At 68.8% G+C, this 112,804-nt stretch carries 102 protein-coding genes and 3 pseudogenes (1 of these 105 cut by a window edge); 37 read left to right on the top strand and 68 right to left on the bottom strand.

What is annotated here, in order from left to right; translation table 11 throughout:
- From DBV35_RS13215 to DBV35_RS13180, 8 genes are all read right to left on the bottom strand, one after another.
- On the bottom strand, positions 1 to 546 hold the beginning of the coding sequence (locus tag DBV35_RS13215) for a cisplatin damage response ATP-dependent DNA ligase (protein WP_108660801.1). 1,116 nt of this gene lie to the left of the window's left edge; the window shows 546 of its 1,662 coding nt (coding positions 1-546); its start codon is at positions 544 to 546; the stop codon falls past the left edge of the window.
- Positions 547 to 646: 100 nt separating this feature from the next.
- Complete coding sequence (locus DBV35_RS13210) at positions 647 to 1,003, bottom strand: hypothetical protein (RefSeq protein ID WP_108660800.1); 357 nt, start codon at positions 1,001 to 1,003, stop codon at positions 647 to 649.
- A gap of 322 nt (positions 1,004 to 1,325) precedes the next feature.
- Positions 1,326 to 1,685, bottom strand: coding sequence for a hypothetical protein (locus DBV35_RS13205; protein WP_108660799.1), 360 nt, complete (start codon positions 1,683 to 1,685; stop codon positions 1,326 to 1,328).
- Between the two features lie 91 nt (positions 1,686 to 1,776).
- A complete protein-coding gene (locus DBV35_RS13200; protein WP_108660798.1) occupies positions 1,777 to 1,989 on the bottom strand; it encodes a hypothetical protein in 213 nt (70 codons plus the stop codon).
- A 15-nt stretch (positions 1,990 to 2,004) separates the two neighbouring features.
- Positions 2,005 to 2,361 (bottom strand): hypothetical protein, encoded by a 357-nt coding sequence (locus DBV35_RS13195; RefSeq protein WP_108660797.1) that lies wholly within the window; start codon positions 2,359 to 2,361, stop codon positions 2,005 to 2,007.
- Positions 2,362 to 2,597: 236 nt separating this feature from the next.
- Positions 2,598 to 2,987, bottom strand: coding sequence for a hypothetical protein (locus DBV35_RS13190; RefSeq protein ID WP_108660796.1), 390 nt, complete (start codon positions 2,985 to 2,987; stop codon positions 2,598 to 2,600).
- A gap of 163 nt (positions 2,988 to 3,150) precedes the next feature.
- Positions 3,151 to 3,471, bottom strand: a complete 321-nt coding sequence (locus DBV35_RS13185; protein WP_108660795.1) for a hypothetical protein — start codon at positions 3,469 to 3,471, stop codon at positions 3,151 to 3,153.
- Positions 3,472 to 3,682: 211 nt separating this feature from the next.
- Positions 3,683 to 5,404, bottom strand: coding sequence for a hypothetical protein (locus DBV35_RS13180; protein ID WP_157961721.1), 1,722 nt, complete (start codon positions 5,402 to 5,404; stop codon positions 3,683 to 3,685).
- 315 nt (positions 5,405 to 5,719) lie between these two features.
- Here DBV35_RS13180 and DBV35_RS13175 point away from each other — a divergent pair, with 315 nt between their 5' ends.
- Positions 5,720 to 7,738: a bifunctional metallophosphatase/5'-nucleotidase gene (locus DBV35_RS13175; RefSeq protein ID WP_205648668.1), complete on the top strand. Its 2,019-nt coding sequence runs from the start codon at positions 5,720 to 5,722 to the stop codon at positions 7,736 to 7,738.
- Positions 7,739 to 7,759: 21 nt separating this feature from the next.
- Here the strand turns inward: DBV35_RS13175 and ppk2 are convergent, their stop codons facing one another.
- On the bottom strand, positions 7,760 to 8,641 hold the full coding sequence (ppk2, locus tag DBV35_RS13170; protein ID WP_108660792.1) for a polyphosphate kinase 2: 882 nt from the start codon (positions 8,639 to 8,641) through the stop codon (positions 7,760 to 7,762).
- A 133-nt stretch (positions 8,642 to 8,774) separates the two neighbouring features.
- On the opposite strand from ppk2, the gene DBV35_RS13165 reads away from it, so the two are divergent.
- The 3 genes from DBV35_RS13165 to pyrB all read left to right on the top strand — a co-directional run bounded on the left by DBV35_RS13165 (position 8,775) and on the right by pyrB (position 13,184).
- On the top strand, positions 8,775 to 11,288 hold the full coding sequence (locus DBV35_RS13165; RefSeq protein ID WP_425428468.1) for a ligase-associated DNA damage response DEXH box helicase: 2,514 nt from the start codon (positions 8,775 to 8,777) through the stop codon (positions 11,286 to 11,288).
- Positions 11,285 to 12,058, top strand: a complete 774-nt coding sequence (gene pdeM / locus DBV35_RS13160) for a ligase-associated DNA damage response endonuclease PdeM (RefSeq protein ID WP_205648667.1) — start codon at positions 11,285 to 11,287, stop codon at positions 12,056 to 12,058. The genes DBV35_RS13165 and pdeM overlap by 4 nt, the downstream gene beginning before the upstream one ends.
- Positions 12,059 to 12,209: 151 nt before the next feature.
- Positions 12,210 to 13,184 (top strand): aspartate carbamoyltransferase, encoded by a 975-nt coding sequence (gene pyrB / locus DBV35_RS13155; protein WP_205648666.1) that lies wholly within the window; start codon positions 12,210 to 12,212, stop codon positions 13,182 to 13,184.
- Here pyrB and DBV35_RS13150 read toward each other — a convergent pair.
- The 11 genes from DBV35_RS13150 to fsa form a co-directional block, all read right to left on the bottom strand.
- Positions 13,135 to 14,625, bottom strand: coding sequence for a phospholipase D-like domain-containing protein (locus tag DBV35_RS13150; RefSeq protein WP_108660790.1), 1,491 nt, complete (start codon positions 14,623 to 14,625; stop codon positions 13,135 to 13,137). The genes pyrB and DBV35_RS13150 overlap by 50 nt on opposite strands.
- A gap of 89 nt (positions 14,626 to 14,714) precedes the next feature.
- Positions 14,715 to 16,109: an alpha,alpha-trehalose-phosphate synthase (UDP-forming) gene (locus DBV35_RS13145; RefSeq protein WP_108660789.1), complete on the bottom strand. Its 1,395-nt coding sequence runs from the start codon at positions 16,107 to 16,109 to the stop codon at positions 14,715 to 14,717.
- Positions 16,110 to 16,148: 39 nt separating this feature from the next.
- Positions 16,149 to 17,924 carry a glycoside hydrolase family 15 protein gene (locus DBV35_RS13140; protein WP_108660788.1) on the bottom strand — a complete coding sequence of 592 codons (1,776 nt, stop codon included), beginning with the start codon at positions 17,922 to 17,924 and terminating at the stop codon, positions 16,149 to 16,151.
- Positions 17,921 to 18,646, bottom strand: a complete 726-nt coding sequence (gene otsB / locus DBV35_RS13135) for a trehalose-phosphatase (protein ID WP_205648665.1) — start codon at positions 18,644 to 18,646, stop codon at positions 17,921 to 17,923. The genes DBV35_RS13140 and otsB overlap by 4 nt, the downstream gene beginning before the upstream one ends.
- A gap of 74 nt (positions 18,647 to 18,720) precedes the next feature.
- Complete coding sequence (gene nth / locus DBV35_RS13130; protein ID WP_108661928.1) at positions 18,721 to 19,548, bottom strand: endonuclease III; 828 nt, start codon at positions 19,546 to 19,548, stop codon at positions 18,721 to 18,723.
- Positions 19,524 to 20,720 (bottom strand): ABC transporter substrate-binding protein, encoded by a 1,197-nt coding sequence (locus tag DBV35_RS13125; protein WP_245943952.1) that lies wholly within the window; start codon positions 20,718 to 20,720, stop codon positions 19,524 to 19,526. The genes nth and DBV35_RS13125 overlap by 25 nt, the downstream gene beginning before the upstream one ends.
- Positions 20,721 to 20,722: 2 nt before the next feature.
- The gene (locus DBV35_RS13120) at positions 20,723 to 22,858 is read right to left on the bottom strand and encodes a protein-disulfide reductase DsbD family protein (RefSeq protein WP_108660786.1); all 2,136 of its coding nucleotides are present in this window, start codon (positions 22,856 to 22,858) and stop codon (positions 20,723 to 20,725) included.
- 182 nt (positions 22,859 to 23,040) lie between these two features.
- Positions 23,041 to 23,820 (bottom strand): succinate dehydrogenase iron-sulfur subunit, encoded by a 780-nt coding sequence (locus DBV35_RS13115; RefSeq protein WP_108660785.1) that lies wholly within the window; start codon positions 23,818 to 23,820, stop codon positions 23,041 to 23,043.
- A 16-nt stretch (positions 23,821 to 23,836) separates the two neighbouring features.
- Positions 23,837 to 24,586 carry an FkbM family methyltransferase gene (locus tag DBV35_RS13110; protein WP_108660784.1) on the bottom strand — a complete coding sequence of 250 codons (750 nt, stop codon included), beginning with the start codon at positions 24,584 to 24,586 and terminating at the stop codon, positions 23,837 to 23,839.
- A 5-nt stretch (positions 24,587 to 24,591) separates the two neighbouring features.
- Positions 24,592 to 25,542 (bottom strand): tyrosine recombinase XerC, encoded by a 951-nt coding sequence (locus DBV35_RS13105; RefSeq protein ID WP_108660783.1) that lies wholly within the window; start codon positions 25,540 to 25,542, stop codon positions 24,592 to 24,594.
- A 125-nt stretch (positions 25,543 to 25,667) separates the two neighbouring features.
- Entirely contained in the window at positions 25,668 to 26,324 is a 657-nt protein-coding gene (gene fsa / locus DBV35_RS13100; RefSeq protein ID WP_108660782.1) for a fructose-6-phosphate aldolase, read from the bottom strand.
- 54 nt (positions 26,325 to 26,378) lie between these two features.
- Here fsa and DBV35_RS13095 point away from each other — a divergent pair, with 54 nt between their 5' ends.
- A complete protein-coding gene (locus DBV35_RS13095; RefSeq protein ID WP_108660781.1) occupies positions 26,379 to 28,535 on the top strand; it encodes a primosomal protein N' in 2,157 nt (718 codons plus the stop codon).
- A gap of 18 nt (positions 28,536 to 28,553) precedes the next feature.
- Here DBV35_RS13095 and DBV35_RS13090 read toward each other — a convergent pair whose 3' ends face one another.
- Entirely contained in the window at positions 28,554 to 29,525 is a 972-nt protein-coding gene (locus DBV35_RS13090; RefSeq protein ID WP_108660780.1) for an MBL fold metallo-hydrolase, read from the bottom strand.
- Positions 29,526 to 29,668: 143 nt separating this feature from the next.
- On the opposite strand from DBV35_RS13090, the gene DBV35_RS13085 reads away from it, so the two are divergent.
- Positions 29,669 to 29,866, top strand: coding sequence for a DUF1674 domain-containing protein (locus DBV35_RS13085; protein WP_108660779.1), 198 nt, complete (start codon positions 29,669 to 29,671; stop codon positions 29,864 to 29,866).
- 73 nt (positions 29,867 to 29,939) lie between these two features.
- Here DBV35_RS13085 and DBV35_RS13080 read toward each other — a convergent pair whose 3' ends face one another.
- The 5 genes from DBV35_RS13080 to DBV35_RS13060 all read right to left on the bottom strand — a co-directional run bounded on the left by DBV35_RS13080 (position 29,940) and on the right by DBV35_RS13060 (position 32,889).
- Positions 29,940 to 30,380 carry a VOC family protein gene (locus DBV35_RS13080; protein ID WP_108660778.1) on the bottom strand — a complete coding sequence of 147 codons (441 nt, stop codon included), beginning with the start codon at positions 30,378 to 30,380 and terminating at the stop codon, positions 29,940 to 29,942.
- 92 nt (positions 30,381 to 30,472) lie between these two features.
- The gene (locus DBV35_RS13075) at positions 30,473 to 30,748 is read right to left on the bottom strand and encodes a hypothetical protein (RefSeq protein WP_108660777.1); all 276 of its coding nucleotides are present in this window, start codon (positions 30,746 to 30,748) and stop codon (positions 30,473 to 30,475) included.
- Between the two features lie 169 nt (positions 30,749 to 30,917).
- On the bottom strand, positions 30,918 to 31,475 hold the full coding sequence (locus DBV35_RS13070; RefSeq protein WP_108660776.1) for an HNH endonuclease: 558 nt from the start codon (positions 31,473 to 31,475) through the stop codon (positions 30,918 to 30,920).
- A 101-nt stretch (positions 31,476 to 31,576) separates the two neighbouring features.
- Complete coding sequence (locus DBV35_RS13065; RefSeq protein WP_205648744.1) at positions 31,577 to 32,209, bottom strand: alpha/beta fold hydrolase; 633 nt, start codon at positions 32,207 to 32,209, stop codon at positions 31,577 to 31,579.
- Between the two features lie 2 nt (positions 32,210 to 32,211).
- A complete protein-coding gene (locus DBV35_RS13060; RefSeq protein WP_108660774.1) occupies positions 32,212 to 32,889 on the bottom strand; it encodes a DNA-3-methyladenine glycosylase family protein in 678 nt (225 codons plus the stop codon).
- An 82-nt stretch (positions 32,890 to 32,971) separates the two neighbouring features.
- Here DBV35_RS13060 and gluQRS point away from each other — a divergent pair, with 82 nt between their 5' ends.
- Positions 32,972 to 33,838, top strand: a complete 867-nt coding sequence (gene gluQRS, locus DBV35_RS13055) for a tRNA glutamyl-Q(34) synthetase GluQRS (protein ID WP_108660773.1) — start codon at positions 32,972 to 32,974, stop codon at positions 33,836 to 33,838.
- Positions 33,839 to 33,847: 9 nt separating this feature from the next.
- On the opposite strand, the gene DBV35_RS13050 is transcribed toward gluQRS, so the two are convergent.
- From DBV35_RS13050 to DBV35_RS30880, 10 genes are all read right to left on the bottom strand, one after another.
- A complete protein-coding gene (locus DBV35_RS13050) occupies positions 33,848 to 34,807 on the bottom strand; it encodes an AEC family transporter (protein WP_108660772.1) in 960 nt (319 codons plus the stop codon).
- A complete protein-coding gene (locus DBV35_RS13045) occupies positions 34,798 to 35,598 on the bottom strand; it encodes a M48 family metallopeptidase (protein ID WP_108660771.1) in 801 nt (266 codons plus the stop codon). The genes DBV35_RS13050 and DBV35_RS13045 overlap by 10 nt, the downstream gene beginning before the upstream one ends.
- Positions 35,599 to 35,801: 203 nt before the next feature.
- Positions 35,802 to 37,433, bottom strand: coding sequence for an ABC transporter ATP-binding protein (locus DBV35_RS13040; RefSeq protein ID WP_205648743.1), 1,632 nt, complete (start codon positions 37,431 to 37,433; stop codon positions 35,802 to 35,804).
- Positions 37,426 to 37,980 carry a type II toxin-antitoxin system VapC family toxin gene (locus DBV35_RS13035; protein ID WP_281262232.1) on the bottom strand — a complete coding sequence of 185 codons (555 nt, stop codon included), beginning with the start codon at positions 37,978 to 37,980 and terminating at the stop codon, positions 37,426 to 37,428. Before DBV35_RS13035 ends, DBV35_RS13040 begins: the two co-directional genes overlap by 8 nt.
- Positions 37,964 to 38,200, bottom strand: a complete 237-nt coding sequence (locus DBV35_RS13030; protein ID WP_108660768.1) for a hypothetical protein — start codon at positions 38,198 to 38,200, stop codon at positions 37,964 to 37,966. The genes DBV35_RS13035 and DBV35_RS13030 overlap by 17 nt, the downstream gene beginning before the upstream one ends.
- A gap of 10 nt (positions 38,201 to 38,210) precedes the next feature.
- Entirely contained in the window at positions 38,211 to 39,440 is a 1,230-nt protein-coding gene (locus tag DBV35_RS13025) for an ABC transporter permease (RefSeq protein ID WP_108660767.1), read from the bottom strand.
- A 2-nt stretch (positions 39,441 to 39,442) separates the two neighbouring features.
- A complete protein-coding gene (locus DBV35_RS13020; RefSeq protein ID WP_108660766.1) occupies positions 39,443 to 40,552 on the bottom strand; it encodes a microcin C ABC transporter permease YejB in 1,110 nt (369 codons plus the stop codon).
- A 4-nt stretch (positions 40,553 to 40,556) separates the two neighbouring features.
- Positions 40,557 to 42,431, bottom strand: a complete 1,875-nt coding sequence (locus DBV35_RS13015; protein WP_108660765.1) for an extracellular solute-binding protein — start codon at positions 42,429 to 42,431, stop codon at positions 40,557 to 40,559.
- A complete protein-coding gene (locus DBV35_RS13010; RefSeq protein ID WP_108660764.1) occupies positions 42,428 to 44,320 on the bottom strand; it encodes an extracellular solute-binding protein in 1,893 nt (630 codons plus the stop codon). Before DBV35_RS13010 ends, DBV35_RS13015 begins: the two co-directional genes overlap by 4 nt.
- A gap of 255 nt (positions 44,321 to 44,575) precedes the next feature.
- A complete protein-coding gene (locus tag DBV35_RS30880; protein ID WP_170134929.1) occupies positions 44,576 to 45,718 on the bottom strand; it encodes a c-type cytochrome in 1,143 nt (380 codons plus the stop codon).
- A gap of 254 nt (positions 45,719 to 45,972) precedes the next feature.
- On the opposite strand from DBV35_RS30880, the gene DBV35_RS13000 reads away from it, so the two are divergent.
- Both DBV35_RS13000 and DBV35_RS12995 read left to right on the top strand, forming a co-directional pair.
- The gene (locus DBV35_RS13000) at positions 45,973 to 46,713 is read left to right on the top strand and encodes a 3-deoxy-manno-octulosonate cytidylyltransferase (protein WP_205648664.1); all 741 of its coding nucleotides are present in this window, start codon (positions 45,973 to 45,975) and stop codon (positions 46,711 to 46,713) included.
- Positions 46,710 to 47,594: a prephenate dehydratase gene (locus tag DBV35_RS12995; RefSeq protein WP_108660762.1), complete on the top strand. Its 885-nt coding sequence runs from the start codon at positions 46,710 to 46,712 to the stop codon at positions 47,592 to 47,594. The genes DBV35_RS13000 and DBV35_RS12995 overlap by 4 nt, the downstream gene beginning before the upstream one ends.
- Here the strand turns inward: DBV35_RS12995 and nudC are convergent.
- Complete coding sequence (gene nudC / locus DBV35_RS12990; protein WP_170134928.1) at positions 47,575 to 48,549, bottom strand: NAD(+) diphosphatase; 975 nt, start codon at positions 48,547 to 48,549, stop codon at positions 47,575 to 47,577. The genes DBV35_RS12995 and nudC overlap by 20 nt on opposite strands.
- 219 nt (positions 48,550 to 48,768) lie before the next feature.
- Here nudC and DBV35_RS12985 point away from each other — a divergent pair, with 219 nt between their 5' ends.
- The 4 genes from DBV35_RS12985 (at position 48,769) to DBV35_RS12970 (ending at position 52,304) form a co-directional block, all read left to right on the top strand.
- Positions 48,769 to 49,206, top strand: a complete 438-nt coding sequence (locus DBV35_RS12985; protein WP_108660761.1) for an RbsD/FucU family protein — start codon at positions 48,769 to 48,771, stop codon at positions 49,204 to 49,206.
- Positions 49,207 to 49,233: 27 nt separating this feature from the next.
- On the top strand, positions 49,234 to 50,169 hold the full coding sequence (rbsK, locus tag DBV35_RS12980) for a ribokinase (protein ID WP_108660760.1): 936 nt from the start codon (positions 49,234 to 49,236) through the stop codon (positions 50,167 to 50,169).
- Between the two features lie 62 nt (positions 50,170 to 50,231).
- Positions 50,232 to 51,269: an aldo/keto reductase gene (locus tag DBV35_RS12975; RefSeq protein WP_108660759.1), complete on the top strand. Its 1,038-nt coding sequence runs from the start codon at positions 50,232 to 50,234 to the stop codon at positions 51,267 to 51,269.
- A 246-nt stretch (positions 51,270 to 51,515) separates the two neighbouring features.
- A complete protein-coding gene (locus DBV35_RS12970; RefSeq protein WP_157961718.1) occupies positions 51,516 to 52,304 on the top strand; it encodes a hypothetical protein in 789 nt (262 codons plus the stop codon).
- Between the two features lie 48 nt (positions 52,305 to 52,352).
- Here the strand turns inward: DBV35_RS12970 and hutG are convergent, their stop codons facing one another.
- Together hutG and hutI are read right to left on the bottom strand one after the other, a co-directional pair.
- Entirely contained in the window at positions 52,353 to 53,144 is a 792-nt protein-coding gene (gene hutG, locus DBV35_RS12965; protein WP_108660757.1) for an N-formylglutamate deformylase, read from the bottom strand.
- Positions 53,145 to 53,201: 57 nt separating this feature from the next.
- Positions 53,202 to 54,407, bottom strand: coding sequence for an imidazolonepropionase (gene hutI / locus DBV35_RS12960; protein WP_205648663.1), 1,206 nt, complete (start codon positions 54,405 to 54,407; stop codon positions 53,202 to 53,204).
- Positions 54,408 to 54,874: 467 nt separating this feature from the next.
- Here hutI and DBV35_RS12955 point away from each other — a divergent pair, with 467 nt between their 5' ends.
- A complete protein-coding gene (locus DBV35_RS12955) occupies positions 54,875 to 55,804 on the top strand; it encodes a 2-hydroxyacid dehydrogenase (RefSeq protein WP_108660756.1) in 930 nt (309 codons plus the stop codon).
- A 21-nt stretch (positions 55,805 to 55,825) separates the two neighbouring features.
- Here DBV35_RS12955 and DBV35_RS12950 read toward each other — a convergent pair whose 3' ends face one another.
- Positions 55,826 to 57,427 carry a gamma-glutamyltransferase gene (locus tag DBV35_RS12950; protein WP_108660755.1) on the bottom strand — a complete coding sequence of 534 codons (1,602 nt, stop codon included), beginning with the start codon at positions 57,425 to 57,427 and terminating at the stop codon, positions 55,826 to 55,828.
- 63 nt (positions 57,428 to 57,490) lie between these two features.
- Here DBV35_RS12950 and DBV35_RS12945 point away from each other — a divergent pair, with 63 nt between their 5' ends.
- The gene (locus DBV35_RS12945) at positions 57,491 to 58,150 is read left to right on the top strand and encodes an RraA family protein (RefSeq protein WP_108660754.1); all 660 of its coding nucleotides are present in this window, start codon (positions 57,491 to 57,493) and stop codon (positions 58,148 to 58,150) included.
- Positions 58,151 to 58,172: 22 nt separating this feature from the next.
- Here the strand turns inward: DBV35_RS12945 and DBV35_RS12940 are convergent, their stop codons facing one another.
- The 7 genes from DBV35_RS12940 to DBV35_RS12910 all read right to left on the bottom strand — a co-directional run bounded on the left by DBV35_RS12940 (position 58,173) and on the right by DBV35_RS12910 (position 67,002).
- On the bottom strand, positions 58,173 to 59,966 hold the full coding sequence (locus tag DBV35_RS12940) for an ABC transporter ATP-binding protein (protein WP_108660753.1): 1,794 nt from the start codon (positions 59,964 to 59,966) through the stop codon (positions 58,173 to 58,175).
- The gene (locus DBV35_RS12935) at positions 59,963 to 60,856 is read right to left on the bottom strand and encodes an ABC transporter permease (protein ID WP_108660752.1); all 894 of its coding nucleotides are present in this window, start codon (positions 60,854 to 60,856) and stop codon (positions 59,963 to 59,965) included. The genes DBV35_RS12940 and DBV35_RS12935 overlap by 4 nt, the downstream gene beginning before the upstream one ends.
- Positions 60,853 to 61,794: an ABC transporter permease gene (locus tag DBV35_RS12930; protein ID WP_108660751.1), complete on the bottom strand. Its 942-nt coding sequence runs from the start codon at positions 61,792 to 61,794 to the stop codon at positions 60,853 to 60,855. The genes DBV35_RS12935 and DBV35_RS12930 overlap by 4 nt, the downstream gene beginning before the upstream one ends.
- A 46-nt stretch (positions 61,795 to 61,840) precedes the next feature.
- Entirely contained in the window at positions 61,841 to 63,397 is a 1,557-nt protein-coding gene (locus tag DBV35_RS12925) for an ABC transporter substrate-binding protein (protein WP_245943951.1), read from the bottom strand.
- Positions 63,398 to 63,494: 97 nt separating this feature from the next.
- The gene (locus tag DBV35_RS12920) at positions 63,495 to 64,208 is read right to left on the bottom strand and encodes an SDR family NAD(P)-dependent oxidoreductase (RefSeq protein ID WP_108660750.1); all 714 of its coding nucleotides are present in this window, start codon (positions 64,206 to 64,208) and stop codon (positions 63,495 to 63,497) included.
- A gap of 341 nt (positions 64,209 to 64,549) precedes the next feature.
- Positions 64,550 to 65,713 (bottom strand): NAD(P)/FAD-dependent oxidoreductase, encoded by a 1,164-nt coding sequence (locus DBV35_RS12915; RefSeq protein ID WP_108660749.1) that lies wholly within the window; start codon positions 65,711 to 65,713, stop codon positions 64,550 to 64,552.
- Positions 65,710 to 67,002 (bottom strand): NAD(P)/FAD-dependent oxidoreductase, encoded by a 1,293-nt coding sequence (locus DBV35_RS12910; RefSeq protein WP_108660748.1) that lies wholly within the window; start codon positions 67,000 to 67,002, stop codon positions 65,710 to 65,712. The genes DBV35_RS12915 and DBV35_RS12910 overlap by 4 nt, the downstream gene beginning before the upstream one ends.
- Positions 67,003 to 67,212: 210 nt before the next feature.
- Here DBV35_RS12910 and chrA point away from each other — a divergent pair, with 210 nt between their 5' ends.
- Both chrA and DBV35_RS12900 read left to right on the top strand, forming a co-directional pair.
- Positions 67,213 to 68,391 (top strand): chromate efflux transporter, encoded by a 1,179-nt coding sequence (chrA, locus tag DBV35_RS12905; RefSeq protein WP_245943950.1) that lies wholly within the window; start codon positions 67,213 to 67,215, stop codon positions 68,389 to 68,391.
- A 126-nt stretch (positions 68,392 to 68,517) separates the two neighbouring features.
- On the top strand, positions 68,518 to 69,003 hold the full coding sequence (locus DBV35_RS12900; RefSeq protein WP_108660746.1) for an MmcB family DNA repair protein: 486 nt from the start codon (positions 68,518 to 68,520) through the stop codon (positions 69,001 to 69,003).
- Between the two features lie 10 nt (positions 69,004 to 69,013).
- On the opposite strand, the gene hemF is transcribed toward DBV35_RS12900, so the two are convergent.
- Both hemF and DBV35_RS12890 read right to left on the bottom strand, forming a co-directional pair.
- Positions 69,014 to 69,928: an oxygen-dependent coproporphyrinogen oxidase gene (hemF, locus tag DBV35_RS12895; protein WP_108660745.1), complete on the bottom strand. Its 915-nt coding sequence runs from the start codon at positions 69,926 to 69,928 to the stop codon at positions 69,014 to 69,016.
- Positions 69,925 to 70,389 (bottom strand): tRNA (cytidine(34)-2'-O)-methyltransferase, encoded by a 465-nt coding sequence (locus DBV35_RS12890; RefSeq protein ID WP_108660744.1) that lies wholly within the window; start codon positions 70,387 to 70,389, stop codon positions 69,925 to 69,927. The genes hemF and DBV35_RS12890 overlap by 4 nt, the downstream gene beginning before the upstream one ends.
- 212 nt (positions 70,390 to 70,601) lie before the next feature.
- Here DBV35_RS12890 and petA point away from each other — a divergent pair, with 212 nt between their 5' ends.
- The 4 genes from petA (at position 70,602) to phnN (ending at position 75,734) form a co-directional block, all read left to right on the top strand.
- A complete protein-coding gene (petA, locus tag DBV35_RS12885) occupies positions 70,602 to 71,174 on the top strand; it encodes a ubiquinol-cytochrome c reductase iron-sulfur subunit (protein WP_108660743.1) in 573 nt (190 codons plus the stop codon).
- 14 nt (positions 71,175 to 71,188) lie between these two features.
- A complete protein-coding gene (locus tag DBV35_RS12880; protein ID WP_108660742.1) occupies positions 71,189 to 72,505 on the top strand; it encodes a cytochrome b in 1,317 nt (438 codons plus the stop codon).
- 3 nt (positions 72,506 to 72,508) lie between these two features.
- The gene (locus DBV35_RS12875; protein WP_108660741.1) at positions 72,509 to 73,381 is read left to right on the top strand and encodes a cytochrome c1; all 873 of its coding nucleotides are present in this window, start codon (positions 72,509 to 72,511) and stop codon (positions 73,379 to 73,381) included.
- Between the two features lie 244 nt (positions 73,382 to 73,625).
- Entirely contained in the window at positions 73,626 to 75,734 is a 2,109-nt protein-coding gene (gene phnN / locus DBV35_RS12870; RefSeq protein WP_211099980.1) for a phosphonate metabolism protein/1,5-bisphosphokinase (PRPP-forming) PhnN, read from the top strand.
- Positions 75,735 to 75,756: 22 nt separating this feature from the next.
- Here the strand turns inward: phnN and DBV35_RS12865 are convergent, their stop codons facing one another.
- The 9 genes from DBV35_RS12865 to DBV35_RS12825 all read right to left on the bottom strand — a co-directional run bounded on the left by DBV35_RS12865 (position 75,757) and on the right by DBV35_RS12825 (position 82,813).
- Positions 75,757 to 76,314 carry a hypothetical protein gene (locus DBV35_RS12865; RefSeq protein ID WP_108660740.1) on the bottom strand — a complete coding sequence of 186 codons (558 nt, stop codon included), beginning with the start codon at positions 76,312 to 76,314 and terminating at the stop codon, positions 75,757 to 75,759.
- 19 nt (positions 76,315 to 76,333) lie between these two features.
- On the bottom strand, positions 76,334 to 77,479 hold the full coding sequence (dapE, locus tag DBV35_RS12860) for a succinyl-diaminopimelate desuccinylase (protein ID WP_425428489.1): 1,146 nt from the start codon (positions 77,477 to 77,479) through the stop codon (positions 76,334 to 76,336).
- A 1-nt stretch (position 77,480) separates the two neighbouring features.
- The gene (locus DBV35_RS12855; protein ID WP_157961717.1) at positions 77,481 to 77,858 is read right to left on the bottom strand and encodes a DUF805 domain-containing protein; all 378 of its coding nucleotides are present in this window, start codon (positions 77,856 to 77,858) and stop codon (positions 77,481 to 77,483) included.
- Positions 77,859 to 77,862: 4 nt separating this feature from the next.
- Positions 77,863 to 78,714 (bottom strand): 2,3,4,5-tetrahydropyridine-2,6-dicarboxylate N-succinyltransferase, encoded by an 852-nt coding sequence (dapD, locus tag DBV35_RS12850; RefSeq protein ID WP_108660737.1) that lies wholly within the window; start codon positions 78,712 to 78,714, stop codon positions 77,863 to 77,865.
- 111 nt (positions 78,715 to 78,825) lie between these two features.
- Positions 78,826 to 79,599, bottom strand: a complete 774-nt coding sequence (locus tag DBV35_RS12845; protein WP_108660736.1) for a pyrimidine 5'-nucleotidase — start codon at positions 79,597 to 79,599, stop codon at positions 78,826 to 78,828.
- Positions 79,600 to 79,809: 210 nt separating this feature from the next.
- On the bottom strand, positions 79,810 to 80,724 hold the full coding sequence (gene argB / locus DBV35_RS12840) for an acetylglutamate kinase (protein ID WP_245943949.1): 915 nt from the start codon (positions 80,722 to 80,724) through the stop codon (positions 79,810 to 79,812).
- Between the two features lie 79 nt (positions 80,725 to 80,803).
- Complete coding sequence (locus tag DBV35_RS12835; RefSeq protein ID WP_108660735.1) at positions 80,804 to 81,202, bottom strand: hypothetical protein; 399 nt, start codon at positions 81,200 to 81,202, stop codon at positions 80,804 to 80,806.
- A gap of 101 nt (positions 81,203 to 81,303) precedes the next feature.
- Positions 81,304 to 82,329: a dienelactone hydrolase family protein gene (locus DBV35_RS12830; protein WP_108660734.1), complete on the bottom strand. Its 1,026-nt coding sequence runs from the start codon at positions 82,327 to 82,329 to the stop codon at positions 81,304 to 81,306.
- 97 nt (positions 82,330 to 82,426) lie between these two features.
- Positions 82,427 to 82,813 carry a hypothetical protein gene (locus tag DBV35_RS12825; protein ID WP_157961716.1) on the bottom strand — a complete coding sequence of 129 codons (387 nt, stop codon included), beginning with the start codon at positions 82,811 to 82,813 and terminating at the stop codon, positions 82,427 to 82,429.
- 79 nt (positions 82,814 to 82,892) lie between these two features.
- Here DBV35_RS12825 and DBV35_RS12820 point away from each other — a divergent pair, with 79 nt between their 5' ends.
- Positions 82,893 to 84,206, top strand: coding sequence for a hypothetical protein (locus DBV35_RS12820; protein WP_108660732.1), 1,314 nt, complete (start codon positions 82,893 to 82,895; stop codon positions 84,204 to 84,206).
- Positions 84,207 to 84,323: 117 nt separating this feature from the next.
- On the opposite strand, the gene yihA is transcribed toward DBV35_RS12820, so the two are convergent.
- Genes yihA through rpmH form a run of 4 tightly spaced genes read right to left on the bottom strand, consistent with a single transcriptional unit; the run spans position 84,324 to position 87,415 of the window.
- Positions 84,324 to 85,025, bottom strand: a complete 702-nt coding sequence (gene yihA, locus DBV35_RS12815) for a ribosome biogenesis GTP-binding protein YihA/YsxC (RefSeq protein WP_108660731.1) — start codon at positions 85,023 to 85,025, stop codon at positions 84,324 to 84,326.
- 14 nt (positions 85,026 to 85,039) lie between these two features.
- Entirely contained in the window at positions 85,040 to 86,899 is a 1,860-nt protein-coding gene (yidC, locus tag DBV35_RS12810; RefSeq protein WP_108660730.1) for a membrane protein insertase YidC, read from the bottom strand.
- Positions 86,899 to 87,267 carry a ribonuclease P protein component gene (rnpA, locus tag DBV35_RS12805; protein WP_108660729.1) on the bottom strand — a complete coding sequence of 123 codons (369 nt, stop codon included), beginning with the start codon at positions 87,265 to 87,267 and terminating at the stop codon, positions 86,899 to 86,901. The genes yidC and rnpA overlap by 1 nt, the downstream gene beginning before the upstream one ends.
- A gap of 10 nt (positions 87,268 to 87,277) precedes the next feature.
- On the bottom strand, positions 87,278 to 87,415 hold the full coding sequence (rpmH, locus tag DBV35_RS12800; RefSeq protein WP_108660728.1) for a 50S ribosomal protein L34: 138 nt from the start codon (positions 87,413 to 87,415) through the stop codon (positions 87,278 to 87,280).
- A gap of 313 nt (positions 87,416 to 87,728) precedes the next feature.
- Between rpmH and DBV35_RS12795 the strand changes: the two genes are divergently transcribed.
- From DBV35_RS12795 to ychF, 6 genes are all read left to right on the top strand, one after another.
- Positions 87,729 to 88,493 (top strand): TVP38/TMEM64 family protein, encoded by a 765-nt coding sequence (locus DBV35_RS12795; RefSeq protein WP_245943948.1) that lies wholly within the window; start codon positions 87,729 to 87,731, stop codon positions 88,491 to 88,493.
- A complete protein-coding gene (locus DBV35_RS12790) occupies positions 88,490 to 89,896 on the top strand; it encodes a dihydrolipoyl dehydrogenase family protein (protein WP_108660727.1) in 1,407 nt (468 codons plus the stop codon). The genes DBV35_RS12795 and DBV35_RS12790 overlap by 4 nt, the downstream gene beginning before the upstream one ends.
- Before the next feature lie 144 nt (positions 89,897 to 90,040).
- Positions 90,041 to 91,450, top strand: a complete 1,410-nt coding sequence (locus DBV35_RS12785) for a sensor histidine kinase (protein WP_205648660.1) — start codon at positions 90,041 to 90,043, stop codon at positions 91,448 to 91,450.
- Positions 91,451 to 91,696: 246 nt separating this feature from the next.
- Entirely contained in the window at positions 91,697 to 92,353 is a 657-nt protein-coding gene (locus DBV35_RS12780; protein ID WP_108661920.1) for a 50S ribosomal protein L25/general stress protein Ctc, read from the top strand.
- A 24-nt stretch (positions 92,354 to 92,377) separates the two neighbouring features.
- Positions 92,378 to 93,091, top strand: coding sequence for an aminoacyl-tRNA hydrolase (gene pth / locus DBV35_RS12775; protein WP_342752363.1), 714 nt, complete (start codon positions 92,378 to 92,380; stop codon positions 93,089 to 93,091).
- 2 nt (positions 93,092 to 93,093) lie between these two features.
- Entirely contained in the window at positions 93,094 to 94,191 is a 1,098-nt protein-coding gene (ychF, locus tag DBV35_RS12770) for a redox-regulated ATPase YchF (RefSeq protein WP_108660725.1), read from the top strand.
- 431 nt (positions 94,192 to 94,622) lie between these two features.
- On the opposite strand, the gene DBV35_RS12765 is transcribed toward ychF, so the two are convergent.
- The gene (locus DBV35_RS12765; protein WP_205648659.1) at positions 94,623 to 94,916 is read right to left on the bottom strand and encodes a transposase; all 294 of its coding nucleotides are present in this window, start codon (positions 94,914 to 94,916) and stop codon (positions 94,623 to 94,625) included.
- A gap of 146 nt (positions 94,917 to 95,062) precedes the next feature.
- Positions 95,063 to 95,295 (bottom strand): annotated as a pseudogene (locus DBV35_RS30210) (transposase); the annotation flags it as partial.
- Positions 95,296 to 95,795: 500 nt separating this feature from the next.
- On the opposite strand from DBV35_RS30210, the gene DBV35_RS12750 reads away from it, so the two are divergent.
- Positions 95,796 to 96,215: an IS110 family transposase gene (locus DBV35_RS12750; protein WP_157961714.1), complete on the top strand. Its 420-nt coding sequence runs from the start codon at positions 95,796 to 95,798 to the stop codon at positions 96,213 to 96,215.
- A gap of 391 nt (positions 96,216 to 96,606) precedes the next feature.
- Here DBV35_RS12750 and DBV35_RS12745 read toward each other — a convergent pair.
- From DBV35_RS12745 to DBV35_RS31075, 3 genes and pseudogenes are all read right to left on the bottom strand, one after another.
- A pseudogene (locus DBV35_RS12745) lies at positions 96,607 to 97,289 on the bottom strand (IS5 family transposase); the annotation flags it as partial.
- A gap of 66 nt (positions 97,290 to 97,355) precedes the next feature.
- Complete coding sequence (locus tag DBV35_RS12740; protein ID WP_108660721.1) at positions 97,356 to 98,069, bottom strand: ribonuclease T2 family protein; 714 nt, start codon at positions 98,067 to 98,069, stop codon at positions 97,356 to 97,358.
- A gap of 59 nt (positions 98,070 to 98,128) precedes the next feature.
- Positions 98,129 to 98,632, bottom strand: a complete 504-nt coding sequence (locus DBV35_RS31075; protein ID WP_245943947.1) for a hypothetical protein — start codon at positions 98,630 to 98,632, stop codon at positions 98,129 to 98,131.
- A gap of 598 nt (positions 98,633 to 99,230) precedes the next feature.
- On the opposite strand from DBV35_RS31075, the gene DBV35_RS12730 reads away from it, so the two are divergent.
- The 5 genes from DBV35_RS12730 to DBV35_RS31070 all read left to right on the top strand — a co-directional run bounded on the left by DBV35_RS12730 (position 99,231) and on the right by DBV35_RS31070 (position 109,006).
- Positions 99,231 to 99,929 carry an ABC transporter ATP-binding protein gene (locus DBV35_RS12730; RefSeq protein ID WP_108660720.1) on the top strand — a complete coding sequence of 233 codons (699 nt, stop codon included), beginning with the start codon at positions 99,231 to 99,233 and terminating at the stop codon, positions 99,927 to 99,929.
- The gene (locus DBV35_RS12725; protein ID WP_108660719.1) at positions 99,926 to 102,514 is read left to right on the top strand and encodes an ABC transporter permease; all 2,589 of its coding nucleotides are present in this window, start codon (positions 99,926 to 99,928) and stop codon (positions 102,512 to 102,514) included. The genes DBV35_RS12730 and DBV35_RS12725 overlap by 4 nt, the downstream gene beginning before the upstream one ends.
- Before the next feature lie 173 nt (positions 102,515 to 102,687).
- Positions 102,688 to 103,503: a hypothetical protein gene (locus DBV35_RS12720; protein WP_108660718.1), complete on the top strand. Its 816-nt coding sequence runs from the start codon at positions 102,688 to 102,690 to the stop codon at positions 103,501 to 103,503.
- Positions 103,500 to 105,122, top strand: a complete 1,623-nt coding sequence (locus DBV35_RS12715; protein ID WP_157961713.1) for a Y-family DNA polymerase — start codon at positions 103,500 to 103,502, stop codon at positions 105,120 to 105,122. Before DBV35_RS12720 ends, DBV35_RS12715 begins: the two co-directional genes overlap by 4 nt.
- The gene (locus tag DBV35_RS31070) at positions 105,119 to 109,006 is read left to right on the top strand and encodes a helix-hairpin-helix domain-containing protein (protein WP_245943946.1); all 3,888 of its coding nucleotides are present in this window, start codon (positions 105,119 to 105,121) and stop codon (positions 109,004 to 109,006) included. The genes DBV35_RS12715 and DBV35_RS31070 overlap by 4 nt, the downstream gene beginning before the upstream one ends.
- 5 nt (positions 109,007 to 109,011) lie before the next feature.
- Here DBV35_RS31070 and DBV35_RS12705 read toward each other — a convergent pair whose 3' ends face one another.
- Entirely contained in the window at positions 109,012 to 109,773 is a 762-nt protein-coding gene (locus DBV35_RS12705; protein WP_108660716.1) for an alpha/beta hydrolase, read from the bottom strand.
- An 85-nt stretch (positions 109,774 to 109,858) separates the two neighbouring features.
- Between DBV35_RS12705 and DBV35_RS12700 the strand changes: the two genes are divergently transcribed.
- The 3 genes and pseudogenes from DBV35_RS12700 to DBV35_RS31065 form a co-directional block, all read left to right on the top strand.
- A complete protein-coding gene (locus DBV35_RS12700; protein ID WP_245943945.1) occupies positions 109,859 to 111,040 on the top strand; it encodes a glycosyltransferase family 4 protein in 1,182 nt (393 codons plus the stop codon).
- Positions 111,041 to 111,130: 90 nt separating this feature from the next.
- Entirely contained in the window at positions 111,131 to 111,679 is a 549-nt protein-coding gene (gene infC / locus DBV35_RS12695; protein WP_108660714.1) for a translation initiation factor IF-3, read from the top strand.
- A 972-nt stretch (positions 111,680 to 112,651) separates the two neighbouring features.
- Positions 112,652 to 112,804: pseudogene (locus DBV35_RS31065) on the top strand (leucine zipper domain-containing protein); the annotation flags it as partial.

Here is a 112,804-nt window from a genome sequence, read left to right as displayed (position 1 = left end):
GTGCCAGACCTCCTCCACCGCGTTCGGCTCGGCACCGCCGAGGCGGGCGACGGCCGTCTTGGCGAGGCGCGCGCTGACGCCGACCCGCAGCGACCCGGTGATGAGCTTCAGGAGCGCCCAGCGCCCGATCTCGTCGAGATGGTCGAGCCACTCGGCGAGCTGGGCGGGGAGGGCGGCCTTGCCCATCGTCTGCAGCGTCTCGATCACCTCCGAAAGGCGCGGGCTCATCGGCGGATCGTTGTGGCCGATGAGGGAAGGGTGCTCCGGCCGCGGGCGGCGCGGCCACATCAGCGCGACCGTCTCCGAAAGGTCGCCCACATAGTCGCGCGACCAGGCGAAGAGGATCGGGTCGGTCCGTTCCGCGATGAGGGCGCGGATGATGCCGGGCTTGGCGTTCTGGAAGGACAGCGAGTCGGTGAGGGCGGCGAGCGCGTAGCCGCGCTCGGGGTCGGGCGCGGCGCGGAAATAGGCCTCCATCAGCGCGAGCTTCCCGTTGCGGCGCGGCTCGTAGCTCAAGCGGTCGAGGAGGAGGGCGAAGGCCTGCATCGGGAAAGAATTAGGCAGCGCTCTCGGGAAATGACAGGTGCGGCAACGAAGAAAGCCGCCCGGTCGGGGCGGCTCGCTTTCTCATCGGTGAGGGGCCCGCTCAGTAGCAGACCTTCTCCTTGTGCATCACGTAGTGACCGCGGCGCGGGTTCCAGACGCGAACCTTCTCGATGTAGCAGTCGCGCTGGTAGACGCGGCGGTGGCCGTGGCCGCCGTAATAGCCGCGGTTGTTGTTGCCGGAGGCGACCGCTGCGCCCAGCGCGAAGGCGCCGAGGCCGATGATGGCGGCGCCCGCTGCGTTGCGGCCGCGGTTGCCGACGGTCTCGATGCCGGCGGCGTCGGTCTGGATCTCGGCCTTCGCGAAGCCGTTGAAGGGGGCCGCGGAGGCGGCGTTCGGGACGAGGGCGGCCATCGCGATCGTGAGCGCGGTGGTGGCGGCGATGATCTGGTTCTTCATGGTCGTCTCTCCTGCTCTCTGATGTTTGCTTCGGCTCTCCCGCCGACACACCGAAGATGGCGACGCCCTCAGAACCCGCACGTGACCCCGATCACAACGCGCGCGTTTGGAAATTCGTCTGCTTAAACAGACGCTTGGTGTGCGCTGCATCACATTTCTCGGCCACGACCACGGCCACGCCCGCTCCCCGGACCGAACCCGATGCCTCGATCCACTCGCCGAGATCGCTGCACCGCGTGAAGGCCTCGACGCCGCAGCCGGCGGCCTGAAACGAAGAAAGCCGCCCGGTTGGGCGGCTCGCTTTCTCCTCGGTGCGGTCGGCTCAGTAGCAGACCTTCTCCTTGTGCATCACGTAGTGACCGCGGCGCGGGTTCCAGACGCGAACCTTCTCGATGTAGCAGTCGCGCTGGTAGACGCGGCGGTGACCGTGATCTTGGCCGCGATAGCCGCGGTTGTTGCCGGAGGCGACCGCTGCGCCCAGCGCGAAGGCGCCGAGGCCGATAATGGCCGCGCCGGCGGCGGCGTTGCGGCCGCGGTTGCCGACGGTCTCGATGCCGGTCGCGTCGGTCTGGATCTCGGCCTTGGCGAGGCCGTTGAAGGGAGCCGCGGAGGCGGCGTTCGGGACGAGGGCGGCCATCGCGATCGTGAGCGCGGTGGTGGCGGCGATGATCTGGTTCTTCATGGTCGTCTCTCCTGCTCTCTGATGTTTGCTTCGGCTCTCCCGCCGACACACCGAAGATGGCGACGCCCTCAGAACCCGCACGTGACCCCCGTCACAGCGAACGCGTTCTGAAATTCTCCTTGTGAAACAGCTTCTTGATGTGTTCCGCATCGCATTTCCCGGACGTGGCGACACAAGCTTGCCGGACCGAACCCGACACCTCGATCTGCTCGTCGAGATCGCTGCACCGCGTGAAGGCCTCGACGCCGCAGCCGGCGACCTGAAACGAAGAAAGCCGCCCGTTGGGGGCGGCTCGCTTTCTCATCGGTGCGGGGTCGGCTCAGTAGCAGACCTTCTCCTTGCGCATCACGTAGTGACCGCGGCGCGGGTTCCAGACACGAACCTTCTCGATGTAGCAGTCGCGCTGGTAGACGCGGCGGTGGCCGTGGCCGCCGTAGTAGCCGCGGTTGTTGTTGCCGGAGGCGACCGCTGCGCCCAGCGCGAAGGCGCCGAGGCCGATGATGGCGGCGCCCGCCGCGTTGCGGCCGCGATTGCCGACGGTCTCGATGCCGGTGGCGTCGGTCTGGATCTCGGCCTTGGCAAAGCCGTTGAAGGGGGCCGCGGAGGCGGCGTTCGGGACGAGGGCGGCCATCGCGATCGTGAGCGCGGTGGTGGCGGCGATGATCTGGTTCTTCATGGTCGTCTCTCCTGCTCTGATGCTTGCTTCGGCTCTCCCGCCGACACGATGGAGATGGCGACGCCTTCGAAAACCTCACGTGATGCTCGTCACGACACGCTTGTTCGAGGTTTTATTTCGCGATGACTGCATGTGCGACGGAAATAGTGTGACCGATGTCACGTGCCGCCACGCAAAAAGCCGCCCGGACGTGGGTCCGGGCGGAGGTGGAGGGTGGAGGAAGCAGGGAGGCGGGGTCAGTAGCAGACCTTCTCCTCGCGGATGATCATGGCCTGGTGGCGGTGGCTCCATTCGCGGGTGCGCTCGATCACGCATTCGGACCGGCGGGAGGAGGCGATCGCGGCGCCGAGCGCGAAGGCGCCGAGGCCGATGAACGGCGCCGCCTGGTTCCAGCCATTGCCGTGGCCGTGGCCGTGACCGTGGGGGCCGGGGCCGGGACCCTTCGGCGGGGTCGCGAAGCCGCCGGGGCCGCCGGGGCCGCCGATCTTGACGATGCCGCTCTCGATGGCGAACGGGGCCTTGCCGGCGCTGGCGATCGGGGAGGCGGCCTGCGCGCCGGGGGCGAGGGCGAGAGCGCCCATCATCATGGCGGTGCCGAGAGCGATGGACTTCGAAATCTTGGTCATCTTCGTCTCCGTTGGATCTGTACTGGTCGGTGTTTCCCGACGACATCCAGACAACGGAGGGGGCGCAGGCTTATTCCGACGGCCCGCGATTTTTTCTTGGCGCGGGCACAAAAAAAGGCGCCGCCCCTGAGGGCGGCGCCTCAACCATGATGCATCTCCCCGTCTACCAGCGGCAGATGCGCTGTTTTTCGAAGACGTAGCCGCCATAGTAGTGCGACCAGACCTTCACCCGCTGCACGAAGCAGCGCTTGCCGTAGAAGTCGGTCGCGTAGAAGCCGTGACCGTAGTGGCGGCGGTGGCCGTGGTGGCGATGCCCGCCGTGGCCGTGATGGCGTCCGCCGACCTTCTCGATGCCGTTGGCGCCGGTGTCCGCCTGAAGCGCCGTGGCGGCGTTGAGCGGGGCCGCCTGGGCGCCGCCGAGAGGAGCGAGCGCCCCGAGGCCGATCGTGAGCGCGGTTCCGAAAGCGATAAGCGTCTTGTTCATGTCAGTCTCTCCGTTCCTGTTTGAGGTCTCCGGGTCATTCCGGCGACAGGATGGAGATGGCGGCGTCCGCCGGGCTCGCACGTGACGTGAGTCACGGCGGCGCCGTTCCCGCTTTTTGCCCTTGTGGGCGGGGTGGAAGCGCAGCGGGCAACAAAAAAGGCGCGGCCGGAGCCGCGCCTTTGGCCGGGGCCGCCTTGTGGGGCGGCGGATCTTATTGCGCGGTCGCGGGGGCGGCCGGCGTGGTCTCGGCCGGCGCGGTGGGGGCCGCCGGCGTCTCGGTCGCGGCCGGAGCGGCCGGAGCCGGAGCCGCCGTCGCCTCGGCGCGGGAGCGCTGGAGGGCGTCGATCTCGCTGATGAGGTCGTCGCGCTGGCGGCGCCACAAATCGGCGTCGCGGCGCAGCGCCTCGACCTCGTTCTCGAGCGTCGCCTTGCGGCCGCCGAACTCGCCTTCCATGCTGGTGAGGCGGCGCTGGAGGTCGGTCAGCTCCGAATTGCTGCGGGCGATCCGCTGCTGGACGTCGAACTGCTCGCTCTTCTTGGCCTCGACATCGTCGGCCAGCGTGTCGCGCTGGCTGGTCAGATCGTCTATCGTCGCCTCGGCCGCTTCCTGCTGGGAGGCGAGCGCCTTGGTGGCGTCCTCGAGGCTCGTGCGCGCGCTCTCGAGCTCCTTGAGGGCGGCGGCGAGGCTGTCCTGCTGGCCGGAGAGGGTGGCGATTTCGGCGCTCGCCTTCTCCTTGTCGCCCTCCAGCGAAGTCACCTCGTCCTCGAGGGCGGCGACGGTCTTCGTCAGCTCGTCCTGCGCGGCGGTGTGCTCGTCGAGCTCGGCCTTCGCCGCTTCGATCGCGGCCTTGGCCTCTTCGAGCGCGCCCTCGGCGGCTTCGTTCTCGCTGGTGAGGCCGGCCACCGCGTCCGTCAGATTCTCCTGCTGGGAGGTGAGGGCGGCGAGGTCGTCTTCCAGCGAAGCCTTCTGGGCGGTGAGCGCCTCGGTGTCGGAGGTGAGCGTGGTCTTCTCGGCTGCGAGCGCCTCGGTCTCTTCTGTGAGCGAGGCCTTCTCGGCGGCGAGCGCCTTGGTCTCTTCGGTGAGCGAATCCTTCTCGGAGGAAAGGCTCCCGGTCTCGTCCGTCAGCGACGCCTTCTCGGCCGTCAGCGCCTCGACCTCGCCCTTCAGCGTCTCGATCTCGGCGGCGAGGGCGTCCCGCTCGCTGGTCGAGTCGGAGATCGTGGCGGTGAGCGCTTCGTTGTCGCTCGTGACCTTGGCGAGCGCGTCCTTCGCGGCGCCGAGCTCGTCCTGCGTCTTGGCGAGGGCGTCGGTGACGGAGGCGGCGCTGGCTTCGAGCTCGGAGAGCGCCTCGCGGGCCTTCGTCTCGGCGGCGTTGGCCTCGTCGGCGGAGCCGCGGGCGGCTTCGGCGGCGGAGGTCGCCTCGTCGCGCGTGGCGGTCGCCTGCTTGGCGCCGGTCTCGGCCTCGGCGAGGGCGGCCTTCGCGGCCTCGACCTTGCTCGTCAGGTCGGCCAGCTCGTCCTGCGCGGTGGTGGCGGAGGCGCGGGCCGATTCCATGTCGCTCGTGAGGCTCGCGATCGAGCTTTCAAGCTCGGTCCGCTGCGCGTCGCGGCTGCGCAGAGTGTCTTCGGCGGTGGAAATGCGGCCCGACAGCGATTCTTCCTGGCCCGTCAGCTCGGTCACGGAGGTCTCGAGCGTCGTCTGCTCTTCCGTGGCGCTCGCGACGGCGGCACGCAGCTCGTCGAGCGACCCGGCGGTGTCCGTCAATGTTTTGAGCTCGCCTTCGAGGCGGGTCTTTTCCGTCTCCGCGGCCGTGGTGGCGGCGGCGAGACGTTCCGTGAGATCCTGACTTTCGCGGTAGAAATAGACTGCTGCGCCGAGTGCGGCGAGTGCGACGACGACCAGAACCACGACCGAGGGGCTACGAGCGTACATATCGCTGCAAGTCTCCTTTTAAGCGATTGACGTCCGCCTCTATGAAGCCCCATGGCGCCGTTGTCGACCGACCTGTGGCAGAGCCCCTGAATTTAATCGAAGTGTTACCCTTTTTGCCCGCTCTCCCGCATTGCGGGCGCCGTTTCCGCGTGTCCGCACCGCGAATCGCGTGTTTGCGGCGCGGCAAATCCATCCCCTCGGTTTGTTGACACCACCCGGCCGGGGCCGTTCTGTGAAGGCCACGGGTCGCGATCCCCGCGAAGGAGGCCATTCATGAGTTTTCGGGCTTTGGTCCGGCCGGCGCTGGTGCCGGCCTTGCTGTTGACGACTGCGCTCGCCACGCCGGCTCTGGCGCAGGATTCCACCCCTGCGGTGACGCTACAGCTCCTCCATGCATCCGACCTCGAAGGCAACGCCGGGGCGGTGAAGAACGCGCCGAATTTCGCCACCGTCGTCGAGGCGCTCGCCGACGATTACGACACGACGCTGATCATCTCGTCCGGCGACAATTTCATCCCGAGCCCGTTCTCCCTCGCCGCGGCCGCCGCCGACCCCGACGTGCAGGCGCGCCTGTCCGAGGCGCTCTCGAAGGCGATGAGCGTCGCGACCGGATCCGAGCAGACGGGCCTCGTGAGCTCGCCCGGCCGGTTCGACATCGCGATCATGAACCTCATCGGGTTCGACGCGACGACGCTCGGCAACCACGAATTCGACTTCGGTCAGGCGCAGCTCGGCAAGGCGATCGGCGTCTCCGAGGGGGACGACGCCTGGGTCGGCGCACTCTTCCCGTACCTTTCGGCGAATCTCACGGTCGGGCCGCAGAGCCCGCTCGCCCCGCTGATGCTCACCGCGGCCACCGACGGCGAGGGTGACGGCAAGATCGCCCCCTACGCGATCCTCGAGAAGAACGGCGAGCGGTTCGGCGTCATCGGCATCACGACGCCGCTCGTCGCGACGATCTCCTCAACGCGCGGCGACGCCAACAACCCCGACGACGACGCCAACGCCGAGCCGCGCGTCAACAACATGGACGCGCTCGCCGACATCATCCAGCAGGTGATCGACCGCCTGGAAGGGGAGGGGATCGACAAGATCATCATCACCTCGCACCTCCAGCAGATCGACCTCGAGGCCGAGCTCGCCGGGCTCCTCGACGGGGTGGACATCATCATCGCGGGCGGCTCGGACACGCGCCTCGCCGACGCGACCGACCGGCTGCGCGACCGCGACGAGGCGCAGGGCCCATACCCGATGTTCCGCGAGGACGCGGGCGGCAACCCCGTCGCGATCGTCTCGACCGACGGGCAGTACACCTATGTCGGCCGCCTCGTCATCGGCTTCGACGAGGACGGGGTGATCATCCCCTCCTCGATCGACCCGGCCGTCTCCGGCGCCTATGCGACCGACGATGCGGGCGTCGTCGAGGTGAGCGGCGCGCCGGACGCCACGGCCGCGATCATCGCCTCGCCGAAGGGCGGCGCGGTGCGCGACCTCGTGAAGGTCTTGAACGACACGACGCTCGACGTGTCGGGCCGCAACTATTTCGCGGACCTCACCGTGGACCTCAACGGCGACCGCGAGCCGGGCGTGCGCACCGAGGAGACCAATCTCGGCAACCTCACCGCCGACGCCAACCTCGCCTATGCGAACGAGTTGTCGGACAGCCCGGTGCTCGTCTCGCTGAAGAATGGCGGCGGCATCCGCGCCCCGATCCCGCTCGACGACGGCAAGATCTCTGAGCTCGAGATCCAGCAGGCGCTCGCCTTCAACAACGGGCTGACGCTCATCACCCTGTCGCCGGCGCAGCTCCTCGAGGTGCTGAATTACGGCGTCGCGGCGAGCAACTACGACCCGGAAGGCAAGCCGCTCGGTGCCGAGGGGCGCTTCCCGCAGGTGGCGGGCGTGCGCTTCTCGTTCGATCCGATCCTGGAGGCCGGCGAACGCGTGCAGGACGTGACGCTCCTCAACACCGGGCCGGAAGGCGTCGACGTGAAGATCGTCGAGAATGGCGAGCTGACCCCGGCGGCCGACCAGTTCACCGTCGGCATCCGCGTCGTCTCGCTGAACTTCCTCGTCGATGGCGGTGACGGCTATCCCTATCCGGCCTTCGTCGCGGCCGATCCAGCCTTCGCGAAGGTCGTCCAGCTCCTGAAGCCGGACGTCATCGTGGATGGCACGGCGACCTTCACCAATGTCGGCACCGAGCAGGACGCGCTCGCCGAATATCTCGCCGCCTACGGCAAGCCGGTGGATCTTGCCGACACGCCGCCGACGGAGGACCAGCGCATCCTGAACCTCGCGGTGCCGGGCGTCACGGACACCGACGATCTCTGAGGCGCGCGGACCGGCGGCGGCTCAGCCGTCGCCGGTCGGCACGATCTCGGGGCCGCCGGTGATCTGCGGATCGGGCGGTCCCGCGACACGCTCGTCGCGGCTGTCATACTCGACGGCGCTGAGGATGATCTGCTGCGTCGTGATGCGGGCGCGACGCTTGTCGTCGGCGCGCACGACGCGCCACGGCGCCTCGGCCGAATGGGTGCGGGCGAACATCTCGCTGATCGCCAGCGAGTAGCTGTCCCACTTCTTGAGGCCCTCGACGTCGATCTCCGACAGCTTCCACTGCTTCAGCGGATCGCGCTCGCGCGCCAGCATCCGCCGCATCTGCTCGGCGCGGCTGACGGTGAGCCAGATCTTGAAGAGATGGATGCCGTCCGCGATGAGCATCCGCTCGAACTCGGGTGCCTGGCGGAAGAAGAGCGCCCGATCCTCCGGCCCGGAGAAGCCGAAGACCCGCTCGACGACGGCCCGGTTGTACCAGGAGCGGTCGAAGAAGGCGATTTCACCCGCGCTCGGCAGATGCTGGATGTAGCGCTGGAAGTACCACTGGCTCTTCTCCGACTCGGTCGGCTTGCCGAGGGCGACGACGCGGGCGCCGCGCGGATTGAGGTTCTCGGTGAGCCGCTTGATCGCGCCACCCTTGCCGGCCGCGTCCCGCCCCTCGAACACGACCGCGATGCGCGCGCCGGTGTTCTTCACCCAGGACTGGAGCTTCACGAGCTCGATCTGGAGCGCCTTGTAGAGCGTCTCGTACTCGTCCTTGTCCATCTCCTCGTCGTACGGATATTTGTTGGAGAGGATCTGGTCCTTGTCGGCCGTCTCCACCTCCTTGCGGAGCGGCTTCGGCAGCTCGTCTTCCAGATAGCGGGTGATTCTGCCGTCGAACGGTAGGTCTTTCATCGTTTTGGGTCGCCTTCCGGTCCTTGCGCCGATCCGCAGCATCGTTCCGATCGGACCTCACTTCAATTGGCGCGCGATGCGGCGGCGTCGATCCCCCTGTCCCTCGGCCGCAAGACGCATTACGTTCCGCTTCGTGCAGAACGTTCTTGATCCGTCCCGCGCCACGCGCACCCTGCCAGAGCCCTTCGCCGGTTGGTTTGCGCGGCGCGGGTGGACGCCGCGCGCCCACCAGCTCGACCTCGTCGAGAGGGCGGAGGCGCGTCGCTCGTCGCTCCTCATCGCGCCGACGGGGGCGGGCAAGACGCTCGCCGGCTTCCTGCCGAGCCTCATCGAGATCGAGCAGGAGGCGCGCGGCCGCAACACCGAAGGGCGGGACGGCCCGCACACCCTCTACATCTCGCCGCTGAAGGCCCTCGCGGTCGACATCGCGCGCAATCTGAAGGCTCCGATCGACGAGATGGACCTCCCCGTCTCAATCGAGACGCGGACGGGCGACACGCCGCAGAGCCGGCGGCGGCGGCAGAAGGAGAATCCGCCCGACATCCTCCTCACCACCGCCGAGCAGGTGGCGCTCCTCATCAGCCAGGTCGACGCGCCCCGCTATTTCTCCGAGCTGAAGGTGGTGATCGTCGACGAGCTGCACTCGCTCGTGACCTCCAAGCGCGGCGACCTGCTGGCGCTCGGCCTCGCCCGGCTGCGCAAGCACGCGCCGGGGCTGCGCGTCGTCGGCCTCTCCGCGACCGTCGCCGACCCGGACGCGCTGCGCGCCTGGCTGATGCCGCAGGGGGGCGGCGCGCCGGTCCTCTCCGATCTCATCGTGGTGGAGGGCGGGGCGAAGCCGGACCTCTCGATCCTCTCCACCGACGAGCGCGTCCCCTGGTCCGGCCACATGACGCGCTGGGCGGTCGGCGACATCTACGAGCTGATCAAGGCGCACAAGACGACCCTCGTCTTCGTCAACACGCGCAGCCAGGCGGAGCTTCTGTTCCACGAATTGTGGCGCATCAACGAGGACACGCTGCCGATCGCCCTCCATCACGGCTCGCTCCAGGTGGAGCAGAGGCGCAAGGTGGAGGCGGCGATGGGGCGGAACGCGCTGCGCGCCGTCGTCTGCACCTCGACCCTCGATCTCGGCATCGACTGGGGCGACGTCGACCTCGTCATCCATGTCGGCGCGCCGAAGGGGGCCTCGCGTCTCGCCCAGCGCATCGGGCGGGCGAACCACCGGATGGACGAGCCGTCGAAGGCGATCCTCGTCCCCTCGAACCGGTTCGAGGTGATGGAGTGCCAGGCCGCGCTCGATGCGAACTATCTCGGCCACCAGGACACGCCGCCGATCCAGGACGGCGCGCTCGACGTCCTCGCCCAGCACGTGCTCGGAACCGCCGTCGCCGAGGCGTTCGACGCGGTGGAGCTTTATGACGAGATCGTCGCCGCCTATCCCTATCGCGCCCTCGACTGGGAGACGTTCGAGCGCGTCGTCGACTTCGTGGCGACCGGCGGCTACGCGCTGCGCGCCTATGAGCGATATGCCAAGATCCGCCGCCGCAAGGACGGTCGCTGGCGCATCTCGCACCCGACCCTTGCCGCGCAATATCGGCTGAATATCGGCACCATCGTCGAGCTGGCCTCGCTGCCGGTGCGCCTCGTCGGGCGGCGCAATGGGGTCCTGACCGGGCGCGGTCCCGTGCTCGGCCAGCTGGAGGAGTATTTCCTCAACTCCCTCGCGCCGGGGGACACGTTCCTCTTCGCCGGGCAGGTGCTGCGCCTCGAAGCGGTGCGCGAGAATGAGGTGCTCGTCACCCGCACGCAGCAGACCGAGCCGAAGATCCCGTACTATGGCGGCTCGAAATTCCCGCTGACGACCTATCTCGCCGCCGGCGTCCGGGCGATGCTCGCGGACCCCGAGAAGCGGCGGGACCTTCCGGCGCAGGTGCGCGACTGGCTCTCCCTCCAGGCCGACCGCTCGCGCCTGCCGGCGATGGACGAACTCCTGGTCGAGACCTTTCCGCGTGCCAACCGCCACTATCTCGTCGCCTACCCGTTCGAGGGACGCCTCGCCCACCAGACGCTCGGAATGCTCCTGACGCGCCGCCTCGAACGGCTCGGCCTCCATCCGATGGGCTTCGTCGCCTCCGACTATGCGATCGCGGTGTGGGCGGTCGGCGACATGTCGGCCTTCTTCGACGGCAAGCGCAACACCATGGCCTCGCTCTTCTCGGAGGATATGCTGGGCGACGATCTCGACGAATGGCTCGCCGATTCCATGCTTCTGAAGCGCACCTTCCGCGCCTGCGCGCAGATCGCCCAGCTCATCGAGCGGCGCCATCCCGGCAAGGAGAAGACCGGGCGGCAGATCACCGTGTCGACCGATCTCGTCTATGACGTCCTGCGCAGCCATGAGCCGGACCACATCCTGCTCCGCGCAACCTGGGCGGATGCGGCGACCGGCCTCCTCGACATCCGCCGCCTCGGCCAGATGCTGGCGCGCGTGAAGGGCGACATCGTGCACGAGCGGCTGGAGAAGATATCCCCACTCGCGGTGCCGATCATGCTCGAAATCGGCCGCGAGGTCGTCCAAGGTGATGGTTCCGAGACCCTTCTCGCCGAAGCGGCGGATGCGTTGGTTCAGGAGGCGATGGCGTGAGTATTGGCGACCGGCCGACCCCTTATGGCATGCGCGCGATGGCGGCCTTCTCGCTGCCGGGGCCGCGCCATCCCCGGCATGGCGCCCCGCGCCGCCGGGCCGCGCCGACGCCCGCGCCCGCCTTCCTCGCCGGGATCGACGCCGTGCTCGACCCGACCGGCGCGCTCTATTGGGCGGCCGAAGGGACGCTCGTCGTGTCCGACCTTCACCTCGAGACCGGGTCGGCGTTCGCGCGGTCCGGCCAGATGGTGCCGCCCTACGACACCGGCCTGACGCTCGCGCGTCTCGCCGAGGCGATGGGGCGCTACCGGCCGATGCGGGTCATCTCGCTGGGCGACAGCTTCCACGACCGGCGCGGGGCGGAACGGCTCGCGGGGGCGGATCTCAAGACCCTTCTCGCGCTGACGGATAGGGCCGAGTTCGTCTGGGTGACGGGCAACCACGAAGGCGACAGCGTGCGGGCGCTTCCGGGCTCCGTGCATGATGTCTACCGGCTCGGCGGCGTCACCTTCCGCCACATCCCGGCCGAGGGGCTGACGGGCGAGCCGGAGGTCGCCGGCCATCTCCACCCGGCCGCCTGGGTGACGGTTCGCGGGCGTCGTCTGCGCCGGCGCTGCTTCCTCGGCTGCGCGGAGCGGCTCGTCATGCCGGCCTTCGGCTGCCTCACCGGCGGGCTCAGCGTCGCCGATGCCGCCTTCGCCGCGCTGTGGCCCGAGCCGCCGGGGCCGCGCCCGCACGTCCTCGGTCAGGAGCGCGTCTACGCGCTCTGACGTCCGCTCGGTCGGTCTGGCGCGATCCAGAAACTTGCGAAGAATTTGTTCCGGGCCGTTCCCTCCGCTCGCAAGAGGCTCTAGAAGCGCGACGACACGAGAGGCCGCCACGATGGACGTGACTCCACGAGCAGAGGCGCCAGACGCGCCGTTGCGCCACGTTTTGAGCTCCAGCCAGTTTGACCGGCAATTCCTCGACTATCTCTATCAGCTGACGACGACGATCCGCCGGTTCGACAAGTCGCGCGAAGGGATCGTCTATCTGCGGAGCCTCCTGCCCCACAAGCGGGCGATGCTCTACTTCACGCAGCCCTCGACGCGCACCTTCCTCTCCTTCCAGAGCGCCTGCCATATCCTCGGCATCACCGCCTCGGAGATCCGCGACGCGGCGACCTCCTCGGAGCGGAAGGGCGAGAGCGTCGAGGATTCGCTGCGCACCTTCTCGAGCTATGTCGACCTCATCATTATGCGCTCGCCCATCGCGGGGCTGTGCGACCGGGTCGCGACGCTGCTCGACGCGACGCCGCGGCCGGTGCCGATCGTCAATGCCGGGTCGGGCCCCGACGAGCATCCGACCCAGGCCCTCCTCGACATCTACACCCTCACGCGCAGCCTGCGCCTGAGGGGCGGCATCGACGGCAAGACGATCTGCATGGTCGGCGACCTGAAGCGCGGCCGCACGGTCCGCTCCCTGTCGCGCCTCCTCACCAACTATGAGGACGTGAAGATCATCTTCGCCTCGCCCGAGAATTTCCGGATCGAGGACGATCTGCGCCGCGCGCTCACCCGCGCCGGCACCCGCTTCGAGGAGACGGACGAGTTCCTCCCCGCCATCGCCTCGGCCGACGCGATCTACATGACGCGCATCCAGGACGAGTATGATGTCGGCGGCGAGAGCGCGACCGACTATACCCGCTTCCACCTCAAGGCTTCGCACCTCACCTCGCTGAAGGAGGATTGCGTGATCATGCATCCCCTCCCGCGCCGCGACGAGCTCGACCCCGAGATCGACAAGGACCCGCGCGCCAAATATTGGCGTCAGGAGCGCAACGGCATGTGGGTGCGCGTCGCCGTCCTCACGATGCTCTTCGACGTCGATAGCCGCGTCCAACTCCCAGACCTTTGAAGGTCGGCACGCGGTTCACGATCGTGTGGATCAGCCGCTTCACCGTCGTCGGCCGGATCGGGTCGGCGACGTCGGATTCGGCGAACGCCTCCTCGAGATCGGAGAGGGTCCGCGGCGGCATCGGCGCGAGGTGATTGCGCGCGGTGTCGTTCAGCGCCTCGATCGTCGCGATCAGCGAGCCGTCATTCGCCTCCAGCGCCGCCACGACCGCCTCCACGCTGGTGCCGAGATGCTCGGCGAGGAGGTCGTTGCGGATCGCGACGATCGTCTCCCGGTCCTGCGGCCGTGAGCGCGCGTCGATGCTGAGATCGCACTCGCTGTCATAGCCCATCGAGCGGTTGTTGAGGTTCGCCGAGCCGACCTTCAGCACCGCATCGTCGGCGATCATCACCTTGGCGTGGACGTAGATCGGCGTCCCGGCCGCGTTCACCGGGTGGAGAATGCGGAAGCGGCGGTGGACGTCCGCCTTCTCGACGAGCGCGATCATGCGCGCCCGCGCCGTGTCCATCGCCTCGGCCTCGAGCCACCCGTCCGCCGAGATCGGGTTGATCAGCACGATCTCCGGCCCGTCCGCCTCGCGCAGCCGCGCCGCGATCGCCTCGGCGATGGGGCGGGAGGCGAAATACTGGCTCTCGATATAGAGCGTGCGCTTCGCCGCGCCGATGATCGTCAGCTTCGCCGCCTCGATCTCGGTGATCTGCGGCCGCTCGTCATATTCGGGGATGGTGCGCGAGATCGCGACGTGGATGTCGTTGAATTGCGGCTCCAGATCGTCCGGCCACGGGTCGGTTGCGACGTCGATCTCCTCGAGCCGCTCCTTTGTCGCCCAGTACCAGCGGTCGCGCGCGAGCTGGCCGAGCGCCTTCGCGGCCGGGCCCGAGACGCAGCTCGTCACGTCGTGCCAGGGCATCAGCGGCTTGCCGCCGGGGGAGACGCGGCCGGGCTGCGCCTCGGCGTGGGAGCGCGTGTCCCAGCGCTGGACCGTCATGTCGATGCCGCCGCAGAAGGCCACGCGATCGTCGATCACGAGGATCTTCATGTGCTGGGCCGAGAGGGGCGGGTGCGCGCTGTCGAGGCGGAAGTCGATCTCGCTGCCGAAGAACCAGCGCAGCAGGAAATGCGGGGTCTCGCCGCGGAAGATCGAGTGGATGAGGCCGATGTCCCATTTGAGGATCTTCACGTCGACCGCGGGGCGCGTCTTCGACAACCAGTCGAGGAAGCGGCCGGCCGAGTTCGGGCCGGGCAACCGTTTTTCCTCGGGCTCCAGCGGGATGCGCGCGTCGAAATCCCAGCCGATCAGCAGGACCGAGCGTTCGGCCTTCATCATGGCCTGCTTGGCGAGGCGGAAGAAATCCTCCGCGTCGATGATCAGGGAGAATCGGGCCGCGTGTTCGACGCGCCAGCACGTCGCGTCAGGGACGAAATAGCTTGTGTCAGTCATCTTGCGCCGAGTTTCGGAGACCGGTGGCCGGTGCGCCGAAGCGGCGCGCCACCGGGGAAACTGGGCCGCAAATTCGAGCGGACCAGCCCCTAGCCTTCAGCCGGCACGGATTCGTGAAGCGAGACGAGCCGGTCGAGGAAGCGGCGGGACCAGGCGGACGCGGTGTTGGTCATCACCTTGGTGTTGAGCGCGCTCCAGCGCGCCTTGCGCTCGTCGAGCGGCATCTGGATCGCGAGACGCAGGCCTTCGGCAAGCTCGTCGATCGAGTAGGGGTTCACGATCACCGCCTCGGTCATCTCCTCCGCCGCGCCGGCGAAGCGGGAGAGCACGAGGACGCCCGGATCCTCCGGATCCTGCGCGGCGACATATTCTTTCGCGACGAGGTTCATCCCGTCCCGCAGCGGGGTCACGAGGCCGACCGATGAGGCGCGGTAGATGCCGGCGAGCGAGCGGCGCGGGAAGGAGCGGGTGATGAAGTGGATCGGCGTCCAGTCGAGGTCGGAGAAGCGGCCGTTGATCCGGCCCGAGAGCCCTTCGAGGAGGCGCTGGATCTGGAGATAGGCCCGCACTTCCGAGCGCGAGGGCGGCGCGATTTGCAGAAGAGTCACCTCGCCTTTCATCTCCGGATGTAGCTCAAGGAGACGCTCGAAGGCGGTGAAGCGCTCGGGAAGGCCCTTCGAATAGTCGATCCGGTCGACGCCGACGATCTGCTTCTGGTCGCCGAGCTCGTTCTTCATCAGCGCGAAATTCTCGTGCCCTTCCGCCGTCTCGTGGAAGGTGGAGAAGGCGCTGGCGTCGATGCCGATGGGGAAGGCGTCGGCCACCACGGTGCGGCCCATGGCGCTGATCGACCCGTCCGCCTCGCGCGTGCCGCCGACCTCCTCGAAGATGTAGCGCTCGAAGGCCGAGAGGTGCTGGCTCGTCTGGAAGCCGACGAGATCGTAGGCGAGCAGCGCGTGGATCATCTCCTTGTGGTTCGGCAGCGCGGTCAGCACCTCCGGAACCGGGAAGGGGATGTGGAGGAAGAAGCCGATCGGGTTCTTCACCCCCGCTGCACGCAGCACGTCGCCCATGAAGAAGAAGTGGTAATCGTGCACCCAGACGATATCGTCCGGCCGCAGCAGCGGGACGAGCCGCTCGGCGAACCGCTCGTTGACGCGGCGATAGCCCTGTTCGAGCCGCCGGTCGAAATCCGTCAGGTCGAGCCGGTAGTGGAGCGTCGGCCACAGCGCGCGGTTCGCGAACCCGGCATAGGATTCGTCATAGTCGGCCTGGGCGACGTCGATCGTCGCGGTCGACACATTGCCGGATTCGTTGAACTGGAGCGGGCTGTAGGTGCCCTCTTCCGAAACGTCGCCCGACCAGCCGAACCAGAGCCCCCCGCGTTCGCGCAGGACGTCAACGAGCGCGACGGCGAGTCCGCCGGCTCTCCCCGTATCGGACAACGGGCCGACGCGGTTCGAGACGACTACGATGCGGGGCATGGCTTGAGCCTCTTCGGGTCATTGTGCCGGGGACCTGCACTAAACCACTTTATCCCAGCGCCTGGAAAGGCGTACGGCCCCATTGATGATGCCGACCATCGAATAAGTTTGTGGGAAGTTGCCCCAAAGCTCGTCCGTCTGCGGGTCAGTGTCCTCCGACAACAACCCCAGATGATTGCGGCATGAGAGCATCGTCTCGTAGATTTCTCGCGCTTCCTCACGCCGATCCATTCGGCCGAGGGCATCGATAAACCAGAATGTGCAGACGTTGAACGCTGTCTCGGGCCGACCAAAATCATCGGCGGCATGATAGCGATACAAATGATTGCCGCGGCGCAACTTTTCGCCGATCCGATCGACCGTCGACACGAAGCGCGGGTCGAGCGGGTCGATGAATCCGACTTCGGCCATGAGGAGGAGGGAGGCGTCGAGATCCGCGCCGCCAAAAGACTCAACGAACGCGCCGACGTCTTCGTTCCATGCCTCGGCACAAATTTTTGCGTGGACCTCGTTCGCGCGCGAGCGCCAGTGCTTCGGGTTGACCCCGAGCTGGTTCGCGATCTTCGCGAGGCGGTCGAGCGCGGCCCAGCACATCAGCGACGACGAGGTGTGGACGCGCGAGCGGGTGCGCAGCTCCCAGATGCCCGCGTCGGGCGAGTTGTGGAGCATGTAGGCCCGGTCGCCGATCACCTCGAGGTGGCGGAAATCCTCCATCGTGCCCTGGCGCAGGAGACGCTTGTCGAAGAAGGCCTGCGCGGCGGCGAGCACGATGTTGCCGTAGACGTCGTGCTGGTGATGCTCGTGCGCCTGGTTGCCGACGCGCACGGGGCCCATGCCGCGGAAGCCGGGTAGCGCCTCGGTCCGCTCGGTGAGCGCCGCCTCGAGCCCGATGCCGAAAACCGGCTGGATGTGGTCACCCTTGGTGAGCGCGATCACGTCGCGGATATAGGCGAGATAATTCTCCAGCGTCTCGAGGTCGGAGAGCGCGTTCAGCGCGCGCACCACGAAGAAGGCGTCGCGGAGCCAGCAGAAGCGATAGTCCCAGTTGCGCTCGGAGAAGGGAGCTTCCGGGATCGAGGTGGTGACGGCGGCGACGATCGCGCCCGTCTCCTCGAAGGTGCACAGCTTCAGCGTGATCGCCGCGCGGATCACCGCCTCCTGCCATTCCAGCGGCAGGCCGAGGCGGAGCGACCAGCGCTTCCAATAATATTCGGTCTCTTCCTGGAATTCGCGGCCGATGGTGGCCGGGCGGGAGGTGAGCGACTCGTCCGGGCCGAGGAAGAGGTTCAGCTCGCGTTCGACGACGAAGAAGGTCTCGTCGCGGATGTAGGTGATCGGCGCGTCGGTGGTGAGGCGCAGCGTCGTGCCGTCGGAGACGAAGCGGACATGGTTGGAGCCGGAGGTGATCTCCGGCCGCGCGCTGCCCCAGTGGAAGCGCGGGCGCAGCACGATGCGGATGCGCGGACGGCCCGTGACCGGCCGGATGCGCCGCACGATCTGGGCCGGGCGGAAGACGCGGCCGCGCGACAGGAATCGCGGGCAGAAATCGTCGATCTCGACCGTCGACCCGTCGGACGCGATGAGGCGCGTGCGCAGGATCGCGGTGTTCTCGATATAGTGCTGTTCGGAGTGGGAATAGTCCTCCACCTCGATCGCGAAGGCGCCGTCCTCTGGCGCGCCGTTCGAGCCGAGGAGGGCGTGGAAGACGGGATCGCCATCCGGCCGCGGCAGGCACCACCACAGGATCCGCGCCTTGTCGTCGACGAGGGCGGACACCGAGCAGTTGCCGATGATGCCGAGGGCGAGTGTGCTCATGAAGCATGCTCCGCGAGTGTGCTGAGCCAGTCGTGGACGGCTGAGACGCTGGGAAGGTGGTAGCGGGCGGAGGTCGGGCCTTCGCCGACCTTGACGCCGAACCCGCCGGCGGCATCGGCGGCGCGCATCCCATCCTCGTCGGTGGTGTCGTCGCCGATGAAGATCGGGGTGCGTCCCTTGAACGGGGCCCGCGCCATGAAGAAGTCGACCGCCGCGCCTTTGTCGAAGCCCTTGCCCTTCGCCTCGACGACCATCTTGCCGTCGATGAGGTGGAGGGTCGGAAGGTCGGCGATGGCGTCTTCCATCGCGTCGAGCACCTCCTGGCGGCGGTCCGGCGCGGCGCGATAGTGGACAGCGAGGCCGGCGCCCTTGTCCTCCAGCCGCACGCCGCCGCCGATGAGGGGGGAGGCCGTCAGCCGCGTGCGCAGCGTGTCGATCTCGGGGGGCGGCGTGGCGGTCTCGATCGGCTCGCCGGGGCGGAGGCGCCGCTCGAGCCCGTGCATTCCGGCCATCGGGATCGCGACGCGCAGATAGTGGTCGATCTGCTCGACCTGCCGGCCGCTGATGACCGCGACCGCCCCGCCCGTCGTGCGCACGAGCCGCTCCACGATACCCGGCAGCGCCGCGGCGACGGTGATCCCGTCCGGCCGGTCGGCGATCTCGACGAGCGTCCCGTCGAAGTCCAGGAACAGCGCCGGATGGTCCGGCACGGGTGGCATCATGACGTCGATCCGGGGCTGCTGTCGGTTACGGACGGTGCGCGGCCGTCATGGCCGCATGGAGTGAGAATGCCCCCTCACCCGTGATGGGGCAACACGCGCCTGTCCGGGGCCTTGCACAAATCATAGACGACACATGCCTCGCAAAGCGGGCGGCGTGCCTTGCACACGTGCCGGCCGTGCAGGATGAGCCAGTGGTGGGCGCCGTGGAGGAAGCGCGGCGGGACGATCTTCTCGAGCGCGCGCTCCACCTCGTCCGGCGTCTTGCCGGGGGCGAGGCCGAGCCGGTTGCCGATGCGGAAGATGTGCGTGTCGACGGCGATGGTCGGCTCGCCGAACGCGACATTGAGGACGACATTCGCCGTCTTGCGCCCGACACCGGGGAGCGCCTGGAGCGCCTCGCGATCGCGCGGGACGTCGCCCCCATAGGTGTCGACGAGGGTGCGCGAGAGGGCGATGACGTTCTTCGCCTTCGTGTTGAAGAGGCCGATCGTCTTGATGTAGTCGCGCACCTTCCCTTCGCCGAGATCGGCCATCTTCTGCGGCGTGTCGGCCACCTCGAAGAGGGCGCGGGTCGCGCGGTTGACGCCGACGTCCGTCGCCTGCGCCGAGAGGACGACGGCGACGAGAAGGGTGAACGGGTTCTTGTATTCGAGCTCGGTCTTCGGCTCGGGCAGGGCGTCGGCGAGGCGCTGGAAGAAGGCGTCCGCCTCGGCCTTGGTGTAGCGCGAGCGCGGGCCGCTCTTGGCCGCACGCGCCGCCTTCGGCTTCGCCGCGCCGGCTTTCGCGGGCGCCGACGCCTTCGCGGGCGCTGCTTTCGCGGCGCGGGCGGGTTTCGCGGGCGTCGCGGCGGGGGCCTCGGGCGCCCCGTCCTCGCGCGCTATTTCAGGAACTCGTCGGCCCATACTCGTTCGATGATCTCGGTCCAGCTCGCGTGCGGTTCGGAGAGGGTCGGCGCGTCGACCGCGACCTCTGCCGCGAAGAGAGCACGGCTTTCGGGCGAAAGTCTATCGACGGCGAGCACGGTGGGGTCGCCCCAGACGGCGGGATCGGCCTTTCGCGCCTGCGCCTCGGGCGACAGGAGGAAGTTCGCGACGACGAGCGCGCCGGCCTTGGCGTTCGCGTTCACGGGGATCGCGACGAAGTGGACGTTGCCGATCGAGCCGTCGGCGAAGGTGGTCACCCGCGTCGTCGGCGGCAGGAGGCCGGCATTGATCGCGGCCTGCGCGTCGGACGGGTTGAAGGTGAGGGCGAGCGCGATCTCGCCGTCGGCATAGAGGCGGCGCAGCTCCGCAACGCCCTGCGGGAACACCGTGCCCGAGCGCCACAGATTGGGGTGTAGGCGCTTCAGCACCGGGAGGAGGGCCTCCCGCACGATCGCCTCCCCGTCCTCGCCCGCCGGCTCCTGCAGGCGCGAGGGGTCCGGGGCGGTCGCGACGAGGATCTGCTTCAGGAACGCGGTGCCGAGGAAGTTGGGAGGCTGCGGATAGGTGAAGCGGCCGGGATGGGTCTCGGCGAAGAGGATCAGGGCTTCGAGCGAGCGTGGTGGCTCGGGGGTCCTCTCTACGTCATAGAGGAAGACGAGCTGCGCGCGGCCCCAGGGCGATTGCTGCCCGTCCACCGGAACCGCGAAATCGGTGAGGATCGCCGCGCCATAGGCGTCGAGGTCGACGAGGGAGCGGTTCGGCAGCGCCTCCGCCCACGGTGCGGCGAGGAGGAGGCCCGCCTCCTTCATCGCGACGAAATTCTCGCCATTGATCCAGACGAGATCGACCGCGCCGCCGTCGGTCTTGCCCGCGACGGTCTCGGCGAGGACGCGGGCGACGGCTTCGGCCGTGTCGGTGACCTTCACCTGCTTCAGGTGGACGCCGTAGCGCTCGGCGACCTCGTGGCCGACCCAGCCGATATAGTCGTTGATGTGGGTCTCGCCGCCCCAGGCGTACCAGTGGACGTCCTGCCCGGCGGCGGCGGCCTCGACGCGCGCCCAGTCGTCAAGCGGGGGGAGCGGTTCGGCGTGGGCGGCGGTCGCGGCAAGGAGCGCGCCCGCGACCGCGAAGCGCGCCGCGGCGAGGGGCATTCTCATGAGCCGAGCGCGGCTTCGAGCTTGGAGAGCGTCAGGAGCTGGGGCAGCACCTCAGGCTCGGCGTCGGGCGCGAAGTGGACGTAGAGCGGCACGCCGGCGCGGCCGAAGCTCTCGATGAAGCGCGTGATGTCGGGATCGCGCCGCGTCCAGTCGGCGACGAGGTAGGTGACGTTCTTGTCCGCAAGGAGCTTGGCGAAATCGGGGTCGTCGAACACGACGCGCTCGTTCACCTTGCAGGTGATGCACCAGGCCGCGGTCACGTTGACGAGGACGGACCGTTTCTCGTCGCGCAGCGCGGCGAGCCGGTCGGGCGAGAACGCCTCGCCGAGCGGGGTCGCCGACACGCGCATCACGCTCTGCGTGGGCGTTGCCATCGTCGCCGGCCACAGCGCGGCGAGCGCGCCCGCGATCACGACGATCGCGCTCGCGAACGCCACGCGGTGGGAGCGGCCTTCCCCGCGCTGGGCGAGGCCGAGGAGCCAGGCCGCGAGCGCGATGAGGACGAGCGCGGCGAAGACCGGCAGCAGCGCGTCGATCCCGATGAGCTGGGCGAGCACCCAGACGAGCCATGCCGCCGTCGCGTAGAGCGGGAAGGCGAGGACCTGCTTCAGCCGCACCATCCAGATGCCGGGCTTCGGCATGATGCGCGCGAGGCCGGGCATCAGCGAGATCGCGACGAAGGGCGTCGCGAGGCCGAGCCCGAGCGCGCCGAACACGGCGAAGGCGAAGAGCGGCGAGGCGGCGATGGCGACCCCGATCGCGACCGCCATGAAGGGCGCGGTGCAGGGGGTGGCGACGATCGTCGCGAGCGCGCCGGTCGCGAACGAGCCCGCGATCCCGTTGCGCGGCGCGCGGCCGCCGATCCGGGTGAGGCTCGCCCCGATCTCGAACACGCCGGAAAGGCTGAGGCCGACGGCGAAGACGATGACCGCCATGATAGCAACGAAGGTCGGGCTCTGGAGCTGGAAGCCCCAGCCGACCGCGACCCCGCCCGCCTTCAGCGCGAGGAGAAGGCCGGCGAGAACCGCGAAGCTGACGAGGATGCCCGCCGTGTAGGCCGCGCCGATCGAGGCGCGGCGGGAGAAGGGCGCGTCCGCGTGGGCGATCAGCCCGAGCGCCTTCAGCGCCAGCACGGGGAAGACGCACGGCATCAGGTTGAGGATGAGGCCGCCGAGGAACGCAAAGAGCAGCGCGCGCGGCAGGTCGATCCCGGCGCGGCCGATCGGGGCGGCGCTCGCCGCCTCGGGCGCGGCCGCCGCGAGCGGGGCGAGCGCGCCCACCGCCTCGCCGGCCGCCGGGGCGGGCGAGGGGGCGGCGGGGGCCGGGTCGGGATCGCCGGTCGCGGTGATCCACCAGCTCCCGTCCTTGGTCTTGAGGACGCCGCGCAGCGTGCCGTCGAGCCGGCCGTTGCCGGAGGAGAGCTTCAGAACCATGCCCTCGCCGTCGGCGGCCTCGACGGCGGTCTGCTCGGCGACGTGCTCGATCGCGTCCCACGCGACGGGGAAGAACTCGGCCCCCTCCGGCGATCCGAACGGGACGGACAGGAAAATCGTGCTGTCGGCGCGCGAGTAGGTGGCGTCGGCATCGCTCTCCACGGGGAGCGCCCACTCGGCCTGCATGAAGGTGAAGGCGACGCTGGAATCGACCTCCGTCTGCGGCCCGGTCGCGATGTCGAAGCTGACGGAGCCGCCCTCGGGGATGCAGATCTCGCTGCACACGAGCCAGTCCATCTGGAGCGTGACCGGGTAGGGCGTGCCGGCGGGCCAGCTTTCCGGCACCGTCACCGCGGCGAGGAGCGTGAACGGGCTGCCGTAGCCGAAATTCATGAGCGGCGGGTAGGGCAGGCGCTCCGGCGTCGGGAAGCGCAGCGCCTCGGCGGTGCCGCCTTCGGGCAGGCGCCAGTCCGCGATCGGCGGCTCGCCGGAATCGCCGGGGTTCAGCCAGTAGGTGTGCCAACCCTCGGCGACCTTGTGGCGGATCGCGATGCCGGTCGCGTCGCCAGGTCGCGTCACCGCGTTCTGGACGAGGATCTTGGCCGAGATGTGCTCGGCCGTGATCTTCCCCGCGGACGAGGCATATGCGGTCGTGCTCGCCACGAGGGCGAGCAGGACAAGGGCGAGCCGACGCAACATGAAGCGATGAATTCCTGACTGACCTCGCACCGGTTTAGTGGCGAGGCCGCGCCAAGGCAAAGCCGCGACGCTCACGATCGCGCGACGAGGGCGCGAGGGGAAAGGCCGGCGTCAGCCTGCCGGCGGTCGCGACGGGCGCGGCCGGGCCGCGGGCGCGACCCGAAACGCCGCGGCGGGGCGCCTCAGAGGCGGCGTTCCACCATGAGCGCCTTGATCTCGGCGATCGCCTTCGCGGGGTTGAGACCCTTCGGGCAGGCGTTGGCGCAGTTCATGATCGTGTGGCAGCGATAGAGGCGGAAGGGGTCTTCCAGCGCGTCGAGACGCTCGCCGGTGCGTTCGTCGCGGCTGTCGACGATCCAGCGGTGCGCCTGGAGGAGCGCGGCGGGGCCGAGATAGCGATCGCCGTTCCACCAGTAGCTCGGGCACGAGGTCGAGCAGCAGGCGCACAGGATGCACTCGTAGAGGCCGTTCAGCTTCTCGCGGTCGTCATGGCTCTGCCGCCATTCCTTCTGCGGCTGCGGCGTGTCGGTCTTCAGCCAGGGTTCGATCTCGCGCAGCTGCGCGTAGAACTTGGTGAGATCGGGGACGAGGTCGCGCACCACTTCCATGTGCGGGAGCGGATAGAGCGTCACCGGACCCTCGACCTCGTCCATGCCCGTGGTGCAGGCGAGACCGTTGAGGCCGTTGATGTTCATCGAGCACGATCCGCAGATGCCTTCGCGGCAGGATCGGCGGAAGGTCAGCGTCGGGTCGATCTTGTTCTTGATGTAGAGGAGACCGTCCAGAATCATCGGGCCGCAATCGTCGGTGTCGACGAAGTAAGTATCGACCCGCGGATTTTCGTCGCCCTCTTCCTGCCAGCGATAGACGCGAAACTCGCGCATGTTGGCGGAGTCAGCCGTTTTCGGCCAGGTCTTGCCCTCTTGCACGACTGAATTCTTCGGAAGCGTCAGCTGGACCATGGTTCACTCTGTCTCGTCATTTCGCGCGGCGGGCGAGCAGCGCGTTCTCGTCCGTCTGTTCCATAAGCTCATAGCCTCTCTGGAACAGTTCTTGAAGACAGTCGCGTGTCCAAAGTGTGCGGTGCAACGTTTCGATCACGATTGCACGCGGCCACATCTCCTCGCCCGTCTCGTCGAAATAGGGCAGGAGGGCGCTGTCTTCGAAGCCTTCGACGTCGATCTTGATCGCCGCCGGCGCCCGGTCGAGGAGCCGCGCGAGCGGCCGCACCGCAACGCTCGGCCCAGCCTGGCCGCCCTCGAAGGGCAGGAGCGAGGAGCGCCCGGCATTGCGGCTCTCATAGAGCGTCAGCGTGCCTTCCGGCCCGATCGCCTCCTCGCGCAGCGTCACGCGCCGCTCGAGCACGTTCATCGCGAGATTGTCCCGCTGGCGGCGGCGCAGGCGCCGGAGCGGCTCGAAGGTGATGGCGGTGAGGCCGGGGATCGCGGCGAGCAGCGTCACCGGATAGAGGCCGATATTCGCGCCGATATCGACGAAGAGGTCGCCGGGGCCGAGATGGCGGGCGAGGAAGTCGCGCTCCTCCTTCTCCTCCAGCCGCTCCTTGTACCAGATGTCGAAATCGACCTTGTTGTCGGCCGGGGCGAGAAGCCAGGCGAGCCCCTCCACCGTCGCGGGGATCGGCCCCTCGGGGGCGTGTGCCTTGGCAAAACGTCGCAGCGGCTCTTTCACGAGCGGCGCGCGGCGCAGCCAGCGCGGGGGGCGGGGCATCGCGATCAATTGCGGACCGCGCGCGGATGGGCCTCGCGCCAGGCCTCCAGCAGGCGGCGCTCGTCGACGGCGGTGTAGAGCTGGGTCGTCGACAGGCGCGCGTGGCCGAGAAGCTCCTGGATCGCGCGCAGATCCCCGCCATGGGCGAGGATGTGGGAGGCGAAGGCGTGGCGCAGCGCGTGCGGCGTCGCCGTGTCCGGCAGGCCGAGCGCGGCGCGCCAGCGCTCGACGACGCGCTGGACGATGCGCGCGGAGAGGCGGCCGCCCTTCTCGCCTCGGAAGAAGGGGCCGTCGAGGAGGGTGTAGGCCGCGGTGGCGCGGTAGGCCTCGCACGCCTCGGCGACGGCGGGCAGGATTGGCACGACCCGCTCGCGTCCGCCCTTTCCCTTGATGCGCAGGATCTCGATCGGCGGCGCCATGTCGGCGCAGTCGAGCCCGACCGCTTCGCCGACGCGCAGCCCCGCCCCGTAGAGGAGGGAGAGGACGGCGGTGTCGCGCAACTCGGTCCAGGTGGTGCCGGGGGCGAGCATCGTCTGCGCCGCGTCCATCGGCACCGGGCGCGGCAGCCCGCGCGGCTTCGCCGGGGCGTTCACCACGCGCACGGCGGCGGCGTTGATGCCGTGCCGGCGCTCGAAATGGTTCAGCATCGCGCGCACGCCCGCGAGCGCCCGCGCGAGCGAGCGCGGCCCCGCCCCGTCGCGCTTGCGCTGGGCGAGGAAGGCGCGCAGGTCCTGCGGCGCCATCCCGTCGAGGTCGGACAGCTCCGGAGGATCGCCCCAATGGTGGGCGAGGAAGGTCAGGAACTGGCGCGTGTCGCGCTCATAGGCCTCGGCCGTGTTGTCGGAGAGGCCGCGCTCGGCCGACAGCGCGTCGAGCCACGCCTTGCGCGCGGCGACGAGGGTCGGGCCGGCCACGAGCAGCGCGGGTGGCGGTGTGTTCGCGAGTGGTGAAGCCATCGCCGCACACTGCCGCATCGCTCTCAACACTCCGCCACCAATCATCGTTAATCGAGGGGCAATACACCGCCTCGCCTTGCGCGCGCCGTGCCGGCTGGCACGGCCGGCGCGGCGGGGCGGGGGCGCTAGAGGATGGACTGGCCGGTCTTCTCCCAGTCCGCCAGGAACTGGGCGAGGCCCTTGTCCGTCAGCGGATGGTCGATCAGCTTCGTCAGGATGGACGGCGGGACGGTCGCGACATCGGCCCCCGCAATCGCCGCCTGCTGCACATGATTCACAGTGCGGATCGATGCGGCGAGGATCTCGGTCTGCAGATCCTCATAATTGTCGTAAATGGCGCGGATGTCCTCGATCAGCTTCATCCCGTCGAGACCCATATCGTCGAGCCGTCCGATGAACGGCGAGATGAAGGTCGCACCCGCCTTGGCCGCCAGCAGCGCCTGCGCGGCCGAGAAGCAGAGCGTCACGTTGACCATGTGCCCGTCGCCGGTCAGCGCGCGGCAGGCCTTCAGCCCGTCCCACGTCAGCGGCAGCTTCACCGCGATGTTCGGCGCGATCGCCGCGAGCTTCTTGCCCTCCGCGATCATCTTGTCCACTTCGGTCGCGGTGACCTCCGCGCTCACCGGGCCATCGACCAGCTCGGCGATCTCGGCGATCACATCGAGCATCGGCCGGCCGGCCTTCATGATGAGCGACGGGTTGGTCGTCACCCCGTCCAGCATGCCGGTTTCGGTCAGCGCCTTGATCTCGCCGACGTCCGCCGTGTCCACAAAGAATTGCATCCCCGCCACTCCCCATAGGATCCTTCGGTCTCCTCCTACAGGATTGCGGCTGACATGACACCCGAGCCGCACCGCGTTTCGGTGCTCCTACCCCATCAGCTCGGTCTCCTGACCTACACCGCGTCCGAACCGCTGGCGCCGGGCCTCGTCGTCGCCGTCCCGCTCGGCCGGCGGGACGTGCTCGGCGTCGTGTGGGACGATGCGCCGGACGAGACCATCGAGGCCGCGCGGCTGAAGCCGGTGCGCGGGGTGGTGAGCCTCGTCGCCCTAACCGACGATCTGCGCCGGTTCGTCGATTTCGTCGCGCGCTACACGATGACCCCGCGCGGGGCGGTGCTGAAGATGGTGCTGCGCTCCGGCGAGGGGCTCACCGAGGCGAAGCCGCAGACGGCGCTCGCCCTCACCGGGGTCGAGCCCGAGCGGTGGACCCCCGCGCGCCTCGCCGTCGCCGACGCGCTCGCGCCGGGGCCGATGTCGCGCAAGGAGCTCGCCGACACGTCCGGCGCGTCGGCGGCGGTGATCACCGGGCTCATCAAGTCGGGCGTCATCGCCGAGATCGCGCTCGAGCCCGAGCCGCCCGCGACGCCGACGCTCGACGCGGTGCCGAACCTCACCGCGGACCAGGGCGAGGCCGTCGCGGAACTCGGCGCGATGGTGGAGGCGCGCGCGTTCGAGACGGTGCTCCTCGAAGGCGTCACCGGCTCGGGCAAGACGGAGGTCTTCTTCGAGGCGATCGCGGCGGCGCTGGCGCTCGGCCGGCAGGCGCTCGTCCTGATGCCGGAGATCGCGCTCACCCCGATGGTGACGGCGCGCCTCACCGAGCGGTTCGGCATCGTGCCCGGCGAGTGGCACTCGGACCGCACGCCCGCCGCGCGCCATTCCCTCTGGCGGGACGTCGCGAGCGGGCGCGAGCGCGTCGTCGTCGGCGCGCGCTCGGCCCTCTTCCTGCCCTTCACCGATCTCGGCGTGATCATCGTGGACGAGGAGCACGACCAGAGTTTCAAGCAGGAGGACGGCGTCATCTACAACGCGCGCGACATGGCGATCGTGCGCGCCCAGCAGGCGGGCATCCCCGTGGTCCTCGCCTCGGCGACGCCGTCGGTCGAGAGCCGGATCAACGCCGAGCGCGGCCGCTATCGCCGCATCGTGCTCCCAGCTCGCTATGGCGACGTGCCGCTCCCGACGATCCGCGCGGTGGATCTGCGCCGCGACGCGCCGCCGAAGGGGGAGTGGCTGTCCGAGCCCGTCCGCGCCGCCGTCAGCGAGACGCTGGCGCGGGGCGAGCAGTCGCTCCTCTTCCTCAACCGGCGCGGCTACGCGCCGCTGACGGTGTGCCGGCGCTGCGGCCACCGCTTCCACTGCCCGAACTGCGCCGCCTCCCTCGTCGACCATCGCCTGCGCAACCGGCTCGTCTGCCACCATTGCGGCCACGAGGAGCGGCGGCCGAGCGTCTGCCCCGCCTGCCAGGGAGAGGACACGCTCGCGCCGTGCGGGCCGGGGGTCGAGCGCGTCGAGGAGGAGGCGCGGGCGCTCTGGCCGAAGGCGCGGACGGCGGTGCTCTCCTCCGACCTCGCGGGCGGGCCGAAGGCGCTCGCCGCGCTCCTCGGCCGCGTCGCGCGCGGCGAGGTGGACATCATCGTCGGCACCCAGCTCGTCGCGAAGGGCTACACCTTCCCGAACCTCCAATTCGTCGCCGTCGTCGACGCCGATCTCGGCCTCGAGAACGGCGACCCGCGCGCGGCGGAGCGGACCTTCCAGCTCCTGACCCAGGTCACCGGCCGCGCCGGGCGAGTCCATGCCGGCGGGCGGGCCCTCCTCCAGACGCACGCGCCCGACCACCCGGTCATCCAGGCGATGCTGCGCGACGACGCGGAGGCCTTCTATCGGGAGGAGACGGAGGTGCGGCGGCAGGGCGCGCTGCCGCCCTTCCAGCGGCTCGCGGCGGTGATCGTCTCGGCGACGGACCGGGCGGAGGCGCATGGCCACGCCGCGGCGCTCGCGCGGACCGCGCCATCGTCGGGCGATGTCGAGGTGCTGGGCCCGGCCGAGGCGCCGCTCTCGATCCTGCGCGGCCGCTTCCGCTACCGCCTCCTGGTGCGTGCCCCGCGCACGGTGCCGCTCCAGGACATCATGGCCGACTGGCTGGCGACGGTCCCGGTGAAGGGGACCGTGCGCCGCGCGGTGGACATCGACCCGCAATCCTTCCTGTGATCGCGGGCCGGTTCCGGCTCAGAGATATTGCCAGGGCACCGGGACGAGCGCGTAGCCCTCGCCATCGCGCACGAGATGGGCAAAGCCCGGAAAGGGCAGATGCATCCCGGTGATGAGGAGCTTGTCCGTCGCCGCCTCGTCCATGATGCGCTTGCGCGTCGCGACCGCCTCCTCGGGCACGGTGTCGAAGCCGATATAGATGTCCGGGTTCGGCACCTGGAGCGGGGCGATGTGGACGATGTCGCCCCAGATGAGGAGGCTCTGGCCGCCGTCCGAGATGCGGTAGCCCGTGTGGCCGGGCGTGTGGCCGGGCAGCGGCACCGCCTCGACCCCGTCGACGCCGGTCGCGCCCTCGAACGGGCGCACGCGGCCCTCATAGACCTCCGTCGCCTTCACGATTCCGTCGACCATGCCCTTCGCCCCGTCGGGGAGGGCGGCGCGGGTCGCCGGGTCGGTCCAGAAGGCGAGCTCGTTCGCGGCGACCACCAGCTCGGCGTTCGGGAAGGCCGCGCCGCCGGCGCCGTCGACGAGACCGCCGATGTGGTCCGGGTGGAGGTGGGTGAGGAGCACCGTCTCGATCGCGGCCGGGTCCACCCCGGCGGCGGCGAGGTGCGGCTGGAGGAGGCCCAGGGTCGGCGCCATCTGCGTGCTGCCGCCGGCGTCGACCAGCATCAGGCGGCCGTTGCGCTCCACCACGTAGGTGTTGAGCGGCATCGTGTAGCGGTCGGTCGGCAGGAACATCGCCTCCATCGCCTCGGCGAAGTCGGCCTCGTCCGCGTTCGGCAGGACGGAGGCGTTGGCGTAGAGGTTGCCGTCGGAGATGGCCGTCACCCGCGTGTCGCCGATCATCAGGCGATGGAAGGCGGGGGCCTGGGCCGAGCCCGTCCCGCCGGCGGGTGCAGCGCTCTGGGCGCGGGCCGCGATCGGCAGGGTCCCGGCGGCGCCGGCGACGGCGGCTCCGGCCATGATGTGGCGACGCGTCAGCTTCATGAGTTTCCCCTCATTGCGGGCTCGCGCGCCCGCTTCTCTTCCATTGCATATAGGCACCGAGGAGGACGAGTGAGGGTTGCTCACGATGGCGTCAGTTGGGCTCAGGCGTTGAACAGGCCGGGGCCAAGCGCCATAAACGCGGGATGGACAAGACTTCAGACGACGAGAAGGCGCCGCGCCCGCCGCTCAGCGAAGCCGCCAAGCGCGCGCTCGCCGAGGCCGAAGAGCGCCGCGCCGCCGCCAAGGCCGACGCGATGCCGACCGAGAAGGGCGGCCGCGATGGGCCGGAGCCCGTGCGCTATGGCGACTGGGAGGTGAAGGGCATCGCGTGCGATTTCTGATCGCCGCCGGCCGCCCTTGAGGCTCCCGACAATGTGAAAGGGGCGTCGGCTCGGCCGGCGCCCCTTTTGTCATTTACCAGGTGCCGGTGTTCGGCATCGAGGACCAGGGCTCCGCGGGCGGCTTGGAATCGCCGGCCTGGAGGAGCTCGATCGAGATATTGTCCGGCGACTTCACGAACGCCATGCGCCCGTCCCGCGGCGGACGGTTGATGGTGACGCCGGCATCCATCAGGCGCTGGCAGGTCGCGTAGATGTCGTCCACCCGGTAGGCGAGGTGGCCGAAATTGCGGCCGCCCGAATAATCTTCCGGATCCCAGTTGTAGGTCAGCTCCACGAGCGGGGCCTGCGATTCCTTCGCCTGGCCCACATCGTCCGGGGCGGCGAGGAAGATGAGCGTGTAGCGGCCCTGCTCGCTCTCGACGCGGCGCACTTCGCGCAGGCCGAGCTTGTTGCAATAGAAGTCGAGGGATTGGTCGATGTCCGTCACGCGGACCATCGTGTGAAGATATTGCATTGGGCTAGCTCCCGATTCTTTTCTCCCGACTTAGAGGAAAGAGGCTCGGGTTTCCAGGCCGCGCGCGACGATGGGCGCGCCGGGCGGCCGCCTCAGCGTGCGTCGCACGAAAAGCTGGTGCAGGTGAGAAGGTCGGGCTTCGGCTCGGGCGCCGCGGCAGGCGGCGGCACGACGCGGTAGAGGACGCGCGGCGGCGCGGCGCGATACCAGTAACGCTCCTTGATCTGCCGGTTCGCGATCGGCGCGCCGCCGGTCGCGCAGGCCCACGGGCAGTCGCGATCGATGGCGGGCGGCGTCACGATGCGCGTCGTCTGCGTCACATCCTGCGCGACATATGTGTCGGCGCGTGCCGGCGCGATCCCACCCATCAACGCAAGGCCCGCGGCAAGCGCTGCGGCGAAAGGCGATCGGCTCGCGCGGGCCGGGCCCGGCAGGGTTCGTTGCGGCATCGACCAACTCACTCACGAAAATGGCGCCCCGAGGGACGCCAATCTCGCGCAGATTGTTGTGCATTCCGTTACGCGGCCGCGCGCAGGCTCACGGCTCCAGCTCGGTGTCCCAGTACAGGAAGTCGAGCCAGCTCTCGTGCAGATAGTTCGGTGGGAAGAGGCGGCCATTGTTGTGAAGGTCTTGCACCGTCGGCCGGAACGGGTGCTGGCGGGGGTACATCTCCGCGACTTTGCAGCTCTTGTTGCCCTTCTTCAGATTGCAGGGCGAGCAGGCGGTGATGACGTTGTCCCAGGTGGTCAACCCGCCCTTGGAGCGGGGGATCAGGTGGTCGAAGGTGAGATCTTCGAGGCTTCCGCAATATTGGCACTCGAACCGATCGCGGAGGAAGACATTGAAGCGTGTGAAGGCAGGGAAGCGCGCCGGTCTGATGTAGGTCTTGAGTGATACGACCGACGGCAGTCGCATTCGGAAGGAGGGACTTCGTACCTCCGAGGTGTACTCTGACACGATGTTCACCCTGTCGAGGAACACCGCTTTGATCGCATCCTGCCAGGACCACAGGGACAGCGGATAGTAGCTGAGCGGCCTGTAGTCGGCGTTGAGCACCAGCGTCGGATGCGCATCGGGATGAACCGCGATGGTCAACCTACCGTCTCCATCTTCGCCGAATCGCGAACAACATGGCGTGGTTATCGTGCGCCAACGTGACGGAGATGTGAAGGCTCCCCGCGGGCCAGTGGGATGAACTATGTGGGCAAGTATCGGGCAAGGTGCTCTCCAGCCATTGCGAGTCCTTCCTGATCGATGCCGTGGCCGAGGCCAGGGCGGAGGTGCCATTCCACGGGGACTCCGGCCGACCCCAGAGCGTTCGCCGCGGCGAGCGTGAGGCCCGCCGGGAGGAGCTCGTCGGCCGTCCCGTGGATGAGCAAAGTCGGGGTGGGGGTGAGATCTTTCGGCTCCATGTCGCTGAGGAGCCCGGAGAAGCCGACGACGGCCGCGAGCGGCGCCGGACGCCGCAGCCCCACGTGCAGCGACATCATGGTGCCCTGGCTGAACCCGACGAGCGCGAGGCGGCTCTCGTCGAGATCGTAGCGGGCGAGCTCGGCGTCGATGAAGGCGTCGAGCATCGGGGCAGCGGCGGCGACGCCGCGCGCATATTCGGACGGGTCGCGCATCGTCAGCGGGAACCACTCGCGCCCGCCCATCGGGGTCGTGCCCGGTGCGTCCGGCGAGACGAAGAGCGTGTCCGGCAGCGCGCGGGCGAGGACCTCGGCGAGGGAGATGAGGTCGGAGCCGTCCGCGCCGTAGCCGTGGACGAACACGACGATCGAGCGGGGCGGCTTGCCGGAGCGGGGCGGGCGGCGCGGGCCGGAGAGCATCTTCACAAGGGGAATCCGGATGGAGCGGTGGCAGAGTCGGGTGTGGCGGCGGCGACGGGCGCGTCGGCCACGCGATAGAAGGCCCACATGAGGCGGGCCGCGGTGGAGCGGTGCGGCGACCACGCCTCGGCGATCGCCTCGAGGATGTCGTGCTTCACGTCCTCGTCGAGGCCGAGCGCGCGCTGGGCGGCGCGCCGTACGGCGAGGTCGCCGACGGGGAAGATGTCCGGATGGCCGGCGCAGAACATGAGGTAGAGATCGGCCGTCCACCGGCCGATTCCGGGGATCACCTGGAGGTTCGCGCGGGCGTCGTCCGCCTCCATCTCGGCGAGCGCCAGGAGGTCGAGACCGCCGGTCACGGCCTCGGCGATGGCGCGGAAGGTCTTCGCCTTCTGCCGCGACAGGCCGGCGGCGCGCAGCGTGTCGTCGTCGCTTGCGAGGATCGCCTCGGCGGTCAGCGGGTCGATGGTCGCGGTGAAGCGCGCGAAGACCGCGGCGGCGGACTGGGTGGAGAGCTGCTGGCCCGCGACGATGCGCAGGAGGCCGGGAAGGCCGGGCGGCTGCAGGCGGAGCGGGACGGCCCCGACGCGGGCGCGCACCGAGGCGATGCGCGGGTCCTTCGCCGCGAGGGCGACAAGGGCAGCATCGATATCGGCATCGCAGCGGATCCGCTCGGGCATAGATGTCCCTTACTCGCTATCACACCGCGATTCCACCGCTTTTCGCGCGCACGCGCGGCCGCCATGATATGGGGGAGGCATCATGCTGCGTTTCGCCCCGAGCCCGAACGGCCTCTTGCACATCGGCCACGCCTACAGCGTCATCGCCAATGAGCGGATGGCGGATGCGGTCGGCCGGGCGCTCACCGTGCGCATCGAGGACATCGACCAGACGCGGGCGCGCCCCCATTTCGAGGCCGCGATCCTCGCCGACCTCGACTGGCTCGGCGTCGACTGGAAGCGGCCCTTGCGCCGCCAGTCCGAGCACTTCGCCGCGTATGAGGCGGCGCTCGACGCGCTGCGTGCGCGCGACCTCGTCTATCCCTCCTTCGCGAGCCGGCGCGAGATCGCGGAGTCCGCCCGCATCACCGGCGCCCCGCGCGACCCGGACGGCGCGCCGATCTTCGCCGGCGACGCCGATATCCTCGGCGAGCGGGAGGCCGCGCGCCGCCGCCGCGAGGACGAGCCCGGCGCCTGGCGGCTCGACATGGCGCGCGCCATCGCGGGCCTCCCGCCGCTCGACTGGACGGAGCTCGACGGCACCGGCAAGAGCGTGATGCGGGTCGCGGCCGATCCGCTCGCCTGGGGCGACGTGGTGCTGGCGCGCAAGGACGTGCCGACGAGCTACCATCTGTCGGTCGTGGTGGACGACGCGGTGCAGGGGATCTCGCACGTGGTGCGCGGCGAGGACCTCATGCCCTCGACGGCGGTCCACCGCGTCCTCCAGGGCCTCCTCGGCCTCCCCGCGCCGCTCTACCACCACCACCGGCTGATCATGGGGCCGGACGGGCGCAAGCTCTCCAAATCCAACGGGGCGGAGGGGCTCTCCGCCCTGCGCGAGGCGGGCCTTGGCCCGGCCGATGTCCGCGCCCGCGCGGTCGACCTCGCCGCCGTCGAGACCGAGGCCTGATCCCCCGGCTCAGTGCCCGAAGACGGCGAGCCAGAAGGTGAAGGTGACGAGCGAGATCGCCGTCGTGATCGTGATCGTGTTCGCGGACAGGGCGAGCCCGGTGTTGAAGCGGTTCGCGATCAGGTAGGCGTTCACCCCGGTCGGGCAGGCCGCGCAGATCACCGCCGCCGCCGCCGCGATCGGCGGCAGATGCGCCACGTGGACGGCGAGCACGTAGACGATCGCCGGCATCAGCATCAGCTTGATCACGCCGAGCGCAATCGCCGGCTTCACGTTGCCCCGGATCCCGTATTTGTTGAGGCTCATTCCGAGCGAGATCAGCGCGAGCGGGATCGCGGTGTCCGAGAGGCGGTCGACGAGGGTGCGCGGAACCCCGACCATCGGCAGCCCCGTCAGACGGAAGGCGACGCCGGCGAGGATCGCGACGATCAGCGGATTGGTGATGAGCGCGCGCGCCACCCGCAGCGCCGAGGCGCCGTAATTCGCCGGGCCGGCCGCCATGCCGTCCCTGTGCTCGGCGTACTCGATGAGGAAGGCCGATGCCGTCATCATGATCGGCGTGTGGACGGCGACGAGGATGAAGCCGGTGACGAGGCCCGGCTCGCCGAACGCCTGGGCGAGGACGGGAATGCCGACCATCACCGAGTTGGAGAAGGCCGCCGACATCCCGCCGATGACCCCGGCCCGCATGTCGCGGCCGAAATAGCGGATGACGATGAACATCCCGAGGCCGACATTCAGGAAGGCGCTCGCGAAATAGACGAGCCAGAAGGGCCAGGGGTTCACGTCGGGCACGGCGAGCGTGCCGAGCGCGCGGAACAGGAGGAGCGGGATCGCGATGGTGAAGACGAACGTCGCGAGCGCGTCACCCGTCTCCTGCTTGAGGAGACCGATCGCGATGATGGCGTAGCCGAGGCCGATGAATCCGAAGACCGGAAGGACGATGGATAAGAGTGCGCCTAGAGACATGGTCCATGTGTCGGCGGACCCTCGGCCCCGACCGCATGGAGCATCCGACCATGCCGTCTCAGCCAGAGTCGGGCCCGCTCGTGGTGTGGATCGAGCTCGGCGTTCAGCTTCCAGAATGCAGCGGAGTGGTTGAGTTCGATCAGGTGAGCGACTTCGTGTGCCGCCACATAGCGCAAAACGAAGGGCGGCGCGAGCACGAGGCGCCAGGAAAAAGACAACACGCCACCGGGTGTGCACGAGCCCCACTGGGCGCGCGTGTCCTTGATCCTTAGCGCGGTCGGGCGGCGCCTGACGCGGGCGGAGAACTCGTCGACCGCGGCCTGGAGGTCGGCCCGCGCGGCGCGGCGCAGATAGTCCACAATGCGGCGCTGGAGATGCTCGTCGCTGCCGGGGACGAGGAGCACCGGTCCGTCCGGCTCCAGCCTGGTCGCGACCACGCCGCGTGCCGCGCCCGTCGCGCGGATGCGGTGGTCGACGCCGCGGATCGGCACGATGCCGCCATCGACGAAGGGCAGCGCCGGGGCGCGCTCGGCAAGGCGCGCGGCGAGCCAGCCCTCCTGGCTGCGGATGAACCGCTCGGCCGAGGCGATGGAGGCGCGCAGCGGGATCGTCACGATCGGGTTGGCGTGGCCGGGCGGAATGCGCAGCGTCATGCGCCGGGCGCTGCGGGTGCGGCGCACGTCGATCTCGACCGACGTGTCGGTGACGCGCGCGACGAGCCGCTCCGGCTGCGGCGGCGCGAGCCGCTCCCCGGTGACGGTCGGCTGGCGTTGCTGGAAGAGCCGCCTCATGACGCGAACGCCCCGCGGGCCGTGCGCGCGGCAGCCGTCGCGGCGGCGCGCGGGCCGTCGTGCAGGGTGCCGTGGAACGACCCGTCGACCATGGTCCAGCTCCAGATGGGACGGCGGCCCGCCGCCGGACGGCGGGACAGACGTCGCTCAAACGATTCGCAGATCCTCATGGTGCCATGTAACGGCGAGGAATGAACGAATGGTCAGTCCGCGACCACCTCGGGGGGCGCCTGCTCGTGATAAAGGGCCGCCGCCATGAGGGCGCGCGTATATTCCGTCTTGGGTGCTTCGAAAATGTCACGCGTCGCCCCGCGCTCGACGACCTTGCCGCCGCGCATGACGATCACCTCGTTCGCGAGCGCCCGCACCACCTGGAGATCGTGCGAGATGAACAGGAAGGTGAGGTCGTGCCGCTCCTGCACCTCGCGCAGGAGGTCGACCACCTGGGCCTGCACCGACCGGTCGAGCGCGCTTGTCGGCTCGTCGAGCATGATGAAGTCCGGCTCCAGCACGAGGGCGCGGGCGATCGCGATGCGCTGACGCTGGCCGCCTGAGAATTCGTGCGGGTAGCGCGAGCGCATGGCGGGATCGAGCCCCACCTCGCGCAGCACCTTCACCACCGCCTCGTCCCGCTCCTGCGCGTTCTTGCCGGAGTGGATGCGCAGCCCCTCGGCGATGATCTCGCCGACCGACATGCGCGGCGAGAGCGAGCCGTAGGGGTCCTGGAAGACGATCTGCATCTTGGAGCGGAGCGGGCGCATCCCCGACCAGGACCGCCCGTCGATGGAATCGCCCATGAAGACGATGCGCCCGTCGGAGGAGATGAGGCGCAGGATGGCGAAGCCGAGCGTCGTCTTGCCCGACCCCGATTCGCCGACGACGCCCAGCGTCTCGCCCTTGCGCACGGTGAGGTCGATCCCGTCGACGGCCTTGATGTGGTCGACGGTGCGGCGCATCAGGCCGCGCTTGATCGGGAACCAGACCTTGAGGTCCTTGGTCTCGACCACGATCGGCGCGTTCGGGTCGGGCTCCGGCGGATTGCCCTTCGGCTCGGCCGCCAGAAGGTGGCGCGTGTATTCGTGCTGCGGGTTGGTGAAGACCTCTTCGGTCGGCCCGGTCTCCACGACCTTGCCGTCGGTCATCACCGCGACGCGGTCGGCGATCTTGCGCACGATGCCGAGATCGTGGGTGATGAAGAGCATCGCCATCCCCATCCGCGCCTGGATCTCCTTGAGGAGGGCGAGGATCTGCGCCTGGACGGTGACGTCGAGCGCCGTGGTCGGCTCGTCGGCGATGAGAAGGTCCGGCTCGTTGGCGAGCGCCATCGCGATCATGACGCGCTGGCGCTGCCCGCCGGAGAGCTGGTGCGGGTAGCTTTCGAGCCGCGTCTCCGGATCGCGGATGCCGACCGCGGTGAGGAGCTCGACCGTCCGCTCGCGCGCGGCGCGCTCCGACAGGCCGCGATGGCGGCGCAGGATTTCGCCGATCTGCTTCTCGACCCGGTGGAGCGGGTTGAGGCTCGTCATTGGCTCCTGGAAGATCATCGTGATGTCGTTGCCGCGGACCTTCTGCAGCTCCTTCGGCGAGAGGGTGAGCATGTCCCGCCCCTTGAAGAGGATGCGTCCCGAAGGGTGAGAGGCGGCCGGATAGGGCAGGAGCCGCACGCAGGAGAGCGCGGTCACGGACTTGCCCGACCCCGACTCCCCGACGACCGCCAGCGTCTCCCCCTTGTTGAGGGTCAGCGAGACATGGTCGACCGCAAGCGTCGTCCGCCCCTCCTGGTGGAAGGCGACGGAGAGGTCTTCGATCTGAAGAAGCGGCTCGGTGCTATTCATCGCTGTCATACGGCTCCAGTTTGCCGAGTTCCTCGCCGAACGCTTCGGGATGCATGCCTTGCAATCTCCGGTCATGCTCGCCGGCGATGGGGCGCCCCAAGGCGTCGAGCGGCCGTGCCCAATAGTCTTTGTGGAGCCGGGTATCTCCCGTCAGGAAGAATGAGCAGCCACAGCAGAAAGCCGTCGCGATATGAATCGCGTCCGGCAGCTTCAACGCGGTGTGCTGGCCTCGCAGATAAGCCGCGATCCACAGGGCATCCTGGTGAACGCTCTCCATGGCGACGAGATCATTGTTCACCAGCAACATCGCATAGACGGAGGCGAGCTCTTCGTCTCCATCCCTCAGTGGCTTAACGAGGCACTCCGCGAGAGTGAGTTCGCTCGTCACGAATCGTTCGATCGGATCGCGAAAATTGCGTCCCATCTTCGCGCCGCGTTGAAGCGAGGCCCAAATGGCTCGTCCTGCCGCGGAATCATCCTCCACCGCCGCGATCACGACGTTGGTATCCAGATAGAATTTCTGACCGCGACTAATCCCACTCGTCACGCAGCTCTCTGATTCGATTCACGGCTTCGTCCAGACTCGTGCCCGGGCGGTTCCGGCTGCGGTATTCGTTGATCGCCTTCAGGACCTCGTCGGCACTTCTGTGCCGTGGCGGAAGGCCGAGGTCCTCGACCGTGACGCGGACGGTGTTGGACGGATCGATCGATGCCCGCAGCTCGTCCGGAAGCGTGTTCGCGGTCACGGTCTTCACAATCGTCGTCATCAGCCCCTCCTCATCGGAACGTCTTCCTCGGGTCGAAGGCGTCGCGGACGGCTTCGCCGATGAAGATCAGCAGCGACAGCATCAGGGAGATGATGAAGAAGCCCGAGATTCCAAGCCAGGGGGCCTGGATGTTGTTCTTGCCCTGGGCGAGGAGCTCGCCGAGCGAGGGGGAGCCGGGCGGCAGGCCGAAGCCCAGGAAGTCGAGCGAGGTCAGCGTCGTGATCGAGCCGTTCATGATGAAGGGCAGGAAGGTCAGCGTCGCGACCATCGCGTTCGGCAGGAGGTGCCGCCACATGATGGTGAGGCTGCCGACGCCCAGCGCGCGCGCGGCCGACACATACTCGAAATTGCGCGCCCGCAGGAACTCGGCGCGCACGACGCCGACGAGCGCCACCCACGAGAAGAGGAGCAGGATGCCGAGGAGCAGGAAGAAGCTCGGCGAGAAGACGGCCGACAGGATCAGGATGATGTAGAGCGCCGGCACCGAGGTCCAGATCTCGATCGCGCGCTGGAAGATGAGGTCGGTCCAGCCGCCGAAATAGCCCTGCACTGCGCCCGCGGCGATGCCGATCACGGACGAGGCGGCGGTCAGCACGAGACCGAAGAGGATCGAGATGCGGAAGCCGTAGATGATGCGGGCGAGCACGTCGCGGCCCTGGTCGTCGGTGCCGAGCCAGTTCCAGTTCCAGATCGTGCAGGACGGATCGTCGACCCCGCCGGGCAGCATTCCGCAGCGCGCCTCCTTGGTGAACATCCAGGAGGGAGCGGAGGGGAGCGGGGTCGGCGGGGTGTTGTTGACCGCCCGATAATCGTAGCGGACCGGCGGCCAGATCATCCAGCCGTTCGCGTCGATCTCCTCGCGGATGAAGGGGTCGCGATAGTCGGTCCGCGCGAGGAAGCCGCCGAACTTCTCCTCCGGATAGTCGACGAGGACGGGGACGAGCAGCTCGCCCTTGTAGGAGATCAGGAGCGGGCGGTCGTTCGCCACGAATTCGGCGAACAGCGTCACCGTGAAGAGGACGCAGAAGATCCACAGCGACCAGTAGCCCCGCCGATGCGCCTTGAAGAGGCGCCAGCGGCGCTGGTTCAGCGTGTTGGCGGTGTCGAAGCCCGCCCCGGTCGGGAGCGCGGTCGCCTCGCGCTCCTCGAAGGTGACGGAGATCGGCTCGCCGGGTTCGGCCTCGCGCGGGGGATCGATTTCGTCCGGACGGATGCGCTCGCTCTTGGCTGCCTCTTCCATCGTCAGACCTCCCGGCTCTCGAAGTCGATCCGGGGATCGACCCAGGTGTAGGTGAGGTCGGACACGAGGTTCACGACCAGGGCGAGCAGGGAGAAGATGTAGAGCGTGCCGAAGACGATCGGGTAGTCGCGGTCGATCACGCTCTCGAAGCCGAGAAGGCCCAGCCCGTCGAGGTTGAAGATCGTCTCGATCAGCAGCGAGCCGGTGAAGAAGGCGCTGATGAAGGCGCCGGGGAAGCCCGCGATGATGATGAGCATCGCGTTGCGGAAGATGTGCCCGTAGAGCACCTCGCGCTCCGACAGGCCCTTCATCCGCGCGGTCATGACGTACTGCTTCCGGATCTCCTCAAGGAAGGAGTTCTTGGTGAGGAGCGTCGTCGTCGCGAAGGCGGAGAGGGAGAGCGCGATCAAGGGCAGCGTCATGTGCCACAGATAGTCGGTGATCTTTCCCCATAGGGAGAGCTGGTGCCAGTTCTCCGAGACGAGCCCGCCGAGGGGGAAGACGTTCCAGAACGAGCCGCCGGCGAAGAGGACGATGAGGAGCACCGCGAACAGGAAGCCTGGAATGGCGTAGGCGATGATGATGATCCCCGAGGTCCACACGTCGAAGGCCGATCCGTCCTTCACGGCCTTGCGGATGCCGAGCGGAATCGAGATCGCGTAGGAGATCAGCGTCATCCAGAGGCCGAGCGAGATCGAGACCGGCAGCTTCTCGCCGATCAGCTCGAGGACGCCGCGGTCGCGGAAATAGCTCTCGCCGAAATCGAAGGTGAGATAGTTGCCGAGCATGATGAGGAATCGCTCGACGGGCGGCTTGTCGAAGCCGAACTGGCGCTCGAGGTCGGCGATGAATTCCGGGTCGAGGCCCTGCGCGCCGCGATAGGGCGAGCCGTCGCTCGGCGCCGCCGCGCCGCCGGCGCTGCCGGCGAAGTCGCCGCCCGCGCCGCCGCCCGAGACGCGCGCCGTCGCGGAGACGCTGGTGCCGCGGATTTCGGCGATCACCTTCTCCACCGGGCCGCCTGGGGCGAACTGAACGACGACGAACGAGATGAGCATGACGCCGAAGAGGGTCGGCACCATGAGCAGGAGACGGCGGAGAATATAGGCGCCCATCGGATCAGCTAGCCTTTGTCCACCAGGTGGTCTCCACGGGAAGATCGTAGCGCGGCTTGTGTTCCGGCATGCCGAACCGGTCCCAGTAGGCGACGTGATGCGACGCCTTGTAATATTGCGGCACCCAGTAGTGGCCGAGGCGCAGGATGCGGTCGAGCGCGCGCGCGGCGGTGACCATCTCCTCGCGCGTCGCCGCGTTCAGCATCGTCTCGGTCAGCGCGTCGATGACGGGGTCCTTGATGCCGGCGAGATTGTAGGAGCCGTTCATGTCGGCGGTGCCGGAGGTCCAGAACTCGCGCACCGACTCGGACGGGGTCGGCGCGAAGGAGAAGCGCTGGGTGGTGAGGTCGAAATCGAAATTCTGGAGGCGCAGCTGGTATTGGGCCGCCTCCACGAGGCGCAGCACCGGCTCGATGCCGAGGAGGCGCAGCCGGTTCGCGTAGGGCTGGAGGATCCGCTCGGAGGTCGGCTGCGAGTAGAGGAACTCGATGACGAGCTGCTGCCCGTTCTCGTCCACCATCTTGCCTTCCTGGCGGCGCCAGCCGGCGGCGCGCAGGAGCTCGTCCGCCTTCTTCAGCGGCTCGCGGTCGCGGCCGGTCCCGTCGGTCACGGGCGGCGTCCAGGCCGGGCCGAAGACGGCGGGGTCGAGCTGGTCGCGGAAGGGTTCGAGGAGCGCGAGCTCGGCGGCGTCCGGCTCGCCGGTCGCCAGCATGTCCGAGTTCATGAAGAAGGACGAGGTGCGCTCGTAGAGGCCGTAGAAGATGTTCGCGTTCGTCCACTCGAAGTCGAACGCCCAGGTCAGCGCCTCGCGCGTGCGGGGGTCGGCGAATTTCGGGCGGCGCGTGTTGATGAACCAGCCCTGCGCGCCCGCCGGCCGCCCGTCCTCGAACTCGCGGCGCACGACGCGCCCGTCATTCATGGCGGGGAAATTGTACTCGGTCGCCCACGTCTTGGAGGTGAACTCCTCGCGGAAGGTGACGAGGCCGGACTTGAAGGCCTCGAAGCTCGCCGTACGCTCGCGGAAGAAGTCCACACGGATCGCATCGAAATTGTTGTGGCCGCGCCCGGTCGCCGTCTCGTCGCCCCAATAATCGGGGCGGCGCTGGAAGGTGACATAGCGGCCCGCGTCGTAGGCGCCGACCGTGTAGGGGCCGGACGTGACGGGGATGGAGAGGTTCGCGGCGGTGAAGTCGTTGGCCGTGTAGTAGGCCTTGGAGAGGATCGGGTAGGTCGCGACCAGCGGCGGGAGGCGGTTCGACGTGCCCTCGGCGAAGGTGATGACGGCCGTCATCTCGTCGGCGACCTCGAAGCTCTCGACCCCGCGCAGCGGCTGGACGAGGATCGGGTGACCCTTCTCCAGGAGCGTCTGGTAGGTGAAGACGACGTCCTCGGCGGTGATCGGGCTGCCGTCCGAGAAGGTCGCGGTGGGGCGGATCGCGAAGGAGAAGCGCCGCCCGTCGATCGCCACGCTCTCGGCGAGGTGGCAGTAGACCGCGTCCGGCTCGTTGAGGCCGCGCACCATGAGGGCGGTGTGGCACAGGCCCATCAGCGGCGGCGAATCGCCCCGCAGGATGTGCATGTTGAAGGTGTTGAAGGTCAGCGGGTTCTGGTTCGTCGTCCAGGAGGACGGCAGGAGGCGGATCTCGCCGCCCTTCGGGGCATCCGGATTCACATAGTCGAAATGGGTGAAGTCCGGGCCGTGCAGCGGGTCGCCGAACACGGTGATGGCGTGTTGCTTGGCGCCGGGGGCCGCGCTCGCGGCCGGGGCGGGATCAGCGGTGGCCGGCGCGGTCTGCGCGCGGCCGGGAAGCGGGAGGACGGTGAGCGCGGCGGCCGCGCCCGACCAGGTGAGAAGGTGCCGGCGATTGACACCCTTCACGAGGGCTCTCCGATCTTCGACGCCTTCTGCGCGTCCCACCACCAGATCGTCGGGAAACCGTGTGTGTATGGCGGGATGTCGTCAGGGTGGCCGAACCGGTTCCAGCGCGCCGTGCGGAACGTGTTGGTGGTGAATTGCGGCACCATGTAGTTGTGCGCGAGCAGCACCCGGTCGAGCGCCTTCGTCGCCGCGATCAGCTCGTCGCGATCCTTGGCGCGGATCACGATGTCGATCAGCTTGTCGATTCCCGGATCCTTGATGCCGGCATAATTCTGCGATTGCGGCTGATCGGCGGAGGCCGAGCCCCAATAGTCGAGCTGCTCATTGCCGGGCGAGAGGGACTGACCCCAGGCGAGCGTCGTCATCTCGAAGTCGCGATTGCGGATCCGGTTGATGTACTGCGAGGTGTCGATGATGCGCAGGCTGAGATCCACGCCGATGCGCGACAGGCTCTGCTGGTAGGGCAGGACCGAGCGTTCGGCGGCGGGGCTGTTCTCGATCATCTCGATCCGGAAGGGCTCGCCGGTCGCGGTGTTGACCATCTTGCCGTTGCGGATCTCGTAGCCGGCCTCCTGGAAGAGCTTCACCGCCTCGCGCATGTTCTCGCGCACCTGCTGGGGCGAGCCGCCGACGGGGTTGGTGTAGGGCTCGGAGAAGACGCGCTCGGGGACGAGGTCGCGCACACTCTCCAGGATCTCGAGCTCACGCCCCTCCGGCAGGCCCTCGGAGGCAAGCTCGGTGCCGTTGAAGAAGGAGCTGATCCGCTCGTACTGGCCGTAATAGACCGTCTCTTTCTGCGATTCGAAATCGTAGAGGAGGTTCAGCGCGCGGCGAACCCGCTCGTCCTGGAATTTCGGCAGGCGCAGGTTCACGACGAAGGCCTGCATGACGCCGCGCCCCTCGTCCGGGAAGGTCTCGAGGATCACGTCGCCGCGCTTGCGGGCCGGGAAGTCGTAGCGCAGCGCCCAGTTGGAGGCGCTGTTCTCGGCGCGGAAATCGTACTGGTCCGCCTTGAACGCCTCGAGCGCGACGGTCTGGTCGCGATAGGTGTCGTAGCGGATCTTGTCGAAATTGTTCGTGCCCTTCTGGGACGGGAGATTCTCGGCCCAATAGTCGGGGACGCGCGTGTACTCGACGAAGCGGTTCGGCTCGAACGCGGTGATCTTGTAGGCGCCCGACCCGAGCGGCGGCTCCAGCGTGCCGGACAAGATGTCGCGCTGCTTGCCGCCCGGCGCGGTGCTCGTCCACCAGTGCTTCGGCAGGACCTGGAGGTCGCCGAGAATGTGCGGCAGCTCGCGATTGCCGGGGCCGGCGAACTCGAAGCGGACGGTCTGGTCGTCGACCTGCCGGGCGCCGGTGACCTCCTTGTAGTAGAAAGCGCGGGTCGGGTCGGCCTCCTTCGTCACCTCGAGCGACCAGACGACGTCCTCCGGGGTGATCGGCGTCCCGTCATGCCACTTGGCGTCCGGATTGATGTGATACTCGACCCAGGAAAAATCGTCCGGGAAGCGCAGCTTGTCCGCGATCATCCCGTACTGGGCCGAAATCGGGATCTCGTCATAGGCCGGCGCCATCAGCGCGTCGTAGATGAGGCCGAGGCCGGGGGCCGGGTTGCCGCGGCGCAGCACCGGATTGAAGCTGTCGAAGCCCGACGGGTCCGACAGGCGGACCGTCCCCGTCTTCGGGGCGTCGGGATTGACGTAGTTGAAATGGTCGAAATCGGCGGGATAGCCGGGGTCGCCTGTGAGGGCGGATGCGTGGCGCCACTCCGGTTCTCCGGCGGCGGTCGCAGCGGCCGTTTGCGTGGTCGCGGCATCTTGCGCGTGGGCCAGTGAGGCCGCGGACGCAAAGGCGCAACCGAGAGCGACGGCGAGCAGCGTGGCACGCATGTAACACCTCCACAGGTTTCGTCAGCCTGGGAGATTATCGGTCATCCTGACCGGCGCAACCCGCCAGGGCCCAGACTAACCGAGATGTAATCGGGTGATTCGCGGCGGATTGCAGCATCCTTCCGCGGTGAGGGCGCGCCGTCGGCGGTCCCGGAACCCAGGAACCAGTCGGAAATCGGCGCTCCGAACGGCAAAGCGCCCCGCGTGCGGGGCGCCGGACCTGGCTTACGCCAGGCTTGCTTGTGCGACGATCCGTTACTGGGACGAGTTGGTCGGGTTGACGATCTCGACGTTGGGGGCGGGGGCCTCCTCGACGGTCACGTTCGCGTCACCATTCTCCTGGATCGCACCGACGGCCTCGTCCTGCGCGGCGCCCTGTGATTCGGCCGCGTCCTTGGCTTCCTCGGCCGCTTCCTGGGCGGTGGCCGGAGCCTCGCCCGCGGCGGCGTTCCCTTCGGTCGCAGGAGCCTCCGTGGCGGGGGCCTCCGTTGCCGGAGCTTCGGCAGCGGGCGCTTCCGTTGCGGGAGCTTCCGCAGCCGGAGCCTCGGTGGCCGGCGCTTCGGCAGCCGGGGCCTCGGTGGCCGGCGCTTCGGTCGCCTCGGCCGGCGCGGCCTCGCCCTGCTTTTCGGTCACGGCTTCCTCGGCCGCCTGCTCGACCGCCTGGACGGCCGGGTCAGCCTCGTTCGGCGTGTCCTGGCCGGCGGCGCCGGTGGTGTCGGCCTTCTCGGTCACCGACTGGGCGTCCGTGGCCGGAGCCTCCGTCGCGTCAGCAGGGGTCGCGGAGCCTGCGGTGCCCGCATCGCCAGCGGTGGCGTTCGCCTCGACTTCCTCGGCCTGCACGGCTTCGGCTTCGGCGGCGGCCGGATCCGGCGCCATCTCTTCGGTCGGCGCCGGGACTTCCGGATAGGCCGGAGCCTCGGGCGACACGCTCTTCAGGTAGGCGATGACGTCGGCGCGGTCCTCGTCATTCTTGATGCCCGCATAGCCCATCGCGGTGCCCGGAATGTCGGACTGCGGGCTCTGCAGGAACTCGTCGAGCTCCTCGTAGCTCCAGTGCCGCGCACCGCCTTCCGAGTAGGTCGACATCGCGCCGGAGTAGCTGAAGCCCTCGTGCGAGGCGATCGGGCGGCCGACGACCCCGTGAAGGTTCGGACCGATGCCGTTGGCGCCGCCTTCGGTGAAGGTGTGGCAGGCGCCGCAGACGCGCGCGAGACCCTGTCCCTTCGATTCCTCGGCCTCGTTCAGCAGGACCGCGAGCGGCACTTCCTCGGGCGCCTCGGCGCCGCCAGTGGCCTCGGCGATCGCCACCTCGTAGCCGGGTGTGAACAGCGAATGCTCATCGAAGATTATTTCGGACAGGACACTCAACCCCATCGCGAAGACGAGGGCGCCGAGCACTGCGCTCATGATCTTGTTGAGTTCAAACGCGTTCATTGCCGCTGAGACCCTTGTTCGCTATTTCGCCGGTAGGTGCCGTCCCGGCGAGCACAATCGCTGCCGGCTCCCTCGTCCCTACCAAGTGATCCACCTTGTGACTAGGCAAGCTATAGAGTGCGATTCGAATCGCAGCAAATAGGTCGCTGCACCGCACCGAACCGATTGAGTTTGTTGTAAACGTCGAAACCCGCTCGACGCTGACGAAAGACGCCCCCGTGACTCCCATCATCCTCATCCCGGCCCGAATGGCGGCGACCCGCCTTCCCGGCAAGCCGCTGATCCCGATTCGCGGCGTGCCGCTGATCGTTCACGTCCTGCGGCGGGCGATGGAGGCGGAGATCGGCCGCGTCGCGGTCGCCTGCGATGGCGAGGAGATCGCGGCGGTGGTGCGGGCGGCGGGCGGCGAAGCGGTCGTCACCGATCCGGACCTGCCGTCGGGCTCGGACCGCATCTCGCAAGCCTTGGAAAAACTCGATCCCGCGGGGGACCACGACGCCGTCATCAACGTGCAGGGCGACCTGCCGACGATCGCGCCGGCCTCGATTCGCGCTTCGCTCGTCCCGCTCGAAAACACGGCTGTGGACATTTCGACGCTCGTCGCGGAGATCACGGACCCGGAAGAGAAGGTCAATCCCAATGTCGTCAAATGTGTGGGTTCCATGTACGCGGACGGGCTGATGCGGGCGCTCTATTTCACCCGCGCCACCGCGCCGTGGGGGGAGGGGCCCCTCTACCATCATATCGGGCTTTACGCGTATCGGCGTGAGGCGCTGGCGCGCTTCGTCACACTCCCGCCCTCGACCCTGGAGAAGCGGGAGAAGCTCGAACAGCTCCGCGCGCTCGAGGCCGGGATGCGGATCGATGCCGCACGCGTGACCGAAGTGCCGCTCGGGGTCGACACACCGGCCGACGTCGCGCACGCCGAACGGATGCTCGCCGCGGGAGCCTCGGCATGAGCGGGCGTCTGCGCGTCGCCTTCCAGGGCGAGCCCGGCGCGAACTCCCACATCGCCATCACCGAAGTCTTTCCGGATGCCGAGGCGGTTCCCCTCGCGACGTTCGAGGACTGCTTCGCCGCCGTCGAGGGCGGCACCGCGACCTACGCGATGATCCCGATCGAGAATTCGGTCGCGGGCCGCGTCGCGGATATCCACACCTTGCTGCCGAGCTCGGGCGTCCACTTCGTCGGCGAGCACTTCCTGCCGATCCGCCACCAGCTGATGGCGCTGCCCGGCACGAAGCTGTCCGACATCAAGAACGTCTACAGCCACGTGCAGGCGCTCGGCCAATGCCGCCAGAACCTGCGCAAGCTCGGGCTGACCCCCGTCGTCGCCGCCGACACGGCGGGCTCGGCGCGCCAGGTCGCGTCGACGCGGGACACGACGTCCGCGGCGATCGCCTCGCGCCTCGCGGCGGAGATCTACGGTCTCGAGATCCTGCGGGGCGACATCGAGGACGAGGCGCACAACACCACGCGCTTCGTCATCATGGCCGACAATCCGGAGCCGGCCTCGCGCGACGTGCCGAACATGACCTCGTTCCTCTTCCGTGTGCGCAACGTGCCGGCGGCGCTCTACAAGGCGCTCGGCGGGTTCGCGACCAACGGGGTGAACATGGTCAAGCTGGAGAGCTACCAGCTCGGCGGGCAGTTCTTCGCCACGCTCTTCTACGCGGACATCGAAGGGCACCCCGAGGACGAGAACGTGGCTCTCGCCCTCGAGGAGCTCAAATTCTTCTCCGCGCGGGTGCGCATCCTCGGCACCTACAAGGCCTCGCCGTTCCGCGAGACCATCCGCGAGCCGGCCGAGAACGCAGCCCTCAGGCCATCGCCCCGGTGATGATCGCGGCCCCGTCGACGACGGCGTCGTTGGCGACGGGGGCGCCCCGCTCTGCATAGGCCCGCAGGAGGTGGTGCGCGATAGCGACCCCCGGCGGGGCCGAATAGGTCGGATGCGTGCGCGCCAGCATCGGCAGGATGTCGGCCCGGTCGAACCAGCGCACGTCCTCGAGCTCGCGGTCGCGCGGGTCGATGTCGGTGCTGATCGCCTCGGCGAAGCAGCCGATCATCAGGCTCGACGGGAACGGCCAGGGCTGGCTCGCATAATAGGACACGCGCCGCGTGCGCACGCCCGCCTCTTCCCAGATCTCGCGACGGACCGCCGCCTCGATCGTCTCGCCGTGCTCCATGAAGCCTGCGAGGCAGGAATAGGTCCCCTCGACGAACCGTCGCTGACGGCCGAGCAGACAGCGCTCCCCGTCGATCGCGAGCATGATCACGACCGGGTCGGTGCGGGGGAAGTGGCTCGCGCCGCAGGACGGACAGTCGCGCCGCATACCGGCCGCGCCGACCGTGGTCGGCTGGCCGCAATTGGCGCAGAAGCCGTGCGTCGCGTGCCAGCCGAGGATGCTGCGGCCCTGGGCGATCGCGCCGAGCACGTCGGGCGTGACCTGCCCGTCGATCGCGAGCTGGCGCAGATTGTGGAGCGTGTAGCCCGGCCCCGGCTCCGGAATGGGCGCGGCGAAGAGCGGCCCTTCGGAATCGACGCCGAGGAAGACGGCGGCTGGCCAATCCGCCCCGAGCGCTTCGGCCTCGGGACGGCTGAAGATGACGGACGCGCCCGCTTCGCCGGCGACGAGAAGGTCGCCTGCGAAGAGAAGGGCGCGGCCCCGGCGGTCGGTCCGCATGCTGTCGACGAAGGCGCTCTCGTCGCGCCGTTCGGACATCCGGTCGAGGATGTTGCCGCCAAAGCTGATGGCGGCTGAATGATCGGCAAGGGGATAGCGAAGTGTCATGGGGCCCTAGATAGCGCTATCGCGGGGCGATTGCGATTGCTAACGGCAATGCCGGGCGATCGCCGCCGAGTTCTCAACCGAGAATGGAGCGGACGAACGCACGAGCATCCTTGCGCAGCGGGGCCGATCCGGGGAACATCCCCCCTGTCGTGCGGCAATGACACGACGCGTTGAAAGACGACGACGGTCCGGCCGGCCGGACCCGCGGGGATGGACAGGATGCTCAAGGGGATCAGCCCGCTTCTGAACGCGGACGTGCTCTACGCACTGCGCGCGATGGGCCACGGCGACACGCTGGTGGTGACCGACACGAACTTCCCGTCCGATTCGATTGCGCGCGTGACGCCGTTCGGACACCTCCTGCGCATCGACAATGTCGACGCGGCGGCCGCGGTCGACGCGATCCTGTCGGTGCTTCCCGTCGAGGCGGTGGCGCGGATGGAGGTGATCGGCGCGCCCGACGAGATCCCGCCCGTCCAGGAGGAGGTCGCCGCGGTCATCGCGCGTCACGAGCCCACCGCCGAGGCGATGGCGGGGATCGAGCGCTTCGCCTTCTACGACGCGGCGAAGGAGGCCTACGCGGTGCTGACCACCGGCGAGCGGCGCTTCTATGGCTGCTTCATCCTGCGGAAAGGCGTGGTGCCGCCCGATGCGTGAGGGGGCGCGGCACGGTCGGGGCGCGCCATGAAGGGGCGGGTCGCGATCCTCGGCATCTTCGTCGCGGATCTCGCCTTCGAGGCCCCGCGCCTGCCTATGATGGGCGAGACGCTGCTCGGCGAGGGGTTCCGCATGGGGCCCGGCGGAAAGGGCTCGAACCAGGCCGTCGCTGCCGCGAAGGCGGGGGCGGACGTCGCCTTCATCACCCGCCTCGGGGCCGACGCGTTCGGCGAGATCGCGCTCGCCACCTGGAGCGAGGCCGGGGTCGACACCGCCACCGTCGTGCGCGACACGGCGCGGCCGACGGGCGCGGCCTTCATCTTCGTCTCCACGCGCGACGGCAACAACGCCATCATCGTGAACGCGGGCGCGGCCGGCGCGATCGGTCCCGCCGACCTCGACGCGGCGCGCGACGCGATCGAGGGCGCGCGCGTCTTCGTCACCCAGCTCGAACAGCCGATCGACGCGGCGGCGCGCGGTCTCGCCATCGCCCGCGCGGCGGGGGTGACGACCATCCTCAACCCCGCCCCCGCCGCCGACCTCTCCGACGAGATCCTCGCCCTTTGCGACTATGTCACGCCGAACGAGTCGGAGGCGGCGGCGCTGACCGGCATCGCCGTCGACACCGTCGAGGACGCGCGCGCGGCGGCGGACCGGCTCATCGCACGCGGCGTCGGCCGGGCGGTCCTCACGCTCGGCGAGCGCGGCGCGCTCTATCATGACGGGAGGGACGCCGTGCTCGTCCCCGCCTTTTCGGCCGGGCCGGTGCGCGACACGACGGGCGCGGGCGACGCCTTCAATGGCGGCTTCGCCACCGCGCTCGCGGAAGGGGCGGACCCGCTCGCCGCGGTGCGCTTCGCGTGCGCGACGGGGAGCCTCTCGGTGACGCGCCCCGGCGCCGCCGCCGCGATGCCGACGCGCGCCGAGATCGATGCGCTGCTTCAGGGGGCGCCCGCCCGCTGACCGGACCGGCGCCACCCGACACGACACAAGAAACGGCCAGAACAACAGGACGGGACACGCGGATGCCAACGCCCCTCGAGACCAAGACCCTCACGACGCGCGCCGGGCGCAGCCTCACCTTCAGCGCGCTCGGCACCGGGACCGCCCCGCTCGGCAATCTCTACGGATCGATCGACGAGCCGACCGCGCAGGCGACGCTGGAAGCGGCCTACGCCGCGGGCTCGCGCTATTTCGACACCGCCCCGCTTTATGGGTTCGGCCTCTCCGAGCGCCGGCTCGGCACCTTTTGGCGCACCAACCGCCCCGCCGACGCGCTCCTCTCCACCAAGGCCGGGCGCATCCTGAAGCGCGGTCCGCGCGATCCGGACATGCAGCCGACCCAATGGTTCGACGTGCCCGCCCGCGATTTCGACTACGACTACACCTATGACGGGATCATGCGCTCCTTCGAGTTCTCGCTGGAGCGTCTCGGCGTCGACCATGTCGACATCCTCTACTGCCACGATATTGACGTGTGGACGCACGGCAGCGAAGCGGCGGCGATGGCCTGCGTGCGCACCTTCCTCGAAAGCGGCCACCGCGCCTTCGTCGCGCTGCGCGACGAGGGGGTGATCGACGCGTTCGGCCTCGGCGTGAACGAGTGGGAGGTGTGCCAGCACGTCGCCGAGCGGGTGGAGATCGACCTCTTCCTCCTCGCCGGGCGATACACGCTCCTTGAGCAGGAGGCGCTCGCCTCCATGCTGCCGCTGTGCGAGGAGAACGGCATCGGCGTCGTGATCGGCGGGCCGTACAATTCCGGCATCCTCGCGACCGGCGCGGTCGAGGGCGCCCACTTCGACTACAAGCCCGCCCCGCCCGCGATCCTCGATCGCGTCCGCCGGATCGAGGCGGTGTGCAAGGAACACGGCGTGCGCCTGCGCGACGCGGCGCTGCGCTTCCCGCTCTGCCACCCGGCGGTGCTGTGCGTCATCCCCGGCGGGGTCAAGCCGGAGGAGATCGCGGGCACCGCGGCCGCCCTCTCGGCCGAGATCCCGGCCGAGCTCTGGCAGGCGCTGAAGCGGGAAGGGCTGTTGCGGCAGGACGCGCCCGTCCCGTCCTGACGGGTCGCGCCGCCGCCGGCGTTGATGCGCGGGAACAACACTCGGCACGATTGCGCGCAACAATCGGAAATTCGCGGGCCTCTGCGAAGTGATCGCAACCTGGTGTGGCGGCCCTGCACTAGGCGGGGGCGTGCGCTTCCCGGATGGTCAAGGTCCATCCGACGAGTGTGCTTTGCGCAGTACGGTGGTTGCGGGGCGAGGACCAGTTGTCGTCCTGCCCACCGGCAGTAAAAACGGAACAGGACCATGAAACGGGCCCTCTTGATCGTTGCGTTGGGGCTGTCCTCTCTTCCCGCCCAGGCCGCCGACCTTGTCGTGTCCGGTGTGCCGACCACCGTCGAGGAGCGGGCGAGCGATCGCGAATGGTCGTTCGGCATCGCGCCCTATTTCTGGGGCGCCGGCCTCAGCGGCGACATCGCGCAGTTCGGTCTCCCAGCGATCAGCGTCGACGCCTCCTTCTCCGACATCTGGGACAGTCTCGATTTCGGCGCGATGGCGGTCACCGAGTTCCGCTTCCGCCGCTTCGGCGTCTTCACCGACCTCGTCTACGTCAAGCTCTCCGGCGCGAAGGCGACCGAGGAGAGCATCCTCGCCGACAGCGTCTCGCTCAACACCCAGACCCTCACTTTCACCATCGCGCCCGAGTACCGGGCCATCGAGACGGACAAGGCGAGCCTCGACGTGATGGCCGGCGCGCGCGTCTGGTCGGTCGACACGGACCTGCGCTTCCGCGGCGGCGTCCTCGACGGGGTGTCCGCCAATGACGGGGACACCTGGGTCGACCCGCTCATCGGCATCAAGGGGCGCTACGATTTCACCGACCGGTTCTTCGTGACCGGCTGGGGCATGATCGGTGGCTTCGGCGTCTCGTCCGAGTTCATGTGGGACGCGTGGGGCGGCCTCGGCTACCAGATCAGCAACAATTTCTCCGCGGTGGTCGGCTATCGCGGCATGGGCGTCGACTACAAGGACGACGGCTTCAAGTACGACATCATCGAGCACGGCCCGGTGATCGGCGGCATCCTGCGCTTCTGACGCGCCGGAGGAGGCGGCGGCACGCGGGCGCGCGCCGCCGGCCGGATCCTATTCGGCCATCGCCTTCGCGATCTCGGTGAAGCGGTCGACCATGCGCGTCAGCGTCGCGACATAGTCGCTGGCACCGTCGACGAGCGACCAGGGCGAGCGCTCCAGCATATAGTGGACCTGCGCGGTCTCGAGCTGGATCGCATGGATCCCCTCGGCGGGCTTGCAGTGGAAGCGCACCGTCCAGCCGCCGCGGAAGCGCCCGTTCACCACAGTCTCCGCCGTCGCGCGGCACTCCTCGGCGGCGGCGTCCTCGAACGCCTTGTCGCAGGTCGAGGTGAAGTCGGTGCCGACATTGTAGGTCGGCAGCGTGCCCTCGAAAAGGCGCGGGATCACAGAGCGGATCGAATGGAGGTCGAAGAGGACGGCGATGCCGTGCTCCTCGCGGATGCGCTTCAGCTCCGCCGCCAGCGCCTCGTGATAGGGCGTGTGGAATTCGGCCCGGCGCTCCGCGATGTCGCTGTCGGTCGGCTCCTCACCATAGAGCCAGAGCGGCTCCCCGTCGAAATCGGTGGTCGGCACGAGCTCCGTCGTCGCCTGCCCCGGATAGAGGCTCACGCCCGACGGGTCGCGGTTCGCGTCGATCACATAGCGGTGGAAGCCGGCGGCGATCACGCTCGCGGGCCCCGCGAAGCGCTCGGCGAGATGGTCGAGGTGCCAGTCGGTGTCGGTCATCGCCTGACCGGTCTCGTTCAGCCGCCGCGCAATATTCGACGGAATGTAGGTGGAGGCGTGGGGAACGGAGATCAGGATCGGGCCGTTGCCATGACGCAGCGAGAAGGGTTGGCTCATCGTCGTTCGGTATCCAGGTTGATCACGGATAAAAATGGGGCGATCGGCGTGGCGCGTCTAACCCGGATGACCGGCGAAGAGCCGGGTGTCGAGCGGGTTGAAGCCGATCCGGTAGACGAGCTCGGCCGGCGCGGTCACGTTCCACACCGCGATGTCGGCGCATTTCCCGACCTCCAGCGTGCCGATCTCGTCGCCGAGGCCGAGCGCGGCGGCGGCATGGCGCGTCGCGCCGACGAGCGCCTCCTCGGGCGTGAGGCGGAAGAGCGTCGCCGCCATGTTCAGCGCGAGGAGGAGCGAGGTCAGTGGCGAGGAGCCGGGATTGCAGTCCGTCGCGACGGCCATCCGCACGCCCGCCGACCGCAGCGCCGCGACGTTCGGCTTCTCGGCCTGGCGCAGCGTGTAGCAGGCGCCGGGGAGGAGCACCGCGACGGTGCCCGCGCGCGCCATCGCGGCGGCGTCCGCCTCGTCAATGAATTCCAGATGGTCGGCCGACAGCGCGCCGTAGCGCGCGGCGAGCGCTGCGCCGCCGGCGTGGGAGAGCTGCTCGGCGTGGAGCTTCACCGGGAGGCCGAGCGAGAGCGCGCGGTCGAAGACGCCCGCCACGTCGTCGGACGAGAAGGCGATCCCCTCGCAGAAGGCGTCGACCGCGTCGACGAGGCCCTCCGAATGGGCGCGGTCGAGCCCGGCGAGGACGACCTCCTCGATATAGCGCGCGCGCTCGTCATATTCGGGCGGCAGGGCGTGGGCGGCGAGCCAGCTCGTCACGATGCGGACCGGCCGCTCCTCGGCGATCCGCCGCGCGACGCGCAGCATCTTGATCTCGTCGGCGATGTTGAGGCCGTAGCCGGACTTCACCTCCATCGTCGTCACCCCCTCGCCGATGAGGGCGTCGACGCGCCAGAGCGCCGCTTCCAGGAGGGTGGCCTCGTCCGCCGCCCGCGTCGCGCGCATGGTCGACAGGATGCCGCCGCCGGCGCGCGCGACCTCCTCGTAGGAGGCGCCTTCGAGGCGCATCTCGAACTCGGCCGCGCGGTTGCCGCCGAAGACGACGTGGGTGTGGCAATCGACGAGGCCCGGCGTCACGAGGCGGCCGCCGACATCGGTGGGCGGAATGTCCGCGAGGGCCGCCGGGAGGTCCGCGCGCCTGCCGACGAAGGTGATGCGCCCGTCGCGATGGGCGACGGCGCCGTCTTCGATGAGGCCGTAGCGGGCGCCGCCCGGCGCCATGGTCGCGACGGGTCCGCCGACGATCAAACGGTCCATGCTCTCTCTCCGTTCGGGGGCACCATACACCGCCGGCGATCGTGTCGATGGGCGATGATGCCGCGCATTGCGGCACATTGTGCACGCAATCGCCGCAATGGGCAGCAGATGGCGCTGTTTGCGGCGGCCGGCGCGGCGGCGGGTCCGGGGCGCGGCGAATGCGCCGGGGCGACGGCGCTCATCGCGGGCCGCCCGTCCGGCGCGATCGCGCGTCCGCGCAGAACCGCCATGCGCGCCGCGGCGGCCGTCGAGGGTGGACATCGACGCCGAACGAGTCGAAACTTCCAGCGTGGCGCGGCGACGGCCGGGCGACGCCGGAAGGCCGAAGACGCGAAATCGGGTGCAAATTCACCGATTGGCGACCGTACAATCGTTTGCCTGGGTGCAAGAATCGTGCCAGCGGGCCTTTTCGGCTGTCCAGACCCCGGTTTCCCCCCTCCGCCCCACCCAAAAACCCGGATTCCATCATGAGTCTCGTCCTCCGTGTCGGTCCCGCCCGCGCGCAATGGTGGCTGGAGCATCTCCAGTCCCTCCTTCCGGACATCGAATGCCGGCCGTGGGACGATCCGGGCGATCCCGCGGCCGTGCGCTATGCGGTGGTGTGGAAGCCGCCGGCGGGCGGGCTGAAGCGTTTCCCGAACCTCGAGCTCATAGTGTCGATCGGAGCAGGGATCGACCATGTGCTCGCCGATCCGGAGCTGCCGCAGGGCATTCCCATTATCCGCACCACCGGCGATGAGCTGACGCAGCGGATGCGGGAATATGTGCTGATGCATGTCCTGCGCATCCATCGCCAGCTTCCGCTGGTGGAGGCGGCGCAGGAGAAGGCCGAGTGGCTCCAGATCGTGATCCCGCCCGCGACCGGGCGCACGGTCGGCGTCATGGGGCTCGGCAATCTCGGCGGCGACGCGGCGCGGATGCTCGCGACCGTCGGCTTCAAGGTGCGCGGCTGGTCGCGCAGCCCGAAGCTCATCGACGGGGTGAGCCCCTTCGCCGGCTTCAACGCGCTTGAAGCCTTCCTTTCCGAGTGCGAGATCCTCGTCTGCCTCCTGCCGCTGACGAGCGAGACGCGCGGCATCCTCAACGCCGACCTCTTCGCCAAGCTGCCGGCGGGCGCTTCGGTCATCAACGCGGCGCGCGGCGAGCACCTCGTCGAGGACGACCTCCTCGCCGCGCTCGATTCGGGGCACCTGAAGTCGGCGACGCTCGACGTCTTCTACGAGGAGCCGCTGCCCTCCAAGCACCCCTTCTGGGCGCATCCGAAGGTGCTGGTGACGCCGCACGTCGCCTCGATGATCGACCCGGAGTCGGGCGGCAAGATGATCGCCGCCAACATCCAGCGCTTCATCGCCGGGGAGCCGATCGCGGACCTCGTCGACCTCGAAAAGGGGTATTGAGGCCCGGAGCGGGTCCCGAGCCTAGGGCCGGGCGATCTCCGCCGCGCCATCGTTTCGCGTGACGCGCGGGGCGAAGGGGGCGGGGGCGGCCGCGCCGCCCACCGGCTGCGAGGGGTCGTTGATGCCGTGGCAGAGCCCGCTCGCCGGATCGCGCGAGACGCCGGACGGGCAGGCATAGAGCTTCGGGAAGACGAGGCGCTGCGCGACCTCCAGCGTGAAGCGGTTGCCGAGCGCGGCGAGGGTCGCCTCGCCGAGCCGCGGATCGACGCGCACCGAGCCGCGATCCGTCGCGTCGAGGCGCGGGTGGTTGAAGGCCTCCTCCAGCGACAGGCCGAAATCGAGCATCAGCGCGGCGACCTGCAGGACGGCCGGCATGATCTGGTTCGCCCCCGACGCGCCGACCGCGAAGAGCGCCTCCCCGTCGCGCACGGCGACGGTCGGGCACATGTTCGACGCGTTGATCCGCTTGTGGCCCTCCATCGAGGTCGGATAGCCGGGGCGCGGGTCGAAATAGGATACCGAGTTGTTCATCAGGATGCCGGTGTGCGGCAGCACCACGCACGAGCCGAAGCGGTTGAGGAGCGTGTAGGTGAGGGCGACCATGTTGCCATCCGAATCCACCGCCGACATGTGGCTCGTGCAGCCGCCGACCTCCTTGCCCCGCCCGATCCGCGCATTGTGCGCGCGCCAGGCCGCGTTGAGCGCGTCGGCATAAACCGCCCAGCTCTCGGGGCCGATCCCGGCGGCGGGATCGAGATGGGCGGCGATGTGCGCGAACGCCTCGATGAGGCGGGGGCCGCCGCTCGTCGGCCCTGCGGTGTGGAGCGTCACGCCGCGATGGCTGCCGGCGAGCGTCTCGTGCTCCAGCGCTTCGTAGGCGGCGAAGTCCGCCGCGTCGATCCGGCTTCCCCCGGCCGCGAGGTCGGCCGCCATCGCCTCGGCGAGCGCGCCGCGATAGAAGCTCTCAGACCCGCCGTCCGCCAGCGCACGCAGCGTCTTCGGCAGCGCGCCGAGGGCGAGGAATTCCTCCGGCCGCGGCGGGGTCCCGCCGGGGAGGTAGACGGCGCGCGCGCCCGGATCGCGCGCGAGGTCCGCCATCGCGAGGCTCACCTGCAGCGTCGTGAACCAGTCCACCGCGAGGCCGCGATCGGCGAGCGTGATCGCCGGGGAGAGCACCGTGTCGAGTCCCATCGTGCCGAAGCGGGCGAGGGCGTGGGTCAGCCCCTTCACCGCCCCCGGCACGCTGATCGAGGGGTAGCCGACGACGTGCCGGCGGTCGATGACGGCGGGGAAGCCCATCAGCGATTCCGGCCCGTCCGGATCCAGCGGATAGTCGTCGAAAGTGATGCCCTTCGGCAGCATTCCCTGGAAGTCGATGACGCGGGCCTCTTTCTCGCGCGCGTTCCAGACGACCATGTAGCCGCTGCCGCCGAGCCCGCACATCCACGGCTCGACCGCGGCGAGGGCGAAGGCGGTCGCGACGGCCGCGTCGACGGCGTTGCCCCCCGCGGCGAGCATCGCCGCCCCGGCGCGCGCGGCCTCCAGGTGCTGGGCGGCCACCACGCCCGCCTCGCTCGCCACCGCGGGCTTCGTGACCACCCACTGTTCGACCGACCTGTTCATGCGCTGTCCTTTGCTCCGGGGCGCCCTAGCCTAATTGCTTGAAGAGACTCAGGGAACGCGGCGATGACCTACACCATGCGGGACATGCCGGCGCCTCTCGCGCCGCACCTCGTCGAGAAGGCGCTGAAGGTGGAGACGGCCACCATCGGGCACCGCCGCTTCATGGGATTCGTCGACCCGGAGATCCAGGCCGTCCACGGCTACCGGATTGCGGGCACCGCCGTGACGCTGGCGCTTCCGGGCCAGGATTCCACGCTCCTCCACCACATCATCCAATATTTGCGGCCGGGCGACGTGCTCGTGATCGACCGGCTCGGGGACCGGCGCCACGCCTGCCTCGGCGGCGCGGTGGCGTGCGCGCTGAAGACGCGCGGGACGGCGGGCGTCCTCATCGACGGGCCCTGCACGGACGTGCCGGAGATCGTCCAGTACGACCTTCCCGTCTGGTGCCGCGGCCCCTCGCCGATCACGACGCGCCTTTATGATGTCGGCGGCGCCTTCAATGTCGACATCCAGTGCGGCGGGGCGGTCGTCCACCCCGGCGACCTCGTCATCTGCGACTTCTCCGGCGCGCTGGTGCTGCCGGCGGACGAGGCGGAGGCGGAGGTCGACTGGGCGCTCGGCAAGCAGCGCCTGGAGCCGGCCTCGCACCTCGCGCTGAAGGCAGGCGCCTATCTCGGCATCGACACGGGGGCGACGGAGAAGGTGCTCGCCAAGCTCTGACGCGACGCGGCGACTGGGGGCGTCAGCCTTCCATCACGAAATGGTCGGGGCCGACCTCGACCATGCGGCGGGCCGGGGGCTGCCAGTCGAGGGCGCGCACCGCGCTCGCGATCTCGTCGGAGAGGAGCGGCCGCCGCGCGCCCCGCCGGGCGGGGTCGGGCACCGGAACGGCGGAAATCAGCTTCTGCGTATAGGGATGGCGCGGGTTCGCGAGCACGGACGAGCGCGGGCCGATCTCCACGATCTCCCCGAGCAGCATCACCGCGATCCGGTGGCTCACCCGCTCCACGACGGCGATGTCGTGGCTGATGAAGAGGTAGGCGAGGCCGAGATCGCGCTGGAGGTCCAGCATCAGATTGACGACCTGCGCCTTCACGGAGGCATCGAGCGCGGAGACCGACTCGTCCGCGACGATGAGCTTCGGGTCGAGCGCGAGGCTGCGCGCGATGCAGATGCGCTGGCGCTGCCCGCCGGAGAATTCGTGCGGGAAGCGGTAGGCGTGCTCGGGCTTGAGGCCGACCCGCTCCAGGGAGGCCACCACCCGCGCCTCGGCCGCCTCGCCGTGCGCGACGCCGTGGACGCGCAGCGGTTCGCCGATCGCCGAGCCGATCGTCTTGCGCGGGTTCAAGGAGCCGTAGGGGTCCTGGAAGATCATCTGCATGTGGCGGCGCACGTCGCGCATCGCCTTCTGGTCCGCCGCCATGACGTCCTGCCCGTCGAACCGGATCGCGCCCTCGCGCGGCTCGATGAGGCGCAGGATCGAGCGCCCGGTGGTGGACTTGCCGCAGCCCGATTCGCCGACGAGGGCGAGCGTCTCCCCGGCGCGGACGGCGAAGGAGACATTCTCCACCGCGTGGACGCGCCCGACCGGCCGGCCGAGGATGCCGCCGCGAATGTCGAAGCGCGTGACGAGACCGTCCACCGAGAGAAGCTTGTCGCTGCGCGTGTCCGGCTCGTCCGCGGGCTCGGTCTCGACCGCCTCGCCCTTGAGGTCGGGGAAGCGGCGGGGCGTCGCGGTGCCCGTCAGCGCGCCGAGCTTCGGGACGGAGGCGAGGAGCATCCGCGTGTAGGGTTCGCGCGGGTTCGCGAAGACCTCCGTTGCCGGGCCCTCCTCGACCTTGTCGCCGCGCAGCATCACGACGACGCGGTCGGCGATCTCGGCGACGACGCCCATGTCGTGGGTGATGAACATCACCGCCATGCCGATCTCGGTCTGGAGGTCGCGGATCAGCTCCAGGATCTGCGCCTGGATCGTCACGTCGAGGGCGGTGGTCGGCTCGTCGGCGATGAGGAGCTTCGGCCGGCACGCCATCGCCATCGCGATCATCACGCGCTGCCGCATCCCGCCGGAGAAGGTGTGGGGGTGCTGGTCGAGGCGGCGCTTGGCGTCGGGGATGCGCACGAGGTCGAAGAGGCGCAACGCCTCGGCGCGGGCGGCGGACCGGTCCATGCCGGAATGGCGGCGGAGCGCCTCGATCACCTGGAAGCCCGCCGTCAGCACCGGGTTGAGGCTCGTCATCGGCTCCTGGAAGATCATCCCGATCTCCGAGCCGCGCACGTCGCGCATCGTCTCGTCCGGCAGGGCGAGGAGATTGCCGCGCCCCTCGAGGTGGATCTCGCCCTCGATCTTCGAGACGCCCTCCTGGAGGAGGCGCATGATCGAGAGCGCCGTCACCGACTTGCCCGAACCCGATTCGCCGACGACCGCGACCGTCTCCCCGCTGTCGATCGCGAAGGAGACGTTGCGCACGACGCTCGACCAATAGCCCTCCGAGCGGAAGGAGACGGTGAGGTCGCGGACCGAGAGGACGCTCATTGCTCGCCCTTCAGGCGCGGGTCGATCGCGTCGCGCAGCCCGTCGCCGAGGAGGTTCAGCGAGAAGACGACGAGGAGGACGGCGAGCGAGGGGAAGAGGGCGAGCCAGAAGGAATCGAGGATGTTCTCGAAGCCTTCCCGGATCATGCCGCCCCAGGTCGGCGTCGGCGGGGAGACGCCGAGGCCGATGAAGGCGAGCGAGGCCTCCACGCGGATCGCGGTCGCGAGCCAGAGCGAGCCCATCACCAGGATCTCCGGCAGGATGTTCGGCAGGATGTGGCCGAAGAGGATGCGCGGGTTGGAGTAGCCGAGCGCGCGCCCGGCCTCCACGAACTCGCGCTCCTTCACCGCGATCGTCGGCGCGCGCGCGATCCGGGCGAAGGGCGGGATCGCCGTCAGCGAGATGGCGATGATGATGTTGAGCGTCGACGGCCCGATCATCGCGACGACGATGAGGCCGAGGATCAGCGAGGGGAAGGCGAGGAGGACGTCCATGATCTGCATGATCACGATGTCCGTCGCGCCGCCATAATAGCCGGCGACCATGCCGATGAAGGAGCCGATGATCATCGCCGAGCCGATGGCGAAGAGGCCGATCATCAGCGAGATGCGGGCCCCGTAGAGGACGCGCGAGAAGGTGTCGCGCCCATAATAGTCGGTGCCGAACCAGTAGTCGCCGGTGGGCGCCTTCAGTCGGAAGAGGATGTTCTGCTCGATCGGGTCGTGCGGCGCGATGACCGGGGCGAGAATCGCGAGCAGGCAGACGATGAGGAAGAGGCCGAGCCCCACCCACGATGTCTTGTTGGTGTTGAAGGCGGCGACGAGGCCGCTGCCGAGCGCGGCGAGGGAGCGCCGCCAGTAGGCCGGCCGCCGTTCGGTCACGACACTCATTGGTATTTGATCCTCGGGTCGATCAGTCCGTAGACGAGGTCGGTGATGAGGTTCACGAGCACGACGATCAGCGTGTAGATGACCATCATGCCCTGCAGCATCGTGTAGTCGCGCTGGTTGAGCGAGCCGACGATGAGCTTGCCGAGGCCGGGTCGGTTGAACACGATCTCGGTCAGCACCGAGTTGCCGATCAGGATGCCGAGATAGAGGCCGACCACGGTGACGACGGGGATGAGCGCGTTGCGCAGACAATGGCGCCAGATGATGACGGCGAAGGCGAGCCCCTTGGCGCGCGCCGTGCGCACATAATCCTGGTTCAGCACCTCGAGCATCGCGGAGCGGGCGACGCGGGTGATGTAGGCGGCCATGATGAGGCCTAGATTGATCGCGGGAAGGGCGAGGTCGCGCAGCCGCGCCCCGATCGTCTCCCCCTGTCCGGACGAGATGACCGGGAACCAGCGCAGCTGGATCGCGAAGATCATCAGGAGGAGGATCGCCGAGACGAAGGCCGGCAGCGAGAGGCCGACGAGGGAGGCGAGGCGAACGATATAGTCCGGCATCTTGTTGCGCCGGATCGCCGACCACACGCCGAGCGGCACGCCCATGATCACCCCGAGGATGAGGGAGGCGATCGTCAGCTCCAAGGTGTCCGGCAGGACCTTCATGATCTCCTGGATCACCGGCCGGCCCGAGACCATCGAGACGCCCCAGTCGCCGACGACGACCCCGCCGAGGAAGTCGAGATATTGCATCCAGATCGGCTGATCGAGGCCGAGCTTGGCCCGCAGCGCCTCGATCGAGGCCTGGTTCGCCTGGTCGCCGAGGATGACGAGCGCGGGGTCCCCCGGCAGGACGCGCACGATGAAGAAGACGATCGTGAGCACCCCGAAGAGGGTCACGATGGCGAAGCCGAGCCGTTTGATGACGAACGCGGTCATGGCGCGATCAGCGGTGGGCGCGGCGTCGCCGCCGCGCCCGGCCCGCCTATTCGGAGAAGTGCGCCGCTTCGGTCACGGGCGGGCTGAGGTTCAGCGCGCCCTCGACGTCCACGCCGAGATCGAGCGTATCCTTCCACGCCCAGAGCTGGAGGTTCTGGTAGACGGGGATCGCGCAGACCTCCGCCATGATCTTCCTCTGCGCCTCGGCCCAGAGGGCGAGCTGCTTCTCCTTGTCCTGCTCCACGCGGGCGCCGAGGATCTCGTCGTCGGCGACGGCGCAGTGGGAGAAGTTGGTCACGGCCGTCGGCGTGCCGACGATCGAGTCCGACAGGAAGAATTGGGAGAGGTACACGTCGGCGACCGGGAAGCGGGCGGCCGAGTAGTGGACCACCTGGCTCGCATCGTCGCGGATCTGGCTGTGGAAGGTGGCGTGCTCCACGGTCTCGATCTCGAGATTGATGTTCGCCGCGCGCAGGAGCGCCTGCACCGCCTCCATCGTGGCCAGCATGCCGGGCAGCGTCGTGTGGATCGCCTTGATGGTGATCCCGTCCGGATGGCCGGCCGCGGCGAGGAGCTCCTTCGCCTTGTCGATCGAATATTCGTAGGTCGGCACGTCCGCGGTGTAGCCGAGATAACCCTCGGGCACCGGCGAGATCGCGGCGATCGTCACCTCGTCGCCCCGGAACTGGACCATCGCGTCGCGGTCGATCGCATGGGCGATCGCCTTGCGCACGTTGATGTCGTCGAGCGGCGGCATCGTCATGTTGAGGTGGATGACGCTCATCTCACCCGGCTTCATGACGACGACCTTGGTGCCCGGCACCTGCGCGATGCGCTCGACCCAGGTCTGGTCCTGCTTGCCGTAGATCATGTCGATCTCGCCGGACTGGAAGGCGAGGTCGCGCGAGGAGTCGGACGGGATGTAGCGGTAGAAGATCTCTTTGATCGCCGGCTCGCCGCGGAAATATTCCGGGTTGGCGACCAGCTTCACATATTGCTGCGGCTGGTATTCGGCGAACATGAACGGCCCGGTGCCGATCGGCTCGGACTGGAACTTGTCGCCGAGCGCCTCGACCGCGTCCTGGCAGACGATGTTGCCGCCATGATAGGGCACGAGGAGGCCGAGAAGGCTCGGCACCGGCTCCGACAGGGTGATCGTGACCTCGTAGGGGCCGGTCGCCTCGACCGAGGACACAGCGCCATAATCCTTCGCGAAGGAGGAGGTGTCCGCGTTCATCGAGCGCTTGAGGGAGAAGACCACGTCGGCGGCATCGAGATTGCCGTAATCGCCGTGGCAATCGACATCCTCGCGCATCTTGAACGTCCAGGTGAGACCGTCGTCCGACGACGTCCAGCTCTCGGCGATGTCGGGCTCGATGAATTCCGGGCTCGCCTGGCCGGGCTTGATGCGCACGAGGCCGTTGAACATCCAGTGCAGCAGCCCCTTGTCGGGGGTGGTCGTCGCGCGATGGGGATCGAGCGAGCCGGCATCGGCGCTCGCCATGCCGACGCTGAGCGTCGTGCCGGCGGCATGCGCGGGTCCGGCGAGGCCGGCGGCGGCGATCAGCGCCGCGAGCGAAAGCGACAGGGCAGCAATTTTCACAGGTCTCACCTCCTTCGATATTCGGCCCTTCTGACGGCCGCGGCGCGGACATCGTGGGCCTTGGTATCGAGCCGCGCAGAGGCGGCCCGGGTTCAACTCAGAACAAATCCTCCAGTCGGCAATTGACGGCGATCTCGGCCACGACGGCGTTGTTCGGCAGCGCGATCGCGGTGGCGACGAGCTCGGCGAGGTCGGCCGGGTCGATCATCTCCTCGCGCGCCATCTTGGTGACATTGGCGGTGAGGTCGGTCGCGACGAAGCTCGGGCACACCGCCGTCGCGCGCACGCCGTCGTCCCACCCGATGCGGCGCGTGCCGTGGGTGAGCGCCATCAGCGCGTGCTTGGTCATGTTGTAGGCGACATTCTCGTTGCGGACGCGCTTGCCCGAGAGGGACGAGATGTTGATGATCCGCCCCGTCCCGGTCTTGCGCAGATACGGCATGACGAGGCGCGTCATGAAGAGCGGGCCCTTGATGTTGATCGTGACGAGGCGGTCGAGCTCCTCCTCCTCGCCGGCCTCGATCGAGAAGGTGTTCGACGTGCCCGCATTGTTCACGAGGGCGTCGATGCGCCCGAACTTCGCGATCGTCGCGTCGACCCAGGCCTTGTAGGTCGTGCGCGTCTCCGCGTCGTAGGCGGCGCACAGGAGATGCGATCCCGCGAAAGGGGCGAGCGCGTCCTTGAGAGCCGGCACGTCACGCGCCGCCGCGCTCACCCGATAACCCTTCTTCAGCAAGTTTTCGGCGATCGCCCGGCCAATCCCGCGATTGGCGCCGGAAATCATGACGACGCGGCCGTTGGGATCAAGCATCTAAGTTCTCCTCGGTTCAGGGCTGGTCCGGAAGGTGCGAGTGGAACCGATGCCGCGTCACGGGTGATGATGTCTGCAAGTAACGGGCCGATCAAGTGACTTACGGCAATCTCGTTCGTGGAAAAGCCAATTGCATGAATGAGTTGGATCGGACGAATACCATTTGGTCCGGACCGATTCTGACGTTCCGGCGAAGCGTCAAGATCCGTCGGGCAGGCGCGGTCGCGACCACTTGTCGGTGCGTCCGCGCGCCCGCACGCGATCGATCGATCTTGCCGAAAGATCGATCGCGGTGACGGATTGGACTGAGATCGACTTGCCCGTTGCTCGCCGCGCGGGCGTCAGCCGTGGAGGGTGAGGGGCGCGGCCGGGCCGTCGAGCGCGTTGAAGCGGGCGAAGCGGAACGCTTCCAGTGAAAGGCGCGGCGGGCGGCCGAGGGCGAGGTCGGCCGCGAGCGGGCCGGTGACCGGGCCGATGCAGAAGCCGTGGCCGGAGAAACCCGCGGCGACGACGAGATTGTCGAGGCCCGGCGCGCGGTCGATCACCGGGAGTGCGTCGGGGGTGAGGTCGAGGAGGCCGCCCCAGACGGCCTCGATCTCGCAGTCGAGCACCGGCGGCAGCACCGCGCCGACCCGGTCGATGGTGTCGCGCAGGCGGCGGATATTGGGCGCGGCGAAGGGCCGGCCGTCCCGCTCGGTGAGCGTGCCGACGAAGGGCTCGGAGCCGGAGGTGAAGCGAAGCCGCCCGTTCCATTCCTGCCGCGCCGCGAACACCGCCCCCGCGGTGCCGAGCACCGGCTTCAGGATCGGCGCGGTGGGGGTCGAGCGGATCACCGTGACGATGGTGATGCGGAAGGGAATCGCGGCGCCGAGCGGCTCCAGGAGGCGGTTCACCTGGACCCCTCCCGCGAGCACCACGGCGCCCGGCGTGATCCGCCGCGTCGCCGTCAGCGCGGCGACAATCTTGCCGCCCTGGGTCTCGAACCGCTCGACCGCCTCGCCGGTGGAGAGGCGCACGCCGTGGCGCGCGCCCGCCGCGATGAAGGAGGCGACGGTGGCGTTGGGGTCGGCGTGCCCGTCGGTCGGGCAGAAGGAGGCGGCCATCACCCGGTCGGAGAGGGCCGGGGTGATCGTGCGCACGTCCTCCAGGGTCGGCAGGAAGTCGAGGTCGAGCCCCTGCGCGCGGTGGGAATCGACGAGGCCCTTGATGTGGGCGATCTCGGCCTCCGTGCAGGCAAGGCGGAGGTTGCCCTCCTGGCGGTAGTGCGTCTCGCCGCCGAGGCGCTCGGCAAGGGTCGGCCAGCCGGCGACGGCGGCCTGCGCGAGCGGCATCTCGGCCGGGTGCCGGCCCGACTGGCGCACGCCCGCGAGCGTCCATCCCGACGCCATCGCCGCGGGCCCGTAGGTGTCGACGATCTCGACCGAGGCGCCCGACTGGGCAAGCTCCAGCGCGGCCGCCGCCCCGGTGATCCCGGCGCCGATGACAAGGACGTCGGGATTCGTCATGCCGCCGCGCGCCCCACGTTCGAGAAGCGGGAGAGGCGGAAGGCGCTGGGATCGACACCCGGCGTGCGCCCGCTCGCCATCTCCGCCGCGAGCATCCCCGCGCCGGGGCCGAGGCCGAACCCGTGGCCGGAGAGGCCGGTCGCGATGAAGAGGCCGGGGATGCCCGGCGCCTCGTCGATGATCGGCACCTCATCGGGGGTGACGTCGATCATCCCGCCCCACGCCTCGACGATCTCGATCGGGCCGAGGCCGGGGTGGAACTCCATCGCCGTGGCGCGGACCGTCTCGAGAAGGTCCATGTCGGGCGCGGGGTCGAGGACGCGGATCTCCTCGAACGGGCTCTTCTGATCGCCCGTCCAGCGGTGGTGGCCGAGCGGGCCGAAGAATTCGCTGTTGCCGCGGATCTTCAGCATCTTCCAGCGCTTGCGGATCACCGGCAGGAACGGGACGAAATGGCGGAAGGCGGCGGGGATCAGCTCGAACGTCGCCGCGTTGGAGCGGGCGACCGTGTAGCCGCCGTCGGGCCGCCGGCGCAGCGACGCGCCGGTCGCGCCGAGACCGCCGGGGTGGATCTCCGGCGTCGGCCCCGTGCGGAAGGCCGAGGCGCGCACCGCAAGCTGCGGGATATAGATGCCGTGATTTTCGAGGAAGGTGCGCGACCACGCCCCGCCCGCGAGGATCGCCGCGTCGCACTCTATCTCGCCGCGCTCCGTCACCACCGATTTCAGCCGCCCGCCCGTCCGCTCGACGGTGCGCACCGCGCAGCCCTCGATCACGGCGACGCCCTCGGAAGCGGCGAGGCGGGCGAAGGCGGGCACGGCGAGGCGCGGCTCGGCGGTCATGTCGGACGGGGTGTGGAGCGCGCCCGCGAAGCGGCGATCGTCGCGGCCGAGGAGGGCGGCCGTCTCCGCCGCGGACAGGAGCTTGGTGTCGAGCTGGTAGCCCTCGGCCGAATCCAGCCACGCCTGACGCTCGGCAAGCTCGGCCTCGTCGAGCGCGAGATAGGTCGTGCCGTTCACCCCGAAGCCGATATCCTCGCCGCTCTCCTCTGCGAGGCGCTGCCACAGGCGCGCGCTCTCGATCATCAGCGGCAGCTCGATCGGGTCGCGCCCCTGCTTGCGGATCCAGCCCCAGTTGCGGGACGACTGCTCGCCCGCGATGCGCCCCTTCTCGATCAGCGCGACGGAATGGCCGAGGCGGTTGAGGAAGATCGCGGCGCTCGTGCCGAGCACGCCGCCGCCGATCACGACGATATCGACCTTTGCGGGGAGGGGGGTGAGGGTGCTCATCGGGCGGGCTCGGCTCGTTGCTGGCGACTGCGGTCAGACAAGTCTCGTACCACCCCGTGTCCTTCTGCCTCACCTTCGAGAATGCACCTTCAGGCAGCAGGGTCAAATGGGTGTTTGCGTGGGAGGGCTCTCCCGGCGGCGCGGCGGACGTGTCATGCCGCTGTCACGATCGTCCCGGAGAAGGCGGGACATCGAGCGGCGGAGGCGAGGTTGAGCGAAGCGGGCGGGCGCGGATCGGCGCGTGAGGTGTTTGCGGCCTTCGTGCCTCTGGGGCTCACCTCGTTCGGCGGCCCTGTCGCGCATCTCGGCTATTTCCGCACCGCCTTCGTGGAGCGGCGCGGCTGGCTGAGCGACGCCGCCTATGCCGATCTCGTCGCCTTGTGCCAATTCCTGCCGGGCCCGGCTTCGAGCCAGGTCGGCATGGCGATCGGCCTCCAGCGCGCGGGTCTTGCGGGCCTCTTTGCGGCATGGACGGCCTTCACGCTGCCGAGCGCCATCGTCCTCGCCGCCTTCGGCCTGCTCATTGCCCATCTCGGCATCGTCGAGGGGGCTGGCTGGCTCGCGGGGCTGAAGGCGACGGCGGTCGCGGTCGTCGCCCACGCGCTCTACGGCATGGCGCGCAGCCTCGCCGCGACGCGGGAGAAGGCGACCATCGCGGGCCTCGCCGCGATCATCGTCCTCCTCGCCCCCGACAAGGCGATCGCGCAGCTCGCCGCGATCGCGCTCGGCGCCATCGCGGGCCTTGCCCTTTCCGAGACGCCGCCGTCCGCCGCCGGGTCGAGCGCCGCGCCGGTGCGCCGCCGCACCGGCATCCTCGCCCTTTTCCTCTTCGCGCTCCTCCTCCTCGGCCTCCCGCTCCTCGCGTCACTCTCGCCCGCGCTCGATCTCCTCGACCGGACCTATCGCGCGGGCTCGCTCGTCTTCGGCGGCGGCCACGTCGTCCTGCCGCTCCTCGAAGGAGAGTTCGCCGGGATGGTGGATCCCGCCACCTTCCTCGCGGGCTACGGCGCGGCGCAGGCGGTGCCGGGGCCGCTCTTCACCTTCGCCGCCTTCCTCGGGGCTGTGGCCGAGCCGTTCGGCGGCGTCGCGGGCGCGGCGGTCGCGCTCTGCGGCATCTTCCTGCCGTCGATGCTCCTCGTCCTCGGCGTGATGCCCTTCTGGGAGGACCTGCGCCGCCGCCCGCTCGCCCGCCGCGCGCTCGCCGGCGTCAACGCGGCGGTGGTCGGCCTCCTCGCCGCCGCCTTCTACGATCCCGTCGTCACGCGCGGTGTCCCGGACGCGGCGGCGCTCGCCGTCGCGATCGCGGCCTTCGTGGCGCTCGCCGCCTGGCGCCTGCCGCCCTGGCTGGTGGTGGTCGCCTCCGCCGCGGTCGGTGCGGCCGTCCTCTAGCCGCCCTTCTCGCGGGGCTGCATCAAAGACGGAACAAAAAGAACAAAACGAGTCGATTCGTGTTCCACCGCGGTTGCACGGGCGGTCCCACGGCGGTTGAATGCGGCCGTGCGCGAGGGTTCGAGTATGCCGCTCCTCAGTCCATTCGACGTGGAACCGATGATCGACGGCCGCCAGTCGCCGGCCGCGATGAAGGTGCGGCGCGGCGTCGGCCGGCTGATGCGCGAGATGGGGCTCGCGGTCGTCCCGGAGCTGATCCTGTCGTGCGGACGCCGCGCCGACCTCGTCGGGATCGACGGGCGGGGCGAGTTGATGATCGTGGAGATCAAGTCCTGCCTTGCCGACTACCGGGCCGACAGCAAGTGGCATCACTATCGCAGCGCCTGCGACCGGCTCTATTTCGCCTCCCTCCCCGAGGTGGGCGACATCTTCCCGCCCGAGGAAGGCCTCATCATCACCGACGGCTACATGGCCGAGATCGTGCGAGAAGCGCCGCTCCAGCGCCTCTCGGCGACGGTCCGCCGGTCGATGACGCTGCGCATCGCGCAGACCGCCGCCCGACGCCTGCACGAGCTCGAAGACCCGAGCCCGCGCCTTTCCGTGCCGGTCTGACCCGTCCGGTTCAGGGCCAGCGCACCGTCGGCGGCATCGAGGAAAGGATGGAGGTCGTGTTGCCGCCGGTCCTCAGCCCAAACAGCGTCCCCCGGTCGTGGAGGAGGTTGAACTCGACATAGCGGCCGCGGCGGATCTCCTGCTCCTCGCGGTCGGCCTGGGTCCACGGCTCGTGCATCGTCCCGCGCACGATCGCGCCATAGACGTCCATGAAGGTGCGGCCGATGTCCTTGACCATCGCGAAGTCCGCGTCCCAGTCGCCCGAGGCCTGGTAGTCGAAGAAGACACCGCCGATGCCGCGCATCTCGCCGGCCCGGTGGGGGAGGGAAAAATAAGTGTCGCACCACGCCTTGTCGCGCGCGTAGTCGCCGACCGGGTGGCGGGCGTACATGGCGCGGAAGGCCTCGTGGAAGCGCTGGGTGTCGGGGTGGTCCTGCCCGCGCCGCCTGTCGAGCATCGGGGTGAGGTCGGCCCCGCCGCCGAACCATTGGCGCGTCGTCACCACATAGCGCGTGTTCATGTGGACGGTCGGCACGTGCGGGTTGAGGGGGTGCGCGATCAGCGAGATGCCCGACGCCCAGAAGCGCGGGTCCTCCGCCGCGCCGGGGATCTGGCCCCGGAACGCCTCCGAGAAGGTGCCGTGGACGGTGGAGGTGTGGACGCCCGCCTTCTCGAACAGCCGGCCGCGGAGCATCCCCATCGTGCCGCCGCCGCCCTCTTCGCCGTCCTCGCCGGTGCGCGTCCACGGCTCGCGGGTGAAGCGGCCGGGCGCGTCGTCGCCGCCAACCTCGTCCTCCAGCGTCTCGAAGAGGGCGTGGATCTCGTCGCGCAGGCCCTCGAACCAGGCACGGGCCTCGGTCTGGCGGGTGGCGAGCGCGGCGGGGTCGGGCAGCGGGCCGCCTTTTGCAGAGGGCGGGGTTGTCATGCTAAACCTTTGGTTGCGATCGTGCCGGACGCGCGGAGACCTTCATATAGGCCGATGCCGACCGACACGGCGAGATTGAGGGAGCGCGCATCCGCCGCAAGGGGGATTCGCACGCGCGCGGTGCTGGCCTCGTGGACGGCATCGGGCACGCCCGCGCTCTCTCGGCCGAAGAGGAGGACGTCGTCGCCATGGAAGGCAAAATCGTGGAGCGGGGTGTCCGCGCGGGTGGTGAAGAGGACGATCCGGCGCCCCGCCATCGCTTCCGCGAAGCTCGTCCAGTTCAAATGCCGCACGAGTGTTGCGCTGGCAGCATAGTCGAGGCCTGCCCGCCGCACCGCGCGGTCAGAAAGATCAAATGAGGCTGGCCCGACGATGTGGACCGCGGCATGGAAGCAGCGCGCGGTCCTCAGGATCGCCGCGGTGTTTTGCGGAATGTCTGGCTCGTAGAGGGCGACGTCCATATGGCGCGGATCGCAATCTGGTCAGGAACGGGACGCACCCCCCTATGCGGCGCTCCCCCCCTTGCGCTATCAGGTTTCAGACTTTTCAAAAACCACCGCCCGTTTAGGATAGTTTGCGACAAGGTGTCTAACTGTATGGGATCTGGACACCGACGCGGGTGGCATGCACACCGCTACCAATTCCAGCGCTAGGGGCGGACAAGGAGACAAGCGTGGCGACGACGGAGCACACTGACAACCCCCACGGGACAACGCGGCGCGACTTCCTGTTTATCGCGACGGGCGCTGTCGGCGCCGTCGGCGTGGGGGCGGTCGCATGGCCCTTCATCGATCAGATGAACCCCGATGCGTCGACCCAGGCTCTCGCCTCCATCGAGGTCGATATCGGCAGCCTCGCCACCGGCGAATCGATGACCGTGATGTGGCGCGGCCGCCCGATCTTCATCCGCCGCCGCACGGAGACGGAAGTTCAGGAAGCCAAGGACACCCCGCTGTCGGAGCTGCGCGACCCGGTCGCCCGCAACCCGAATCTCGGCGGTGAAGAGCCGGCGACGGACGTGAATCGCGCCGCCGAAGGCCAGGAAGACCTGCTCGTCATGATCGGCATCTGCACGCACCTCGGCTGCGTGCCGCTCGGTCAGCAGGGTGATTATGGCGGATGGTTCTGCCCCTGCCACGGCTCGCACTACGACACCGCGGGTCGCATCCGGAAGGGCCCCGCTCCGATGAACCTCGAAATTCCGCCCTACACGTTCGCGTCCGAATCGACGCTCGTGATCGGCTGATCGGAGGAGAACGCATGTCCGGTCACGGCACATCCAACTTTCAGCCGAACTCCAAGGTCGTCCGCTGGATCGATTCGCGCCTGCCGCTCTTCTCGCTGGCGAACGAGCAGGCGATCGAGTTCCCGACGCCGAAAAACCTCAACTACATGTGGACGTTCGGCGCGATCCTCATGTTCATGCTCATCACCATGATGGTGTCGGGCATCGTTCTCGCCATGCACTACGCCGCGAACACGGACATTGCGTTCGAGCGCGTCGAGCACATCATGCGGAACGTGAATTTCGGCTGGATGATCCGCTACATCCACGCCGTCGGCGCCTCGATGTTCTTCTTCGCGGTGTACATGCACCTCGCCCGCGGCCTCTATTACGGCTCCTACAAGGCGCCGCGCGAGATCCTCTGGATGCTCGGCGTCGTGATCCTCATCCTCATGATGGCGACCGCCTTCATGGGCTACGTGCTGCCCTGGGGCCAGATGTCCTTCTGGGGCGCGACGGTGATCACGAACCTCTTCTCGGCGATCCCGCTCGTCGGTCACTCGATCGTTGAGCTCCTCTGGGGCGGATTCGCGGTCGACAATCCAACGCTGAACCGCTTCTTCGCGCTGCACTATCTCCTGCCGTTCATGATCCTCGGCGTGGTGATCCTGCACATCTGGGCGCTGCACATCTCGGGCAACAATAACCCGACCGGCGTGTCGGTGAAGTCGGCCAAGGACACCGTGCCGTTCCACCCCTACATCACCATCAAGGACCTGTTCGCGATGGTGGTGTTCATGCTGCTCTACGCGTACTTCGTCTTCTACATCCCGAACTATCTCGGCCATCCGGACAACTACATCCAGGCCAACCCGCTGGTGACGCCGGCGCACATCGTGCCGGAATGGTACCTGCTGCCGTTCTACGCGATGCTGCGTGCCATTCCGTCCAAGCTCGGCGGCGTGGTGGTGATGTTCTCCTCGCTGCTGATCCTGTTCCTGGTGCCGTGGCTCGACACCTCGCGCGTGCGGTCGGCGAAATATCGGCCGATGTTCAAGATCGCGTTCTGGATCTGGGTCGTCGCCTGCATCGGCCTCGGCTGGCTCGGCGCGCAGCCGGCGGAAGGGCTCTACGTCCTCCTCGCCCGGATCGGCACGTTCTACTACTTCCTGTTCTTCTTGGTGCTCATGCCGGTGATCGGCCTGTTCGAGACGCCGAAGCCCGTCCCGAACTCGATTGCCGAAGCCGTGCTGCAGAAGGGCGGCCACGCCCATCATGACGGAGCAGAGAAGCCCGCCGGCTCCGGCGAAGCGCGTCCCGACGCGGCCCCGGCTGCGCCCAAGAAGGATTGACCGATGGTTGAGACACTGACGAACCGGGGCACCAAGCTCCCCCGCCTCGCGCGCGCGGCCTTCGGTGGATTCCTCGCGCTCGCCGCGTTCAGCGGCGGCGCCCAGGCGGCCGAGGAGGCAACGCACCACGTCGAGAAGCTCGACTGGTCGTTCGCCGGCATCTTCGGCCGGTACGACCGGGCGCAGCTCCAGCGCGGCTTCAAGATCTACCGCGAGAGCTGCGGCCTGTGCCACTCGATGAACTACGTGGCCTTCCGCAACCTCACCGACCCGAGCGGGCCGGCCTTCTCCGAGGAAGCGGCCAAGCAGATCGCGAGCGAGTACACGGTCACCGACATCTCGAACGAGACCGGCCAGCCGTTCGACCGGCCCGCGATCCTGACGGACCACATCCCCTCGCCCTACCCGAACCCGACGGCCGCCGCGGCGGCCAACGGCGGCGCGGCCCCGCCCGACTTCTCGCTGATCGCGAAGGCGCGTGCGGCCCATCGCGGCTTCCCGGGCTTCATCGTCGACGCCTTCGCCAACTACGCCGAGTCGGGGCCGGACTATATCCACGCCCTGCTCCTCGGCTACGAATCGCCGCCCGCGGGCGTCGAGCCGGTGCCGGCGAAGTTCTACAACCCGATCTATCTCGCGGGTAACTGGATCGCCATGCCGCCCCCGCTGCAGGACGGTCAGATCGCCTACACCGACGGCACGCCCGAGACGGTCGAGCAGTATGCGAGCGACATCTCCGCCTTCCTGATGTGGGCCGCCGAGCCGCACCTCACGGAGCGCAAGGAGTTCGGCTTCCGCGTGATGATCTTCCTCGCGGTTTTCGCGCTGCTCCTCTACCTCACGAAGCGCAAGCTCTGGCGCAACATCGCCCACTGACGCTGTCAAAGGCCCACCCTCGCGGTGGGCCTTTTTCGTTGGGCGGGATTCCTGCGACACGCCGCCGCCGTCAGACGCCTGTCAGAAGGCGCATGTAGGAGGGGGAGATCGCGGGCCGGGGCGTGAGGGGGACCGTCGCGCCAGCCGGCCCCGCACGCGTCCGACGCGGGCGCAGACGACGAAGGGAACGGGCCGACATGCCGACGGGACGGGGCGAACGCGCGATGACGGAGCGGATGGCGCGGTGCGGACCGCGCCGGAGACCTGCCACCGCGCCGTGTCGCCCGGCCGCTCCCGCCGCCCGCGAGACGGGCGCCCGATGATGCGCGGCACGCTCTTCCTCGTGGTCGGCCCGAGCGGCGTCGGCAAGGACACGCTGATCGACGCCGCCCGCCGCCACCTCGCCGACGATCCCGACTTCCTCTTCCCCCGCCGCGTCATCACCCGCCCGGCCGATGCCGGCGGGGAAGACCATATCGCGATGGACGAGGCCGCCTTCCGCGCCGCCGAGGCCGAGGGCGCCTTCCTCGCGAGCTGGCACGCGCACGGCCTCTGCTACGGGATCGGCCGCGACGTGCTCGATGCCCTCGCCGAGGGGCGGAACGTCGTCGTCAACGCCTCGCGCCATTCGATCCGCACGTTCGAGGAGCGCGCGGGCCCGGCCGTCGTCCTCTCCGTCACCGCGCCGCCGGCTGTGGTGCGCGCCCGCCTGGAAGCGCGCGGGCGTGAGGATGCGGCGGACGTCGCCGCCCGCCTCGCTCGCCAGGTGCCGCTCGATGGGGCGGAGACCATCATCGAGATCGCCAATGACGGCGACCTCGCCCTCGGCGTCGAGCGCTTCGTCGAGGCGCTCCTCGGCGCGGCCGTGCTGCCGCTGCGCCTTGCCCGCGCCGGGCTCGAGATCCAGGGCGAGAGCGTCGCCATCGTCCATCGCGACGCGCGCCCGGTGGCGGGCCAGCGCCTCCACGACGCGTCGCTCGTGGAGATCGCGGGCCCCGGCGGTGAGGCCGTGCGCGCCCGCCTCGCGCTTGCGAGCGAGGCGCGGATCGTGGCGCGCGACGCGATCGCCCTCGGCCGTGCCGCCTTCGACCGGCTCGGCCTCGAGGAGGGCGCGAAGGTGGTGGTGCGCCGCTCACCCTCGCCGACGAGCCGGGACGTGCTGCGCAAGAAGGTGTCGGGCGAGGCGCTGAGCGCGGCCGAGATCGAGCGCGTCATGCGCGACCTCGTCGAGGGGCGCTACTCGCAGGCCGAGATCGCGGGCTTCCTCGTCGCCGCCTCCACCAACCTCAATGTCGACGAGGTGATCGCGCTCACCCGCGTGCGCGCCGAGTTCTTCCAGCGCTTCGCGTGGGACGGGCGGCTCGTCGTCGACAAGCATTCGATGGGCGGCGTCCCCGGCAGCCGCATCACGATGATCCTGGTGCCGATCGTCGCCGCCCACGGCCTCACCATCCCGAAGACCTCCTCGCGCGCGATCACCTCCGCGGCGGGGACGGCGGACGTGATGGAGTGCCTTGCCCGCGTCGACCTCTCGCCGGTGGAGCTGCGCCGCGTCGTGGAGGAGACCAACGGCGCGATCGCCTGGAGCGGGCGCATCAGCCACAGCGCGCTCGATGACGTGATGAACGCGATCAACCGCCCGCTCGGCATCCGCTCCGCGCTCCTCGACGTCTCCTCGATCCTGTCGAAGAAGCTCGCGGTCGGCTCGACCCACGTGATCGTCGACATCCCGGTCGGCCCGCACGCCAAGACCAAGACGCGCGAGGCGGGGGACGCGCTCGCGACCCTGTTCGAGACGGTCGGGCGCGGCGTCGGCCTCACCGTGCGCGCGGTGGTGACGGACGGGCGGCACCCGATCGGGGCCGGTGTCGGTCCTGCCCTGGAGCTTGCCGACGTCGTCGCCGTCCTCTCCAACGCGCCGGATGCGCCTGAGGCGCTGCGCGAGAAGGCGCTCCATTTCGCCGGGATCGTGCTCGAATGGGATCCGTCGGTCGCCTACGGCACCGGCCGGGCGCGGGCCGAGGCGCTGCTCCGGTCCGGCGCGGCGCTGGAGCGCTTCCACGCGATCGCGGCGGCGCAGGGGCCGACCGATTGCGCCCATCCGGGCCTCTTCTCCCGCACGATGCCCGCCCACCGCACCGGCACCGTCGTCGAGATCGACGGCTACGCCCTCGCGGGGCTTGCCCGCGCGACGGGGGCGCCCGGCGACAAGGGCGCGGGCGCGCGCCTCTTCGTGGCCGCCGGGGAGCGGGTGGAGGAGGGGGCGCCGCTTCTGGAAATCCTGTCGAGCAGCCGGCGCGGCGTGGACGATGTCGGCGCGCTGCGCACGCGCGAGGTCTTCACGATCGGCTAGGGCCGATCCGGCGCGCTTGGGACTAGCTGAAGAGCCCCACGAAGACGAGCGTCACCAGGAGGTCGACGACGACGAGGCCGATCGAGAGGCCCATCGTCGTCTCGAGCGCAAGCCGCACCACGAGATAGTGGTAGCGCAGCACCAGCCCCATGCTGAGGAGCGACAGGAGCACGGCCGGGCTCGGGCCCAGCCAGCCCGCCCCCTGGAGCACCACCGGGATCGCGAGGATCACCGCCGCGATGGGCGCCATCCAGTTGCGGGCGACGATGTAGCTGACATAGGTGCGCTTCACCCCGAGCATGCCGGCCGAGAGGGCGAGGATGATCGGGAAGGCGACCCAGTCGAGCGCGAGGACGGGCAGCCCCTCGAAGAACATCTCCTGGAACGAGGCGGTCGTCTCGCCCGTGCGCGACACGGCGAGCAGCGTGATCGCGTTGATCGGCAGGAGGAGGAGGATGACGGCGAAGGAGCGCCAGAAGCCGTCGGCGGAACGGTCGAGGGCGGCAAGGCCCTCGGCGCGGCCGAGGAAGAGGAGCCAGGCGCCGTTCAGCGAGCGCCTGATCTCTGTCGGAGTCAGCATCGTCCGGCGCCCCCGCCGGTCATTCTGCGACGACGGCGTCGATGAGCGCGCGATAGGTGCGGGCGAGGCGGCGCAACTCCTCCACGGAGGTGCGCTCGTCGGCCTGGTGCATCGTGTTGCCCACCGCGCCGAACTCCACCACGGGACAATGGTCCTTGATGAAGCGCGCGTCGGAGGTGCCGCCGCCGGTGTTGAGCTCGGGCGTCACGCCCGTCGTCTCCTCCACCGCGCGGGTGACGGCCGCGATCAGCGCATCGTCGCGCGTGATGAAGGCATCGCCATGACCGGACTCCCAGTCGATCGCGACGCGCGCGCCGGGGGCGGCCGCCTGGATCCGCGCCGTCAGCTCGGTCTTCAGCGACTCGCGCGTCCAGCGGTCGTTGAAGCGCACATTGAAGCGGAGCGCCGCCGAGCCGGGGATGACGTTCCAGGCCGGGTTGCCGATGTCGATCGAGACGATCTCGAGATTGGACGGCAGGAAGGGACCCGACCCATCATCGAGCGTCGCGTTCAGCGCGGTGCCGATGGCGAGGAGGGCGGGGACCGGATTGTCCGCGAGGTGCTGGTAGGCGACGTGGCCCTGCCGCCCCGTGACGGTGACGGTCGCCGACAGCGAGCCGCGCCGGCCGACCTTGATCGTGTCGCCGAGACGCTCGCGCGAGGTGGGCTCGCCGACGATCGCCGCGTCGAACCGCGTGCGCTCGGCGCACCAGTTCATCAGCGGCTCGGTGCCGTTGACCGCGACCCCTTCCTCGTCCCCGGTGATCACGAAGGAGACGCGCCCCGGCCCGTCGGCGGCGGCCCAGTCGCTCGCGGCGGCGATCATGGCGGCGATCGCGCCCTTCATGTCCTGCGCGCCGCGGCCATAGAGGGTGTCGCCGTCGATCGCGGCCGCGTAGGGCGGGTGTGTCCATGCCTCGGCCGGGCCGGCCGGGACGACGTCCACATGGCCCGCGAGGGCGAGGTGGCGGCCGCCATTGCCGCGCGTCGCGTAGAGATTTTCGACCGGGGTGGAGCCTTCGGCCGCGAAGGTCACGCGCTCCACGGCGAAGCCGGCGTCGGTCAGCGCCGCCTCCACGATGTCGAACACGGCGGGCGAGGCGGGCGTGACGCTCTGGGCGCGGATCAGCGCCTGGGCGAGGGGGAGGGGATCGGTCGCCATGATGTCAGGCGGGGCCTCGCATGTTCGGGGCCGGGCCGAACTGGTTGGGACCCTTGTCCCCCGGCATGAGCCCGATGGCAAAGAAGGCGACGAAGCCGAGCACGGGGATGCCGAAGGCCGCCGCGAGCCAGCCGGTCAGGCCGCGATCGTGGAGGCGCTTCACCGCGAGCGCGACTTCGGTCCAGAACAGGGCCACGAACACGAACGGCGCGATGGGGCTCAGCTGGAGCCCCCCCGTGTCGGGGTCGATCGACGGGAGCATGAGCGCCACGCCGACGAAGCCGCACAGGAGGTTTCCGAGCCAGAAGACCTCCCGGTTCACCCGTCCGTCGAGGCCGATCAGCGCCCAAAGCACAGTCGGATCGCGGCCTTGTTGGCTCACTATGTCAATCCCTGAGGAGCTCGTTGATCGAGGTCTTGAGGCGCGTGCGCTCGTCGACCCGCTTCACGATGATGGCGGCCGAGAGGGAGAGATCCATCCCGGCCGGGCTCTTCGTCGCGATGCTGCCCGGCACCACGACGGAGAAGGGCGGCACCTCGCCCATGTAGGTCTCGCCAGTGGCGCGGTCGATGATCTTCGTCGACGCACCGATGAAGACGCCCATCGACAAGACGCTGCCGCGGCCGACGCGGACGCCCTCGGCGACCTCGGACCGGGCGCCGATGAAGCAGTCGTCCTCGATGACGACGGGCGCGGCCTGCAGCGGCTCAAGGACACCGCCGATGCCGGCGCCGCCGGAGATGTGGCAGTTCTTCCCGATCTGCGCGCACGAGCCGATCGTCGCCCACGTGTCGACCATCGTTCCCTCGTCGACATACGCGCCGAGATTGACGAAGGACGGCATCAGGACCACGCCCGGCGCCACGAAGGCGGAGCGGCGCACGATCGAGCCCGGAACGGCGCGGAAGCCGGCCTGCTCGAAATCGATCTCGCTCCAGCCGGAGAATTTGGAGGGCACCTTGTCCCACCAGCGCGAGTCGCCGGGGCCGCCATCGATGGCTTCCATCGGGGTCAGGCGGAAGGACAGGAGGACGGCCTTCTTCAGCCACTCGTTCACCTGCCACCCGTTCGGCGTCGGCTCGGACACGCGGACGACGCCGCGATCGAGCAGGCCGAGCGCCTTCTCGACAGCGTCACGGACGCGGCCGGTCGTGCGGGCAGTGATGGTCGCGCGCTCCTCGAATGCGCTGTCGATGGTGGCCGCCAGGCGGTCTCGTTCGGAAGGAGAGAGCTGCATCGAGAACCTTATGACTTTCGTTCGTTTTCCTGCCTCACATAGGCGATTGCCGCAAGGAAGGATAGCCGCGGCGGTGCGGCGCGACCTTGCGTGATCGTCCCGCCGGGCGCGTCAGCGTGCGGGCGGCTGGGGCACGTTTGCCGGGGCCGCGTGCTCGGCGACGATCCGCTCCAGGAAGACCGGGAGATCATCCGTCACATACTCGACGTGGGGGGCGGTCCGGCCTTCGAGCTCCCAGGCCTCGCGGAAGACCTCGCGCGTGCCCTCGGGGACGACGAGGACGGTGCGCATCCCGCGGCTGTGCGGGACTTCGAGATTGCGCGACAGGTCCTCGAACATCGCGGCGCGCGCCGGGTCGATGCCGTACTGGTCCCAGAAGCGGGTGTAGGTGTCGGCGGCCGGCTTCGGGATGAGGTCGGCGGCGACGATGTCGAAAATGTCCTCGAAATGCTGGTGCACGCCGAGCCGCTCGGCGACGGCCTTCGCGTGGGCGACCGTGCCATTCGTCATGATGAAGCGGCGGCCGGGGAGGGCGGCGATCGCGTCGGCGAGGCGCGGATCCGCCTGGACCTTGCTGTGGTCGATGTCGTGGACGAACTCCAGGAAGCCGTCCGGGTTGATGTCGTGCTCGATCATCAGGCCGCGAAGCGTCGTGCCGTAGCGGCGATAATAATCCTTTTGCAGGTGGTGCGCGGCGTCGCGCTCCATGTCGAGAAGCTTCGCGACATAGTCGCCGATCCGCTGGTCCACCTCGGCGAAGAGGTTCGTGTGCGAGGGGTAGAGCGTGTTGTCGAGATCGAAGATCCACGTCTCGACCTCGCGGAATGGCGAGAGATCGCGCGGATTGGCGTAGGGGGATTCCGACGGAAGAGGCGTCGCGTCCATCATTCGGTTGCGCCCAGTGAGACGGACGGCCGGGTGGCCGCCGGGTTGCGGCTGGCGCGCGCCGCCTCGGTTTCGCAAACCGGACCGGCACTCGCGCACAGCATGGGCTTCTTCACCTATCCCTCCCCCAGCGCGCGCGCAAGTTGCCGCACCCGCCGCGACGCGCGACGGGACCATGCATCTTGCGGGCCGGTTGGGGCCGGGCCGGGCTCAGCGCTTGATGAGCGTGCCGGCCCCGGCGTCGGTGAAGAGCTCCAGGAGGACCGCGTGCGGGGTCTTGCCGTTGAGGATGACGACCCCTTCGACGCCGCGCTCCAGCGCCGCGATGCAGGTCTCCACCTTCGGCACCATGCCGCCGGAGATGACGCCGGACGCCATCAGGCGGCGCGCCTCGGCGACGGTGAGCTCCTTGATGAGCTGGCCGTCCGCCCCGAGGACGCCGTCGACGTCCGTGAGGAACAGAAGCCGCGTCGCGCCGAGCGCGCCGGCGATCGCGCCCGCGAACGTGTCGGCGTTGATGTTGTAGGTCTCGCCGTCCGCGCCCTGGGCGACGGGGGCGATCACCGGGATGATCTCCTGGCGGGCGAGCACGTCGAGCACGTCGCGCCGCACCTCGACCGGCTCGCCGACGAAGCCGAGATCGATCACCTTCTCGATGTTGGAATCGGGGTCGCGCGTGGTGCGCTTCAGCGGCTCGGCGAGCACCATCCGCCCGTCTTTGCCGCACAGGCCCACGGCGCGGCCGCCCGCGGCGTTGATCGTGCGCACGATGTCTTTGTTGATCGACCCGGCGAGCACCATCTCGACGATCTCGACCGTCGCGCGGTCGGTGACGCGCAGGCCGTCGCGGAACTCGGACTGGATGTTCAGCCGCTTCAGCATGTTGCCGATCTGCGGTCCGCCGCCATGGACCACGACGGCGTTGATGCCGGCGAGGGTGAGGAGGGTGATGTCCTCGGCGAAGTCGGACGCCAGCTCGGGATCGCCCATCGCATGGCCGCCATATTTCACGACGATCGTCTTGTCGTCGTAGCGCAGCATGTAGGGGAGCGCCGTCGCGATGATCTCCGCGCGCAGCGGCGCATCGGCGGTCAGGTTCTCGATAGTCGCAGCGGGTTCGGTCATCGGCTTCCAGAGGTGCTGGCGGTTGCCGGGGTTTGCTAAACCGCCCGTGCCCTGGGCGCAAGGCGTACGAGGCGGCGCGTCAGGTCCGCCGCTTCAGCCGCTCGGCTTCCGGGAAGGGGCTGAAGCGCAGCCGGCTGCACGGCTCCTCGTCCGCCGGGACCACGATCGAGGCGGTGATGACATTCTTGGCGTCGATCGTCACGAGGTGGGTCTCGGTGCCGGTGAAGGAGCCGTCCTTCTGCTTGGAATCGTAGCGCGCGCAGACGACGCGGCGCTCGTTCAGTCCGCGATCGATGGTGATGACGGTGGAGAGCTCCGCGTTGCGGATGCTGAACGGGTCGTACAGCTCGTTGCGAGCGGCCTGGATGAAGGCGTGCTTTTCCGCCGAGGTGGCGGCGCGCTGGGTGCCGTAGGGGCCGCTCTGGCAGGCCGCGAGCGCACAGGTCGCGGCGACGGCGGCGATGAGGAATGGACGCACACTCGATCCTCGATGAAGCGGCCTCTCATCGCATCGATGCTGCACGGGCGGAAGACGGTCCGGCGAAAAGTCCCCGCATGTGGCCGGCCCGCCACGGATCCTCAGGTGTCCCGGTCGGGGAAGAGGATCGGGTTGAGGAATTGCGCAAGGGCGGCGTTCGACTGGCGCCGCACCGCCTCGTCGCCGCCGATGAGGTAGCCGTCGCGGTTGGAGCAGAAGGCGAGGATCGTCGCGCGCATCGCGGCGTTCGTCATCTCCAGCATCGTGCGGGTGTCGCGCACGGTCCCGTCGGTGCCGACATTGAAGCGGCAGTCGGCGATGTGGACGGGGGCGCGCCAGCTCCGGCCCGCCCCGTCCCAGCGGTGGCGGGCGTCGTAGCGGCGGATGCCGACATCGGAGCCGCCACGACGCAGGTCCCCGGCGAGGGTCTCGCAGGCGGCGGGGTCCATGATCGCGTCCTCGTCCCCCCACAGCATCAGGATCGGGGCGCCGGTGGTGGTCGGGTCCTCGAAGCGGGCGATGCAGGGGCCGTAGAAGGCGACGTGGGCGGCGAACCGGTTGGCCGGCCGGTAGGTGTCGACCACCTGACGGTAGGCCGAATAGACCGACGACATCCCGCCATAGGAGAAGCCGATGAGGGCGACGCGCGCGCCGTCGACGTCCGGCCGCGCGGCGAGCCAGTCGAGCGTCGCGAACGCGTCGGAGAGGGCCATCGCCTCGGTGGTGTTCATCAGCCGCTCGATGAAGCGGCCGCCGCCGCGCGCGGCGAAGACGTCGATCACCGCGACGGCGACGCCCTGGGCGGCGAACTCGCGCGCATAGCGCCCCTCGCGCCGGTCGCTGACCCCGCCCGCGCCGTGGAGGAGGATCACGGCCGGAGCCGGATGCGCCGCACTCGCCCCGGCGGCTGGGTAGAAGGTCACGTCCGCCGCGACCGGGTCCGCATCGGCCGCGCCGACATCGACCAGCGAGAACGGATTGGCGCTCTCCACCGGCACACGCTCGCCGCGCGCCGCGCCGGACGGCCAGTCGCCGGACGGGGCGAGATCGGCGCGTGCGGCTCCCGCGAAGGCGGTGAGGACGAGGGCGATCAGCACGGCGCGCAGGCCGGGGGGCGTATGGGTCATGCCGACAGAGATCGGCACGGACGCGCGCCGGGGAAGCGCGGCGGATCGCAGCAGAGTGCGGGTCGGCCCAATTCAGCTCGGCCCGACCCAGCCAGGCTCAGGGGCACTCGGAGTAGTCGAGGAAGCGGCGCTTCGCCCAGGCCGCTTTCGGCCCGTCCCCGTCGAAGATGCTGACCGGGCACCAGCGCGCGCCGACCGGGAGGTTGTTCGGCACGCAGACCGACTGTTCGGCGACGTGGACGTCGAACAAGGAGTTCTCCACCCCCTCGCCGCGCTTCAGCCCCTTTGAGAGGGCGATGATCGGCCCGTCATTCCAGCTATATGTGGCGACGATGGCGGAGTCGGCGTCCGGCGCGGCGCGGAAGGTGAGCGGGTCGCCGGGCCCGACATTCACGCGATAGCAGCCGAAGCCGCTGGTGGCCGCGGCCGGCACCGTCATAGCGGCGAGGGCCAGCGTGGCGGCGGCAAGCCTTCGAGCGTGCATCGATGTCTCCCCCTTGCGCGCGGCGTGCAGCATTGCGATGGTCCCCGCTCCTCGCCGAAACCCCGCAGGAATCGCGCAGTTGTCGACATTCTACTTCCATATCGGCATGCCGAAAACCGGCACGACGTCCATCCAGCGCTTCTTCCATCTGAACCGGGAGAGCGTCCGAGCCGCCGGCATCGCCTATCCGAATTTCCCGGGCGCCAACCAGAGTCCCTTCGTCGAGGCGCAGTTCCGCCTGCCGCGCGAGAGCGTGGCCGCGCGCCTCAAGCACCGCGGCCAGGGCGCCTTCGTCGACCGGCGCGAGGAGATGCGCGCCGCCTTCGTCTCCGAGATGGAGGCCGCCGCCGCCGAGGGGATCGACGGGCTCGTCTCGGCCGAGACCGGGAGCGGGCTGCAGGTGCAGGGCGTCACCGAGTTTCGCGACATCCTGCCGATGTTCGACCGCATGGTCAGCCTCGCCTTCGTGCGTCCGCCGCGCTCCTGGCGCCGCAGCAGCTGCCAGCAGGGCCTGAAGGACGGGCGCGTCATGGCGGACCTCAACGAGGCGCCGCCGGTGACGCGCTATCGCAGCGCGCTCGGGCCACACTATCGCGCGCTCGGCCGTGACGTGCGCGTCACCCTCTTCCATCCGACGCGGATGAAGGACGGCTGCGTCCTCCAGACGCTCCTCAGCATGATGGACGGGGCGCGCCCCGCCCTCGCCGACGCCCGGGCCGACCGGAGCAATGAATCGATGAGCCTCCCGGCGGCGAAGCTCTTCAGCGCGCTGAACCTTGCCCAGCGCGAGAAGGCGCTGCCGGCCTTCCTGCCGGAGCCGATCCGCAAGGCGCTCGGCGAGGGGATCGTCGCCGAATATCTGGAGTCGGTCTACGAGGAGGAGGGATTCGTCCGCCTCCCGAACGCGCTGATGCGTGGCCTCATCGCGGTGCCCGGCGCCCGCTTCCAGCTCCCGATCGAGCTGGAGCGCGCGGCGGCGGACGGGTCGGCCGAGGATGTCGCGTGGGTGTCGGCCCGCATCGGCGAGGACATCACCGCCCTCGACGTGGACGAGGACGAGACGCCCCTCGAACTCGCCGCCTTCGAGCGGTTCGACGACCAGGAGGTCGCGGACATCGTCGCCACGATCCGGCGCACCAACGAGACGGTGCTGATGCCGATCGAGCAACTTCTCGGCCGTCGCCTCAAGGGAAAGCGGCGCGTCGTGGAGCGCTATCTGCGCGAAACGAACGGGGAAGAGGAGCCGGCGGAGGCGGAGGGCTCGCCCGACCGTCAGGCGCGGCGGGAGGCCCGTCTCGCGGAGGTCGCGGCGCGGCGCGCGGCGCGCGTCGCCGAACGCGAGGCGGCGCGGGACCGCCGCGGCGGGAAGGCGCGACGCGAACGCGGGGCATAGAGCGCGCGCCGCTGAGGGTGGAACCTCAGCGAATCGCGGTCGCGGCGGATTGGTGAAGGGAGCACGACATTCCGCCATGGAAGCATGGCGGGATGAGCCGACGGGCTCTATGGCCGCTCAGTTTTCCAGGAGATGGGCGATCGCGGCGCGCAGCTCGGCGATCCCGTCATTCTTGTTCGCCGAGGTCAGCAGGATCTCCGGGTGCGCGGCGGCGCGACGGCGCAGCGCGTCCTCGGTCGCCTTCACGACCTCCTTGCGGTGGACGCCGCCCTTGTCCGCCTTCGTCAGCACGACCTGGTAGCTGATCGCGGCCTCGTCCATCGCCGACATCGCCTCGAGATCGACCGCCTTCGGCCCGTGCCGCGCGTCGATGAGGAGATAGACGCGGCGCAGGTTGGGGCGTCCGCGCAGATAGTCGAACACCAGCTTCGTCCACGCCGCGACCTCGGTCTTCGGCGCCTTGGCGTAGCCGTAGCCCGGCATGTCCACGACCACCGGGCCGATCCCGTCGGTGCGGCCGAAGAGGTTCAGCGCACGCGTACGCCCCGGCGTGTTCGAGGAGCGGGCGAGCTGCTTGCGGTTCGTCAGCGCGTTGAGGAGCGTCGACTTGCCGACATTGGAGCGGCCGGCGAAGGCGACCTCCATCGGCCCGATCGCCGGGAGATGGTCGATCGCGTGGCAGGCGCGCTGGAATTCCCAGGGGCCGGTAAAGAGAAGGCGCCCGGCCTCCAGAGTCGCATCGTCATAGGGCGATGCGTCTTCGGGGGCGGACGCCGGCTCCGTGTCACCGCCGACGAGGGTGTCGTCGGCGGGCGGCATGTCGTCGGGCGGGCTCAGGTGGCACCCTTCTGCTTCGATTTGCGGAAGATGCCGGTGATGTTGTCCCACAGCTCCACCTTCACGCCCTGGCGGCGCATGATGACGTACTGCTGCGTCACCGACAGCGTGTTGTTCCAGGCCCAGTAGATCACGAGGCCGGCCGGGAACGAGGCGAGCAGGAAGGTGAAGAAGATCGGCATCCAGTTGAAGATCATCGCCTGGGTCGGGTCCGGCGGGGCCGGGTTCATCTTCATCTGCACCCACATGGTCACGCCCATGATGAGCGGCCACACGCCGAGCATCAGGAAGTGGCCGATGACGGGCACGGTGGACGGATCGTAGGGCAGCAGGCCGAACAGGTTGAACAGCGACGTCGGATCCGGCGCGGAGAGGTCCTGGATCCACCCGAAGAAGGGCGCGTGCCGCATGTCGATCGAGATGAAGATCGTCTTGTAGAGCGCGAAGAAGACGGGGATCTGGATCAGGATCGGGATACAGCCGGCGAGCGGGTTCACCTTCTCCTTCTTGTACATCTCCATCATGGCTTGCTGCTGCTTCATGCGGTCGTCTTTGTACCGCTCGCGCATTTCAACCATTTTCGGCTGCAGCGCCTTCATCTTCGCCATGGACGTGTAGGCGCGCTGGGCCAGCGGGAAGAACAGCAGCTTGATCAGCACCGTCGTGATGAGGATCGCGACGCCGAAATTCCCGACATGGCTGTAGATCCAGTCAATCAGGAAAAACATCGGCTTGGTGATGAAATAGAACCAGCCCCAGTCGATCAGCAGGTTGAACCGATCGATGTTGTAGCTGTCCTCGTAGGCGCGGATCATGTTCGCCCGCTTCGCACCGGCGAAGATCAGGCCCACGGCCTCGGCGGTCGCGCCCGGCGCGGCCTCGACCGGATCGGCGAGATAGTCGGCCTGGTAGGCGGGCACGTTGCCGTTGCCGGCATAGAGGAAGCGCGGACGGAAGCTCGTGCCCGGCTCCGGAATGATCGTCGTCGCCCAATATTTGTCGGTGATGCCGAGCCAGCCGCTCTTCGATTCCGGCAGGTCGATGGTCCCGGCCTCCTGGAGGTCGTTGTACTTCTCCTGGTGGAGGCCAGACTCGCCGGCGATGCCGATCATGCCTTCATGCAGGATGAAGAAGCCGGAGGTCTCGATATGGCCCTGACGGCGCACGCGGCTGAACGGGTAGAGCGAAACCGCCGTCTCGGTCTGGTTCTCGACCGTCTGGCGCACGCGGAACATGTAGTTCTCGTCGATTTCGATCGTGCGGCGGAAGATGAGGCCGGCGCCATTGTCCCAGCTCAGCGTGACCGGCGTGTCGGGAGTCAGCGTCTCGCCGACCTCGACGGTCCACAGCGTGTCGGATTTCGGCACGACGATGCTGGGATCCTGCGGGACCCAGCCACTTTCGACGAAATAGGGATTGTTCGTCCCGAGCGGCGCGAGGAGCGTGATCTCAGGGCTGTCGGGATCGACGGTCACCCGGTAGTTCTTGAGCTTCAGGTCGTCGATCCGGGCGCCGACGAGGCTGATCGAACCGTCGACCCGCGGGGTCTCGATCGGCAGGCGGGGGGAGGCGGCGGTCGCCATCTCGCCGGTGGTGGAGGGCGCGGCCGCGCCGGCGGCCGGCTGCGGAATGGCGCCGGCGGCCTGCGGTGCGCTCGGGATGTCGCCTGTCGCGCCTGCCGCGCCAGCGGTCGGCGCGTTGGCGGTGATCGCCGTCGTTTCCGCGGACTCGATCGCTTCCTGGCGCTGGGCGGCGCGCTCTGCCTCCATCCTCGGTTCGATGAAGAAGAACTGCCAAAGAATGATCACCGCCAGCGAAAGGCCGATTGCGATGAACATGTTACGGTTGTCGCCCATTACGCTCTCTTCTGAACGGCCGGTCGGTTGAGTTTGTCGTGCGCGGCGCCGATCGCTCCGGCGAGCGCGTCGCCGAGGCCCACGAACGGCGCGTCAAGTGCCGCGCGCCGTGCCACGATCACATAGTCGGTCGTGTCGCGGAATTCACCGCGCATCACGTCGCTCAAAGCGCGAAAACGCCGTTTGATGCGATTGCGCACCACGGCGTTGCCAACCTTTTTGGTCACGGTGAAGCCAACCCGCGGGGTGTCCCCGTGGATGGTCGCCGTCTCATCTCGCCGCAGCGCCTGGAGCGTGAAAGCGTCCCGATGGACGCGCACACCCTTGGCGACGGCCTTGAACTCGGCCCGTTTCTTGAGCCGGGTCATTCCTGACTGATCAGGCGGACAGGGACTTGCGGCCCTTGGCGCGACGCGCATTGATGACGCGGCGGCCGCCCTTCGTGGCCATACGCGCACGGAATCCGTGGCGACGCTTACGAACAAGCTTGCTGGGTTGATAGGTACGTTTCGTCATGACAGCCTCTCGCCGTGGCCGCGCACGCCGCAGCGTTGGACACACAGATGAATGAAGAAAGAGGAGCCCAACAGGCTCCCCGACGTCTGCGGTATAGAAATGGCGGCGAATGCTGTCAACGCAAGCGCGCGAAGGAAGACAATCGGTCCAACCCGTCACGTATGGTTGAAAGGCCGCCATGCTGACGTGACTGCGCCCGCACTTGCCAATCCCGGACGCCAAAGCCCAGTTCTCGCGGGGCAAGCGAGAGGAAGGTTTCAGGTTGCCGGGCATCGAAGGCGATAGGAAGGGGGACGAGGCGGGGGGAGACCGCGTGGCATCGTCGCAGGTCCCCGCGCGCCCCTGGTGGAGGCGCCTGCTTCCGCTCGCCGTCGTGGGCGCCGCGATGGTGCTCTTCTACGTGTTCGACCTTCACGAGCACATCTCCCTCCAGGAGATCATCCGCCGGCACGAGAAGCTGGAGGCGCTGGAGCGCGACCGCACCTTCATGATGGTGTTCGCCTATCTCGCCCTCTACGTCCTCGCCGTGGCGGTGTCCTTTCCGGGGGCGAGCCTCCTCACAATTCTCGGCGGGCTCCTCTTCGGGCCGGTGCTCGCGACGCTCCTCACCGTCGTCGCGGCGACGGCGGGCGGGGCGATCATCTTCCTCGCCGCGAAGACCTCGCTCGGCGCGATGCTGCGGGCGCGGGCCGGTCGCTTCAGCCAGCGCCTCGCAGAGGGGTTCGAAGCCGACGCCTTCAGCTATCTCCTCTTCCTGCGCCTGATCCCGCTCTTCCCCTTCTGGCTGATCAACGTCGCGCCGGCGCTCTTCAACGTGTCGCTGCGCACCTTCGTGGCGGCGACGGCCATCGGCATTGTTCCGGGAACATTCGCCTATGCTTTGCTGGGCAGCGGGCTCAAGGGCGTGATAAAGGCGCAGGAGCGCGCCAATCCCGGATGCGCCGATGCCGGTACGTGCAAGGTCGACCTCGGCGCACTTTTCTCGCCAGGCCTCATCGCGGCGATCGTCCTTCTCTCGCTCGTCGCGCTGGTTCCGGTCTTCTGGAAACGCTGGCGCACCCGGAACGCCGCAGCATGACGCCACTCACTCCCGACATTTGCGTGATCGGCGCGGGATCCGCCGGGCTGACCGTCGCCGCCGCGGCGGCGAATTTCGGCCAGGACGTCGTTCTCATCGAGCGCGACCTGATGGGCGGGGACTGTCTCAATTATGGCTGCGTGCCTTCGAAGGCGCTGATCGCGGCGGCGCGCCACGCGGCCTGCGCGCGCGAGGGCGCCCGCTTCGGCGTCCACGCCGAGCCGCGGATCGACTTCCCGGCCGTCCACCATCACGTCCGCGGCACGATCGATTCCATCGCCCCGCACGATTCGGTGGAGCGGTTCGAATCGCTCGGCGTAACCGTGCTGCGGGCCGACGCGCGCTTCGTCGACGGGGAGACCGTCGTCGCCGGCGGCACGCGCATCAAGGCGCGCCGCTTCGTGATCGCCACCGGCTCGCGCCCCCGCATCCCGTCCATCGAGGGGCTCGAATGGTGCGACCCGCTCACCAATGAGAGCGTCTTCGACCTCACGCGGCTGCCGGCGCGGCTCGCGATCATCGGCGCGGGCCCCATCGGCGTCGAGCTCGGCCAGGCCTTCGCCCGCCTCGGTTCGCAGGTGACGATCGTCGACCCCTCCGGCCTCCTGCGCCACGAGGATCCGGCCGCGGTGGCGGTCGTGCGCGCGGCGATGACGGCCGACGGCGTCGATCTTCTGGAAGGCGTCGGCATCTCCCGCTGCGGGCGCGAGGATGGGGTGACGACCCTCACGCTCGGCGACGGGCGCAGGCTCGAAGTCGACGCCGTCCTCGCCGCCACGGGCCGCCGGGCGAATATCGAGGATCTCGATCTCGAGGCCGCCGGCGTTCGCTTCGACGACAGCGGCATCGTGATCAATCAGGGCCTGCGCACCAGCAACCGGCGCATCTATGCGATCGGTGACGTGACGGGCGGGCTGCAATTCACCCACGTCGCCGGCCATCAGGCGAGCCTCGTCGTGCGGTCCATCGTCTTCCGCCTGCCGGTGAAGTACGACCCGGACCTCATGCCCCGCGTCACCTACACCGACCCGGAGATCGCCCAGGTCGGCCTCACCGAGGGGGAGGCGCGCGACCGCGACCCGCGCACCACGGCCGAGACCGTGCCGCTCTCCGGCAATGACCGCGCGCGCACCGATTGCGAGACGGCGGGTTTCGTGAAGCTCGTCATCTCGGGGCGGGGCAAGCTCGTCGGCGCCACCATCGTCGCCCCCAATGCGGGCGAGATGAGCGCGACCTACGCGCTCGCCCTCGCCGGGCGGGTGAAGCTCTCCACCCTCGCCGCCTTCGTCCCGGCCTATCCGACGCTCGCCGAGTCCGGCAAGCGCGCGGCGATCAATCATTTCGCGGCGAAGCTCGACAAGGGGTGGGTCCGCCAGGTGCTCGGGATCCTGCGCCGCATCTGACCGCCCACTGCGTCAAACCGGACACGAGTCGGCGCGAAATGCGTCCCTTGCGATGGCGCGGCGTGTGGTGTTCGTGTACCGCCACTGGCGACGCGGTATGATGGCGCTGCGATGGACCACACAGGCAAGAGATGGCGCCCCCGGATGCGCCTCGGTCTCGGGACGAAGCTCCTCGTCCTGACGGTCCTGTTCGTGATGCTGTCGGAAGTCCTGATCTTCGTCCCGTCGATCGCCAACCACCGCAACAACTGGCTCGCCGACGCGCACCGCAACGCCTCCGTGGCCGCGGCCATCATCGCCGAGACCAAGAACGTCCCCGAGCAGCTGAAGATGCGCCTCCTCGAGGCGACGGACACGATCGCGATCGCCCACCGCGAGGGCAACCGCCGCCGCCTCCTCGCCATGAGCGTGCCGCCGACGACGGTCGACCGCCATGTCGAACTCGGCCACCAGTCCGCCTTCCAGTCGATCGTCGCCGCGTTCGACACGCTCTTTGCCCGCAACGGCCGCATCATCCGCGTGACCGCGATGCCGAAGGGGCGGACCGAGGAGGTGGACGTCGTCCTCGACGAGACGGCGCTGCGGCGCGACATGCTCGCCTACTCGACGAACATCCTCCTCCTCTCGCTGGTGATCTCGGCAATCACGGCGGGCCTCGTCTATATGAGCCTGCGCTGGCTCTTCGTGCGGCCGGTGAAGCGCCTCGCCCAGGCGATGGTCGACTTCGCGGAGGACCCGGAGGATGAGCGGCGCACCATCGTCCCCTCGGGGCGGACGGACGAGATCGGCGAGGCGGAGCGCTCCCTCGCCGCCATGCAGCACCAGCTCACCGACACGATCGTCCAGCGCCGGCGGCTCGCCGAGCTCGGCATGGCGGTCTCGAAGATCAACCACGATCTGCGCAATCTCCTCGCCTCCGCGCAGCTCTTCTCCGACCGCCTCGCCCTCATCCCCGACCCGACGGTGCAGCGCTTCGTGCCGAAGCTCGTGCGCGCGCTCGACCGCGCCGTCGGCTACACGAGCGGCGTGCTCGCCTATGGCCGCGCCGGCGAGGCCCCGCCCCAGCGCCGCCTCATCGATCTGGAAATGCTCGCCGCGGATGTCGGCGAGATCCTCGGCCTCGATTCCCACCCGACCATCGATTTCCGCATCCTCGTCGAGGAGGGGATGGAGATCGACGCCGACCCGGACCAGCTCTACCGCGTGCTGATGAACCTGTGCCGCAATGCGATGGAGGCGCTGGAAAGCAACCCGCACGAGGCGATCGTGCGCCGCCTCGCGGTGGCGGCCGAGCGATCGGGCACGGTGGTGCGGATCGTCGTGTCCGACACGGGGCCGGGCGTGCCGGGCAAGGTGCGCCAGAGCCTCTTCCAGCCCTTCCAGGGCGGCGGCCGGCGGGGCGGCACGGGCCTCGGCCTCGCGATCGCCGCCGAGCTGGTGCGGGCGCACGGCGGCTCGCTCACCCTCGTCGACACGGTGGTCGGCGCCTCCTTCGAGATCTCGATCCCGGACCGGCCGATCGACCTCGCCGCCCGCCGCGCCGCGAGCGCCTGACACCCCGCGCCAGGGGGAAGAATTGGGAAACCGTTTTTGTTGGCAGAGGCCGCCGGCCGCTCAGTCGGACGGCGCGAATATCTGTCCGGCCGGCGGCGTCTTTCGCCCTTGACAGGCTTGTTTTTGCACTAACGGTCCCCTATACCCCGTTGGCCCGCACCCCTGGAGGCGGGAGGCGCCATTGAGCGCAGAGGCTGAGCACGCGAGTGACTCAGCTTCATTTGTTTACCGACGAGGAGATGCATGATGGCTGACGCCTTTCAGCTGAAGGCCGCCGTGCGCGAACGGACGGGCAAGGGGGCCGCGCGCGCACTGAGGCGAGATGGACTTATTCCCGCCGTGATCTACGGCAACAATCAAGCTCCGATTGCGATCTCGGTTCCGCAAAAGGAGATGACCTTGGCCCTCTATGCGGGCGGCTTTCTGACCAATGTGTGGTCGATTGATGTCGACGGTCAGACGGTGCAGGCCCTCGCGCGTGATTATCAGCGCGAACCGGTCAAGGATCGCCTCATCCACATCGACTTCCTGCGCGTGACGGCGAAGTCCCGCGTGACGGTCGATGTCCCGGTCCACGTGATCGGCGAAGACGACTGCCCGGGCCTGAAGCAGCATGACGGCGTGCTGAACCTCATCGCGCACACCGTCTCGGTGAACGCGCCGGCCACGCACATCCCGCATGCGGTCGAGATCAATGTCGCCGGCCTCGAGATCGGCGCCACGATCACGAGCAGCGACGTGACCCTGCCGGGTGACGCGCACTTCGCGCACGAGGAAGAGTTCCCGATCGCGACGATCACCGCGCCCGTCGGCGAAGAGCCGGAAGAGTCGGAAGAGGAAGAGGCCGCCGAGGCCGAAGCCGAGTCCGAGGCCCCGGCCGACGACGAATCCAGCGAGAGCTAACAGGACGAAGGACGGGGCTGCACCATGATGAAATTGATGGTCGGCCTCGGCAATCCTGGAAGCACGTACGCCATGAACCGGCACAATGTCGGCTTCATGGCGATCGATCGCATCCACGACCGCTGGCACGGCGGTCCATGGCGACGCAAGTTCCAGAGCGACGTCTCCGAGGCCAACATCCATGGCACGCGGGTGATGTTCCTCAAGCCGTTGACCTACATGAACGAATCTGGCCGCGCGCTCGCCGAGGCGGCCAGCTTCTACAAGGTGGATCCCGCCGACATCGTGGTGATCCATGACGAGATCGATCTGCCGCCCGCCAAGTTCCGCATGAAGATCGGCGGCGGGACGGGGGGGCACAACGGCCTCAAGTCGATCATCGCCCACATGAAGGACGGCTTTCGCCGGCTGCGGGTCGGCGTCGGCCATCCCGGCCGCAAGGAGCTCGTGCCGAGCTACGTGCTGCACGACTTCGCCAAGGCCGACCAGTCCTGGCTCGAACCGCTGCTCGACGCGTTCGCCGAGGAGGCGCCGCTGCTCGCGACCGGGCAGGACGCGACCTTCGCCTCGCGCGTCCACATGCGCCTGTCCAACACGGCGCCGGTGAAGAAGGCCGAGCGCGAACCCGATTGCGCGCCGAAGGCCGAGCGGGCCCACGCCCTCCTGGCGAAATCCGGAGCGGACGCGCGGCCGGCCGCCAGCCCCTTCTCGGCCCTGGCTCATCTCTTGCGGAAGTAACAATGGGATTCAAATGCGGGATCGTTGGCTTGCCCAATGTTGGCAAGTCCACGCTCTTCAACGCCCTCACCAAGACGGCGGCGGCGCAGGCGGCGAACTATCCGTTCTGCACGATCGAGCCCAACACGGGCGACGTCGCGGTGCCCGATCCGCGCCTCCCGGCGATCGCGAAGATCGCGAAGTCGGCCGAGATCATCCCGACGCGGCTGACCTTCGTCGACATCGCCGGCCTCGTGCGCGGCGCCTCGAAGGGGGAGGGGCTCGGCAACCAGTTCCTCGCCAACATCCGCGAGGTCGACGCGATCGCGCACGTCCTGCGCTGCTTCGAGGATGACGACGTCACCCACGTCTCGAACACGGTCGACCCGCTCGCCGACGCCGAGACGGTCGAGACCGAGCTGATGCTCGCCGACCTCGAGAGCCTGGAGCGCCGCGCGGTGAACATCCGCAAGCGCGCCCAGTCGGGCGACAAGGACGCGAAGGCCGAACTCGCCTTGATGGACGGCGCGCTGGAGCTCCTGCGCAACGGCCGCCCCGCGCGCGAGCTCGAGGTCTCCGAAGAAGACCGCCGCGCCTTCAAGATGCTGAACCTCCTGACGAGCAAGCCCGTCCTCTACGTCCTCAACGTGGACGAGGCCTCGGCCGGGACCGGAAACGCCCTGTCGGAGCGCGCCGCCGCGATGGCCGCTTCCCAGGGCGCGCCCTCGGTGGTGATCTCGGCCGCGATCGAGGCGGAGATCGCGCAGCTCCCGCTCGACGAGCAGACCGAATATCTGGAGAGCCTCGGCCTCCACGAGCCGGGCCTCGACCGCCTGATCCGCGCGGGCTACGGCCTCCTCGACCTCATCACCTTCTTCACGGCGGGGCCGAAAGAAGTCCGCGCCTGGACGATCCGTTCCGGCACCCACGCCCCGCAGGCGGCGGGCGTCATCCACACCGACTTCGAGCGCGGCTTCATCCGCGCCCAGACGATCGGCTACGACGACTACATGTCCCACGGCGGCGAAACCGCGGCCCGCGACGCCGGCCGCGTCCGCGACGAGGGCAAGGATTATCGCGTGGCGGACGGGGACATCATCCACTTCAAGTTCGCGACCTGAGGCGCGGGGCGCTGGGGTCGGGGGTCTGAGACCTGATGCCCGGCCCGGGGGGCTGGAGCCTGAGCCCGGAGAGCTGGGGCCTGGGGCCGTCCGGGGGCCTGCCGGCCAGACAGGCGCACGCCGCGATTGGCAACCAGGGGGCGGGCTGGCCGAACTGGCCCGCATGGGTCGGCGTGTCTGCGTCCGACCGGATCGGCCCGGCTGGTGCGAACCGGTGGCCGTCGGCGGGAGCCGTGTTTCCGTGAAGGAAGGACCGGGGCTCGCGGATGAGCCCGGTCTGCAAGCCGCCTGGGGCACCGGTCGGCGATCTGCCGGATCGGCTGGAACACTGTCGGCGATCGCCGAGTTGCATGGCGCGTTGACCCACGCCGGATTCGCTTGCCCCTCTCATTCGAGAGGGGGGATGGGGCGCGCGAAGTATCCGTCTTGGTTCAAGGGGGATCGGTGGCCCAATCTCGGCCGTCACGAAGCATGGCGTTGGCAAGGATGATGAGCATTCGCATAAGGGCCGTGAGCGCCGCCTTCGCGAGTTTGCCCGCCGCGATGAGCCGTTCGTAGACAGCTCGCAGCGCCGGGTTCCACCGCGATTCCACGAGTGCCGGCATGTAGAGGGCGCGGCGGAGCGTAGCGCGACCTCCGCGGATGATCCGCCGCCCTTGCCGCGCGCCGGAATCGCGCGCGACCGGCGCCAATCCGGCGAGGCTCGCGGCTTGGCGCCCCGCCATGCTTCCGAGCTCAGACGTCCCGGCGATCGGCAAGAGGCGACGATGCAACCACCTCGGGCCAACGATAGCCGATGCGCTCTGGTCTAGGCCGTCCGGCTGGTACGCCCCGAAACTAGAGCGGATATAACCGAATCGCACTCGTCGCCTCAGGCAGCGAAGAGGTTGCGGCATCCGTCTGGGGTGAAGGCGTCGAAGGCCTCTGTCATGGCGGCCGGAGAACATCACCGGCCCGAGCCGCGACCTTGCGCAAAAGCGCTTTGAGCTTGGCGAAGGCCTTCTCGATCGGGTCGGAATCCGGAGAATTGGGCGGAAGGTGGAGGAGACTCGCGCCGGCCGCTTCAATCGCCTGGCGCACGCCCTGGACCTTGTGGGTCGCGAGGCCGCGCGCAGGCTGTCGAGATCCCGATGGCGAACCGGCGGTTGGCCCCCCGAGTCGACAGACCGGTGTCGATCGCCCACACGACCCACAGCCTGAGATCTCCCCTTGTGTCTAAATCGCGGTCGGCGCGATCGTCAGGATGGGGCCGCTGCCGGCGGTCGCCACCACCGGCAGCCGGAGAGGACGGATCGAACCCGCGCTGGTCCCTCGAAGGCCGGAGCGATGTTGGATCGCGTCTCTCATCTCCTCGAAACCTGAACGGATACCGGGGCAACCAGCCCGGACCCACAAGAGCGGCTCTCGCTCTATTGGAACCAATAGAGCGAGAAAAAGCCGCTCGCCATCAAAGAGCTCGATCATGTTTTCCGCGCTCGAGCGAGCGCGGGATGATCTGGCAGAGGATCGAAGAGTGACCGAGGATAACACCCGTGTCGCCGGCGTCGACATCTCCAAAGCCTTCCTGGACCTCGCCTTCCATCCCGGCGGCGAGGTTCGTTCGCGTGACGAACGACGCCGCGGGCCTTCGCGTCTTGCTTCGCAGTGGGCGCAAAGCGAAGGTGACAAAAGTCGTGTTCGAGCCGACGGGACACTTTCACTTCGCCCTCGAGGCTGCGCTCGATCGGGCCGGGATCGCCGGGGTCAAGGTGAACCCGCGGCGTGCCCGTCAGTTCGCCGAGGCGGCCGGCGGTTTCGCGAAGACCGATCGGGCCGACGCCCGTGCGCTCGGCCGGATGGGCGCGGCGCTCGATCTTGCACCGACCCCGCTCGCCAGTCCGCCGCGGCTGCGATTGCGCGCGCTACTGGCGGCGCGTTCCAGGCTGATCGCCGACCGCACGACGACGATCAACCGCATGGCGGGTGAGGCGGACGGGCTCTGCCGTCGCCTCGCCGGCCAGCACCTTCTGCTGTTGAAGTGGTAGATCGCGGCGCTCGACCAGGGGGTGCAGACGGTGATCGCCGCCGATCCCGACCTCGCGGACGCTTGCCGGCGCCCCTCGACGATCCCCGGCGTCGGGCCGCAGTGCGCCGCGATTGAACGGAAGCCACGTTCGACGATGCGAGCCCTGCTGCATATCCCGGCTTGCCCACATTCTTGGGTGGTTGGTTCAGGCCGCGTCGATCAGGTCGCCACCTGACCAGCTCTTGCCATCACGGCTGGAAGAAGTCTGCAATTCAGCCATCCGACGGCACGCGCTGCGCCAAGGCGAAATGCTGCTCACATTCAAGGCAGTGGACACATTTCGCATTGATCCAGATTCAAATCGAGGCAAGTGTCAGGGCGGCGAGGAAGTTCTCGAGAAGGCGATCCTAGCGGGTGGCAAGTCCACGGAACGGCTTGATTCGATTGAAGAACCGCTCGACGAGATTGGGCTGCCGATAAACGAACGAGCTGAACGCGAACGTGCCCTTGCGGATCCGGCGGGGCGGGATGTTCGCCTAGAAACCGCGTTCGGTGGCGCAGCTGCGGATGGCCTTGGTGTCATACGCACGATCCGCAATCAGGATCACACCATGCCCCACATCGCTCAGGAGGTCCGTTGCAGCCGGTGCATCACCGGCTTGGCCCGGTGTGAGGGCGAGGTGTGTCGGGCGTCCCTGGGCATCGACGAGCGCATGGATCTTCGTCGTCAGCCCGCCCCGGGAGCGTCCCACGCGGCCATGGTCCCGATCCCCCTTTTTGCCGCCGCGCCATGCTGATGGACGCGCACGCACGAGGAATCGATCATGACGATATCCCCGTCATAAGCTTCTGAAATCGCAGAGAGTATGCGGTCCTCTATCCACGCCTCACGCCAGCGAACGAAGCGCTTATACAGCGTCGTCCTCGGGCCATAGCAGTCCGGAGCGTCACGCCACGGCGTGCCGGCGCGGAAGCGCCACAGGTTGCCGTTGGTCACCCGTCGATCGTCGATCCGAGGCACACCCCGCGACTTGATCGGCAACAGCGGAGCGATCACCGCCCACTCCGCATCACTGAGATCGTGACGACCCATTTCAAACCTCCTCTTTCGAGGGGTTTAATCCCTCAGGGGAATCCGATTTATAGACCCAGCCAGAGCCTAGTCGGGCGCCGGGACGTCGATGAGGTCGGCACGGCAGCGGCTGCGGCGCACATTGGGGCAGGACTGGAAGTTGAGATCAGGGTCGAGGCAGATCCGCACCTCGACGAGTTGCCGCCGCTCGCAGCGCACATAGATGCCGTCGTCGCGGAGGCCCGGGTTCGCCTGCCGGAATGCTGCGCGCAGCACCTCGGGGCGAACATCTATGTCCTTTTTCAGCGACGTGAGGCCGGGCGGGATCGCGACGCGCTCATACGCCCCGCGCACAAGGGCGAAATAGTCCCGCGCCGAAAGGCCGGAGCAACGGCCGTGCTTGCGCCATTGGTGCCGCACGAGCCCGGGACTCGGCATGATGTCGAGCATCCCGTCGACCTCGCGCCGGCTCGGGTCGCGGGCGCGGGAACGGCAGAAGCTCGGTGAATCGTCGTCAGTGTTCGGCCACAGGCCGTGCACCACGAAATGGAAGTCGGCCTCGCGTCCGCACTGAAGGCGCTCGGCGTTGCCGCTCTGCGTCTCGCAGAAAGACGGGGACCAGGAGAGGGCGAGGACGTAGTGTTCGACATCCTCGGGGAGAATGTCGCGCGGTTGCGCCGCCACGGGCCCGCCAAGCATTGCGGCAATGGCGAGCGCAAGCACCAAGCTCTGCTCCCGGATAGCGCCTTGCGACCATTCCCGAACGGACCAACGGATCAAGGCACGACGACGCGAGTGCATGGGGCGCACCGGTTCGCCGTCATGCGTGCGAACCGCGGGAAATTTGAGGCGGGAGGGGCTCAGTTCACCGTCGCCGGGCGCGCGATGCGGCAGCGGCCGTCGTACACACGCCAGGAATCGTATCCGTCGAGGCAGACATAGACCTTCCAGCCGAAGCCGACGAAGCCCGAATCCTCTTCGAGGAAATAGTAGGCGGTGGTCTGGACGCCGGTGTCGAGCGTCGCGGTGCCCATGCAGTAGCGTCGCACAAGCGGGCTCGGATTGTAGACCGTCTGCGGCACCTCGCCCTGCGCGACGAACTCGGTCACGCGCGGGATGCGATAGACGGCCTCCGCGCGGTTCGCGAAGCGCATCGCGGCGGTGACGACCGAGTTGGAATCGCAGGCCGGCGCCAAGCGGTCGCCATCGCAGACGGTGGGATCACCAAAGAGCCAGAAATTGGTGAAGGCGTTGCAGCGGCGGGTCTCCTGCACGGAGACGGGCTCGGCGGAAAGGTCCGCGGCGAACGAACCGCCGACGGTGGCCAAAACCAAAGCAATCGCCGAGACGATACGGCTCAACATGGCTGCTGCGTCCCTCACTCCACACGCGACTTTGGTCTTGTGAACGATCGCCGCCGTGAGCACAACCGCCGCCCATGCACCAATGCGAACCCGTGACCTTCGCGCCACACCTTGCCGCATCCACAGTCGTGCTTGGGTCACCCCCTTGCCAACACGCTGGTGTGGGGCGGGCTGCCGGTTGCCGCGGTGGCGATCGGCGCCTTCGCGCAAGCCGGCCGACTACCGGAATTGCGGCATGGCGCACAGCACCCAGGGCGGTCCGCCGAATGATCGCGGTCAACCCAAATGTCAGCATTGCTGCGAGAACACCAAGGCATTGGAGCGCACCCGCGCCACGCGTGCTTAACCCGCCGAACATGCGCGACTGCTGCACGGACGCATGCGCGCGTCGTCGCGATCTCGACGAGCGAGCCATGAGCCGCCGTCGTCCACTGCCGCGCACCGCGGGCCGAATTGTCACGGCCATCGGATATCGGCCTTGCATGCCCGCATCCTTCACTATGTTTGTCCTGCCTGCGTCGGACCGGACGCCCTGCCGCCTTGCAGGGGAGGATGTGCGCATGACGCGGCTTGGGGCGGCAGCGGCGAGGTGACGGGCATGACGCACGGCAACACGATCGACGTCAGGGACGTGCATTTGACGCTCGGGCGGGGACCAGTCGCGGTCCCGATCCTGAAAGGTGTCGATCTTGCCGTGCGCGAGGGAACGTCGCTCGGGATCGTCGGGCCATCGGGCTCGGGCAAGTCGACCCTGCTGATGGTCCTTGGCGGGCTGGAGCGTCCCGATTCGGGGACCGTGCATGTCGCCGGGCAAGAGCTGACGGCCATGAGCGAAGATCGTCTGACTGCGTTTCGTGGCGGGGCGATCGGCATCATTTTCCAATCCTTCCATCTCATCCCGACCATGACGGCCCTCGAGAATGTCGCGGTTCCGCTGGAACTCGCGGGCCTTCGCGACGCCGGCGACATCGCCCTCCACGAACTCGACGCCGTCGGTCTCAAGCCGCGCGCGCACCACTATCCGAGCCAGCTTTCGGGCGGAGAGCAGCAGCGCGTCGCGATTGCGCGGGCGCTGGCGCCGAAACCGGCGGTGATGCTTGCCGACGAGCCGACCGGCAATCTCGACGAGGCGACCGGCAGGGACATCATCGACCTGATGTTCGGCGCCCAGGCGACCCGTCGACAGACGCTCGTCCTCGTGACGCACGACCGGCGCCTTGCCGAGCGGTGCGACGACCTCGTGCGCGTTCGAGACGGCCAGGTCTTTGCCGAAGAGACGATGGCGGCCGCTCGATGACGAGTGCGGATTCGCTCCGCGCGAGCGAGTTGGGGTGGCGGGCGCGCCTGCGCCTCCCGCTCGCACTCCGCTTCGCGCTCCGGGAGATGCGCGGTGGCTTGCGCGGCTTCTATGTCTTCATCGCATGCATCGCCCTTGGAACGGGTACGATCGCGGCGGTGAACTCGCTCGCGTCGGGTTTCGCCGCGAGCATCTCCGGCGAAGGGCAGTCCATCCTCGGCGGCGATCTCTCCATCTCGCTCATCCATCGCCAGGCGAACGCCGGTGAACTCGCCTTCCTGAAGGATCGCGCCAAGGTCTCCACCGTTGCGACCTTGCGCGCGATGGCGAGGCCTGAGGCCGGCCGCCAGAGCCTCGTCGAGCTGAAGGGCGTCGACGGCGTCTATCCGCTCTATGGCACGCTTGCGCTGCGATCCGGCCGGAGCCTCGGCGACGCCTTTGCCGCTGTGGAGGGCGCAGTCCCTGTCGTTGTCGACGACAGCCTCCTCGCGACGGCGAACCTTGCCGTCGGCGACCGGTTCTCGCTCGGTCGCCTCACGGTCGAGATCGCCGACGTGATCGAGCGCGAGCCGGACAAGCTGTCGGGTGGCATCGCCTTCGGTCCCCGCGTGATGCTGCCGATTGAGGCGCTCGAGGATTCGGGACTTGTCACGACCGGAAGCCTCGTGCGCTGGCGGTATCGTCTCGCGGGCCCAACCGGGCCATTCGACGACGGCACGATCGAGCGGATCGTCAATGAGGCGAACACCGCCTTCCCGGCGGCGGGATGGCGCATCGAGACCCGCGCCGACGCGGCGCCGGGGTTGCGACGGTCGGTCGATCAGTTCGCCCAGTTCCTGACCCTCGTCGGGCTTACCTCGCTCGCGGTCGGCGGCGTCGGGGTCGCGAACGCGGTGCGCGCCTATCTGGCGCGCAAGCGGTCCAGCATCGCCACGATGCGCTCGCTCGGCGCCACCTCGCGCTTCGTCGTCGAGGTCTATCTCCTCCAGATCCTTTTGCTCGCCGCGATCGGGATCGGATTCGGGATCCTGCTCGGTGCGGCGGTGCCCCCGATTGCCGCGGTGTTCCTCGCCAACCTCCTGCCGGTGTCGGCGCTGTTCTCGCTCTTTCCGGGCGCCCTTCTCCTTGCCTCTCTCTATGGTCTCCTGACGGCGCTGGCCTTCGCGCTCTGGCCGCTCGGCCGCGCCTACGGCATCCGCCCCATCGCTCTCTTCCGGGATGATCTCGACGAGCGTGCCGAGGTCGGGCGGCGCCCGTTTCTGATCGGAACGGCGGCTGTCGGCGGCCTCCTCGTCGCGGTCGCGGTGCTCGCCGCGTATGACCGGATGCTTGCCTCGATCTATGTGGTGGCGGCCGGGGTGATCTTCGTGCTGCTGCGCGCCGTGGCGATGCTCACTGCGTTCGTGGCGCGGCGGATGCCTCGCAGCCGCTCGACCATCGTGCGGATGGCGGTCGCCAACATCCATCGCCGCGGGGCATTGACGCCGACGGTGATCCTGTCGCTTGGGCTGAGCCTCACCCTCCTCGTCACGCTCTCGCTGATCGACGGCAATCTGCGCATGACGCTCACCTCGCGCCTCCCCGCGCAGGCGCCGAGCTTCTTCTTCGTCGATATCCAGGATCGGGAACGGGACGCGTTCGTCGACTTTCTGCGAGAGAAAGCGCCGAGCGCGACGGTCGAGTCCCAGCCGATGCTGCGGGGGCGGATCGTCTCGATCAACGGCACGGCGGCGCAGGATTGGCCCGAGACGGAGGCCTCCTGGGTGCTGCGGGGGGATCGCGGCATCACCTACGGTGCCGCTCCGCCGCAGGGCAGCACCGTGGTGGAGGGGAAATGGTGGCCGCAGGAGGGGCCGGCGCGGAACGAGGTCTCGTTCGCGGCCGATCTCGCGCGCGAGCTTGGTGTCGGCATCGGCGATGTCGTGCGGGTGAACGTGCTCGGCCGGGAGGTGGATGCGACGATCAGCAACCTGCGCACCGTCGAGTGGGAGACGCTGTCGATCAACTTCGTGATGATCTTCTCGCCCAACGTCTTCGCCGGCGCGCCGCACGCCCATCTGGCGACCCTCGCTTTCCCGAACGGGGGGAGCGCGGCGGAGGAGATCGCCCTCCTCAAGGACGTGACCGACCGCTTTCCCACGGTGACGAGCATCCGCGTGAAGGACGCGCTCGAGACCGTGAACGGGATCGTCGGCGACCTCACATTGGCGATCCGCGCGGCCGCGGCGGTGACGTTGTTCTCCTCGATGCTGGTCCTCGCGGGGACGCTCGCGGCGAGCCATCGCAGCCGCATCTACGACGCGGTGATCTTGAAGACGCTCGGTGCGCGGCGGGCGACGCTGCTCGCGGCGTATGCCTTGGAATACTCGCTCCTCGGGTTCGCGGCGGCGGTGTTCGGGGTGGCCGCGGGCTCGCTCGCTGCGTTTTTCATCGCCATCGGCCTGATGGAGATCGAGTTCGTCTGGCTGCCGGTGTCGGCCTTGTCGGCCGTGGTGATCGGCATCGCCGTGACGGTCGGTCTCGGGCTCGTCGGCACCTGGCGAGCGCTCGGCGAGCAGCCGGCTTCGGTCCTTCGCAATCTCTAGGAGGCGCTGGACGCAGCGTGCGAGCGTCGCGATCGATTGACTGAGAATGGCGCCCTCCTGTCATGATTGATTCGAGCCCATAGCTCACCTATAGATTGCAATTGACGCCTTGACAAGCCTAAATGTTCCATCTATGTTCGGAATAGAAGTGGAACATTAACCAATGGTTCGCGATGTCTGGCCTGGATGCCCGCTTGCGGTCGCTTCAATTCGAAAGGTTGAAGGCGAGTCTAGGCTCGTCCCTGGTCGCTCTTGGGGGCGGTGCGGGCGACGCCGTCCGACCGAGCTCGATCGTCGATATTCTGAACCAAGATATGCGCTCGGGCACGCATCTCTTTTATTCGGACTCGACGTCGAAGATTGGGGCCACCTCCGGGTTCGTGTCCTTTCTTCTGCTGCACGCCGCGCTGAAATCGAGGCGCATCGTCTGGGTTCAGCGGAGTGGGCCGAAAGAATGGGGGCAGATCTATGGTCCGGGCGTTGAGGAGATGGGCGGGTCTCCGAACGACTGGATCAGCGTTCTTCCTGACGGCCAGAACCACGCGATCTGGGCGGTCGAGGAGGCGCTTGGCTCAAGCGCTGTCGGGGCCGTGGTCGCCGAGATCGGGGATCTGCGCGCGCTGGACCTGACCGCGACGCGACGTATCGCGCTGCGGAGCGAACAAAGCGGGGTGCCCGTCTATTGGGTCGGGATCGGGCGACCGGGCCACACGGCGGCGCGGACCCATTGGAATATCGAGCCTGCGAAGAGCGAGCCACAGCCGCTTTTCGCCAGTTTGCTTGGAGATCCTGAGTGGGTTGCGGCGTTGATGAAGAACCGGCGCGGACGGTGCGGCGCGCAACGGGTCGGCTTCTCGTGGCGGACAGGGGGGTTCGTGGAGGCAAGACTAAGTCAGACATTGTTAAGAAAAGAACAAAAAGTGAATAAATCGGAACGTGTCGTTTTGGATTTCCCGCAGGCTCGTCTGCGCGGCGGCCGCGTCCGATGAAGAGGGTGGGGGATCAGCGGCCCTCGCGGCGTGTTCTGCATCTGTGGATGCCGTTCCTTGCCACGGACCGTCTGGCGCGCGAACGCGGGGAGGTTCGGAGCGGGCCAGGGGGAGCGAAGCCGCCGCCATGGGCGACGGTGATGAAGGTGAACGGTGCGCTGGTTCTCGATGCCGTCGACCGCGTTGCGAAGGAGGCGGGCCTGTCGGCGGGACTCTCTCTTGCCGAGGCGCGCGCCCAGATCCCGTCGCTGCGGGTGGAGGCCGCGGACCCGGAGGCCGACCGTGCGCTCTTGCTCTCGATCGCCCGGGCGGCCGATCGATACACGCCGTTCGTGGGGCTCGATGCCCCGCAAGGGCTCTTTCTCGACATCAGCGGATGCGCGCATCTCTTCGGGGGGGAGAGAGGCCTGCTGCGCGACATTCTGGTGCGCCTTCGCGCATGGGGCGTCGAGGCGCGGGCGGCGATCGGCGACAATCCCACCATCGCTTGGGCCGTCGCCCGCTATGGCGAAGGCGGAATCGTGCCGCCGGGAGCGGAGCAGGCGGTGCTCGATCCCTTGCCGATCGAGGCGCTGCGCATCCCGGCCGAGACCGTCGCGGTGTTGCGGCGGCTTGGGTTGAAGAGCGTTTTGCAACTTCGGTCCCAGCCGCGCAGGCCCCTCGTCCACCGCTTCGGCCCGCTTCTCGCCATGCGGATGGAGCAGGCGGAAGGGCGGCAGGGCGAGCCGATCACGCCGCTGTCCCAGCCGCCGCGCTTCGTCGTGGAGCGCGCCTTCGCCGAGCCCCTCATGCAGATCGAGGCGGTGATCGGGACGCTGGAGAAGCTCGCGATCCAGCTGTCGGAGGCGCTCGAGGCGAAGGGGGAGGGCGCGCGGCGCCTCCGGCTGCGCCTCTTCCATGCGAACGGGATGGTGCATGACGTCGTGGTGGGGGCGAGCATGCCCTTGTGTGCCGCCGCGCGGATGGTCCGGCTGCTCTGCCCCCGGCTAGAACGCCTCTCAGAGCGCATCGAGAACGAGAGCGGGATCGACCTCATCCGCCTCGCTGGCGAGGAGACGGCGCTGCTCGAGGCCCGACAGGCCGATCTCGACGGTTCGGAGGCGCTGTCGGACCTTGCCCGCCTGATCGACACGCTCACTGAGCGGCTGGGAGAGGACGCGGTCCGCCGCTTCGTGCGGGCCGACACGCATCAGCCGGGCGAGGCCGCCGCATGGAGACCAGCCGCCACAACCGTTCGCGAGGTGACCTGGCCGGAGCCGGCGCAAGGGGCATTCGATCGCCGGGAGGAGGCAATCGGGAGGGCGGGCGTTCCGGCGCTCGAACGCCCGCCGGGCCGGCCGATCCGGCTGTTCGACCCGCCCGAGCCGGTGGAGACGCTCGCGAGCGTGCCCGACGGTCCACCCATCCGCTTCGTCTGGCGGCGAGTGCCATATCGGGTCGCCGCGGCGGAGGGGCCCGAGCGAATTGCGGCGAAATGGTGGCAAGGCGGGAATGGTGAAACGTGCGACTATTTTCGCGTCGAGGATGAGGCGGGCCGGCGCTTCTGGATGTTCCGCCGGGGTCTTTATGGGGACGGCGCCCCGCGTCCGCAGTGGTTCATGCACGGATTGTTCGCATGAGCGAGGGCCTCGACACCGCCTTTCTCGAGCTCGCCGCCATGAGCAATTTCTCCTTTCTGCGAGCGGCCTCGCACCCGGAGGAACTCGTGGTGACGGCGGCCGCCTTCGGCATGGCGGGCTTCGGCCTGTGCGACCGGAACAGCCTCGCCGGCGTGGTGCGGGCGCACATCGCGGGCCGTGAGCTCGGTCTCAGGACCGTCGTCGGCTGCCGGCTCGTCTTCAATGACGGCACGCCCGACTGCCTCGCCTGGCCGGTCGACCGGGCGGCCTATGGCCGGCTGTGCCGCCTCCTCACGATCGGCAATATGCGGGGCGAAAAGGGGGATTGCCGGCTGGGCCTCCCCGATCTCGCCGAATGGGGGGAGGGGATGGCCCTCGCGCTCGTGGCCGAGACGGGGACGGCGGAGGCCATCGCGGCCGCGGCGGACGGGCTGTCGCATCTCGGCGAGCCGCTGCGTCTCGCCCTCACCCGCCCCTATGGGGTGGACGATGAGCGGCGCCTGCGCCAGCACGCCGCGCTCGCCGAGGCGCTTCGCCTGAGGCCGCTCGCCACCAACATGCCGCTCTATCACGCGGCCGAGCGCCGGCCCCTTCAGGATGTGCTGACCGCGATCCGCGAGCACACCAATGTCGAAACGGCCGGCCGCCTCCTCTCGGTGAATGCCGAGCGCCACATCAAGCCGCCCGGCGAGATGGCCCGCCTCTTCCACGCGCTTCCGGAGGCGCTGAGAGAGCCGCTGCGCGTCCTGGGGCGGATCGGCTTCTCGCTGGAGGAATTGCGCTACGAATATCCGGAGGAGCCGACCGATCCCGGCCGCACCCCGCACGAGACGCTGACCCGCCTCGTCGAGGACGGTGTGCGCAAGCGATATCCGGCGGGCGTTCCGAAGACCGTCGCCGCGCAGATCGCGCACGAGCTCAACCTGATCGAAACGCTCGACTACGCTCCCTATTTCGTGACGGTCTATGACATCGTGCGCTTCGCGCGGGAGCGGGGAATCCTCGCCCAGGGACGCGGTTCGGCCGCGAATTCGGCGGTCTGCTATTGTCTCGGGGTCACGGAGGTCGACCCCGCGCGCGCCGACCTCCTCTTCGAGCGCTTCGTCTCGCCAGAGCGGCGCGAGCCCCCCGACATCGACATCGATTTCGAGCACGAGCGGCGCGAGGAGGTGATCCAATATATCTACGAGAAGTATGGGCGGGATCGCGCCGGGCTCGCCGCGACGGTGATCAGCTACCGCTCGCGTTCCTCCGCGCGTGAGGTCGGCAAGGCGCTCGGCTTTTCCGAGGACGCGGTGTCGGCCCTCTCGGGGGCCGTCTGGGGATGGTCGAATGACGGGGTCGGGCCGCGCGAGGCGGAGCGGGTCGGCCTCAGTCCGGACGATCCGCGGATCGGCCATCTGATGCACCTCACCCAGGAGATCGCAGGCTTTCCCCGGCACCTGTCGCAGCATGTGGGCGGGTTCGTGATCACCCGCGGCCGGCTCGACGAGCTGGTCCCGGTGATAAAGGCGGCGATGGAGGACCGCACGAACATCGAATGGGACAAGGACGATATCGACGCGCTCGGCATCCTGAAAATCGACGTGCTGGCGCTCGGGATGCTGACCTGCGTGCGCAAGGCGCTCGCCTTCCTCGCCGAGAATTATGCCGATGATTTCGATCCGCCCGGGCGCGAGGAGGCTGCGGACCGGGTCCGGCCGGCCCCCCTTGCGGATGTCGAGCCGAGCCTTCTGGTGGCATCGAGGCGGGAGAAGCACGCCGGCCGCGAGGCGAGCGAAGCGCCGGAGCCGCGGCGGACGGCGGATCCTTCCGGCGCCACGCTCCCCTTCGCGCACACGCAGACGCTTGCCCTGGAGGCGAGCCAAGGGGCGTTGGCGCCGCCCGACAGCGCGGGGGAGGGCGGAGGTCGGGCTTCTGCGCCACAGATCCCGGATGAGCGGGGAATTGTCGTGCCGTTTCCGGGTGGCCGGGCGGAGAAGGGCGAGACACCCGGCTTCGCGGCGCCCGCGCCCGTCGCCGTCGCGCAGCCGCCCCAGGGCGAGGCCGGCGTTCCCCAGTACGACCATTGGCCGGTCACCCTCGCGACGATCCCCGCCGAGGATCCTGCGGTCTATGACATGATCTCCCGCGCCGACACGCTCGGCGTCTTCCAGATCGAAAGCCGGGCGCAGATGACGATGCTGCCCCGCCTGAAGCCTCGCACCTTCTACGATCTCGTGATCGAGGTGGCGATCGTGCGCCCCGGACCCATCCAGGGCGACATGGTGCACCCCTATCTGCGCCGCCGGCAGGGCAAGGAGCAGGTAGACTACCCCTCGAAGGCGCTGCGCAAGGTGCTCGAAAAGACGCTCGGCGTGCCGCTTTTCCAGGAGCAGGCGATGCGCATCGCGATCGTGGCGGCGGGCTTCACCCCGGCCGAGGCGGATCAGCTACGCCGCGCGATGGCCACCTTCCGCAAGGTCGGGACGATCGGCACCTTCCAGCGCAAGATGATCGACGGGATGCAGGCGAACGGCTACACGGCCGACTTCGCCGAGCGCTGCTTCAAGCAGATCGAGGGGTTCGGCGAGTACGGCTTTCCGGAAAGCCACGCGGCGAGCTTCGCGCTGCTCGTCTACGCGTCGAGCTGGCTGAAATGCTATTATCCGGACGTCTTCTGCGCGGCCCTCCTCAACAGCCAGCCGATGGGCTTTTACGCGCCCTCGCAGATCGTGCGGGACGCGCGGCAGCACGGGGTCGACGTGCTGCCGGTGGACATCAACCAGTCCGACTGGGACTGCACGCTCGAGGCCGGCCGCTGGCGCGCCGATCGCCTTCATGCGGACCATGCCTCGATGCGCGGGACCATTCGGACGCGGCGCGCAGTGCGGCTTGGCCTGCGCCAGGTGAAGGGGCTGCGCGAGGAGGAGATGCGGCGCATGTGCGCGCTGCGCGGGCGTGGTTACGATTCGGTGCGGGATCTGTGGCTGCGGGCCGGCCTCTCCCGCGCCACGATCGAGCGCCTCGCGGATGCGGACGCGTTCGGCTCCATCGGCCTCACCCGGCGCGATGCGCTCTGGGCCGCGCGCGGGCTCGAGGCGGACGGGGGCGCGGAGGCGCTGCCGCTCTTCGCCGCGGCCGATCTCGCTGATCTCCGGCGCGAGGCGGCGGCCGTGCTACCCCCCATGCCGCCGGGCGAGGAGGTGATCAACGACTATCGCTTCCTTTCCTTGTCGCTGAAGGCCCATCCGGCGGCTTATGTGCGCGCCGCGCTCTCGCGCGAGCGGATCGTCGCGGCCGAGACCGTCAGTCCCGCCGCGAACCGGCGCCGGATTTCGGTCGCGGGCCTCGTCCTCGTGCGCCAGCGCCCGGGCTCGGCGAAGGGCGTCATCTTCATGACGGTGGAGGACGAGACGGGCATCGCGAACGTGATCGTCTGGCCGAAGGTGTTCGAGGCCTACCGCCAGGTCGTCCTCGGCGCGCGCTTTGTGAAGGTCTCGGGGCGCGTACAGGCGGAGGACGGGGTGGTCCACGTCGTCGCCGAACGGCTCGAGGACCGGACGCCGCTGCTGTCGCGCCTCAGCGCGCCTTACGCGGACTGGAACGCGCTCGACAGGGCGGACGAGGTGAGGCGGCCGGCCGCCGACCCGCGCGCGGCGCCGAAGTCGCTGCAGCGCCTCTCCCGCCTCATCGAGGCGGCGGCGCGGCAGGGCGATGGCGCGTCGCTCGGGGACAATCCGGCCGTCGCCGCCGCGATCGAGGCGCATCGCCGTGCCGGGGAGCGGCTCGGACGGTCCGCGGATCCGCCGTTCGCGGAGGATCCGGCGCCGCGGACAGCGCGGGCGGGCCGGGGCGGCAAGGATGTGCGCCAGGCCCTGCCGAAGGGGAGGAACTTCCAGTGAGCCGTTCAGTCCCGCGTGATGCCCTCGACCGCCGCGATGATCCGGGCGAGATCCGCCTCGCGCGACAGGCGGTGATCGCCGTCCTTGATGAGGGTGAGGACGACGTCGTCATGGGCGAGATGCTCGACGAGTTCGAGCACATGGCCATAAGGCACGTCCGGATCCTCGACACCCTGGAGGATGTGGACGGGGCAGCCCGTCTCGATCGGCGTGTCGCCGTAGAGGAGGTGCTGGCGGCCATCCTCGAAGAGGCGCCGCGTGATCGGGAGCGGCGGGCCGTATTCGGAAGGCAGATAGGCGACCCCTTCCGACAGGATCGTCTCGCGCACGGGCTCGGGCAGGCGCGGCCACATCAGCCGCTCGGTGAAGTCGGCCGCAGGGGCGATGAGGACGAGGCCCGCGAACGGGCGCCCCTCCCGCGCGAGCGCGCGCGCCATGAGGAGCGCGATCCACCCGCCCATCGACGAGCCGACCGCGATCGTGCGGCCGGGGCAATAGGTCTCGTGGACGAGACGGGCGTCGGCGAGCCAGTCCGAGAGGGTGCAATCCTCGAACCGGGCACCCGATTCGCCGTGCCCGCGATAGTCGAAGCGCACGACGCGCCGGCCATGGTCCGCGCCCCATTCGGCGAGCGCCGTCGCCTTTCCGCCGATCATGTCGGACCGGAAGCCGCCGAGCCACAGGACCGACGGGTCGGCGCCTTCGGTGATCCGCACGGCGACATCCGCCCCACCGGAGGCGATGTGAATCGGAGCGTCGTCAACCATTGGCCTATTTCTCTTCGATATGGTGGAGGATCGGGGGCAGATGGCGGAACCGGGCCGCCAATGGCAAGGGGAGAGAATGACGGGCATGAGCGCGCGGCCGATGACGATCCTTCAGGTGGTGCCCGAGCTCGGCACGGGCGGTGCCGAGCGGACCACGATCGACATCGCGGCGGCGCTCGTCGCGGGGGGCGACCGGGCGATCGTCGTCTCCGAAGGCGGGCGAATGCTGGAGGAATTGCGCGACACGGGGGCCGAACACGTGGCGATGCCCGTCGCGACGAAGGGGCCGATCGGCATGCGGCGCAATGCCGGCCGCCTCGCCGCCCTGATGGAGCGCGAGGGCGTCGACATCATCCACGCCCGTTCGCGCGCCCCGGCCTGGTCCTCGCTCTGGGCGTCCGCCTGGACGCGCCGGCGTTTCGTGACGACCTATCATGGCGCCTACAACGAGAAGACCGCGCTCAAGAATCGCTACAATTCGGTGATGGCGCGGGGCGACATCGTCATCGCGAATTCCGGCTTCACCGCCGCCCTGGTCGCCAAGCGGCATCCGTTCGCGACATCCCGGATCGTGACGATCCCGCGCGGCATCGACCTCACCGCCTTCCAGGAGGATGTCTCCGCGCGGGCCGAGGCACTGCGCCGCACCTGGCGGATCGACCCGCGCGAGCGCATCCTCCTCCACCTCGCGCGGCTGACGCCGTGGAAGGGACACGAGGTGCTCATCGACGCGCTCGCCCTCCTCCAGAAGCGTCACGGGCGCAACTGGGTCTGCGTGATGGCGGGCGACGACCAGGGGCGCAGCGGCTACACGCAGAAGCTCGAGGAAAAGATCCGCACGCTCGGGCTCGGCCAGCGCGTGCGCCTCGTCGGCCATGTGAGCGACGTGCCGGCCGCGCTCGCGGCGTCGACCTTCTGCGTGCAGCCCGCGATCGAAGCGGAGGCGTTCGGCCGCGCCGCAGTGGAGGCGCAGGCGGCGGGCCGGCCGGTGATCGTGACGGACCTCGGCGCCGTGCGCGAGACGGTGCTCGCGCCGCCGGACGTGCCGCGCGACAAGCGCTCCGGCTGGCGCGTCCCGGCGAGCAACGCGCCGGAGCTCGCCGATGCGCTCTTCGAGGCGCTGCAGGCCTCCAACGACAGCCTGAATGCGATCGGGCTGCGGGGCCGGGCGCATGCAAACGCCAACTTTTCGCTGGACGCGATGAAGCGAAAAACGCTCGGCGTCTACCATTCCCTTTTGGAAGATGACATTTCCGCGCTATATTGAGCACCGAGCCGTGGTCTGATGCATGACGTTTCCGTCACCGAATGCTGAGGGGCCGCGGGCGAGAGACCAACTATTCGTGGAGACACTGCCATTCGCCGACCCCATCGCGCTCCTGCGCCGGTCCTGAAGCAAGGCCCCCGCACCAACCGGGAAATTCGCGTTCCGCGCGTCCAGCTCGTTGACGCCGACGGTTCCAATCGGGGGATCATCCCGATCGACGAGGCGATTCAGCTTGCCGAAGAGGCCGGGCTCGATCTCGTCGAAGTCGCGCCGAACTCCGATCCGCCGGTCTGCAAGATCCTCGACTATGGCCGCTTCAAGTTCCAGACGCAGAAGAAGGCCGCCGAGGCGCGCAAGAAACAAAAGACCTTCGAGGTCAAAGAGATAAAGATGCGCCCGAACATCGACACGCATGACTATGACGTGAAGATGAAGGCCATTCGCAAGTTCTTCGACGAAGGCGACAAGGTCAAGGTGACCCTGCGCTTCCGTGGACGTGAGATGGCGCACCAGAATCTCGGCATGGACCTCCTCAACAAGGTGCGTGACGACACGCAGGAGATCGCCAAGGTGGAGGCCGAGCCGAAGCTCGAAGGCCGCCAGATGGTGATGGTCCTCGCGCCGACCGCCCAGCGCTAATCCCGACGCGGCCCCAAGGGCCACCGACGTCGCGCAACGCCCTCCCGCCCCCGGCCGGAGGGCGTTTTGTTTTGGACGGAGTGTGTGCGGGCCGTCCGCCTGGCGGGGCGGGGGCGCCCGGCAAGGAGGACCCGTCGAACTGGTCCGCTGTTCGCTTAGCGCCGTGCCCAATGTGTCTCTCCGAGATACCGCCTTTGCACATCGCACTCCCGCAGGCGAGCGGAAGGCATCTTTGTTGCTAGTCAGCGACGTGTCCGCCGGCAACGAGCGGGTCGATCCGGCCAGGCAAGATGGCCCGACCGCCAGTCCCGTTCGAGCCCGGTCGCCGTTCGTCCAGCGCCAAAACCGACGCGGCTGATTGGGCGCGACGTCGATCGAAGCCTTTCGAAGCTGGGACGCAGGACATTTTTTTGCGGTCGGCCTTTTGGCACGCAAGCCGGTTGGGTGGCGATCGTCTCGAACCCGATTGGTAAGAGTGAGCCCGCCGTAGGGTTCCTCGTATTGGGCCGTTGTTCACTCAGCGCCGTTCCCGACGGGGTCACTGACGTAACAACGCTCTGCCTTCCCCGGGCGGAAAGCGTGTCTGTGTGAGGTAACTGTGTTGATGCGTCATGCGGCGAGTCGCGTGCCGTTGCGCAGCATAGCGTTGATGATTACGAGTGGCGGACAGGCGATGGCGATGAGGATGGACTTCTGCGCCTTGCCCTTCAGGCGCACCCGTTCGCGCATCGCAACGAGGCTGGGACTGTGTCGCGATGAAGTGAGCTGCGATGTGGACCGCCTCTCGGGTCTTGCGGCGACCGCGCCGGATCCGGCGTGCGCTCTGCCATGTGCCGCTCTTTCTGGCGTGTCGGGAGTGCCCTTGGAAGTGAGGCGAGGCGGCACCAGTCGAGGTTCTAGATGTGGATGCTACGATGATTGCTCCTCGAGTGTAGGGCTGATTGGATGGTCCGAAGGCGGTGAGGGGCAGTCATCAACACCCACAAGAATGCGCGGAAGAACCGACATAGCCGGCTCCTTCTGGTCCATCGGGTGAGTGCAGAGGGGTGATCTTTGGTCGATGCCGCAAGCGCTGCCGGTATCTCGAAGCGAACCGCTTTCAAGTGGCTCGCCCGCTTCCGAGCT

It is taken from the genome of Acuticoccus kandeliae (assembly GCF_003073115.1).
Note: the sequence above shows the minus strand (reverse complement) of the source record. Positions and strands in the feature narration are given on the sequence as shown.

Excerpts from the sequence above, each read along its gene's own strand:
- DBV35_RS13090 (WP_108660780.1), bottom strand. The coding sequence starts at position 29,525 with ATGAAGCTGACGCGTCGCCACATCATGGCCGGAGCCGCCGTCGCCGGC.
- hemF (WP_108660745.1), bottom strand. The coding sequence starts at position 69,928 with ATGACAACCCCGCCCTCTGCAAAAGGCGGCCCGCTGCCCGACCCCGCC.
- DBV35_RS12970 (WP_157961718.1), top strand. The coding sequence starts at position 51,516 with ATGAAACGGGCCCTCTTGATCGTTGCGTTGGGGCTGTCCTCTCTTCCC.
- ychF (WP_108660725.1), top strand. The coding sequence starts at position 93,094 with ATGGGATTCAAATGCGGGATCGTTGGCTTGCCCAATGTTGGCAAGTCC.
- DBV35_RS13205 (WP_108660799.1), bottom strand. The coding sequence starts at position 1,685 with ATGAAGAACCAGATCATCGCCGCCACCACCGCGCTCACGATCGCGATG.
- DBV35_RS13195 (WP_108660797.1), bottom strand. The coding sequence starts at position 2,361 with ATGAAGAACCAGATCATCGCCGCCACCACCGCGCTCACGATCGCGATG.
- DBV35_RS12830 (WP_108660734.1), bottom strand. The coding sequence starts at position 82,329 with ATGACCCATACGCCCCCCGGCCTGCGCGCCGTGCTGATCGCCCTCGTC.
- DBV35_RS12900 (WP_108660746.1), top strand. The coding sequence starts at position 68,518 with ATGCCGCTCCTCAGTCCATTCGACGTGGAACCGATGATCGACGGCCGC.
- DBV35_RS13065 (WP_205648744.1), bottom strand. The coding sequence starts at position 32,209 with ATGCTCTCCGGCCCGCGCCGCCCGCCCCGCTCCGGCAAGCCGCCCCGC.
- DBV35_RS13020 (WP_108660766.1), bottom strand. The coding sequence starts at position 40,552 with ATGGGCGCCTATATTCTCCGCCGTCTCCTGCTCATGGTGCCGACCCTC.
- DBV35_RS12880 (WP_108660742.1), top strand. The coding sequence starts at position 71,189 with ATGTCCGGTCACGGCACATCCAACTTTCAGCCGAACTCCAAGGTCGTC.
- DBV35_RS12975 (WP_108660759.1), top strand. The coding sequence starts at position 50,232 with ATGCCAACGCCCCTCGAGACCAAGACCCTCACGACGCGCGCCGGGCGC.
- DBV35_RS12930 (WP_108660751.1), bottom strand. The coding sequence starts at position 61,794 with ATGACCGCGTTCGTCATCAAACGGCTCGGCTTCGCCATCGTGACCCTC.
- rpmH (WP_108660728.1), bottom strand. The coding sequence starts at position 87,415 with ATGACGAAACGTACCTATCAACCCAGCAAGCTTGTTCGTAAGCGTCGC.
- DBV35_RS12705 (WP_108660716.1), bottom strand. The coding sequence starts at position 109,773 with ATGGTTGACGACGCTCCGATTCACATCGCCTCCGGTGGGGCGGATGTC.
- gluQRS (WP_108660773.1), top strand. The coding sequence starts at position 32,972 with ATGCTGCGTTTCGCCCCGAGCCCGAACGGCCTCTTGCACATCGGCCAC.
- DBV35_RS13140 (WP_108660788.1), bottom strand. The coding sequence starts at position 17,924 with ATGAGCACACTCGCCCTCGGCATCATCGGCAACTGCTCGGTGTCCGCC.
- DBV35_RS13190 (WP_108660796.1), bottom strand. The coding sequence starts at position 2,987 with ATGACCAAGATTTCGAAGTCCATCGCTCTCGGCACCGCCATGATGATG.
- DBV35_RS12995 (WP_108660762.1), top strand. The coding sequence starts at position 46,710 with ATGAGCGGGCGTCTGCGCGTCGCCTTCCAGGGCGAGCCCGGCGCGAAC.
- DBV35_RS13180 (WP_157961721.1), bottom strand. The coding sequence starts at position 5,404 with ATGTACGCTCGTAGCCCCTCGGTCGTGGTTCTGGTCGTCGTCGCACTC.
- fsa (WP_108660782.1), bottom strand. The coding sequence starts at position 26,324 with ATGCAATTCTTTGTGGACACGGCGGACGTCGGCGAGATCAAGGCGCTG.
- DBV35_RS12865 (WP_108660740.1), bottom strand. The coding sequence starts at position 76,314 with ATGCTGACTCCGACAGAGATCAGGCGCTCGCTGAACGGCGCCTGGCTC.
- DBV35_RS13120 (WP_108660786.1), bottom strand. The coding sequence starts at position 22,858 with ATGTTGCGTCGGCTCGCCCTTGTCCTGCTCGCCCTCGTGGCGAGCACG.
- DBV35_RS12920 (WP_108660750.1), bottom strand. The coding sequence starts at position 64,208 with ATGCTTGATCCCAACGGCCGCGTCGTCATGATTTCCGGCGCCAATCGC.
- ppk2 (WP_108660792.1), bottom strand. The coding sequence starts at position 8,641 with ATGAAAGACCTACCGTTCGACGGCAGAATCACCCGCTATCTGGAAGAC.
- hutI (WP_205648663.1), bottom strand. The coding sequence starts at position 54,407 with ATGGACCGTTTGATCGTCGGCGGACCCGTCGCGACCATGGCGCCGGGC.
- DBV35_RS12740 (WP_108660721.1), bottom strand. The coding sequence starts at position 98,069 with ATGCACTCGCGTCGTCGTGCCTTGATCCGTTGGTCCGTTCGGGAATGG.
- dapD (WP_108660737.1), bottom strand. The coding sequence starts at position 78,714 with ATGCAGCTCTCTCCTTCCGAACGAGACCGCCTGGCGGCCACCATCGAC.
- DBV35_RS12725 (WP_108660719.1), top strand. The coding sequence starts at position 99,926 with ATGACGAGTGCGGATTCGCTCCGCGCGAGCGAGTTGGGGTGGCGGGCG.
- DBV35_RS12785 (WP_205648660.1), top strand. The coding sequence starts at position 90,041 with ATGCGCCTCGGTCTCGGGACGAAGCTCCTCGTCCTGACGGTCCTGTTC.
- DBV35_RS12780 (WP_108661920.1), top strand. The coding sequence starts at position 91,697 with ATGGCTGACGCCTTTCAGCTGAAGGCCGCCGTGCGCGAACGGACGGGC.
- DBV35_RS13075 (WP_108660777.1), bottom strand. The coding sequence starts at position 30,748 with ATGGGTGGGATCGCGCCGGCACGCGCCGACACATATGTCGCGCAGGAT.
- yidC (WP_108660730.1), bottom strand. The coding sequence starts at position 86,899 with ATGGGCGACAACCGTAACATGTTCATCGCAATCGGCCTTTCGCTGGCG.
- DBV35_RS12950 (WP_108660755.1), bottom strand. The coding sequence starts at position 57,427 with ATGAACAGGTCGGTCGAACAGTGGGTGGTCACGAAGCCCGCGGTGGCG.
- nudC (WP_170134928.1), bottom strand. The coding sequence starts at position 48,549 with ATGACACTTCGCTATCCCCTTGCCGATCATTCAGCCGCCATCAGCTTT.
- rbsK (WP_108660760.1), top strand. The coding sequence starts at position 49,234 with ATGAAGGGGCGGGTCGCGATCCTCGGCATCTTCGTCGCGGATCTCGCC.
- DBV35_RS31070 (WP_245943946.1), top strand. The coding sequence starts at position 105,119 with ATGAGCGAGGGCCTCGACACCGCCTTTCTCGAGCTCGCCGCCATGAGC.
- DBV35_RS13025 (WP_108660767.1), bottom strand. The coding sequence starts at position 39,440 with ATGGAAGAGGCAGCCAAGAGCGAGCGCATCCGTCCGGACGAAATCGAT.
- DBV35_RS13095 (WP_108660781.1), top strand. The coding sequence starts at position 26,379 with ATGACACCCGAGCCGCACCGCGTTTCGGTGCTCCTACCCCATCAGCTC.
- DBV35_RS12715 (WP_157961713.1), top strand. The coding sequence starts at position 103,500 with ATGAAGAGGGTGGGGGATCAGCGGCCCTCGCGGCGTGTTCTGCATCTG.
- DBV35_RS13115 (WP_108660785.1), bottom strand. The coding sequence starts at position 23,820 with ATGGTCCAGCTGACGCTTCCGAAGAATTCAGTCGTGCAAGAGGGCAAG.
- DBV35_RS13105 (WP_108660783.1), bottom strand. The coding sequence starts at position 25,542 with ATGGCTTCACCACTCGCGAACACACCGCCACCCGCGCTGCTCGTGGCC.
- DBV35_RS13150 (WP_108660790.1), bottom strand. The coding sequence starts at position 14,625 with ATGACTGACACAAGCTATTTCGTCCCTGACGCGACGTGCTGGCGCGTC.
- DBV35_RS12945 (WP_108660754.1), top strand. The coding sequence starts at position 57,491 with ATGACCTACACCATGCGGGACATGCCGGCGCCTCTCGCGCCGCACCTC.
- DBV35_RS31075 (WP_245943947.1), bottom strand. The coding sequence starts at position 98,632 with ATGTTGAGCCGTATCGTCTCGGCGATTGCTTTGGTTTTGGCCACCGTC.
- DBV35_RS12730 (WP_108660720.1), top strand. The coding sequence starts at position 99,231 with ATGACGCACGGCAACACGATCGACGTCAGGGACGTGCATTTGACGCTC.
- DBV35_RS12825 (WP_157961716.1), bottom strand. The coding sequence starts at position 82,813 with ATGCACGCTCGAAGGCTTGCCGCCGCCACGCTGGCCCTCGCCGCTATG.
- DBV35_RS13010 (WP_108660764.1), bottom strand. The coding sequence starts at position 44,320 with ATGCGTGCCACGCTGCTCGCCGTCGCTCTCGGTTGCGCCTTTGCGTCC.
- DBV35_RS12790 (WP_108660727.1), top strand. The coding sequence starts at position 88,490 with ATGACGCCACTCACTCCCGACATTTGCGTGATCGGCGCGGGATCCGCC.
- DBV35_RS13030 (WP_108660768.1), bottom strand. The coding sequence starts at position 38,200 with ATGACGACGATTGTGAAGACCGTGACCGCGAACACGCTTCCGGACGAG.
- DBV35_RS13060 (WP_108660774.1), bottom strand. The coding sequence starts at position 32,889 with ATGCCCGAGCGGATCCGCTGCGATGCCGATATCGATGCTGCCCTTGTC.
- DBV35_RS13145 (WP_108660789.1), bottom strand. The coding sequence starts at position 16,109 with ATGCCCCGCATCGTAGTCGTCTCGAACCGCGTCGGCCCGTTGTCCGAT.
- DBV35_RS13050 (WP_108660772.1), bottom strand. The coding sequence starts at position 34,807 with ATGTCTCTAGGCGCACTCTTATCCATCGTCCTTCCGGTCTTCGGATTC.
- DBV35_RS13125 (WP_245943952.1), bottom strand. The coding sequence starts at position 20,720 with ATGCCCCTCGCCGCGGCGCGCTTCGCGGTCGCGGGCGCGCTCCTTGCC.
- DBV35_RS12875 (WP_108660741.1), top strand. The coding sequence starts at position 72,509 with ATGGTTGAGACACTGACGAACCGGGGCACCAAGCTCCCCCGCCTCGCG.
- DBV35_RS12935 (WP_108660752.1), bottom strand. The coding sequence starts at position 60,856 with ATGAGTGTCGTGACCGAACGGCGGCCGGCCTACTGGCGGCGCTCCCTC.
- DBV35_RS12940 (WP_108660753.1), bottom strand. The coding sequence starts at position 59,966 with ATGAGCGTCCTCTCGGTCCGCGACCTCACCGTCTCCTTCCGCTCGGAG.
- DBV35_RS12985 (WP_108660761.1), top strand. The coding sequence starts at position 48,769 with ATGCTCAAGGGGATCAGCCCGCTTCTGAACGCGGACGTGCTCTACGCA.
- yihA (WP_108660731.1), bottom strand. The coding sequence starts at position 85,025 with ATGCCGCCCGCCGACGACACCCTCGTCGGCGGTGACACGGAGCCGGCG.
- DBV35_RS12700 (WP_245943945.1), top strand. The coding sequence starts at position 109,859 with ATGAGCGCGCGGCCGATGACGATCCTTCAGGTGGTGCCCGAGCTCGGC.
- rnpA (WP_108660729.1), bottom strand. The coding sequence starts at position 87,267 with ATGACCCGGCTCAAGAAACGGGCCGAGTTCAAGGCCGTCGCCAAGGGT.
- DBV35_RS12720 (WP_108660718.1), top strand. The coding sequence starts at position 102,688 with ATGTCTGGCCTGGATGCCCGCTTGCGGTCGCTTCAATTCGAAAGGTTG.
- nth (WP_108661928.1), bottom strand. The coding sequence starts at position 19,548 with ATGGGCCGACGAGTTCCTGAAATAGCGCGCGAGGACGGGGCGCCCGAG.
- DBV35_RS12910 (WP_108660748.1), bottom strand. The coding sequence starts at position 67,002 with ATGAGCACCCTCACCCCCCTCCCCGCAAAGGTCGATATCGTCGTGATC.
- hutG (WP_108660757.1), bottom strand. The coding sequence starts at position 53,144 with ATGAGCCAACCCTTCTCGCTGCGTCATGGCAACGGCCCGATCCTGATC.
- DBV35_RS13110 (WP_108660784.1), bottom strand. The coding sequence starts at position 24,586 with ATGCCCCGCCCCCCGCGCTGGCTGCGCCGCGCGCCGCTCGTGAAAGAG.
- DBV35_RS13210 (WP_108660800.1), bottom strand. The coding sequence starts at position 1,003 with ATGAAGAACCAGATCATCGCCGCCACCACCGCGCTCACGATCGCGATG.
- DBV35_RS13080 (WP_108660778.1), bottom strand. The coding sequence starts at position 30,380 with ATGCAATATCTTCACACGATGGTCCGCGTGACGGACATCGACCAATCC.
- DBV35_RS13040 (WP_205648743.1), bottom strand. The coding sequence starts at position 37,433 with ATGAATAGCACCGAGCCGCTTCTTCAGATCGAAGACCTCTCCGTCGCC.
- otsB (WP_205648665.1), bottom strand. The coding sequence starts at position 18,646 with ATGATGCCACCCGTGCCGGACCATCCGGCGCTGTTCCTGGACTTCGAC.
- DBV35_RS12955 (WP_108660756.1), top strand. The coding sequence starts at position 54,875 with ATGAGTCTCGTCCTCCGTGTCGGTCCCGCCCGCGCGCAATGGTGGCTG.
- DBV35_RS12890 (WP_108660744.1), bottom strand. The coding sequence starts at position 70,389 with ATGGACGTCGCCCTCTACGAGCCAGACATTCCGCAAAACACCGCGGCG.
- DBV35_RS12915 (WP_108660749.1), bottom strand. The coding sequence starts at position 65,713 with ATGACGAATCCCGACGTCCTTGTCATCGGCGCCGGGATCACCGGGGCG.
- DBV35_RS13185 (WP_108660795.1), bottom strand. The coding sequence starts at position 3,471 with ATGAACAAGACGCTTATCGCTTTCGGAACCGCGCTCACGATCGGCCTC.
- DBV35_RS12765 (WP_205648659.1), bottom strand. The coding sequence starts at position 94,916 with ATGGCGGGGCGCCAAGCCGCGAGCCTCGCCGGATTGGCGCCGGTCGCG.
- DBV35_RS13085 (WP_108660779.1), top strand. The coding sequence starts at position 29,669 with ATGGACAAGACTTCAGACGACGAGAAGGCGCCGCGCCCGCCGCTCAGC.
- DBV35_RS12845 (WP_108660736.1), bottom strand. The coding sequence starts at position 79,599 with ATGGACGCGACGCCTCTTCCGTCGGAATCCCCCTACGCCAATCCGCGC.
- DBV35_RS13200 (WP_108660798.1), bottom strand. The coding sequence starts at position 1,989 with ATGAGAAAGCGAGCCGCCCCCAACGGGCGGCTTTCTTCGTTTCAGGTC.
- pth (WP_342752363.1), top strand. The coding sequence starts at position 92,378 with ATGATGAAATTGATGGTCGGCCTCGGCAATCCTGGAAGCACGTACGCC.
- DBV35_RS13045 (WP_108660771.1), bottom strand. The coding sequence starts at position 35,598 with ATGAGGCGGCTCTTCCAGCAACGCCAGCCGACCGTCACCGGGGAGCGG.
- argB (WP_245943949.1), bottom strand. The coding sequence starts at position 80,724 with ATGACCGAACCCGCTGCGACTATCGAGAACCTGACCGCCGATGCGCCG.